At 34.4% G+C, this 85,295-nt stretch carries 68 protein-coding genes and 3 tRNA genes (1 of these 71 only partly in view); 34 read left to right on the forward strand and 37 right to left on the reverse strand.

From position 1 onward, the window contains the following. The 4 genes from B0A65_RS14465 to B0A65_RS14480 all read left to right on the forward strand — a co-directional run. Nucleotides 1-562: the end of a S41 family peptidase gene (locus B0A65_RS14465; protein WP_074662641.1), read on the forward strand. 1,097 nt of this gene lie to the left of the window's left edge; the window shows 562 of its 1,659 coding nt (coding positions 1,098-1,659); the start codon falls outside the window, past its left edge; its stop codon occupies nucleotides 560-562. Nucleotides 563-782: 220 nt separating this feature from the next. Next, a complete protein-coding gene (locus B0A65_RS14470; RefSeq protein ID WP_074662644.1) occupies nucleotides 783-1,562 on the forward strand; it encodes a TatD family hydrolase in 780 nt (259 codons plus the stop codon). Between the two features lie 63 nt (nucleotides 1,563-1,625). Further along, entirely contained in the window at nucleotides 1,626-2,762 is a 1,137-nt protein-coding gene (locus tag B0A65_RS14475) for a 1-acyl-sn-glycerol-3-phosphate acyltransferase (protein ID WP_074662647.1), read from the forward strand. Beyond that, entirely contained in the window at nucleotides 2,752-3,783 is a 1,032-nt protein-coding gene (locus tag B0A65_RS14480) for an asparaginase (protein ID WP_074662650.1), read from the forward strand. Before B0A65_RS14475 ends, B0A65_RS14480 begins: the two co-directional genes overlap by 11 nt. Nucleotides 3,784-4,027: 244 nt before the next feature. Here the strand turns inward: B0A65_RS14480 and B0A65_RS14485 are convergent, their stop codons facing one another. Then, entirely contained in the window at nucleotides 4,028-5,269 is a 1,242-nt protein-coding gene (locus B0A65_RS14485; protein WP_074662653.1) for an MFS transporter, read from the reverse strand. A gap of 91 nt (nucleotides 5,270-5,360) precedes the next feature. Here B0A65_RS14485 and B0A65_RS14490 point away from each other — a divergent pair, with 91 nt between their 5' ends. Beyond that, nucleotides 5,361-6,236 carry a LysR substrate-binding domain-containing protein gene (locus tag B0A65_RS14490; protein ID WP_074662656.1) on the forward strand — a complete coding sequence of 292 codons (876 nt, stop codon included), beginning with the start codon at nucleotides 5,361-5,363 and terminating at the stop codon, nucleotides 6,234-6,236. A 60-nt stretch (nucleotides 6,237-6,296) separates the two neighbouring features. Next, a tRNA-Ser gene (locus B0A65_RS14495) sits at nucleotides 6,297-6,383 on the forward strand. 51 nt (nucleotides 6,384-6,434) lie between these two features. On the opposite strand, the gene B0A65_RS14500 is transcribed toward B0A65_RS14495, so the two are convergent. From B0A65_RS14500 to B0A65_RS14515, 4 genes are all read right to left on the reverse strand, one after another. Further along, nucleotides 6,435-6,944: a GNAT family N-acetyltransferase gene (locus tag B0A65_RS14500; RefSeq protein WP_074662659.1), complete on the reverse strand. Its 510-nt coding sequence runs from the start codon at nucleotides 6,942-6,944 to the stop codon at nucleotides 6,435-6,437. Between the two features lie 382 nt (nucleotides 6,945-7,326). Next, nucleotides 7,327-8,091, reverse strand: a complete 765-nt coding sequence (locus tag B0A65_RS14505) for an SGNH/GDSL hydrolase family protein (RefSeq protein WP_074662662.1) — start codon at nucleotides 8,089-8,091, stop codon at nucleotides 7,327-7,329. Between the two features lie 67 nt (nucleotides 8,092-8,158). Further along, nucleotides 8,159-8,941 (reverse strand): DUF3050 domain-containing protein, encoded by a 783-nt coding sequence (locus B0A65_RS14510; RefSeq protein WP_074662667.1) that lies wholly within the window; start codon nucleotides 8,939-8,941, stop codon nucleotides 8,159-8,161. A gap of 87 nt (nucleotides 8,942-9,028) precedes the next feature. Next, nucleotides 9,029-10,207: an acyl-CoA dehydrogenase family protein gene (locus B0A65_RS14515; RefSeq protein WP_074662835.1), complete on the reverse strand. Its 1,179-nt coding sequence runs from the start codon at nucleotides 10,205-10,207 to the stop codon at nucleotides 9,029-9,031. A 164-nt stretch (nucleotides 10,208-10,371) separates the two neighbouring features. On the opposite strand from B0A65_RS14515, the gene B0A65_RS14520 reads away from it, so the two are divergent. The 3 genes from B0A65_RS14520 to B0A65_RS14530 all read left to right on the forward strand — a co-directional run bounded on the left by B0A65_RS14520 (nucleotide 10,372) and on the right by B0A65_RS14530 (nucleotide 14,824). Beyond that, entirely contained in the window at nucleotides 10,372-12,123 is a 1,752-nt protein-coding gene (locus tag B0A65_RS14520; protein WP_074662670.1) for an AraC family transcriptional regulator, read from the forward strand. A 67-nt stretch (nucleotides 12,124-12,190) separates the two neighbouring features. Beyond that, nucleotides 12,191-13,525: a tetratricopeptide repeat protein gene (locus B0A65_RS14525; RefSeq protein ID WP_207556440.1), complete on the forward strand. Its 1,335-nt coding sequence runs from the start codon at nucleotides 12,191-12,193 to the stop codon at nucleotides 13,523-13,525. Nucleotides 13,526-13,555: 30 nt separating this feature from the next. Continuing rightward, nucleotides 13,556-14,824: a tetratricopeptide repeat protein gene (locus B0A65_RS14530; RefSeq protein ID WP_074662677.1), complete on the forward strand. Its 1,269-nt coding sequence runs from the start codon at nucleotides 13,556-13,558 to the stop codon at nucleotides 14,822-14,824. A 140-nt stretch (nucleotides 14,825-14,964) separates the two neighbouring features. On the opposite strand, the gene B0A65_RS14535 is transcribed toward B0A65_RS14530, so the two are convergent. Beyond that, nucleotides 14,965-15,108, reverse strand: coding sequence for an rSAM-modified peptide (locus tag B0A65_RS14535; protein WP_089069641.1), 144 nt, complete (start codon nucleotides 15,106-15,108; stop codon nucleotides 14,965-14,967). Between the two features lie 260 nt (nucleotides 15,109-15,368). On the opposite strand from B0A65_RS14535, the gene B0A65_RS14540 reads away from it, so the two are divergent. The 6 genes from B0A65_RS14540 to B0A65_RS14555 all read left to right on the forward strand — a co-directional run bounded on the left by B0A65_RS14540 (nucleotide 15,369) and on the right by B0A65_RS14555 (nucleotide 21,572). Further along, nucleotides 15,369-16,925 (forward strand): vitamin K epoxide reductase family protein, encoded by a 1,557-nt coding sequence (locus tag B0A65_RS14540; protein ID WP_074662679.1) that lies wholly within the window; start codon nucleotides 15,369-15,371, stop codon nucleotides 16,923-16,925. An 88-nt stretch (nucleotides 16,926-17,013) separates the two neighbouring features. Further along, on the forward strand, nucleotides 17,014-17,190 hold the full coding sequence (locus tag B0A65_RS23300) for a hypothetical protein (protein ID WP_207556441.1): 177 nt from the start codon (nucleotides 17,014-17,016) through the stop codon (nucleotides 17,188-17,190). 19 nt (nucleotides 17,191-17,209) lie between these two features. Next, nucleotides 17,210-17,401: a hypothetical protein gene (locus tag B0A65_RS14545; RefSeq protein ID WP_074662682.1), complete on the forward strand. Its 192-nt coding sequence runs from the start codon at nucleotides 17,210-17,212 to the stop codon at nucleotides 17,399-17,401. Between the two features lie 361 nt (nucleotides 17,402-17,762). Further along, the gene (locus B0A65_RS23305; protein ID WP_207556442.1) at nucleotides 17,763-17,930 is read left to right on the forward strand and encodes a hypothetical protein; all 168 of its coding nucleotides are present in this window, start codon (nucleotides 17,763-17,765) and stop codon (nucleotides 17,928-17,930) included. 151 nt (nucleotides 17,931-18,081) lie between these two features. Next, nucleotides 18,082-20,274 (forward strand): peptidase domain-containing ABC transporter, encoded by a 2,193-nt coding sequence (locus tag B0A65_RS14550; RefSeq protein ID WP_074662685.1) that lies wholly within the window; start codon nucleotides 18,082-18,084, stop codon nucleotides 20,272-20,274. 2 nt (nucleotides 20,275-20,276) lie between these two features. Continuing rightward, nucleotides 20,277-21,572, forward strand: a complete 1,296-nt coding sequence (locus tag B0A65_RS14555; protein ID WP_074662687.1) for an HlyD family secretion protein — start codon at nucleotides 20,277-20,279, stop codon at nucleotides 21,570-21,572. Nucleotides 21,573-21,574: 2 nt separating this feature from the next. Here B0A65_RS14555 and B0A65_RS14560 read toward each other — a convergent pair whose 3' ends face one another. The 3 genes from B0A65_RS14560 to B0A65_RS14570 all read right to left on the reverse strand — a co-directional run bounded on the left by B0A65_RS14560 (nucleotide 21,575) and on the right by B0A65_RS14570 (nucleotide 23,468). Further along, a complete protein-coding gene (locus B0A65_RS14560) occupies nucleotides 21,575-22,288 on the reverse strand; it encodes a tRNA1(Val) (adenine(37)-N6)-methyltransferase (RefSeq protein ID WP_074662690.1) in 714 nt (237 codons plus the stop codon). Nucleotides 22,289-22,355: 67 nt separating this feature from the next. Further along, on the reverse strand, nucleotides 22,356-22,880 hold the full coding sequence (rimM, locus tag B0A65_RS14565) for a ribosome maturation factor RimM (protein WP_074662693.1): 525 nt from the start codon (nucleotides 22,878-22,880) through the stop codon (nucleotides 22,356-22,358). 15 nt (nucleotides 22,881-22,895) lie between these two features. Then, the gene (locus tag B0A65_RS14570) at nucleotides 22,896-23,468 is read right to left on the reverse strand and encodes a 30S ribosomal protein S16 (RefSeq protein WP_074662696.1); all 573 of its coding nucleotides are present in this window, start codon (nucleotides 23,466-23,468) and stop codon (nucleotides 22,896-22,898) included. 195 nt (nucleotides 23,469-23,663) lie between these two features. Here B0A65_RS14570 and B0A65_RS14575 point away from each other — a divergent pair, with 195 nt between their 5' ends. Together B0A65_RS14575 and B0A65_RS14580 are read left to right on the forward strand one after the other, a co-directional pair. Continuing rightward, on the forward strand, nucleotides 23,664-24,146 hold the full coding sequence (locus tag B0A65_RS14575; RefSeq protein WP_074662699.1) for a DUF6252 family protein: 483 nt from the start codon (nucleotides 23,664-23,666) through the stop codon (nucleotides 24,144-24,146). Nucleotides 24,147-24,279: 133 nt separating this feature from the next. Then, entirely contained in the window at nucleotides 24,280-24,639 is a 360-nt protein-coding gene (locus B0A65_RS14580; protein WP_026982652.1) for an RNA recognition motif domain-containing protein, read from the forward strand. Nucleotides 24,640-24,915: 276 nt separating this feature from the next. Here B0A65_RS14580 and leuB read toward each other — a convergent pair whose 3' ends face one another. The 5 genes from leuB to leuC all read right to left on the reverse strand — a co-directional run bounded on the left by leuB (nucleotide 24,916) and on the right by leuC (nucleotide 30,868). After that, nucleotides 24,916-25,977: a 3-isopropylmalate dehydrogenase gene (gene leuB / locus B0A65_RS14585; protein WP_074662702.1), complete on the reverse strand. Its 1,062-nt coding sequence runs from the start codon at nucleotides 25,975-25,977 to the stop codon at nucleotides 24,916-24,918. A 247-nt stretch (nucleotides 25,978-26,224) separates the two neighbouring features. Continuing rightward, a complete protein-coding gene (locus tag B0A65_RS14590) occupies nucleotides 26,225-27,745 on the reverse strand; it encodes an alpha-isopropylmalate synthase regulatory domain-containing protein (protein ID WP_074662705.1) in 1,521 nt (506 codons plus the stop codon). 44 nt (nucleotides 27,746-27,789) lie between these two features. Beyond that, nucleotides 27,790-28,578, reverse strand: coding sequence for a methyltransferase domain-containing protein (locus B0A65_RS14595; protein WP_074662709.1), 789 nt, complete (start codon nucleotides 28,576-28,578; stop codon nucleotides 27,790-27,792). A gap of 136 nt (nucleotides 28,579-28,714) precedes the next feature. Continuing rightward, nucleotides 28,715-29,311 (reverse strand): 3-isopropylmalate dehydratase small subunit, encoded by a 597-nt coding sequence (gene leuD / locus B0A65_RS14600; protein ID WP_026982656.1) that lies wholly within the window; start codon nucleotides 29,309-29,311, stop codon nucleotides 28,715-28,717. Between the two features lie 162 nt (nucleotides 29,312-29,473). After that, nucleotides 29,474-30,868 carry a 3-isopropylmalate dehydratase large subunit gene (leuC, locus tag B0A65_RS14605; protein ID WP_074662712.1) on the reverse strand — a complete coding sequence of 465 codons (1,395 nt, stop codon included), beginning with the start codon at nucleotides 30,866-30,868 and terminating at the stop codon, nucleotides 29,474-29,476. Nucleotides 30,869-31,478: 610 nt separating this feature from the next. On the opposite strand from leuC, the gene dnaE reads away from it, so the two are divergent. The 3 genes from dnaE (at nucleotide 31,479) to B0A65_RS14620 (ending at nucleotide 37,912) form a co-directional block, all read left to right on the forward strand. Next, nucleotides 31,479-36,017 carry a DNA polymerase III subunit alpha gene (gene dnaE, locus B0A65_RS14610; protein ID WP_074662715.1) on the forward strand — a complete coding sequence of 1,513 codons (4,539 nt, stop codon included), beginning with the start codon at nucleotides 31,479-31,481 and terminating at the stop codon, nucleotides 36,015-36,017. 177 nt (nucleotides 36,018-36,194) lie between these two features. Beyond that, nucleotides 36,195-37,166: an outer membrane beta-barrel protein gene (locus B0A65_RS14615; RefSeq protein WP_074662718.1), complete on the forward strand. Its 972-nt coding sequence runs from the start codon at nucleotides 36,195-36,197 to the stop codon at nucleotides 37,164-37,166. A 128-nt stretch (nucleotides 37,167-37,294) separates the two neighbouring features. After that, nucleotides 37,295-37,912, forward strand: coding sequence for a hypothetical protein (locus tag B0A65_RS14620; protein ID WP_074662837.1), 618 nt, complete (start codon nucleotides 37,295-37,297; stop codon nucleotides 37,910-37,912). A gap of 77 nt (nucleotides 37,913-37,989) precedes the next feature. Here B0A65_RS14620 and B0A65_RS14625 read toward each other — a convergent pair whose 3' ends face one another. From B0A65_RS14625 to B0A65_RS14640, 4 genes are all read right to left on the reverse strand, one after another. Continuing rightward, a complete protein-coding gene (locus B0A65_RS14625) occupies nucleotides 37,990-38,979 on the reverse strand; it encodes a Gfo/Idh/MocA family protein (RefSeq protein ID WP_074662721.1) in 990 nt (329 codons plus the stop codon). A gap of 301 nt (nucleotides 38,980-39,280) precedes the next feature. Next, complete coding sequence (locus B0A65_RS14630; protein WP_074662724.1) at nucleotides 39,281-41,389, reverse strand: prolyl oligopeptidase family serine peptidase; 2,109 nt, start codon at nucleotides 41,387-41,389, stop codon at nucleotides 39,281-39,283. Between the two features lie 156 nt (nucleotides 41,390-41,545). Beyond that, nucleotides 41,546-43,753: a TonB-dependent receptor gene (locus B0A65_RS14635; protein WP_074662727.1), complete on the reverse strand. Its 2,208-nt coding sequence runs from the start codon at nucleotides 43,751-43,753 to the stop codon at nucleotides 41,546-41,548. Nucleotides 43,754-43,908: 155 nt separating this feature from the next. Beyond that, complete coding sequence (locus B0A65_RS14640; RefSeq protein ID WP_074662730.1) at nucleotides 43,909-44,262, reverse strand: hypothetical protein; 354 nt, start codon at nucleotides 44,260-44,262, stop codon at nucleotides 43,909-43,911. Nucleotides 44,263-44,451: 189 nt separating this feature from the next. Here B0A65_RS14640 and B0A65_RS14645 point away from each other — a divergent pair, with 189 nt between their 5' ends. Beyond that, nucleotides 44,452-45,189 carry a porin family protein gene (locus B0A65_RS14645; RefSeq protein ID WP_317044613.1) on the forward strand — a complete coding sequence of 246 codons (738 nt, stop codon included), beginning with the start codon at nucleotides 44,452-44,454 and terminating at the stop codon, nucleotides 45,187-45,189. Here B0A65_RS14645 and B0A65_RS14650 read toward each other — a convergent pair. Further along, nucleotides 45,184-45,789: a hypothetical protein gene (locus B0A65_RS14650; protein ID WP_074662842.1), complete on the reverse strand. Its 606-nt coding sequence runs from the start codon at nucleotides 45,787-45,789 to the stop codon at nucleotides 45,184-45,186. The genes B0A65_RS14645 and B0A65_RS14650 overlap by 6 nt on opposite strands. An 894-nt stretch (nucleotides 45,790-46,683) precedes the next feature. Here B0A65_RS14650 and B0A65_RS14655 point away from each other — a divergent pair. The 3 genes from B0A65_RS14655 to B0A65_RS14665 all read left to right on the forward strand — a co-directional run bounded on the left by B0A65_RS14655 (nucleotide 46,684) and on the right by B0A65_RS14665 (nucleotide 50,766). Next, nucleotides 46,684-49,155, forward strand: coding sequence for a bifunctional UDP-N-acetylmuramoyl-tripeptide:D-alanyl-D-alanine ligase/alanine racemase (locus B0A65_RS14655; protein WP_074662733.1), 2,472 nt, complete (start codon nucleotides 46,684-46,686; stop codon nucleotides 49,153-49,155). A gap of 67 nt (nucleotides 49,156-49,222) precedes the next feature. Further along, nucleotides 49,223-49,603 carry a large conductance mechanosensitive channel protein MscL gene (mscL, locus tag B0A65_RS14660; protein ID WP_074662737.1) on the forward strand — a complete coding sequence of 127 codons (381 nt, stop codon included), beginning with the start codon at nucleotides 49,223-49,225 and terminating at the stop codon, nucleotides 49,601-49,603. A 173-nt stretch (nucleotides 49,604-49,776) separates the two neighbouring features. Next, nucleotides 49,777-50,766 (forward strand): aspartate-semialdehyde dehydrogenase, encoded by a 990-nt coding sequence (locus B0A65_RS14665; protein WP_074662740.1) that lies wholly within the window; start codon nucleotides 49,777-49,779, stop codon nucleotides 50,764-50,766. A 296-nt stretch (nucleotides 50,767-51,062) separates the two neighbouring features. Here the strand turns inward: B0A65_RS14665 and B0A65_RS14670 are convergent, their stop codons facing one another. The 7 genes from B0A65_RS14670 to B0A65_RS14700 form a co-directional block, all read right to left on the reverse strand. Further along, nucleotides 51,063-51,380 (reverse strand): 2Fe-2S iron-sulfur cluster-binding family protein, encoded by a 318-nt coding sequence (locus B0A65_RS14670; protein ID WP_007805184.1) that lies wholly within the window; start codon nucleotides 51,378-51,380, stop codon nucleotides 51,063-51,065. A gap of 61 nt (nucleotides 51,381-51,441) precedes the next feature. Next, nucleotides 51,442-51,927 carry a hypothetical protein gene (locus B0A65_RS14675; protein WP_074662743.1) on the reverse strand — a complete coding sequence of 162 codons (486 nt, stop codon included), beginning with the start codon at nucleotides 51,925-51,927 and terminating at the stop codon, nucleotides 51,442-51,444. Between the two features lie 214 nt (nucleotides 51,928-52,141). Beyond that, nucleotides 52,142-52,381, reverse strand: coding sequence for a NifU family protein (locus B0A65_RS14680; protein WP_026982674.1), 240 nt, complete (start codon nucleotides 52,379-52,381; stop codon nucleotides 52,142-52,144). Between the two features lie 108 nt (nucleotides 52,382-52,489). After that, entirely contained in the window at nucleotides 52,490-53,623 is a 1,134-nt protein-coding gene (locus tag B0A65_RS14685) for an Mrp/NBP35 family ATP-binding protein (RefSeq protein ID WP_074662746.1), read from the reverse strand. A 271-nt stretch (nucleotides 53,624-53,894) separates the two neighbouring features. Continuing rightward, on the reverse strand, nucleotides 53,895-56,324 hold the full coding sequence (locus tag B0A65_RS14690; RefSeq protein ID WP_074662748.1) for an ABC transporter permease: 2,430 nt from the start codon (nucleotides 56,322-56,324) through the stop codon (nucleotides 53,895-53,897). Nucleotides 56,325-56,467: 143 nt separating this feature from the next. Continuing rightward, the gene (locus B0A65_RS14695; protein WP_074662751.1) at nucleotides 56,468-57,175 is read right to left on the reverse strand and encodes an ABC transporter ATP-binding protein; all 708 of its coding nucleotides are present in this window, start codon (nucleotides 57,173-57,175) and stop codon (nucleotides 56,468-56,470) included. Between the two features lie 185 nt (nucleotides 57,176-57,360). After that, nucleotides 57,361-58,605, reverse strand: a complete 1,245-nt coding sequence (locus B0A65_RS14700) for an efflux RND transporter periplasmic adaptor subunit (protein WP_074662754.1) — start codon at nucleotides 58,603-58,605, stop codon at nucleotides 57,361-57,363. 157 nt (nucleotides 58,606-58,762) lie between these two features. Between B0A65_RS14700 and B0A65_RS14705 the strand changes: the two genes are divergently transcribed. Both B0A65_RS14705 and B0A65_RS14710 read left to right on the forward strand, forming a co-directional pair. Beyond that, nucleotides 58,763-60,121 (forward strand): sigma-54-dependent transcriptional regulator, encoded by a 1,359-nt coding sequence (locus B0A65_RS14705; RefSeq protein ID WP_074662757.1) that lies wholly within the window; start codon nucleotides 58,763-58,765, stop codon nucleotides 60,119-60,121. Between the two features lie 235 nt (nucleotides 60,122-60,356). Next, complete coding sequence (locus tag B0A65_RS14710) at nucleotides 60,357-61,682, forward strand: sensor histidine kinase (protein ID WP_074662760.1); 1,326 nt, start codon at nucleotides 60,357-60,359, stop codon at nucleotides 61,680-61,682. Between the two features lie 275 nt (nucleotides 61,683-61,957). On the opposite strand, the gene B0A65_RS14715 is transcribed toward B0A65_RS14710, so the two are convergent. The 5 genes from B0A65_RS14715 to B0A65_RS14735 form a co-directional block, all read right to left on the reverse strand. Then, nucleotides 61,958-62,287, reverse strand: coding sequence for an MGMT family protein (locus B0A65_RS14715; RefSeq protein WP_074662763.1), 330 nt, complete (start codon nucleotides 62,285-62,287; stop codon nucleotides 61,958-61,960). Between the two features lie 210 nt (nucleotides 62,288-62,497). Further along, on the reverse strand, nucleotides 62,498-63,136 hold the full coding sequence (locus B0A65_RS14720; protein ID WP_074662766.1) for a LysE family transporter: 639 nt from the start codon (nucleotides 63,134-63,136) through the stop codon (nucleotides 62,498-62,500). Between the two features lie 43 nt (nucleotides 63,137-63,179). Then, nucleotides 63,180-63,857, reverse strand: coding sequence for a tRNA (guanosine(46)-N7)-methyltransferase TrmB (trmB, locus tag B0A65_RS14725; protein ID WP_074662845.1), 678 nt, complete (start codon nucleotides 63,855-63,857; stop codon nucleotides 63,180-63,182). Nucleotides 63,858-64,365: 508 nt separating this feature from the next. Continuing rightward, nucleotides 64,366-65,748, reverse strand: a complete 1,383-nt coding sequence (locus B0A65_RS14730) for an ammonium transporter (protein WP_074662769.1) — start codon at nucleotides 65,746-65,748, stop codon at nucleotides 64,366-64,368. A gap of 263 nt (nucleotides 65,749-66,011) precedes the next feature. Continuing rightward, nucleotides 66,012-66,503, reverse strand: coding sequence for a nuclear transport factor 2 family protein (locus B0A65_RS14735; protein WP_074662772.1), 492 nt, complete (start codon nucleotides 66,501-66,503; stop codon nucleotides 66,012-66,014). An 811-nt stretch (nucleotides 66,504-67,314) separates the two neighbouring features. Between B0A65_RS14735 and B0A65_RS14740 the strand changes: the two genes are divergently transcribed. After that, on the forward strand, nucleotides 67,315-67,977 hold the full coding sequence (locus B0A65_RS14740; RefSeq protein ID WP_074662775.1) for a hypothetical protein: 663 nt from the start codon (nucleotides 67,315-67,317) through the stop codon (nucleotides 67,975-67,977). A gap of 468 nt (nucleotides 67,978-68,445) precedes the next feature. Here B0A65_RS14740 and B0A65_RS14745 read toward each other — a convergent pair whose 3' ends face one another. The 4 genes from B0A65_RS14745 to B0A65_RS14765 all read right to left on the reverse strand — a co-directional run bounded on the left by B0A65_RS14745 (nucleotide 68,446) and on the right by B0A65_RS14765 (nucleotide 75,707). After that, nucleotides 68,446-68,760 carry an HPF/RaiA family ribosome-associated protein gene (locus B0A65_RS14745; protein ID WP_072970278.1) on the reverse strand — a complete coding sequence of 105 codons (315 nt, stop codon included), beginning with the start codon at nucleotides 68,758-68,760 and terminating at the stop codon, nucleotides 68,446-68,448. Between the two features lie 387 nt (nucleotides 68,761-69,147). Then, the gene (locus tag B0A65_RS14755; RefSeq protein ID WP_074662779.1) at nucleotides 69,148-72,288 is read right to left on the reverse strand and encodes a DEAD/DEAH box helicase; all 3,141 of its coding nucleotides are present in this window, start codon (nucleotides 72,286-72,288) and stop codon (nucleotides 69,148-69,150) included. Beyond that, nucleotides 72,285-72,680, reverse strand: a complete 396-nt coding sequence (locus B0A65_RS14760) for a (deoxy)nucleoside triphosphate pyrophosphohydrolase (RefSeq protein ID WP_317044614.1) — start codon at nucleotides 72,678-72,680, stop codon at nucleotides 72,285-72,287. Before B0A65_RS14760 ends, B0A65_RS14755 begins: the two co-directional genes overlap by 4 nt. 555 nt (nucleotides 72,681-73,235) lie before the next feature. Further along, nucleotides 73,236-75,707: an AsmA family protein gene (locus B0A65_RS14765; RefSeq protein ID WP_074662782.1), complete on the reverse strand. Its 2,472-nt coding sequence runs from the start codon at nucleotides 75,705-75,707 to the stop codon at nucleotides 73,236-73,238. A gap of 241 nt (nucleotides 75,708-75,948) precedes the next feature. Here B0A65_RS14765 and trxA point away from each other — a divergent pair, with 241 nt between their 5' ends. Next, nucleotides 75,949-76,266, forward strand: a complete 318-nt coding sequence (gene trxA / locus B0A65_RS14770) for a thioredoxin (RefSeq protein WP_012023423.1) — start codon at nucleotides 75,949-75,951, stop codon at nucleotides 76,264-76,266. Between the two features lie 210 nt (nucleotides 76,267-76,476). On the opposite strand, the gene B0A65_RS14775 is transcribed toward trxA, so the two are convergent. Beyond that, a complete protein-coding gene (locus B0A65_RS14775) occupies nucleotides 76,477-78,576 on the reverse strand; it encodes a tetratricopeptide repeat-containing sensor histidine kinase (RefSeq protein ID WP_074662786.1) in 2,100 nt (699 codons plus the stop codon). Further along, on the reverse strand, nucleotides 78,573-79,280 hold the full coding sequence (locus B0A65_RS14780) for a LytR/AlgR family response regulator transcription factor (RefSeq protein ID WP_074662790.1): 708 nt from the start codon (nucleotides 79,278-79,280) through the stop codon (nucleotides 78,573-78,575). Before B0A65_RS14780 ends, B0A65_RS14775 begins: the two co-directional genes overlap by 4 nt. 191 nt (nucleotides 79,281-79,471) lie before the next feature. On the opposite strand from B0A65_RS14780, the gene B0A65_RS14785 reads away from it, so the two are divergent. The 6 genes from B0A65_RS14785 (at nucleotide 79,472) to B0A65_RS14815 (ending at nucleotide 85,201) form a co-directional block, all read left to right on the forward strand. After that, nucleotides 79,472-80,017, forward strand: a complete 546-nt coding sequence (locus B0A65_RS14785; RefSeq protein WP_074662793.1) for a hypothetical protein — start codon at nucleotides 79,472-79,474, stop codon at nucleotides 80,015-80,017. A 48-nt stretch (nucleotides 80,018-80,065) separates the two neighbouring features. Beyond that, nucleotides 80,066-80,659 (forward strand): DUF4082 domain-containing protein, encoded by a 594-nt coding sequence (locus B0A65_RS14790; protein ID WP_074662796.1) that lies wholly within the window; start codon nucleotides 80,066-80,068, stop codon nucleotides 80,657-80,659. Nucleotides 80,660-80,892: 233 nt separating this feature from the next. Continuing rightward, on the forward strand, nucleotides 80,893-83,469 hold the full coding sequence (locus tag B0A65_RS14795) for a M1 family aminopeptidase (RefSeq protein WP_074662798.1): 2,577 nt from the start codon (nucleotides 80,893-80,895) through the stop codon (nucleotides 83,467-83,469). Then, nucleotides 83,466-84,392 carry a DUF58 domain-containing protein gene (locus tag B0A65_RS14800; protein ID WP_074662801.1) on the forward strand — a complete coding sequence of 309 codons (927 nt, stop codon included), beginning with the start codon at nucleotides 83,466-83,468 and terminating at the stop codon, nucleotides 84,390-84,392. The genes B0A65_RS14795 and B0A65_RS14800 overlap by 4 nt, the downstream gene beginning before the upstream one ends. An 86-nt stretch (nucleotides 84,393-84,478) precedes the next feature. Continuing rightward, nucleotides 84,479-84,552, forward strand: a tRNA-Asp gene (locus B0A65_RS14805). Between the two features lie 575 nt (nucleotides 84,553-85,127). After that, nucleotides 85,128-85,201 (forward strand) — tRNA-Asp (locus tag B0A65_RS14815). Nucleotides 85,202-85,295 lie beyond the last annotated feature (94 nt).

Below are 85,295 nucleotides of genomic sequence, written 5' to 3' on the forward strand. Positions count from 1 at the left end.
AAAAATGAATAAAGTGCCAAAAGAAGAAGTGCCGGAAATGATGGAAAAATTAAAAAATACGCAGGCCATTATTTTTGATATAAGAAACAGACCAACCAATACCGATTTTTTGGCTAACGAATATTTAAATCCGGAACCTAAACCAATATTGAGATTGCTTTATCCGGATTTGACTTATCCTGGCCGTTATTATTTCAATAATGAAATGCAAGAATGTGGTAAAATCAATCCTGATTATTACAAAGGTAAAGTAGTTGTTTTGGTGGGGCCTGGAACTCACAGTTTTGGTGAACAAACAGCCATGAGTCTTCAAACAGCACCAAATGCTACTGTCATTGGGAGTCAGACATCAGGTGCCGATGGACCAAATTATTCTTTCAACATTATTAAAGGTTTTGAATCGTCTTTTACATCGGCGGGAGTTTTTTATCCAAATAAAAAAGAAACACAGCGCATTGGTATTGTTCCTAATATTGAAGTGAAACCAACCATTGTAGGTGCTCAGCAAGGTAAAGATGAAGTCTTGGACAGAGCCTTGCTATTTGTTAAAAACGGAAAATAGCATACAGTTTTGTCATTTTGAGGAACCAGGGATCTTCCAGGAAGCGATACAAGAATTTGGGGATTCATTGCATGGAGTTACTTGCGGAGATTTCTGGTTCCTCAGAATTGACAAAAAATAAAATTCACATAAGCGAATCTGCCTAATCCTCGTGCGATTTCGCTAAGATTGGGAAAGTTTTTAATATTGTCGTAATTTTGGCTTTTTAAAAATTAGACCATTGAATTCAACACCTATAATTACCGATACACATACCCATTTATATTCTGAAGAGTTTGATCAGGATCGTGACGAAATGATGCAGAGAGCTATAAATGCAGGAGTAACGCGTTTTTTTATTCCCGCAATTGATGCGGCTGCAACACAGTCGATGTACGATTTAGAACAAAACTATCCCGATTATGTTTTTTTGATGATGGGTTTGCATCCCACTTACGTGAAAGATAATTATGAAGAAGAATTAAGACACGTAGAAACCGAATTGGCCAGAAGAAAATTCTATGCTGTTGGCGAAATTGGGATCGATTTGTATTGGGATAAAACGCATTTAAAAGAACAACAAATCGCTTTTAGAAGACAAATTCAATTGGCAAAACAATACAAATTACCAATCGTAATTCATTGCCGTGAAGCTTTTGATGAAATTTTTGAAATTTTAGAAGAAGAAAAATCGGATGATCTGTTTGGAATTTTTCATTGTTTTACCGGAACTCACGAACAAGCTCTACAAGCAATATCCTACAATATGAAGTTAGGAATTGGCGGAGTTGTAACTTTTAAAAACGGAAAAATCGATCAGTTTCTAAATCAAATCGATTTGAAAAATATTGTTTTGGAGACCGATTCTCCTTATTTGGCGCCCATTCCGTACCGTGGAAAACGAAATGAAAGCAGTTATTTAGTCAATGTTTTAGCAAAATTATCTTATATTTATAGTATTTCTGAAGAAGAAATAGCAAAAATTACCACACAAAACTCTAAAGACGTTTTTGGTATTTAATAATCAACTAACAATACTTTAATTTTTTTTTTGTTCTTTTGCCCACCTAAATAAATATTTATAATGCAGAGATTTGATGCCATTCGACCGTTTTATGATTCAGAAATAAATGAAGCACTTCATGGTGTTGCTAATCATCCGATGATGAAAGCCATGATGAATTTTACTTTTCCCGAATTAGAAGATGAAGTTTGGAAAGATCAATTGAAGAAAACACATTCGATTCGTGATTTTCAATGCAACTTTATTTATAATACGATTCAAAAAGTATTGGAGAAAAGTTCTGAAGGACTGACTACTTCTGGTTTTGAAAAGTTAGAAAAAAACACCTCTTATTTATTTGTATCCAATCATAGAGATATTTTATTGGACACGACTTTACTAAACGTTTGTTTATTCGAACATGGTTTAGTGATGACCGCATCTGCAATTGGAGATAATTTAGTTAAGAAAGCTTTTCTGAGTACGTTGGCAAAACTAAATAGAAACTTTTTGGTTTTAAGAGGTTTGACACCAAGAGAAATGCTGCAGAGTTCTAAATTATTGTCAGAGTATATTGGGCAATTATTGCTGCGTGAAAATCGCTCCGTTTGGATTGCACAACGAGAAGGTCGTACAAAAGACGGTAATGACGAAACCAATCCGGGCGTTTTAAAAATGATCGGTATGGGTTCTGACGAGGCCAATTTGATGGATTATTTTAAGAAATTAAAAATCGTTCCGGTTTCTATTTCTTATGAATACGACCCGACAGATGTTTTGAAAATGCCCCAATTAATGGCAGAAGCAAATAACGAAGTTTATATTAAAGAAAAAAATGAGGATTTCATGACCATTTTAAGTGGTATCATGGGAACCAAAAAAAGAATACACATTTCAGTTGGCGATGTTTTAGACACTGAAATTGATCAGATTGTTGCAGAGAATGACAATGCAAACAAACAAATTCAGGCGTTGGCACAAGTAATTGATGATTCGGTTTTGAAAAATTACCGATTATGGCCAACCAACTATATTGCTTACGATATTTTAAACCAGACTGATAAATTTTCTCATTTGTACAGAGAAAGTGAAAAATCACTTTTTGAGCGTCGTTTAGAAATGCGTATCGGAAGTGATAATCCTGTTACCAGACAGGGATTTCTTTGTATGTATGCAAATCCTGTAGTCAATAAATTAAAATATCAGGATGTCATCTAAAGCTAAAATACTTTTAATTTATACCGGAGGGACCATCGGTATGAGCAAAGATTTTGAAACTGGTGCACTCAAGGCATTCAACTTCGGAAAACTATTGCAAAAGATTCCTGAAATCAAACAACTGGATTGTGAAATTGAAACCGTTTCTTTTGAACATCCAATCGATTCGTCGAACATGAATCCGGAAATGTGGAGCAAAATTGCCACCATTATTGAGCAAAATTATGATGCTTTTGATGGATTTGTAGTTCTTCATGGATCCGATACGATGTCCTATTCAGCTTCAGCATTGAGTTTTATGCTGGAAAATTTAACCAAACCAGTTGTCTTTACCGGATCGCAATTACCAATTGGAGATTTGAGAACAGATGCAAAAGAAAACCTGATTACGGCAATTCAGATCGCTTCCTTACAGGAAAATGGAAAGCCGGTTATTACTGAAGTTTGTTTGTATTTTGAATATAAATTATACCGTGGTAACCGAACTTCAAAAGTAAATGCTGAACATTTCAGAGCTTTTACAGCACCTAATTACCCAGAATTAGTAGAATCTGGCGTGCATCTTAAATTAAACAGACATTTATTTCTTCCGGTTAAGGAAGATGCCCAATTGATTGTGCATAAGAATTTAGACAATCATGTAGCCATTATAAAAATGTTTCCCGGAATGAGCGAAGTTGTTTTGTCTTCGATTCTTGCCATTAAAGATTTAAAAGGAATTGTCCTTGAAACCTATGGCTCAGGAAATGCACCAACTGAAGATTGGTTTTTGAATTTAATTCAGAAAGCGATTCAGTCTGGTTTGCACATTGTAAACGTGACACAATGTTCCGGAGGAAGTGTCAATATGGGACAATATGAAACCAGTACTGCCTTAAAATCACTAGGCGTTATTTCAGGAAAAGATATTACTACAGAAGCCGCCATTACAAAATTGATGTATTTGTTGGGGCACAATATTCAGCAGCAAAATTTCAAAACGATTTTTGAAACGGCTTTGCGCGGAGAGATTTCGTTGTGATTTTTTCCCACCATATAAGTGATATAAGGTTATTTAATTAAGCAAAAACGATCTAGTTTGTCATTCCGAAAAATGAGGAATCACCACAAGCTGCGTTCCTATTAGTCAATCTTTGTAGAGTTTCTTGCGGGGATTTGCTACGCCAGTCGCTATCGCTCGAGTCTCCTGCGTCGAAATGACATATTTTATGTTTACGTCATAAATATTTATTGGAATTTCCCTTCCAAAAATTGGAATTTGGAATTTAATTTTTGGAATTTCTATAGGTAACCTGACAAGTTTCCAGCTCTTCCTCAGTGCTATGTTTTTTATAATAAACATAAACAATTACCGAAATAATACAAATTATCCCCTGAATTGCAACCGTATTTCTGGTTCCTATTATGTGCGAAACATAACCAATGATCAAACTACCCACAGGAATCATTCCCTGATACGCCATTAGATAATAACTGATACTTCTGGATCTCATTTTTACAGTACTTTGCGTTTGTACATAAATGTTTATCGATGAGGTTTGCGCCATCATCCCAACGCCGCTCAATGCCATGCAAATAAGCGCTACAGTTAAGCTATTTGAATAAGCAAGTATAATTACACTGAAACCTAATAATAAGCTCGCAGCGATCATTATCTTGTTCATATTGTCTGATTTTTTAAGATTCGCAAGATAGATGGCAGATACAATAGACCCAATTCCGGCGGCACTTTCAAACCAGCTGAAAGTTTGGGCGTTTCCACTAAAAATATCTTTGGCAAAAACAGGCATCAAAGTATTAAAAGAGATTACGAATAAACTACTAACCATTAACATCAATAGCATTTTTGCCATATCTGTTTCTTTTTTGACATATTCTAAACCTTCAATAAAATCATCCCACATTTTTAATTTGTCAGCTGCTTTAATATGAGGCGTAATTTTCATCATTAACAAAGAAATCAAAACCGGAATATAGCTTAAGAAGTTTCCAATGAAACAAATGTCTTCGCCGTATTGGTGCAAAATAATTCCGGCTAACGCTGGGCCTGCAATTCTGGCAAAGTTGTTTAAAGTGGAGTTTAAAGCAACGGCATTGGGTAAATCTTCTTTATCGTTGACAATGTCAATCATCATGGTTTGTCTGCAAGTCATATCAAATGAATTGATGATTCCCTGAAAAAGACTCAAAGCCAGAATAAAGTTGATGTTGTATATTTTTAGATAAATCAATAAAGCCAAAGCTCCGGCCTGAAACATTGCCAAAGATTGCAAAAGAATCATACTCTTATGTCTGTCGTAACGCCCAATGATACTTCCGGCAATTGGCGCCAGAAATAAAGACGGAATCATACTTAGAAAAGTAGCCAATCCTAATAAAAAAACAGAACCGGTTACGCTGTAAACCATCCAACTAACAGCTGTTTTTTGAAGCCAGGTTCCGATAACAGAAACCGATTGTCCGTAGAAGAACAATTTGAAGTTTTTTGATTTTAACGCTTTAAACATAACTTGTATTATTTTTTTACAAAGTTCGGGATTATGATTTCATTAGAAAAATTAATAATTTTACTTATAATAAGTAGTAAAACTTATCGATATGGAAATCTATCAATTACAATATTTTATTAAAACGGCTGAAGTACTGCATTTTACTAAAGCGGCAGAATTGTGTTTTGTAACGCAATCCGGGCTTTCGCAACAAATTAAAAAGTTAGAAGAAGAACTCGGAATGCCTTTGTTTGTGCGAATTGGAAAGAAAGTACAGCTTACCGAGGCCGGATCTGTTTTTTTAATTCATGCCAAACAAATTATAGAAAATGTCCAAAGCGGCAAACAGGCTATTGATGATTTAAATGAAATGATTGGTGGAGAACTGCGGATTGGCGTTACTTATATTTTTGGACTTTTGGTCTTGCCGATCGTCGATTTGTTTGCCAGGACTTATCCACATTTAAAAATTGTTGTCGAATATGGCACAACAGAACCTTTGGAACAAAAACTATTGAATAACGAATTAGACTTGGTTTTAGTTATCTCTTCTAATGAAATTGAACTCCCTTTTCAGAAAGTACCGTTGTTTACTTCAAAGTTGGTTTTGGCGGTTTCAAAAATGCATCCGTTAGCGGTTTTAGATAAAATTTCATTTAAGAAAATAGAAGATCTTCCGCTTATTTTACCTGTAAAAGGGTTTAATTCAAGAGAATTTCTTGATGAATTGTTTCTAAAAAATAATATGAAGCCTACTGTTTCGATTGAATTAAATGCAGTTCATGCTTTATTGCGATTAGTGGGAGACAGTGATTATTGGGCGACGATTGTAACGGAAAAAGCCCTAAAAGGCTGGGATAATATAAAAGCGATCAACATTACGGGAGTTGCAACACAAAGAGATTCGTTTATGTTAACGATAGAAGGAGCGTACCAAAAAAAGGCAGTTAAATTATTTATGGAAGAATTCAGAAAAAGTATGTAAACTAATTTTTGATTTTGTTTTTCTAACTCAGTTTTTTTTGTGTTCTTTGCAGACCAATAAAGAGAGGTGTCCGAGTGGTTGAAGGAGCTAGCCTGGAAAGCTAGTATATGGGTAACTGTATCGTGGGTTCGAATCCCATCCTCTCTGCAAAAAAAATCCCTTATGATTTCGTCATAAGGGATTTTTGTTTTTTAGAGATTAGTATAGCTTAATCTCAAACAAGCTAAAAGAACCTTCTTTGTAATGTTCCGGTAATTCGTTCGTCCATTCGATAGTGCTGATTCCTTTGTAATCGAAACCACAACTTGTATAGTATTTGTTTATTCTTTCGTTTCCGCTATGCGTGTCAAGTCTGATGTATTGTTTGCCATTTTCTTTGGCATAAATTTTTGTCCATTCTATGATTTTTTTGACATAGGATTGTCCTCTGAATTTGGGATTTGTTGCAATACGATGCAAGTATACGGCAGGATCTGCACTTGCATCTTTCCAGATCACTACATCGTTAAAAGTAAGCACGAAGGTACAGGCAACTTCATTGCCTTCTTTTATTATAAAATGACGATTTTCTGCTATTTCTTTTTCGATTAGAGTTCTTTCAAAACCCCTCCAACTTTTATTATTAACCGTTTTTTGATAAGATGTAGCTTCGTTATAAATATTGAAAACGGCATCAATATCTTCATTTGTAGTTTTGAAAAAATCCATTTTTAAGAGCATTCTGTAGATTAATGAATTTACAAAAGTAAATTTTTTAAGGTTTCTGAATTCTTGAAAAAACGATAATTTCTAATTTTGCCCCGATAGAAACCTACTGTTCGGACACAAGTATAAAAACAAACACGAATTCCACTAATTGCCACTAATTGCCACTAATTTTCGTTCGTGAAATTAATTTCACAAACTAAGCTAACTATTAAAATTAGTGCAAATTGGTGAAATTTGTGTTTAAAATTAATTTATAATATGTATGTGTCCAGACGGTAGGATAGAAACGGCATTCTTTTGTGTCGCGGCGGCTGGCATAAAAGATATAGTGGATAGCGGGACGATTCGTCTTTTGAAAATTGAACTATTGCTCTTAAAAAAACTAATCCTGCAAAGCCATTTTGACCTGAGGGAGCATACGTTCAACAAACAACTTATAAGCAGCTTCTGAAGGATGCAAGCCATCTGATGCTACTAAGCTTGGATTTTCGAGGCCTTTTTGGGTAATATCAGTGATTGAAGTAAAATTAACTCCGTTTATCGTACAATAATTTTCAGCAAAAGTATTGTATTGGTTTATTTCATTCGAAATTTTTGTGCCTTGACCCTGCATTTGAGTCGTGCCGAAAGGTGTGTAAGCATAGTCTGGAATTGAAAGAACAATTACATTTTTTTTATCGCCCTTTGCCAGCATAATGGCTTTGTTTACCAATTCTGGAAATTCTTTTTCATAAATAGAAAAGTCCCTTCCCTGGTATTGATTGTTGACGCCAATTAAAAGTGTAACTAAATCATAACCAGGATTTAGATTTTGATTATTTAGGGCAGAAATTAAATTTGTTGTAGTCCAGCCAGTGGTTGCGATTATTTTTAAAGAAAAGCCGGCTTGCGGATAAATTGCTTTTAAACTTGCTTTGAGTTGTTCCGGAAAACGACAAGTTTCGCAAACGCTTTGACCAATGGTATAACTATCGCCTAAAGCCAAATAATTTACTGAACCTGAAATTGGTATAGTAGGAACCTGAGTGGAAGGAGGAATAACAGCCGGAGGTGTAGTTGCCATTTCTGAAGGTGTTTCTTCAGAGCTGCAACTCAGTAAGAATATGGAAAGAATAACAATAACTATTTGTTTGAAATGTGGTTTCATAATTTGTATTAATTAGATTCTGAATCATTCTAAACAAATAGTTACGTTTAATATATTGATTTGGTTTTTATACCATTTCTGCTTTCATCACGATTTCTTCTTCAATGGCATTCCAAAGTCCAATTCTTTTTTCCAGGGCAAGTATTGAAATTTCTTCGACTTCTTTCCATTTTTGAGCATCATCTTCACATAAATCTGTGATCATCTGCATTGCCATTGGCCCGTGTTCATCTGCATCCAGTTCTATATGTCTTTCGAAGTAATAAAGCAATTTGCTTAGATCAGTCTCCGGCAGATTTTTTTGAAAGTTTTTTAAAATTGCGGTAAACATACTCGGAATTAAATCTTCTCTTCCAAAAGTAAAAGCGGCAGCAATTTCATGTGGTTTTCCTTCTTCGATAACTCTAAAAGTAAAATCCAAAAAGGCTTTAACATTTGGATGTAATGTGCTTTGTTTGATGGCAACAAAAATATTGTGAAGTGAATGTACTTCAGCTAAAAAAGTATTGATTCCGCTGGTTTCAGCGCCACAATCTTCCATGGCTTCAAGGTACATTTCGTAATGGCTTTGTCTTCGTCCGTCAATTGTTAAATCAGTTTCTTCGGCAAGAACAATTTCATTGATCAAATATCTTGTTTCAGGATTTTTTGTAGCAAACCAAGGAGTAGTTGTGCAGGTAAGTTTGGCTTGTAAAGCTTTTAATAGTGACATAAAATCCCAAACGGCATAAACATGATTTTCTAAGAAAATATGCAAATCATCAATGTTTTGGATTTTGTTGTATAAAGAATGTTGTAAAAGTTGTTCTTTTTGAGGTTGAATGCTATTGTTTATAGTTTCAATATTCATTTTTGGAATTTTTGTGCAAAGATAAAAAGCTTCCCGGTTAGAAGAAGCTTTTACTATTGTTTTTGTATATATTTTAATAATTGTTTATTATTTAAATGCTGGAATTCCAGTTACATCCATTCCGGTAATCAATAAATGTATGTCGTGAGTACCTTCATAAGTAATAACACTTTCAAGGTTCATCATGTGTCGCATAATAGAATATTCACCTGTAATTCCCATTCCGCCCAACATTTGTCTGGCTTCACGGGCAATATGAATGGCCATATCGACATTATTGCGTTTTGCCATCGAAATTTGAGCCGTTGTTGCCTTTCCTTCGTTTCTCAAAACACCTAAACGCCAGGTTAATAATTGTGCTTTTGTGATTTCGGTAATCATTTCAGCCAGTTTTTTCTGTTGCAATTGCGTTCCTCCAATTGGTTTTCCAAACTGAATTCGTTCTTTAGCATATCGTAAAGCGGTATCATAACAGTCCATTGCTGCTCCAATTGCTCCCCAGGCAATTCCGTAACGAGCTGAATCTAAACAACCAAGCGGTGCACCTAATCCAGATTTATTTGGTAGAAGATTTTCTTTAGGAACTTTTACATTATCAAAAATTAATTCACCGGTTGATGATGCACGAAGCGACCATTTATTATGTGTTTCAGGAGTTGTAAAACCTTCCATTCCGCGTTCAACAATTAAACCGTGAATTCTGCCTTCTTGATCTTTGGCCCAAACTACAGCAATATCTGCAAAAGGAGCGTTTGAAATCCACATTTTTGCACCATTTAAAAGATAATGATCTCCCATATCCTTAAAATTGGTTATCATACTTCCGGGATCTGAACCGTGATCTGGTTCAGTTAAACCAAAACAACCCATAAATTCTCCGGTTGCTAGTTTTGGCAAATATTTCATTCGCTGTTCTTCGTTTCCGTATTTCCAAATGGGGTACATTACCAAAGAAGATTGTACAGATGAAGTAGATCGCACGCCAGAATCACCTCTTTCGATTTCCTGCATAATTAGACCATAAGAAATTTGGTCTAATCCTGCACCACCATATTCAACTGGAATATAAGGTCCGAAGCCACCAATTTCTCCAAGTCCTTTAATAATTTGTTTAGGAAATTCTGCCTTTTGAGCGTATTCTTCTATAATAGGCGAAACTTCTCTTTTAACCCATGCACGTGCAGACTCACGAACTAATTTGTGTTCGTCTGTTAAAAGATCGTCAAGGTTGTAATAATCTGGGGCTTGAAATAAATCTGGTTTCATTTTTGATAGTTTTACAAAAACAAATTTACGCATTATAAATATAACAAAACACGTCTAAATTGTTATATTTTTTTAATTTCGTAACAAAATTAACAACAGTATAGCAAATAAATTTTAGTTTATTGAAAATTTAAGCGTTATTTTTGAAATCCAAAAACAAATAAATGAGGCTAATCATCTCTTTTTTACTACTTTTTGTTCTTAATTTTGGTTTTGCACAAAAAAAGCAAATTAGTGAACAGGACTACTTACGACTGCAAGATAAAATTCGTCTTCATTTCAATGCAAATGTCGATAGCGCCCTTGTATACGCTTACCAAATGGAAAAATCCAATAATAATAAACATTTGGCTTTTGCAAATGGCGTGATGACCGTTTTTTTTCAGGTAAAAGGTAATTCAAAAGAATCTCAAAAAAGATATAAAGCAGCCTTTTTTTATTTGGAAAAAATGCCTGATTCTCCGGATAAAACTCAAATGAAATCCTACATCTATAATTACGGAGGTATTGCAGAGTCTGCAAAAGGAAATCTTAGCAAAGCCCTTGAATATTATCAGACAGGTCTCAAGTTTTGTACCGAAATTAATGATATAAAACAGATTGTTAAGATTAAAGGTAACATCGCAATACTAAATGAAACAGTTGGAAACTACCAGCTAACCATTAAAAATCTAAAATATCTTAATAATTTTATTGATGAAAATGAAGGTGTTTTTACTAAAGTGGAATTATTGAACCACAAAAGTAATTATAATCTTGGTTTAGGGAGTGCTTATGAAAGCTACTTCATGAAAAATCTAAATAAAAGACAACTGCTTGATTCGACCGAATATTACTACAAGAAAGCAATAAATTATTCGCAAAATTTCGCCTCAAATAAAATCTCTGCACAACTAAGCTTAGGAAACGTCTACAATTGGAAACACGATTTTAAAAACGCCGAAAAAACCTATTACGATGTTATATTTTTAGCACAGCAAAACAATATGATCGATGTTTTGTGTACAGCTAATTACAATTTGGGCGATATTTATTATACAACCAAAAAATATGACAAAGCACTGGTTTTCTTTAAAAAATGCGATTCACTTGCTGCAACAACAAATTCGAATACCATAGATTATTTAAAATCTAATTTTTATCAGGCAAAAATTTATAATATTCTTAAACAGCCTGATCTGGCTTATAAGCATTCCAGAATTTATTTGGATAATTATGAGCACTACGAAGCAAAATTAAGTGAAGAAGCTTTAGAAGTAAATTATAAGCAGGGAGTCGATGATTTGACAGCTGAAATGGTTACGATTGAAAAGAAATATCAAAGTGAGGTATTTTTAAATAGGGGGCTTAAAGTTTTCTATGTATTATTATTTATAGGTATTGTCTTTTTATTGATTAAAAACATAAGAGATAAAAATAAAGCACATAAAAAAATGAATGCTTTAATTGAGGAATTTAAGGCAAATATTGAAAAGAAAAACAATCCTGAAATTGAAATTCCGGAAAAAGAAGAAGTGCTAGGAAACGAGGAAATTCAGCTTAAAAAAGAAAATGTAAATCTAAGTATTGATGAGGCTAAAGAAAATAAAATAGTGGAGAAATTATTGGCACTAGAGAATAAATTAGAATATTTAAATGCTGATTTTACCTTGCCTTATGTTGCAAAAAAAATAAAAACAAATACGACTTATTTATCTTATGTAGTAAATAAACGATTTGGTAAATCTTTTGGTGAATACTCTAATGAATTGAAAATTAATTACGTAATCAACGAAATGATAACCAATCATATGTATAGAAAATACTCTACACAGGCTATTGCAGAAAGTGTAGGTTTCAAGAATGCAGTTTCTTTTGCAAAATCTTTCCGTAAAAGAACAGGCGTATCTCCCGCCCAGTTTGCCAGTAATATTTAGTTTTGTGATGTTTCCTGTAGTTCCGACATTTTTAAAAACAAATTTTACGAGGCTGACTATCTGTCTGTTGTCTTTTTTTATTTTAGGTACTGCATTTGCTCAGCAGAAAAATACAGTGATCGAAGATGATTACGAAACATTAAAAGGCAAAATCCGACTGTACTTTAATGCATCGACAGATCGCGCACTTATGTATGCCGAACAAATGGCAAAATCAAGCAATTATGAACATCTGGCCTTTGCCAATGGTGCAATGTCCTGCTTGCTTGAAAGTAAAGGAGAAACAGAAAAATCTAACGAAAAATATAATAAGGCACTTGCTTATTTAGATAAAATGCCAGAATCTAAAGTTAAAAAGAGTGTGATGTCTTCTGTTTATAACTATAAAGGATTAACAGAGTGGTATAGGGGGAATCATAGTGCCGCATTAGAAAAATTTCAGGAAGGCATTAAACTTTCTTCTGAAATAGGAGATATCAAGCAGATTATTAAGTTCAAGTCAAATATTGCATTAATCAATAAATCTATAGGGAATCTTCAATTATCGATTAAAATTTCAAAAGAGATCATTGATTTTTTGGATAAAAATGAAGCACTGTACACGAAGAATGATCTTTTAAATGTACAAAGTGGCGTGTACCTTAGTTTGGGTGGTGCTTATGAAAATTATTTTGTAGAGAATAAAAACGTAAAAACACTTGATTCAGCTGCTTATTTTTACAAAAAGACGATTCTGTATTCTAAATTATTTCCGGATAATTTAACTATTGCGAAACTAAGTTTAGGGAATATTTTAAACTGGAAAGGGGGTTACAAAAATGCAGAAAAAACGTATTATGAAGTTATAGCATTGGTAAAACAGACTGGTAGCAGCGATTTAAGTGATTTTATTATTGCTTATTATAATTTAGGCGATATTTATTTAACAACTAAAAAATACAATAAGGCTTTGGTTTTTTTTAGAAAAAGCGATTCGGTTTCACTTTTAACAAACAATGAACCCTACACTTATCTGAAATCAAATTGCTATCAGGCCAGAATTTATAATATGCTCAGAATGCCAGAACTAGCTCATAAACATTCAAGGATTTATCTGGACAGATTAGATGAGTTTGAATCTAAATTAAGAGAAGAAAGATTAAATGTAAATTATAAACAGGGAGAAGAAAATCTGACAGCCGAAATGCTTTCTATTGAAAAAAAATATAAACAAGATCTTTTTTTGACCAGAGGGCTCAATTTTTTTTATATACTTCTATTTCTGGCACTTCTGTTTCTTTTGATCAAAAGCATAAGTTCCAAAAATAAGGTTCAAAAAGAGATGATTATCCTGACTGAAAATTCTAAAGCAAAAATAGTGAGTAACGCGAGGCCAATTGCTGTTAAGCCAAAATCTTTTTAAATAGAAAATTAAGTCTGAAAAACAAATTTAATGAAACCAATTTACTGTTTTCTATTCTTTTTCATCTTAGCTGTTTCGTTTTCCCAGCAGAAAAACACAGTTATTGAGGATGATTATGAAACATTGAAAGATAAAATCCGACTGTATTTTAATGCTTCTACAGATCGTTCTCTTGCTTATGCAGAACAAATGGCAAAATCCAGTAATTATGAACACCTGGCTTTTGCCAATGGAGCAATATCTTGTTTGTTGCAAAAGAAGAGCGAAGTAAAAAAATCTGATGAAAAGTATAAAAAGGCCATTGCCTATTTAGATAAGATGCCTGATTCTAAAGATAAAAAACGTGTAACAGCAGATGTTTATAATTATAAAGGATTAACGGAGTGGTACAGAGGTAATTATAGTGCTGCTTTGAAGAAATTTCAGGAAGGAATTGAAGTTTCTGCGCAAATCAAAGATGTTAAACAAATTATTAAGTTCAAATCAAATATTGCATTAATCAACGAGTCGGTTGGAAACTATCAACTCTCCATTAAAAACTCAAAAGAACTTCTTTACTTTATTGGTAAAAATGAAGGATTATATACAAAGGATGAACTTTTAAATCGAAAAAGTTCTTTATATCTTGGTTTAGGTAGTGCCTATGAAAGTTTTTTTGTAGATAAGGGCAAAATGGAAATACTTGATACTGCTGCCTATTACTATAAAAAGACAATTCAATACTCTGAATTATTTCCCTATAATCTGGGCAGTGCAAAATTAAGTTTAGGAAATGTTTTCAATTGGAAAGGGGATTATAAAAATGCTGAGAAAACATATTATGACGTTGCCACACTACTGGCAAAAATTGATAGTGGCGATTTGGGAGTGGCGTATTATAATCTGGGAGATATTAATCTTACGACCAAAAAATATAAAAAAGCCTTGTATTTTTATAAAAAAAGCGATTCGGTTGCGCTTTTAAAAAACATGAACCAATATATTTATTTTAAATCGAATTGTTATCAGGCTAAGATTTACAATATACTCAAGATGCCTGAGCTTGCCCATAAACATTCTAAAATTTATCTGGATAGATTAGATGAATATGAAAGCAAATTAAGAGAGGAAAGACTAAAAGTAAACTACAAACAGGGAGCAGATGATTTAACTGCTGAAATGCTTTCTATTGATAAAAAATATAAAAAAGATCTTGTTTTGAATAGAGTACTGAATATCTTCTACATTATTATTTTAAGTGGAATTGGCTTTTTTCTAATAAGAGATAAAAGAAATAAAATAGAACTAAAAGAAAGATAATTACTTTAATTGTAGATCTAAAGTCCTTTTAAAAGTATTCGCAAGAGAATCGGAGTAATACCTCCAACTCAATTGCGAATAATTTTTTTTTATAAAAAGCTTACATTGGTTATTTGAAATACAATTTATTTTAGTTAATCTCATCCTCCAGTTCCGATAGTTCCCCCTCCTTTTTTTCCAGGATCAATATCACTGTCTGCATCTCCTCCTCGAACCGTTTTTTGTTGGTTTTTAGATAATTTTTCTACTTCGAAATCTTCAAATTTTAACTTCTGATTTGCCATGTTAATATGTGTTAGGATTATGATATGTCAAAACTAGGCAAAAAGGAAAACGCTTGATCGAGAATTGGGTTTTGAGCATTTTTACAAAATATTTTACATTATAATATATTGTTAATCAGTTATTTGTGAGTTTTATTCAGACTGATATAATTTATAAATTGTATGTAGTATAATTGATAAAATGTCTGCATTTAAGATAATTTGTTGGATAAAAACAGCAATATTTGCACTGTAATTATGATTTTAAACGATCCGAAAAGATGTTAAAACTTGTCCAGAAATTTCTACAAATAAATAGATACTCAGAGATAAAAAATGAGTTTAAGGATTTGTTTCTTTCTCATCCAAATTATCCAAGTTTATTTGCGATAACAGATTCGTTAGATCTTTTATCAATAGAAAACGCAGCAATAAGAGTTCCGAAAGAGCAGATAGTAGATTTGCCAGCAAATTTTCTGGCATACTTTCAGAACGAACTTATATTGGTAGAAAAAGGCAAAAATGATGTTCGTGTTACAACATCAAAAAAGGGGACTTTTAAAATGGCTTACGAAAAATTCCTTTTAGATTGGAATGGAGTAATTGTGGCTATTGAACCAAATAATGTAATTGCAAGAGAGAATTTGAAAATAGAATATAATTGGTTAAAATATTCTTTACCTCTTTTTCTTTTAGTTGGCTTATCATTTTTTTATAATACCTATAATTTGTTTAGTCTTGTTTTTTTAACAACTTCAATATTAGGTTTTATTGTTAGCATATTTATTGTACAGGAAAAGTTAGGGTTTAAAAATGCAATGATTTCAAAATTTTGTAATCTGAGCTCAAATTCCTCTTGTAGTTCTGTAATTAATGCTAATGAAGGAACAGAAAGTAAACTATTTAATTTTTCAGATTTGCCTTTGATTTTTTTCGGTTCAAGTTTGATCGCAGTTTTAGTAAAACCTTTTGATTCGGCAATTTTCATTGGCTTTTTAAGCATGCTTGCTATTCCTGTTATAGTGTCATCTATTTGGATTCAAAAATTTGAGATTCAAAAATGGTGTGTAATGTGTTTAGTTGTTTCGTTCTTAATTTTTACGCAAAGTGCTATTTGGTTTGCTTCAGATTTTTTTACACTAACTTTTACTTTTGAAAGCCTGTTTCCATTTTTATTTTCTTTGGTTCTTCTTGTTCCAATATGGCTTGTAACGAAACCAATAATAAAGGGAATTTTAAAAGTAGATAACTCGCTTAAAGATCTGAAAAAATTCAAAAGAAATTATTCGTTGTTAAACTTCTTGTCTAAAAAAGTTCCAAATACAAGTGGATTTGATGACTTGAGAGGTTTGAATTTCGGAAACAGAAATGCCGCAGTAAAACTTGCTGTAATTATCAGTCCAAGTTGCGGACATTGTAATACCACATTTCAGGAAGCATTTGATTTGGTTTTAAAATTCCCGGACAGAATATTTTTGAAAGTTTTATTTAATATCAATCCTGAAAATACCGACAATCCTTATAAAGCAGTTGTAGAAAGGCTTTTGACAATAAACAGATCAACACCAGGAAAAACAGTTGAAGCTATTTCAGATTGGCATATTAAAAAAATGAACCTGAAAAAATGGCTTAAAAAATGGCATGTAGAATCTGTCAGCATGATGATTAATCAGGAAATTAATAAACAATATGAGTGGTGTTCTAAAAACAATTTTAATTATACACCAGTTAAGATTGTAAATGACAAGTTATTTCCAAATGAATACGAATTAAATGAATTAAAATATTTCCTAAACGATTATGTTGAAGAAATAGAAATTCTTGAAAAGATAGCTTAATGCCGCCAAAATGTGTTGCATACTGGTAGAAAAGAAGCGGTAAATGTCTTTTGAAGAATGAAATTGTAAGCCCTAAAATTGAACCTATATGTTAAAGAGTATTTTGAACCTTGAAGGATCTCAGGAATTAACGGTGAATGAGCAAAAAATGATCATAGCTAGTAATGTAAAAGAAACATCGTCACGATGCGAAGCCTGGAAGAATGAAGAAGATTGTACACCGTACTTTCCGCTTGAAATTAGCTACGGCAATTATACAGATTAAAAATTAAAACATAATTGATATGTTAAAGAAAATCTTAAACCTCGAAAATGCTCAGCGAATTAGCAAAAATGAGCAAAAAACAATAACCGGAGGAATTCCTGATTGTTGGGTTTATGCAATCGAAGCGGGATGTGTTTTAGTAGCGGTTGGCGAGCCGTGCCCGATAGAAAAAACGCCAGGTATTTGCGATTCAAGTCGCCTTTGTTGTTGAGTTTTTTTATTTTTTATAAGTAATTACAATATAAAGCCTTATCAGAAATTTAGTCATGTTTTTTTTTGAATTTGTAGGCGCTCGATCGTGGAACATTGAGCAAATATCCCAACATTGATGATTGGTGTCGGGATTCTCAGGAAATTGGCCGCTGAGTTAATTTTATTTGGTTAGGGTTAACCAGTGCCATGTCCTAGAGAAAATTGTATTGCTAAATTTTTATTTTTTAGATAGTTAACAGAGAGAATTATGTTTTCTCTGTTTTTTTTAAACAAAATTAGTATTGTGTGAATTTTAGTAATAAAATATATACTAGAAGAATAAAACAGATTTAATTTTAATAACAAACAAAAAACACATTATGAAAAATTTAAAAAATTTGAACGGAGTTACGATCTTAAGTAAAAACGAACAAAAATCAATTAATGGAGGATGGGTTCCGCCACCGGGAGAATCTTGTCCAGTTGGAACTTGCCAATATTTTGAAAATGGACCTTGCAGAAGAGAGAATCCGAATCTTTGCATCTAATATTTGATGTAAGCTTTTTTAAAGAGAGGCTTTAATAAAAATTTAAAATACAGAAATAAATAGCTAAAAAAGGCAGAGAGAAATTGTTTTCCCTCTGCCTTTTTTTAAGAATTTTTATAGTATATTGTTGAAAAATTAACAAAATAAGTAGTTGAAAAAATTCACAAATTACAAACAAGCCGATTATAAGGATTGTGGACCAACATGTTTAAAAATAATAGCAAAACATTATGGTAAAACAATCAATATTCAGGAGTTGCGAAACATTAGCGAAACAACTCGTGAAGGAAGTAATTTGCTTTTTTTAAGTGATGCTGCAGAAAATATTGGTTTTAGGACTTTAGGTGTTAAACTAAACCCGGAAAGAATAAATGAGGCGCCATTGCCCTGCATTTTGCATTGGAATAAAAATCATTATGTAGTACTTTATAAAATAAAAAAAAATACTTATTATATCTCTGATCCGGCTTTTGGACTTATTGAATATAATAAAAAGGATTTTATTAAATTGTGGATAGGAAATAATGCAAACGAATCTACTCAGGAAGGAATAGCATTATTGATGGAGCCTACGCCAAAATTTTTTCAGTCTGAATTTGACAAGGAAGAGAATAACGGTTTAGGTTTTAAATTACTCTCACAATATGTTTTGCGTTATAAATCGTTCCTGATTCAATTAAGCATTGGTTTGTTTGCAAGTAGTTTGCTACAGTTAATTTTTCCGTTTTTAACCCAGAGTATTGTTGATGTTGGAATCCAGAATCAAAACATTCATTTTATTTATCTAATTCTCTTTGCACAATTATTTCTTTTTGCAGGAAGAACAGGTTTAGAGCTGATCCGAAGCTGGATATTGCTTCATCTTTCGACCCGAATAAATATATCGCTTATTTCAGATTTCTTTATCAAATTAATGAATTTACCTATTTCGTTTTTCGATGTCCGCATGACTGGAGATATTATGCAACGTATCAACGATCATCGTCGAATCGAAAAAATCCTGACCACATCCTCTTTAAATGTATTGTTTTCTGTGATTAATATGTTTGTAATGGGAGGTGTTCTGGCCTATTTTAATCTGAAGATATTTTTGGTTTTTTTTGCAGGTAGTTTACTTTATTTCGGATGGATTACCTTATTCTTAAAACGAAGAGAAGTCTTAGATTACAAGCGTTTTGCTGAGGTTTCGCAGGAACAGAGCAAGGTCATGGAACTTATAAACGGCATGCAGGAAATTAAACTGCACAATGCCGAAAAACAAAAACGCTGGGGCTGGGAATACGTGCAGGCAAGGCTTTTTAGAGTTTCGATAAAAGGATTGATTTTAGAACAAACCCAAACCATCGGGTCATCTGTAATTAATGAGCTTAAAAATATTTTCATCATATTTTTGTCTGCCAAATTGGTTATTGATGGTTCAATAACGCTCGGAATGATGTTGGCGATTAGCTCAATCGTAGGAAGTTTGAACGGGCCAATAACACAACTTATAGAATTTGTAAGAGAATTGCAGGATGCCAAAATATCTTTGGCACGACTGTCTGAAATTCATGAAAAAGAAGATGAGACACAACAGGAAGCGCATCAAAGTACTGAGGTACCGTATGATGAAGATATTGAAATAAAAAACCTTACTTATAGATATCTCGGCTCAGATATCCCGGTTTTGAATAATTTGAGTCTAACAATTCCGGCTAATAAAGTAACAGCAATAGTTGGTGTTAGCGGAAGCGGCAAAACAACACTAATGAAATTGCTGCTTAAATTCTATGAGCCGGAAAAAGGAGAAATTAATATCGGAAATGCGCAACTGAAAAACATTGCCCAGAAAGCCTGGCGATCCAATATTGGTGCTGTAATGCAGGAAGGATTTATTTTTAGCGATACAATTGCCAATAATATTGCTATTGGAGTAGATAAAATTGACAAGGAACGATTGGTTTATGCATCAGACGTGGCCAATATAAAAGAATATATCAGTGGTTTGCCATTGGGATATAATACCAAAATTGGAGCAGAAGGAACCGGCATGAGTACCGGACAAAAACAACGATTACTCATTGCAAGAGCTGTTTATAAAAACCCTGAAATATTATTTTTTGATGAAGCAACATCCGCTTTAGATGCCAATAATGAAAAAGCGATTATGCAAAAACTAGATGTGTTCTTTAAAAACAAAACCGTTATTGTAATTGCACATCGACTCAGTACAGTAATGAATGCCGATCAGATTGTGGTTTTAGATAAAGGGAAAATTATAGAAATTGGAAATCATTCTGCTTTAGTAGAACAAAAAGGAAATTATTTTGAATTGGTTAGAAATCAATTGCAGTTAGGAAATTAATTATGGCTGAAGACAATACTACATTTGAATTAAGAAGTGAAGAAGTCCAGGAGATTCTTACCAAAGTGCCACATTGGATGATTCGATGGGGAACTGTTTTGATATTTACTATTATTTTTATGCTCTTTTTTGTTTCGTGGTTTATAAAATACCCTGATGTTGTAAATACTGAAATTGTTATTACAACCAATATTCCGCCAGAGAAAATTGTATCAAAATCATCGGGCAGAATTGAAGCTATTCTGGTAAAAAATAAAGCCCTGGTTTCAAAGAATACTACATTGGCAATCATTGAAAATACAGCCAATTATAAAGATGTTTTTTTGCTCAAAAGTATCGTTGATTCTTATAATATTAATGATGCTAAAAAGGTATTTCCTTTCACGTTATTAAAGAACAAACAATTGGGAGAAATTGAAAGTGCCTTTGCAGTTTTTCAAAAGGATTACGAAGCAGAGCAACTCAATGAAAACTTGCAACCTTTTGAAGTCGAAAACAGAGCCCAAATTTCTGAAAAAATTCAAATTAAGGAAAGGTTGGATATTTTGCAACAGCAAAAAGTACTTAACGAGAGTGAGTTGCAATTACAAAAAAATGAAATTGCCCGTTTTGAAACATTATACAACAAAGGAATTATTTCTGCCCAGGAAATGGAAGCCAAAAAACTAGGGTATCTTCAGGCACAAAAGAGTTATAAGGGCTTATTAACGTCTATTTCTCAATTAAAATCCTCTTTGATTGATAATACAAAATTGAGTCAGAATTCGCAGATAAGCGGCACTAAAGAAGAAGTTAACCTCGGGAGAAATATGGCACAATCTTTCTATCAGCTTAAAAAAGTGATAAAAGATTGGGAACTGGCTTATACACTAAAATCATCAATTAGTGGTGTAGTTACTTTTTTGCAGGTGTGGAATGAAAATCAGACGATAAATATTGGAGATAATGTCTTTTCGATTATTCCTGATGCAAAGAATGGTTTTATCGGAAAAGTTAAAGCTCCGGCACTAAATTCAGGAAAAATAAAAGTAGGGCAAAAAGTCAATATTCGTTTGGCCAATTTTCCAGATAGAGAATTTGGAGTGTTAAAAGGCCAAATTCAAAATATCTCTCTTGTTCCGGATAAAGATGGAAATCTGCTCCTGGATGTTGCGCTTCCAAACGGATTATTGACATCCTACAACAAACAAATTGTATTTCAGCAGGAAATGAAAGGTAGCGCTGAAATCGTAACGGAAGATTTACGATTGATTGAAAGAATTTTGTATCAGTTCAAGAGTATTTTTGAACAAGTTTAAAATTACATCTTCAAATAAAAATCCTTCGTCAATTCTATATATTCAGCAGTATAAACGTGTCTGTCAATTTCGATAATTAATTCGTCGATCTCAATGTCTGGAGTTTCATTTCGGCTGAAAGCCAACAAACTGCGTTTGATTTCAGATTTTGGAGTTCCTTTTACACGTGTAATTTTTGTTGGATACAATTCCGATTCTTTGGCCAAAGCGATGAATTTTTCTTCTTCTTTAAAAGGAATAATCAAGGCAAATATGCCGTTTTCAGAAAGCAATAAATCTGCCGCTTCAACAAGTTCTTCAAAAGGCATTGCATCCTGAAAGCGAGCTAAATCACGCTGTTCGTTTTCAGTTTTATAATCTTCAGCATAAAAAGGTGGATTCGAAATAATCAGGTCGTATTCGTCTTCGGGTTCTTCAATAAATTCATCTAAACCGGCATGAAAACAAAATAAGCGATCTCCCCAAGGTGAATTTTCAAAATTTTCGACTGCCTGTTCATACGCATCCTCGTCAATTTCCAGCGCATCAATTTGTTCTGCATGAGTTCGCTGAGCCAGCATTAAAGCTATAATTCCAGTTCCCGCACCAACATCTAAAACGCTAAACGGATTATGATTTACAGGAGCCCAGGCACCTAATAAAACACCATCGGTTCCTACTTTCATAGCGCAGCGATCTTGATTGATAGAAAATTGCTTAAAAGTAAATTTAGACATAGCTAAAGATTTAAATAAAATTTAAGTAGAGGAAGACTGAAAACTGTGACCGAAAACTGAAAACTTATTACAAGTACATCTCAACCAACCCTTCCGGCAAGTTCATAATAACCTTTTTATTTTCACGATCAATTTTTACAAGGAAATGGTCGATCATCGGAATTAACATTTCGATTTCGCCATTAAGAACTTCAAAAAGAGGTTGTGCAGTCGTATCGTTGACAGCAACTATTTTTCCAAAAACGCCTAAGCGCTGGTCTTCGATTTCAAAACCGATAACTTCATGGAAATAAAATTTGTTACCGGAAAGTTTTGGTAACATACTTAATGGAAGATAAATGGCATTTCCCATAATGGCATCTGCATCTTCTTCGGTATTCATATCTTCAAAACGAATTCTAAGAAAGTCGTTTTTGTGCAAAGAACTTTTTTCAATAAAAAAAGGAACCAGGTGTTTGTTGCATTCAACAAACACTGATTCCAGATTTTCGTATAACTCAGGTTCGTCCGTGTCTAAATAGGCCAGGACTTCACCTTTGAAACTAAATTTTTTAGCGATTTTACCTAAATAAAAACATTCTTCTTTACGCATTCTCGCTAGCTAAAATTATGCTTCAGTTGTTTCGTTATTTTCTTCAGCAGCAGGAGCTTCTTCAGTAGCAGCTTCCGCTTCAACTTCAGCAACTTCTTCTTCAACCGCAGGAGTTGCAGCAGCGATAGCATCAGCTTCAGCCTGAGCCGCAGCAGCTAAACGTTTAGCGTTAACTTCTTGTTCTGCTTTAAAAGCTTTAGCTTTAGCATCAGCTTGCGCTTTTGTTAAACCGTCTTTTTTAGCATCAACTTTTCCAGCTTTAGCATCTAACCAGGCAGCTAATTTAGCATCAGCTTGCTCTTGAGTTAAAGCACCTTTACGAATACCTCCATCAAGGTGGTGTTTCAATAAAGCACCTTTGTAAGAAAGAATTGCTCTTGCAGTATCAGTTGGTTGTGCACCATTGTGTAACCATTTTACAGCGCTATCAATGTTTAATTCGATAGTTGCAGGGTTTGTGTTTGGATTGTAAGTACCGATTTTCTCTAAGTATTTACCATCTCTTTTTGAGCGTGCATCTGCAGCTACAACCCAGTAAAAAGGTTTTTGTTTTTTACCGTGTCTTTGTAATCTAATTTTTACTGACATAATCTTATGATTAAATTTTGAGGTACTCGACCTCTGTTAATTAAGGGCGCAAAGATATAATTTTTTTATGAATTATGCGTTTCAAACAGTATTAAAAATATTTAAGATGAATTTTTGTCATTTTTCTAAGGTTTTAGATCCAAATTTTTAAATATTTATTTCAAATAAGGTACTTTTGCACCAAATTCATTCGATATGAAAAAAATCTTTTATTTTTTATCACTTCTTTTTGTCGTTACATCTTGTACCGAAGACATAAAATTCAATAATCCGGCTTTTCAAACCTTAAAAGATAATGTTTTTTGGAAGGGTATTGGCTATAAAGCCTACTCTGTAACCAATGGGAATATGGTTGTTGAAGGTACTTTAGGGTACGAAAAAGTGATTTTGCAAATACCGTCTCCTATAGTATCAACATACACTTTAGGAATCGATAATATTACAAAGGCATCTTATTCAAATACTTTTCCAGGACAATTAGCAGAATTTAGTACTGGAGAAGACAAAGGAAATGGTCAGATTGTGGTTACGGAATTCAATACGGAAACAAATACAATTTCGGGCACATTTAGATTTAGTGCCATTAATAAAGATGAAACTAATACTGAAAATCCTAAAGTTACTTTTACAGAAGGTGTTTTCTATAAAGTTCCTGTTGCTCGTACTATTGAATATTAAGTATTTATCTGCAATTGCTTGTTTTTAGTGAATTTTGCTTTTTTAAATCAAAATAAAAACATAAATAAACTAATATATAGTAGATTACGAAAAAATAAGACTACATTTGCTACATTATTATAAATAAGTACATATGAACATTTTTGTTGGAAGCCTTCCATTCAGTATTGAGGAAGCAGATTTAAGAGAGTCTTTCGAGGCTTACGGAGCAGTAGATTCAGTTAAAATCATTACTGATAAATTTACAGGAAGAAGCAAAGGTTTTGGTTTTGTTGAGATGCCAAACGACGCTGAAGCTCAAAAAGCAATTGATGAATTGAACGGAGCTACTGTTCAAGGTCGTGCAATTGTGGTTAATAAATCTGAACCGAAACCTGAAGGTGAAAGAAGAAGCTTCAATAATAACAGCCGTGGTGGAGATTCACGCGGAGGTTATGGTGGAGGAAACAGCCGTGGTGGAAATGACCGTGGTGGTAACAGAGGAGGATATTAATATTTTTTTCTAAATATATAAAAGGGATCAACGAAAGTTGATCCCTTTTTTTATGTGGTAAATAATTTTGTTTCAGGTTTATTTTGTTTCAGGTTTCAAGTTGGATAAACCTAAAACCTTTGTTTGTCCTTTTTAAGAATATTTTTCCGTAAAGATTCAGAAGTGAATCTAACGCAAAGGAAAGACGCATTTCTGTGCGCCTCTACATGAAATAAGATTAACTATAAGTTCAGGTTTCAGGTTCCAACAATAACTTGAAACCTGAAACAAATAAAACTATAGATTCGCTACCAACCAATCTCCAACTTCGCTGGTTTTGTATGCTTTTGATCCTTTTGGAGCTAAATCTTCAGTAACAATTCCTTGTTCTAATGATTTGTTTACAACTGCTCTAATCGCTTCAGCTTCATCTTTTAATCCAAAAGCATCTTCGAACATCATCGCTGCAGATAAAATAGTCGCTAACGGATTAGCAATATTTAATCCGGTTGCTTGTGGGTAAGATCCGTGGATTGGTTCGTATAAGGAAGTATGTTCTCCAACAGAAGCAGAAGGCATTAATCCCATAGAACCTGAAATTACAGAAGCTTCGTCAGTTAAAATATCTCCAAATAAGTTTTCTGTAATCAATACGTCATAAGAGTTTGGCCATTGCACCAAACGCATTGCAACAGCGTCAACAAATTCATATGAAACCGTAACTTCAGGATAATCTTTTTCCATTGCCTGAACTGTTTCTCTCCATAAACGGGATGTTTCCAATACGTTTGCTTTATCAACACAACAAAGTTTTTTACTTCTTGTCATCGCTAATTCAAAACCTTTTTTAGCTAAACGCTGAACTTCAGCTCTTGTGTAAACACAATTGTCAAAAGCAGTTTCTCCACCGTCTCTTCTTCCTTTTTCTCCAAAGTAGATTCCGCCAGTTAGTTCTCTTAAGAAAACCAAATCAGTTCCTTCGATTCTTTCTCTTTTTAAAGGAGAATTATCAATTAAAGAAGGGAAAGTAAATGTTGGACGTACGTTAGCGAACAACCCTAATTTTTTACGCATTAATAATAATCCCTGCTCCGGACGAACTGGTGCGCTTGGATCATTATCGTATTTTGGGTGACCAATTGCTCCAAACAAAACAGCATCGGCAGCCATACAAACTTCGTGTGTTTCATCAGGATAAGGAACTCCAACGGCATCAATTGCACAAGCTCCGGTTAAGGCTGGTGTCCAGGTTATTTCGTGATTGAATTTTTTTGCAATCGCATCAGATACTTTTACAGCTTCATTAATTACTTCTGGTCCGATTCCGTCACCGGCTAAAAGGGCTATGTTAAATTTCATTTTTTTTTAAGGTTCTAAGGTTCTGAGATACTAAGGTTCTAAGTTTTTTTTCTTAGTATGTGAGAATCTTTATTTATAATTTTTTTAAAGGTTCTAAGTTTCTGAGTTGCTAAGTTTCTGAGATTTTTTCTTTAGAGTCTTAGTAACTTGATGATAAATTACTTTTTTAAGGTTCTGATTCGTTAAGATTCTAAGCTCAAAGAAAAAATCTTAGAACCTTAGAACCTTAGCATCTTAGTACCTTAGACTAGGCAATTACATTCAACATCTTTTGCGTTGCAATAATCGCTGCAACCGTTTGATCTGAATCTAATCCTCTTGTTTTAAATTCTTTTTCGTTGTTTACCCAGGTAATGATTGTTTCGCATAAAGCGTCAGAACTACTTCCTGGTGGAATTCGTACTGCATAATCAATCAATTTAGGCAGTGTTAGTTTTTTGCTTTTGTAAATTTTGCCTAAAGCATTCATAAAAGCATCAAACTGACCGTCGCCCTGAGCACTTTCTTCAATGATTTCGTCATCAATTTTGAGAAGTAAAGTTGTTGAGGGACGCATCCCTTTTGAATGCATTAATACATATGATTCAATAGTAATTTTATCCTGATAAGTATGACTGTCCAGAACATCAGAAATAATGTATGGCAAATCTTCTTTGGTAACGGTTTCTTTTTTATCGCCTAATTCGATGATTCTTTGGGTCACCAATTTCAAATCTTCCTGATTTAATTTCAAACCTAATTCCTGAAGATTTTTCTCGATATTGGCTTTTCCAGACGTTTTTCCTAAGGCATATTTTCGTTTTCTTCCAAAGCGCTCCGGAAGAAGATCATTAAAATATAAATTGTTTTTATTATCTCCGTCAGCATGAATTCCGGCAGTTTGTGTAAAAACATTATCACCAACAATAGGTTTGTTAGCAGGGATTCTGTATCCTGTAAAAGTTTCTACCAGTTTGCTTACAGAATACAAAGAAGTTTCTTTGATATTGATACTAACTTCAGGTAAATAGTCATTTATAACGGCAACAGTACTTTCAAGAGGTGCATTTCCTGCTCGTTCTCCCATTCCGTTTACCGTTACGTGAAGTCCGTTTATGCCTGCTTTTACAGCTTCCATAACATTGGCGACACTTAAATCGTAATCGTTATGAGCATGAAAATCAAAATGAATTTGAGGATATCTTGCTCTGATTTTTGAAAGGAATTCGAAAGTCAGGGACGGAATTAAAACACCTAAAGTGTCGGGTAATAAAATTCTTTTAACGGGTTGCGTTGCTAAGAAGTCCAGAAATTGAAAAACATAATCAGGCGAATTTCTCATTCCGTTGCTCCAATCTTCTAGGTAAACATTGGTTTCAATATTATTTTCTTTTGCTAAAGCAATGATTTTCTCGATTTCAGAAAAGTGTTGTTCAGGAGTTTTTTTTAATTGGTGCGTTAAGTGATTCATTGAACCTTTGGTTAATAAATTTTGGACTTTGGCGCCTGCTTTTTTCATCCATTCTATGGAAACTCCTCCGTCTACAAACGAAAGAACTTCAATTCGGTTGATGTAACCTCGTTCTTCAGCCCAGGTTGTAATGCCTTTTACAGCTTGAAATTCGCCTTCGCTTACGCGGGCAGAAGCAATTTCGATTCGATCAATATTTAATTCCTCCAACAATAATTGTGCAATGGTCAATTTTTCTGCAGCAGAAAATGATACTCCAGACGTTTGTTCACCGTCACGAAGCGTCGTATCCATTATTTCAATTTTTCTTTTTTCCATATTGATTGTCTATATTTCTTTAAAAGTGAAATTATAGGTGTTTTTTATAGTTTTCCTCTCACTTCATTTAACTTCATCGTCATTGAAAGTGCTGAAGTTTCTATCCAATTATTATATTCTTCGATTGCCTTCAGTCTTAATTCTTCTTCCAGGTAGCCTTCTTCGACCATTTGTTTAGAACCTGCAACTTTAGACCAAATTCCTATTTTCGATTTAAAATCAGCATCTCCCTCATTGTAAACTTCATCTGAATTTATTTTTTCAATAGAATGAAAACCTGCTTCTTGTAATAATTGAGGCAGATCTTCGGCAATTTTATTATTCATTCCGGCATCAGCTCTCCATTTTAAAAAAGTGCTATAAAACTCCTGCATGCTTTCCGGAGGTAGCGGATTCCAGATTAAATTGCTGTGATCATAATCCAGAATTGATATTTGACCGTTAGGCTTCAATAATGATTTCATTTTTATCAAAGCTTCTTTCGGATTGCTTAACCATTGTAATGTCCTGGCGGAAACAATTAAGTCGAATTTTATATCTGGGTTGTAATCAAATAAATCAACCGCAATTAATTCTAAATTAGAAACTGATTGATAAGATTCCTGACCACTTTTGATGAAACTTTCTGTATTGTCGATCCCGATAACTTTTCCGTTTGGTCCAATATTATTTGCAATGTCTCTTGAAATTGAACCTGTTCCGCAGCCAATATCTAAAACGGTTATTCCGGGTTGTAAAATCTGAGTTAGATTTCTATAATTTTGGGCTAAATTTCTATCGTTGAATATTTTCGTTGCATTTTCGTCTCTTTCAATATGTTTATTGCCTTTCATTTACAAATAGGATTATTTTTAAAACTTATTTTTTTGTCGGATTCTTTTCTTAAATATTCTTTCGGCCGATTTCATTTAGAAAGACCCGACAAGCTTTGAAACCTGTCGGGCCTAATAGACTGAATGAGATTTCTTTTTAATAAGGAAGTTTATCGGCGAAAGCCACAATATCTTCTTTAATATTTTGTAGATAATCAATGTCATCAAAGCCATTAATCATGTTGTTCTTTTTATAACCGTTAATCGCAAAAGATTCAGATTGACCGGTTGCCAATAAAGTAATCGTTTGGTTTGGTAAGTTGATTTCTAATTCTGTTTTAGGATCAGCTTCGATGGCTTTGAAGATAGTATCAGCAAATTCAGGGCTAACCTGAACTGGCAAAACACCAATATTCAAACAGTTTCCTTTGAAGATGTCAGCAAAGAAACTTGAAACTACAGCTCTGAATCCGTAATCATAAACTGCCCACGCAGCATGCTCTCTCGAAGATCCTGAACCGAAGTTTTTTCCTCCAACAAGAATTTTTCCGCTATAAGTTGAATCATTTAAAACGAAATCAGCTTTTGGAGTATCATCTCCGTTATATCTCCAGTCTCTGAAAAGATTGTCTCCAAAACCTTCACGTTTTGTAGCTTTTAAGAAACGAGCCGGGATAATTTGATCTGTATCTACGTTCTCAATTGGTAGTGGCACAGCACTACTAGTAAGTATATTAAATTTATCGTATGCCATTTTAATTTTAGATTTTTGGATTTTAGATTTTAGATTTTTCTCGTTGTGATGAATTCCTAACCGCTAAAATTTTTGTATTAAATAATGTAAATGAATTTTTATTTGAAGAAATTTAGATGAAGATCACTCGCAACAAGAAATCTAAAATCTAAAATCTCCAATCTAAAATAACTCGCGCGGGTCTGTCAATTTTCCTGTAACAGCAGCAGCGGCAGCCATAATTGGACTCGCTAATAATGTTCTTGAACCAGGACCCTGACGACCTTCAAAGTTTCTGTTTGATGTACTTACTGCATATTTTCCAGCAGGAACTTTATCATCGTTCATTGCTAAACACGCTGAACATCCAGGCTGACGTAATACAAAACCAGCTTCAGTTAAAATATCTAAAATACCTTCTTCTTTAATTTGAGCTTCAACAACGTGAGAACCCGGAACTAACCAAGCGGTAACATTATCTGCTTTTTTTCTTCCTTTTACAATTTCAGCGAAAGCTCTAAAATCTTCAATACGTCCGTTTGTACAACTTCCTAAGAAAACATAATCAATTGGTTTTCCAATCATCACATCGTCTTCGTGGAAGCCCATGTAAGCTAAAGATTTCTTGTAAGTTTCGGCACCACCTTCAACTTGATTAGCGTTTGGAATATGTTTAGAGATACCAATTCCCATTCCAGGGTTAGTACCGTACGTAATCATTGGTTCAATGTCTGAAGCGTTGATATTTAATTCAGCATCAAAAACAGCATCAGCATCTGTTTTAAGTGTTTTCCAGTATTCAACAGCTTTAGTCCAGGCTTCTCCTTTTGGAGCATATAATCTTCCTTCAAGGAAATCAAAAGTTTTTTGGTCAGGAGCAATCATACCTCCACGAGCACCCATTTCGATACTTAGGTTACAAACGGTCATACGGCCTTCCATACTCATGTTTTCGAAAACATCTCCTGCGTATTCAACAAAATATCCAGTTCCTCCTGAAGTAGTTAACTGTGCAATAATATAAAGTGCAACGTCTTTTGGACCAACACCTTTGCTCAATTGACCGTTTACGTTGATACGCATTTTCTTTGGTTTTGGCTGCATGATACATTGTGTAGAAAGTACCATTTCAACCTCAGAAGTTCCGATACCAAAAGCAATAGCACCAAAAGCACCGTGAGTAGAGGTGTGTGAATCTCCACAAACAATAGTAGCACCTGGCAAAGTAATTCCGTTTTCAGGACCAACTACGTGTACAATTCCGTTTTTAATGTGACCTAATCCCCAGTGCGAAATTCCGTATTCGGCAGCATTATCTTCAAGTGCTTTAAGCTGATTTGCAGATAGCGCATCTTCAACTGGTAAATGTTGGTTTATGGTTGGTGTATTGTGATCTGCAGTTGCAAAAGTACGCTCTGGGTAAAGAACCTTAACGCCTCTGGCTTTTAATCCTAAAAAAGCAACAGGACTCGTAACTTCATGAATGAAATGACGGTCAATAAAAAACACATCTGGTCCATCTTCAATTTTACGCACTACATGTGAATCCCATACTTTGTCAAATAATGTCTTACTCATTTTTTATTTTTTTTAATTGTAATTTCTATAATCATAGCAATTTTCTGATAATAGCAAAACAAAAGTAAAAAAAGATACAAAGTGGTCAATTTCAATATTTCATTATATACGATACCCAAACTAAAATACAAATTGCGATTCGTATTTATACGTTTGTTTTTGGCCGGAAAAGGAATGATAAATCGCGTTTGTTTTTCTTTTTCAGATTAATTTTGACTGGATTGCTTTTAATTTTAATAGTTTGCAAATTTATCTTAAAATCAATATGAAATATAGTTTTTTGTTCTAAAAAATGTAACAAAATGAATAAAAATAGTAATAATTGTTAGTTTTTGATTCTTTTGCAGAATTTCAGAAGATGTTAATTAATATGATTTTGAAGGTTGAAAAATCAATTTAGAATGGATATTGGTAAGTTCGATTTTAATTCAAATACTACGACATCCAAGAAGTGTATTTTTATGAAAATTTATGAATTTTAAGAGAAAAATTGATTTGTTCATAAGAATGATTTTTTGGGAGGCGAGCGTTTTCTTTCTTCCAAAAAAAGACTAAATTTGAAGTTCAAATTTTTCATTTTCTAAAATTTGCAAATCCTTCAAAAACAATTATGTATTTAATATTCGATACCGAAACAACCGGATTACCAAAACGCTGGGATGCTCCAATAACCGATTCTGACAACTGGCCTCGTTGTATACAGATTGCGTGGCAGTTGCATGATGAAATGGGACAGCTTATTGAACACCAGGATTATTTGGTAAAACCAGACGGATTTAATATTCCGTATGATGCCGAACGTATTCACGGAATTTCGACTGAATTGGCTGAAGCCGATGGAATTACTTTGGAAGAAGTTTTGGAGAAATTCAATATCGCTTTAGGCAAAACCAAATTTATTGTAGGTCAGAATTTAGGTTTCGACGTTAATATTATGGGAGCTGAATTCCACAGAATGGGTGTGGATTCACCAATGAGTACGATGCCCGTTTTAGATACTTGTACCGAAGTTACGGCTTCGTTATTACAGCTTCCCGGAGGTCGTGGAGGAAGATTCAAATTGCCGACCTTAACTGAATTACACAGCTATCTTTTTAATAAACCTTTCGCGGAAGCGCACAATGCAACTGCCGACGTTGAGGCAACTACGCGTTGTTTTTTAGAATTAATTAGAAGAGAGGTTTTTACCAAAGAAGAATTAGATGTTCCGAAGGAATATTTCAAGGAATTTCAGGAAAGAAATCCGCAGGAATTTCCGTTAATCGGATTAAAACACATCAATTTAAAAGCGGCTTCTGACAAAATCAGGGAGCAAATAAAAGCTTTGCAATCTGATGATAAACAAACTACGGTTTCAGCATCAGACAGAGAAGACTTTAAAGCAGCCAAATATTCACACTTACACAATCATACGCAGTTTTCGGTGCTTCAATCGACTATAGGTATTGCAAATATTGTTGCAGCTACAGCCAAAAACGGAATGCCGGCCGTTGCCATGACCGATACCGGAAACATGATGGGCGCTTTTCACTTTGTGAGCGCTGTTATGAATCACAATAAAGCGGCTTCCGGAAAAAATAAGGCTTTGGTTGAAGCCGGTTCAGAACCTACTGAAACCGAAATAAAACCAATCGTAGGCTGTGAGTTTAATGTCTGCGACAATCACTTAGATAAAAGTAAAAAAGACAACGGAAATCAGGTTGTGTTATTAGCCAAAAATAAAGCCGGTTATCACAATTTGGCAAAAATGTCGTCGATCGCTTTTACAGAAGGATTTTATTATGTTCCGAGAATTGATCGAAATATCATCGAAAAATACAAAGGAGATATTATGGTTTTGTCCGGGAATTTGTATGGAGAAATCCAGAGTAAAATTCTGAACATCGGTGAAAACCAGGCCGAAGAAGCGTTGATTTGGTGGAAAGAACAATTTGGAGATGATTTTTATCTGGAAGTCATGCGCCACAATCAGGAAGATGAAAATCGAGTAAACAAAACCCTGATTGAGTTTTCTAAGAAACACAATGTCAAATTAATTGCGACCAATAATACTTATTATTTAAATAAAGAAGATGCCAATGCACACGATATTTTATTGTGTGTAAAAGATGGTGAAAAACAGGCAACGCCAATTGGCCGTGGTCGTGGTTACCGTTACGGACTGCCTAATCAGGAATACTACTATAAGTCGGAAGAAGAGATGAAAAAACTCTTTTCTGATTTACCGGAAGCTATTATCAACATTCAGGAGATTGTAGATAAAGTGGAAGGTTATTCGCTTTATCGTGATGTATTACTTCCAAAATTTGATATTCCGGAAGAATTTGTAGTTGTTGAAGATGAAGCTGATGGTGGAGTTCGAGGGGAAAATAAATATTTGCGCCACCTTACTATGGAAGGTGCCAAAAGAAGATATGGCGAAATAACCGAATCAATTCAGGAACGTTTGGATTTTGAGTTATTAACGATTTCAAACTCCGGATATCCGGGTTACTTTTTGATCGTTCAGGATTTCATCGCCGAAGCCAGAAACATGGACGTTTCGGTGGGACCGGGTCGTGGATCTGCTGCCGGTTCAGCGGTAGCCTATTGTTTAGGAATTACAAACATTGACCCGATTAAGTACGATTTGCTTTTTGAGCGTTTCCTTAATCCGGATCGTGTGTCCATGCCCGATATTGATATTGACTTTGATGATGAAGGTCGTGGTCGTGTAATGGATTATGTAATCAATAAGTATGGTAAAAATCAGGTTGCCCAAATTATTACTTATGGTAAAATGGCAACCAAATCAGCGATTCGTGATACGGCGCGTGTATTGGATTTACCCTTATTTGAAGCCGACAGAATCGCGAAACTGATTCCGGCAATGATGCCTTCTAAATGGAATTTGGCACGTTTTATTTCGGAGAACGAAGATGAGGTTAAAAAAGCGCTTCGTTCAGATGAATTTGATAATGTAAAAGAATTGATCGCCATTGCCCATGAAGGAGATTTGGCCGGAGAAACAATTCAACAGGCAAAAATTCTTGAGGGATCGATGCGAAATACCGGAATTCACGCCTGTGGGGTAATCATTACGCCTTCGGATATTACGAATTTCGTACCCGTTACAACAGCAAAAGATTCTGATTTATATGTAACACAGTTTGATAACTCGGTTGCTGAAAGTGCCGGATTGCTGAAAATGGACTTCTTGGGTCTGAAGACCCTTACCTTAATAAAAGATACCGTTAAACTGGTAAAATACAGAACAAATATTGATCTGGATCCCGATACATTTCCTATTGATGATCCTGAAACGTATGCACTTTTCCAAAGAGGAGAAACGGTTGGAATCTTCCAATACGAGTCACCCGGAATGCAGAAATACATGAAAGATCTGAAGCCTACGGTTTTTGGAGATTTAATTGCGATGAACGCCTTGTACCGTCCGGGGCCTTTAGAATATATTCCGTCTTTCGTTCGAAGAAAAAATGGTGATGAAGAAATAAAATACGATTTAGATGCCTGTGAAGAATATTTAGGAGAAACTTACGGGATTACGGTTTACCAGGAGCAGGTAATGCTTTTGTCGCAATCGCTGGCTGACTTTACAAAAGGTGAGGCTGACGTTTTGCGTAAAGCGATGGGTAAGAAACAAAAGGAAGTTCTGGATAAAATGAAGCCTAAGTTTGTTGAGCAGGCTTCGGCAAAGGGCCATGATGCAAAGGTTCTGGAGAAAATCTGGAAAGACTGGGAAGCTTTTGCAAGTTACGCCTTCAACAAATCGCACTCGACCTGTTATGCCTGGATTGCATACCAAACGGCTTATTTAAAAGCGCATTATCCAGCTGAATATATGGCAGCGGTACTTTCGAATAATATGAACGATATCAAACAGGTTTCGTTTTTTATGGAAGAATGTAAGCGAATGGGCTTAGAGGTTTTGGGTCCGGATGTAAATGAATCGTATTATAAATTTACGGTAAACGATAGCTATGCTGTTCGTTTTGGTATGGGAGCAATTAAAGGAGTGGGTTCCGGAGCTGTAGCCACAATTGTTGAAAACAGAAAAGACGGAAGATATAAATCGATTTTTGATTTGGCGAAACGTATCGATTTACGTGCTGCCAATAAAAAAGCGATTGAAAACTTAGCTTTAGCAGGAGGTTTTGACTCTTTTGAAGGAACAACCAGGGCGCAATATTTTCATGATGATGGTGATGGAATTACCTTTTATGAAAAAGCGATACGTTACGGATCAAAATTTCAGGAAAATGAGAATTCATCACAGGTAAGCTTATTTGGTGAAACCAGTGAGGTGCAAATCGCTGAGCCTGTTGTGCCTCCATGTGAAGACTGGAGTACAATGGAAAAATTGGCCAAGGAAAAGGAAGTGGTGGGAATTTATATTTCAGGACATCCTTTGGACGATTTTAGATTTGAGATGAAATACTTCTGCAACGCCCGATTGGAAGCGCTGAAAAGTATGAATGAATATGTGGGGAAAAATCTAAATTTTGCCGGAATCATTAACAATGTACAACATCGTGTGGCCAAAAACGGAAAAGGCTGGGCGGTATTTAATTTAGAAGGATATGATGAAAGTTATGAGTTTAAGATTTTTGGTGAAGAATACCTGAAATTCCGTCATTTCCTGATTCAGAATAACTTTGCTTATTTGAAAATTTTAATAAAAGACGGCTGGGTAAATCACGATACAGGTAAAAAGTCTGATCCGAGACTGACGTTTGTTGAGGTTCGACAATTACAGGATGTATTAGAGGCTTTTGCTAAAAAATTGATTTTGCTATTGAATATTAAAGATCTGCAAACTGATTTCATTCATACACTGAGTCATTTGTTTAATGCCTATAAAGGAGATAATTCTGTGACTTTTGAGATCATGGAATTAGAAAAAATAAAACGTTTGGTTGCCGTTGAAACTAATGCTGATTTTGAAGAAAGCGAAGATGCAGTTTTTGTAGATGAAAGTGAAGATGCAGATTCTCCGATGGAAGAAACCAAAATACAAGAGGTAAAAGAAGTTGAAGAAATAAAAGTAGTAACCAAACTGACTATGCCGAGCAGAAGATTGAAAGTGAGAATTTCGACTGAGTTATTGCAGGAATTAGAAAAACTTCAGATAAATTTTAAGCTGAATTAAATTTTAACAGTTAAAATTTAGAATTATGTAAAATTTTTATGTTAAAAATATGCATGCATAATAGTTTTTTAGTAATATTGCCCGAAATTACAACGATTTCGTACCAAGTCTAACTTTGCGAACTAAAAGAATATGTTAAAATATTTTATGTTTGCATAAATTAATTAAATCAGAATTATGAAAAAGAACCTATTTTTACTAGGATTATTAGTTTGCTCTATGGCCACAATGGCGCAAACAGAAAAAGCAGATAAACCAGAAAGCTGGTATTTTAAATTGGGTGGATCTTATTTCAACCAAACTGCTTCGACAGAATTTCCTGTTGTTGGAGGTCAATTGCCAAACAGAGATGTTTATGAAGGTACCTTAGCAAATAATAAATTAGTTTCTAGAGAAGGTATTACAGGCTCTTTTGGACAAGGTTTCAGATCTGGAATCACAGCTGGTTACCGTTTTTCTACACGTTTAGGAGTTGAGATGGCTGCAAATTACTATGTTAGTAATACTAAAACGATGGCACAAACTACAAACAGACTTATTTCATATAATCCAGCAACTAGCCCGGCGGCTACTTATTTAAGTTTTACTGCTGAAGGAGAAATTAAAGCTTTTGATTTAGCTCCTGCACTTGTAATGTTTTTAGGTGAAGCTCATGGTTTTGAACCTTATACTAAAGTTGGTATTATTGTTCCAATTCACGGTACATTAGACATTAAAACAGATAGACAATACTCTACTTTCGTAGGTGCGAATCAAGTTGCTTCAACAAACGCTTATTCAGAGGATGTTGTTAAACCTAATCCTTCACTTGGTTTTATGGCTTCTATTGGTACTTCTTATAAATTAGGAAAACATATTTCAGCTTTCGCAGAAATAGAATACCGTAATTTTACAGTACATGGTAAAACTAAAGAAACTGAAGTATATACTGAAAATGGTGTAGATAAATTAAATACTGCAACTACTTTCCGTCCTGATGCATCATATTCTGCAAGTCATACTAAATATGTTGAAACAATCAATTCGACTTCAAATAGTAAAGTAACTAATGCAGCTGGTTTTGATAATACTAAAGCTACTGATGATGTTAGTACATATGTTGGAATCTCTGGTTTAGGATTAACTTTAGGTCTTAAATACAGCCTATAATTCTAAAGAAATTTATAGTTTATAAAAAGAGGATATTCGAAAGAGTATCCTCTTTTTTTACGTCTTTCCGTAATGAAATGTCTTTTATAAATTATAGTTTAGGCGCCAATTACTTAATACATATTTTAATGAAGAAAATTACTTTTGTCATCCTTTTTTTAAGTGTAATACATTTTATCCAGGGTCAGGAAAAAGGAAAGTTTAGATTTGGTTTAGATGCCGGTTTAGTCGCAGGTGCAGCTGGTGGAGGTGGTGGAACATTTGTAATAGAACCTAAATTTAATTTAAAAGATAATTTAAATGTTGGACTCCGCTTTGAGGGAGCTGGAATGTTTAAAGATTTATATTATATTGATGCGGAAAGAGATAATTATAATACTACAGAAATGGTAAGTTTTTCTTTTTTAGCAACGTCTGATTATTATTACGCTATAAAAAAGGAAGGACGTGGATCATTTGCACCCTTTGTTGGAGGAGGTTTAGGAATTTACAAAGTTTCAAATGTATATTATACGGCTGAGCAGCTTGATGCTAATAATTCTCATAATACCAAAGCAAGCTCAGTTTTTGGAGGAATGCTTCGTACGGGTTTTGAATGGAGAAAGTTTAGATTGACAGCAGAGTATAATTTTGTTCCGAAAACAGATTTGCAAGATTATTATGGAAATGTAATAGGTGAGGAGAAAAATAGCTATTTTGGATTGACTATTGGCTTTTACTTAGGTGGAGGAAAATGGCGTAGGTAAAATTCATCGATAAAAAATAAAAAACCTTTGAGGCATCATTCGCTTCAAAGGTTTTTTTGTTAGTATTTTGAACGAAACTATAAATTCCTAAACTCGTTCAAAACTTCATCAATAACCCAAGTTGTTCTGGCTGCAGAAGTTCCTTTTGACGGATTTACACCTTCATTGCCTAAAAGTTCTGCAACAACAGTTTCAATTAAGGGTTGTTGAATATGAAGCGGATTTTCAATCGTAATACTTTCTTTTTCTCCATTTACATATTGTACATGAATAGGATCATTTCCGAAAGTTGAAAAGGATATTTTGCCTTTGTCGCCTACAATTTCAGTATTGTCATAACGTTCAAAACTGGCAAAGTTCCATAAGCCTGTTCCGTGAATTCCGTTTTCAAATAGAAAGGACATCGAAACCGAATCTTCGGCCGGATACGCTTTAAGCTGAGAGCTTGCATGCCCGCGAACCGATTTAATCGGGCCTAAAACAAAATCAAGGAAATCCAAGGTATGACAGGCTAAATCGACAAATATTCCACCACCTGAAATATGCGGTAAAACGGTCCAGGGCAAATTGATTTCGTCATCATAACGTTCTTCAAACGGATGATATAAAACGCAATTTACATGTCTTACAGTTCCAATTTTATTCTGATCGATTAGTTCTTTTATTTTTAAGAATCGTGGTAAACTTCTTCTATAATAGGCTACAAATAATGGAACATTGTGTTCTTTGCAAACGCTGATCATCTCATTACATTCTTCAAATGTCAGTGCCATTGGTTTTTCTACATACACCGGCTTTCCTGCTTTGGCGCATAAAATAGTGTATTCTTTATGAGATGATGGAGGAGTCGCGATATAAACTGCATCAACTTCGGGATCGTTGATCAGATCAATTGCATTCGAATACCATTTTGGTACATTATGACGTTTGGCATAATCTTCGGCAAGTTTGGCATCTCTTCGCATTACAGCAACTAGTGCTGAATTTGGCGTTTTTTGAAAGGCAGGACCACTTTTAACTTCAGTTACATTTCCACAGCCTATAATTCCCCATTTTATGATTTTCATTTTTTCATTTTTTATTTAATTCAAATTTAAGAGAAAAAAAGTTAGCCACGACCCGAGCGATAGCGAACAGGCGAAGCAATTCACGAATTTTTTTTCACGCTCCCGATAGCTATCGGGATAAAAAAGATTTAAGCAGATACACACAGATTTTTTTTTCTTTTAAAATCAAATTAATCTGCCTAAATCTGCAGAATCTGCGTGAAACAAATTCTAGGCAGCCGTAAAAAAAATAGCCACGAATTCACGAATTAAAATCAATATTAATTCGTGAATTCGTGGCTAAAAAAACTTAAACTTTACTTTACTTTTTCGGCAAAGAAGTAAAGCCCATATTATAAAGCGTGAACGCCTGTACATCTACATTTTCCTGAATGCTTGCTGCAACAGATTTCCCAGCTCCGTGACCTGCTTTTACATCAATACGAATTAAAACAGGATTATCACCCGTTTGTTTTTCCTGTAATTCAGCAGCAAATTTAAAACTGTGTGCAGGAACAACGCGGTCATCATGATCACCAGTTGTTACCATTGTTGCCGGATATTTAACTCCGGCTTTTACATTTTGAACTGGTGAATAACCTTTTAAGTATTCAAACATTTCTTTGTTATCCTGAGCAGTTCCGTAATCGTAAGCCCATCCTGCACCGGCAGTAAAAGTATGGTAACGCAACATGTCCATTACACCCACAGCAGGCAGTGCTACTTTCATTAAATCCGGACGTTGCGTCATTGTAGCTCCAACCAATAAACCTCCATTAGAACCTCCACGAATGGCTAAGAAATCGGATGAGGTATATTTTTGAGCGATTAGGTATTCGCCGGCAGCGATAAAATCGTCAAATACGTTTTGTTTCTGCAATTTTGTTCCGGCATCATGCCATTTCTTTCCGAATTCACCACCACCTCTTAAATTGGCCACGGCATAAACACCTCCGTTTTCCATCCAAACGGCATTTGCAATACTAAAAGCAGGCGTTAAACTGATATTGAATCCACCATAACCGTAAAGAATTGTTGGGTTTTTACCATTTAATTTTAAGCCTTTTTTATAGGTAATAATCATCGGAATTTTAGTTCCGTCTTTTGAAGTATAGAATACTTGTTTTGATTCGTAATCTTCACTTTTGAAATCAACTACCGGTTTTTGATAAATTTCAGATTTGCCAGATTTTGGTTCCAATGAATAAATCGTTCCCGGAGTAGTGTAGTTGGTAAAACTGTAATACAGCGTTTTTTCGTGTTTTTTTCCTCCAAATCCACTAGCAGTTCCTACTGCCGGAAGTTTGATCTCACGAACTAATTTCCCATTATAATCATATTGTTGTACAAACGAAACGGCATCTTTAGTGTAGTTGGCAAAAAAGTATCCGCCACCTGTTGAAGGAGATAAAATGTTCTGCGTTTCTTTAATGAAATCTTTCCAGTTTTCTGGTTTTGGGTTGCTCACATCTACAGTAACCACACGTTTGTTTGGAGCGTTTAAATCGGTTTCGATAAACAGTTTGTTTCCTTCATTTTCAATAATGGAGTTATCGCTGTTAAAATTGTCTACAATAGTCACAATCGGACTGTTTGCAACCGTTAAATCTTTAATATAAAGTTCGTTTCCGTAAGTAGAATTCGATGCTGAAATCACTAAAAAATGATCGTCTTCCGTAACATATCCGCCAACATATCTTCTTTTTTGCTCTGCTCCAAAAATAAGTTTATCGTCTTTTTGAGAAGTTCCCAGTTTATGGAAATACAATTTATGCTGATCTGTCTTCGCAGATAATTCACTTCCTTTTGGTTTGTCGTAACTTGAATAATAAAATCCTTCGTTACCATGCCATGAAATTCCGCTGAATTTTACATCAACCAAAGTGTCTTCTAAAACTTTTTTAGAAAGGGCATCAATGATAATAACTTTTCTCCAGTCGCTTCCGCCTTCAGAAATGGCGTAAGCTGCCTTTGATCCGTCTTTAGAAAAATCCAATCCGCCAAGAGAAGTTGTTCCGTCTTTAGAGAAAGTGTTTGGATCTAAGAAAACCTCTTCTTTTCCATCAGTACCTTTTCTGTAAATAACTGACTGATTTTGAAGGCCGTTATTTTTAGAATAATAGGTATATTTCCCTTCGGTAGAAGGAGCACTTATTTTTTCAAAATTCCAAAGTGTTTCCATTCGTTTTTTTAGCTCATCACGAAACGGAATTTTATCCAAATAGCTATAAGTAACTTTGTTTTCAGCTTGTACCCAGGCTCCGGTTTCGGCAGATTTATCATCTTCAAGCCAACGATACGGATCGCTTACTTTTGTGTCGAAATACACATCGACAGTTTCACCTTTTTTAGTTTCCGGATATTGAATTTTATTTTGTCCAAATGAAATTCCTGCAGTTGTAATAGCCATTATAAGAAATGTTTTTTTCATAGGTTAAGTTGTAGGTTGTATCAAAAATAGTGGTTTTTGTGAAGATATAAAATTTAACCGCAAAGAGCGCCAGGAAATTACGCAAGGTTCGCAAAGCTTTATTTAAACTTTGCGAACCTTGCGTAAAACACTTTGCGAACTTTGCGGTTAAGTATATTACAGATTAAAGTTAATTCCCAAAACGATGTTTCTTCCAATATTCGGAATACCATCTGTTTTTAATCTTGAAAGATGCGCAATATATTCTTTATCGAATAAGTTGTTTCCATTAAGGTTTACATCAAAAGCAGTTTTGCCCAATTTCACCGTTCCTCCAAAACCTAAATTCACTAAAGTATAGCCTTTTGAAGCTGTTTCAAAACCACTCACATTATCTTGTTTAAAAGTGGAAGAAACATTTAAAGTAGCAAAACCTTCCTGAAGCCAATCTTTAATTTTAAATTCGGTTCTAATGGTATTATTCCAGTTATTAGCGGGAATTAAAGGCAAATAATCTTTGTTGTCTTTTTTACCCGTCACCGTTTCAAAACTAGTTTCAAAATGCAACCAGTCTAACGGATGTGGGTGAAAGTGCAATCCGGCTTCACCTCCATATAATTGTGCATTATCCTGCACGTAGGCAAAAACGTTATTGTCATCAATAACATCTCCGGTTGGTGAAGTATAAATATAATTGTTTATGTGATTGTAAAATCCGTTTACGAAGAATTCAAAATGCGAATTTTTATATTCTAAGTTTAAATCGGTCTGAACGTTTTGCTCCGTTTTTAAATCAGCATTACCAATTTCGTAACGATTGGTTCCTTCGTGAACTCCGTTTGAAGTTAATTCGGCTAAATTTGGCGCTCTAAATCCTGTCGCAACATTCAATCGAAGCGTTAAAGGCTCTGCTAATTTGGTTTTATATCCCAAAGAAGCATTAAAACTGTCGAAAGATCGGTCTAAAGCCTGAAAATATCCTTCTTCGCCAGCAATTCCGTGTTCTTCAGCTGTTATATTTCGATTGTCAAAACGCAATCCGGCTTGCAAAACACTATTGTTCCATTCGTAGTTGGCTGTTCCAAAAACACCAATATCGTTTGTTGTGGCATTCGGAATCAAATATTCTTCACCAAAATTAGTATTTGTCTGATGCATTCCCTGAACGCCCAGAATCGTTTCAATTTTGCCCATTTTCGCAAAATGATATTTCGCGTTGTAATTGAAAGTATTCAATTTCATTCTTAAAGAAGCGTCATTGCTGTCTTCAAATTCGCTTCGGTCATTGGCAATATAGCCTAAATCAACATCTAATTTTGAATTTTCAAAAAAGATTACGTTGTTTAAACTCAACAAATGATTGAAGATTCCCTGTCTTGGAAACATGGTGTTTTTGCTTGAAGACTGCTCGCCAATTCCATCTTCAGGAATTCCAAGATCCAGTTTATTGTAGTTGTATCGCAATACACTCGAGAAACTTGAATTGCTGTATCCAATTCCCGTTTTAAAATCGGTTTCGTTATAACGAGAATTGGTTACGCGGTCACCATCGGCAATTTTATAATCTGAGTGTGTATTGAAACTTCCACGAGCCAGAAATTTCCAATTATCGGTAGAAGTTTTTAATCCAATAGAAGAATTGCTTCCTTGTGTATTGGTAAAATATTTTTGACTGAAGTTAGCTTTGAAAGTATTCGCGTCAGCAAATTTTTCAGGATTAAAATACAATACACCCCCAAGAGCATCAGAACCATATAATAGAGAAGCCGGTCCTTTGATAACTTCAACACTTTCGATTCCGGCATCGTTTAAACCTAATCCATGTTCGTCTCCAAACTGTTGATTTTCGATACGTACACCTTGAGAATAAACCAAAACACGATTACCGCTCAAACCACGAATAACCGGTTTTCCGATAGAGGTTCCTGTTGAAATTTGAGAAACTCCCGGAATTGTTGCCAAACCTTCAATTAAAGTAGAAGTTCCTTTTTGCTGTAAAGTTTTGATGCTTTCATGCTCGACTTTCATTACGTTTTGCGATTGCAATTTGTTGAAAGGAGTAGAAACTACAACTTCATCCATTTCAAAAACAGATTCTGAAAGTATGATGTCTAAAGTGTTTTCTTTTAATAATTTAGCGATAGTTTTGTTTTGAGTGGTAAAACCAACAAAAGTAAAAGCCACCCTAAAACTTCCGTTAGGAAGATTGGTAAATTCATATTTTCCGTTTGCATCTGTGGTTGTTCCCTTATGTAATTCAGGTGCATAAACAGATACGCCAGGCAGCGGTTGATTCTGAAGGTCAGTTACGGTTCCTGTAACAGTATTTTGAGCAGAAAGTAGGCTCGAAAACCCTAAAATAAGGGCAAGTATAATTTTTTTCATTTGAAAATGATGCTATAGTTTAATTGATTTTTCTTGAGAATAAAAAACAGCAATCAAAGTAAACTTGCCAATCCTGATAAGTCTCAAGATGGAAAATTTATTTTTCTTCGGATTTTATAAATAAGAATTTGGTTTTATTTCGAGTAGTACGAAATCTAAGAAACTATAGCAGCTGGGGGACCTCGTAGTAAATAAGCACTTCCTGAAAACGAAAAAACATTTTCAGAGATAGTAAAGAAATAAGGGATTTCTTTGTGAAAAGTGCGAAACTGAAAAGCAAAATCTTCAGGAAGAATATAACTTCCAAAAGCAAAATGACAAACGTAACACAAATCATAATTATGATGTTGATGCGTTATTTCGCCACTTGGATCACTATAATCGTGGTGACATTGTTTTTCTGAAAGTTGCTTTACAATATGCTCATAACTGTGTATCGACTGAAACAATATTGAGAACAATACTGTCAGCGCTAAAGAAACACTTAATAGGAGCTGCTTTTTTTTCATGCACTACAAAGGTATAAAAGAGCAATGGAAAATCGGCTCATTTTTTGGATTCTGTTCCTGTTTTGTTGAAAAAAGTGCAACAAATAGCTTTATTCGTCGGGAAAAAGAGAATAATTGCTTTCAAATGATATCCTGAACTGGCATTATATTATATTTGTGTAAAATAAATCAATACTAAAAAACGTTTATTTGAGAACCACTTTAAAACCAAAATACGATATGCGATTCCTTTTAAGTTGTTTGTTTTTAGTTTCGTTTTTCAATGCTTTTTCGCAGGAAGAAGTGAAACCTGAAATAAAACCAGTGGTTAAAATTGACTCCTTATATCGTGAAGATCAGATTTATTTTACGATAACCTATAATCTTTTGGTTCAGGGGCCTCCGGGTTTAAAACAAGATAAATTTTCTGCCGGATTTTCAGGAGGTTTTTTACGTGATTTTCCGATCAATAAAAAAAGAACTTTCGCCATAGCACCTGGTTTAGGAGTAAGCTATCAAAACTATTATCAAAATTTGACCGTTTCACAGTCCGGCGACGGATCAATAATTTATGGCGTAAATGATTACGGAGAATTTGTATCGAACAGGTTTAGACAATTTTCAGTTGATTTACCAATAGAATTCAGATGGCGAAATTCGACTTTTGAAAGCACTAAATTCTGGAGAATTTATACGGGAATAAAATTTAGCTATGTTTTTGCTGCTAAATCTGTTTTGAAAGATGGAGAAACCACTTATAAAATTAAGGATAATCCGGATTTGAATGATTTCCAATACGGAGCTTACATTTCCGCAGGATACAATACCTGGAATATCTATGCTTATTATGGTTTAAATCCGTTATACAAATCTAATGTTAAGACAATAAGTGGTGAAAGTGTAAGTATGAGGACATTAAATCTCGGACTGATTTTCTATATCCTATAACCACAAATATAAAAACAATAACTGCGGTAAGACACCCAGTAATAAACCGATCATTACTTCTTTTGGCGTGTGAGCATCCATTTCTAATCTTGACGAAGCAACAACTCCGGTCATTAAAATTAGAAAAGCACCCCAATACGGATTTTGCATTTGTAAATGAATGTTTAAGCCGATTGCAAAAATGGTTAAACCGCTGATCGCCATCGTATGCAAACTTGCCTTTATTTTAAAAAGCGAACCTATCAAAGCTAAAATTGTACTGAATAACGCACCCAGAAAAAAGAAATGAAGTTCAGGATAACGTGCAATCACAATACTTCTTTTGACCAGAAGAATATATAAAAAACACTGCAAAATAAGTGGAATTTTACGTTGTGACGTTTCAGGAACCATGACAGAATTTACGTGTCCTGTTGAACGAAGTAACAAGAAAAACAAGACCGGAACCACTATAGTAATGATTAGAATCTGGAACAACACATAATATTTCTCCTGATTGGTAAAAATATCTCCCTTGCAAAAAAGATAAAATAAAGTAGCATACATCGAAATAAAAATCGGATGTAGTATATAAGAGAATAAGGGAAGTATCTTTTTCAAAACGCTATATTTTGTGGTATTCAACAAATATAATAATGTTTTTTACCACGAATTACACAAATTTTCACAAATTATTTTTAAAAAATTTTAATCTGCATGAAAAATAATTCGTTGATGCATGGCTGTGTTTTTACCACAAATTGCACAAATTACACAAATTACACAAATTTAATTATTGGAAAATCGTTTAATTCGTGGTAATCTTTTAATCTGTGCTTAACTTTTAATCGAATAATTAGCGAAAATTCGTGCAATTTATGGTGCCTATTTGTCTCACTCAAAATCTGCCTGAATCTGCTTATATCTTTTTCATCTGCTTGCAAAATAATTCGTGAATTGCTTCGCCTGTTCGCTATCGCTCGGGTCGTGGCTATTTTTAGTCATAAGAATTAGCGAAAATTTGTGCAATTTGTGGTACCTATTTGTCTCACTCAAAATCTGCCTGAATCTGCTTATATCTTTTTAATCTGCTTGCAAAATAATTCGTGAATTGCTTCGCCTGTTCGCTATCGCTCGGGTCGTGGCTATTTTTAGTCGTAAAGAATTAGCGAAAATTTGTGCAATTTGTGGTAAATATTTGTCTTACTCAAAATCTGCTTGAATCTGCTTATATCTTTTTAATCTGCGTGCAAAATAATTCGTGAATTGCTTCGCCTGTTCGCTATCGCTCGGGTCGTGGCTATTTTTAGTCGTAAAGAATTAGCGAAAATTTGTGCAATTTGTGGTACCTATTTGTCTCACTCAAAATCTGTGTGAATCTGCTAAAATCTTTTTTTAATCTGCGTGAAAAATAATTCGTGAATTCGTGGCTATTTTTAGTCGTAAAGAATTAGTGAAAATTTGTGAACTTCATGGCAAACCTTTTTCTAAATTTGACAAAAGAAACTTTTCTAAATGAGCATAAATTTAAAAAACCTTATTTCAGTTCTGGATGCCAAATGGACCGGTCCTGATACTGATATTTTTATTGATCATATTTCTATCGACAGCAGGTCGTTGCAAAACGGATCAAAAACATTATTTTTCGCCTTATCAGGCGCTAATAATGATGCTCATTTATATATTCCGGAGTTGATAGAAAAAGGTGTTCAGAATTTTGTCGTGCACCATATTCCAAAAAATAGTGAAGGAAAAGCCAATTTTCTGGTAGTAAAAAATACGCTCACAGCTTTACAGCAATTTGCGGGCTATTACCGTGATCTTTTTGATTTTCCGGTACTCGGATTAACAGGAAGCAACGGAAAAACGATTGTAAAAGAATGGCTTAATTTTTTATTAAGTCCCGATTATAATATTATCAGAAGCCCTAAAAGTTATAATTCTCAGGTTGGCGTTCCGCTTTCTGTGATCGCCATTAACGAAAAGCACAATTTGGGTATTTTCGAAGCCGGAATTTCGACGGTAAATGAGATGAGTAAACTCGAAAATATAATCAAGCCTACAATTGGTGTTTTAACCAATATTGGTTCTGCACACGATGAAGGTTTTGAAAATTTAGAACAAAAAATCAAAGAGAAATTACTGCTTTTCAAAAAATCAAAAGTCATTATTTATCAAAAAAATGAACTTGTTGATCAATGTTTAAGGACGTTTTGCGAAGAGTATCCAATAAAGGACAGGGTTCTTTTTTCATGGAGTTTTGGCGACAGTTCTGCAGATGTTTTTATTCTCGAAAAAGAAATTAAAAACGAAAAGACCATTGTTCAGTATCAATATCAGAGCGATTTTTTTGATTTAGAAATTCCCTTTAGTGATTCGGCTTCAGTAGAAAATACGATTTCATGTTTATTGGTTTTACTTTATTTTAATTATGATTTCGAAACCATTCAAAATCGTATGCAAATGTTATATCCGGTAGAAATGCGTTTGGAAGTGAAGAACGGAATCAACAATTGCAGTATAATTGATGATAGTTATAGTTCTGATTTTCAATCGCTCAAAATTGCTTTGGATTTTCTGGAAAGTCAGCAAAAAAGGAATGCAACTAAAACGGTTATTTTATCTGATATTTTTCAAAGCGGATTTTCAAATGAGGAGTTATATTCTAAAGTAGCACAACTTATTGCTGATAATAAAGTTAATCGCGTGATTGGTATTGGAAAGACCATTGCATCTTTTGCAGCCAAATTTCCAAATATTATTACATTCGAAAATACTGCCGAATTTATTTCGAAGTTCGAGAGTTTAAATTTCAACAATGAAACAATTTTGATTAAAGGGGCAAGATCGTTTCAGTTTGAAGAAATTGTTTCCTTGCTTGAAGAAAAAACGCATGAAACGGTTCTGGAAATTAACTTAAATTCAATTAGTCATAACCTGAATTTCTTTAAAGCAAAACTAAATCCAGCTGTAAAAATTATGGTTATGGTGAAAGCTTTTGGTTATGGAAACGGAGGCTTGGAAATTGCAAAATTGCTGGAACATCACAAAGTAGATTATTTAGGTGTGGCTTTCGCCGATGAAGGAATCTCGTTGAAAAATGGCGGAATTAAATTGCCAATTATGGTTTTGAATCCGGAATCGACCAGTTTTCCTTCGATTATTCAATATCAATTAGAGCCTGAAATTTATAGCATAAAAGGATTAAAAGCTTTCTTGAAGATTGCCCGCGAAAAGAATCTGAAAGATTTTCCCATTCACATAAAATTAGATACAGGAATGCATCGCCTGGGTTTTGAAGAAAATACGATTGATGAATTAATTGAAACTTTAAAAGGAAATACAACCGTACAAGTTAAGAGTGTTTTGTCACATTTGGCAACAAGCGACGAGATGAAACATTATGATTTTGTAATTTCCCAGATTAATTTATTCGAAAAATTATCTTCGAAATTAATAGCAGAACTAAATATTAATCCAATTCGTCATATTCTGAATACCTCCGGAATTAGCAATTTCCCGGCGGCGCAATATAATATGGTGCGGTTGGGAATTGGTTTGTACGGTGTTTCCAACGATCCATCGGAACAAAAATATTTAGAAAACGTAAGTACTTTAAAATCGATTATTTCTCAGGTTCGAAAAATTCCCACTGGTGACAGTGTTGGTTACGGACGCCGTTTTATGGCTGAGAAAGAAACAAAAATTGCTACAATTCCGATTGGGTATGCTGACGGAATCGCCAGATTGTGGGGAAACCAGGTTGGGTATGTAATGATAAGGAATCAGAAAGCATTTATCGTAGGAAGTATTTGTATGGATATGCTAATGGTAGATGTAAGTGAGATTGATTGTAAAGAAGGGGATTCGGTTATTATTTTTGGCGAAAGCCCAACCGTAATAGAGATGGCAGAGGCTTTAAAAACAATTCCGTATGAAATTTTAACGAGTATTTCGCAACGTGTAAAAAGGGTATTTTTCAGATAGTTTACTGGAATTTTAAAGAAAATTACGTATTTTCGATATCTATTAATCACTACTAAAATATACAATTATGGGATTTTTTTCAGAATTTAAGGAATTTGCAATGAAAGGCAACGTGGTTGATCTGGCTGTCGGTGTAATCATTGGAGCTGCTTTTGGTAAAATTGTAAGCTCATTTATCGAAAATGTAATTACACCTTTGTTATTGAAACCGGCTTTAGATGCTGCGCATTTATCTACCATTGAAGAGTTAACCGCTTTTGGAGGAGTAAAATATGGACTGTTCCTTTCGGCTGTCATTAACTTTATAATTGTTGCTTTTGTATTGTTCTTAATTATTAAAGGAATAAATAAAGTGAAAAAGAAAGACGAAGTTGTTGCACCACCAGCTGGGCCAACACAAGAAGAATTGCTTACACAAATTAGAGATCTGTTAAAAAATAAACAATAAAATAGAATACCGCTACACTAAGTCTAACTTAACCGCTCCTTAATTGGGGCGGTTTTTTTTACATTTGTTTAATTTATAACATTTTGTTATTTTTTGTGAACCCTCTTGTTTTCACTTTTATTATGTATACTTTTGCATTATAATTTAGATTAATTCATACTAAAAATATAAAAATGAGAATAGCGGTTGTAGGTGCCACTGGTATGGTTGGCGAAGTAATGCTTAAAGTTTTAGCGGAAAGAAATTTTCCTGTTACAGAATTAATTCCTGTTGCATCTGAAAGATCAGTAGGAAAAGAAATTGAATATAAAGGAACAAAATATAAAGTAGTAGGAATGCAAACAGCGGTTGATATGAAAGCTGATATTGCTGTTTTCTCTGCCGGAGGTGATACGTCATTAGAATGGGCTCCAAAATTTGCTGCAGCCGGTACAACTGTTATTGATAATTCTTCTGCATGGAGAATGGATCCTACAAAAAAATTAGTAGTGCCAGAAATCAATGCTTCAACATTGACTAAAGAAGATAAAATTATTGCAAACCCAAACTGCTCAACTATTCAAATGGTTTTGGCATTGGCGCCTTTGCATAAAAAATACAACATTAGAAGAATTATAGTTTCTACTTACCAATCGATCACCGGAACTGGTGTAAAAGCGGTAAGACAATTAGAAAATGAATATGCAGGAATTCAGGGTGAAATGGCTTACAAATACCCAATTCACAGAAATGCGATTCCACATTGCGATAGTTTTGAAGACAACGGATACACTAAAGAAGAAATGAAATTAGTTCGTGAAACTCAAAAAATTCTGGGTGATAATACGATCAGAGTTACGGCTACTGCGGTACGTGTTCCGGTTGTTGGAGGACATAGCGAGGCAGTTAATGTGGAGTTCACAAATGACTTTGATGTAAACGAAGTTCGTGAAATTTTGCACAACACTGATGGAGTAGTGGTGCAGGATAATTTAGATACTTTTACTTATCCAATGCCGCTTTATGCTGAAGGTAAAAATGATGTTTTTGTTGGAAGAATTCGTCGTGATGAAAGCCAGGAAAACACCTTAAACATGTGGATCGTTGCTGATAACCTTAGAAAAGGAGCAGCTACAAACACCATCCAAATTGCTGAGTATTTAATTGCAGCTGGTTTGGTATAAATTAGAGATTAAAGAAAATTGTTATAAAGGAAAGACCGTAATTGCAGTGATGTAATTACGGTTTTTTTGTGGAATATAGTTGTGATTTGCGTTTCTTGTTTAAGAAAAAATTCCAAATCTCAAATCACAAATTGCAATAGTGTATGACAGCTTAGATAGTTTTAAAAGCAAAATTCCAAACCCATAGAATTGGAATTTGGAATTTTTAATATTGTAGACTTAGATAGTTTTAAAAGCAAAAATTCCAAACTCCATAGAATTGGAATTTGGAATTTTAAATATTGTAATTTATATTTTTAATATTCAGGAGCCAGTTCTAATTCCAGTCCTTCTAATTCTGTGGTAATTGGAATCTGACAGCCTAAACGACTATTAGATTTAACATAAAATGCCTCCGAAAGCATGGCTTCTTCATCATCTCCCATTTCGGGTAATGCAACATCATTTAGAACATAACACTGACAAGAAGCACACATGGCCATTCCGCCACAGGTTCCTTCAACAGGAAGTTCGTATGCTTTGCATAACTCCATTATGTTCATTGCCATATCAGTTGGAGCCTGTAACTCGTGTATAACTCCTTCTCTATCCTTAATCTTTATTAATACATCCATTTTAATTAATTGGAATTTTATGGGTCAGGATTTTATAACGTGAAAAAATCCCTATTTATTTTTAACTAGTTGGTTTTAGGCTAAATGCATACTCCTTTTTGTTTTCTTCTTTAAGGTGCATTTTTAAACCAAGTGTATTGGCGTCTTTCGCTAATATTGTAACTATTGCAATTACAGAATAATAATCTCCCCGATCTGATTGAAAAATTAGAGTTCCCTCATACGTTGAGTTTACAACGCCTTGTTTATCTGTTGTAACAGATACTTTTCTTGGATGAGAAAATTCTGCTGCACTATATGTTGCTTTGTTAGAAAATTTTGCTTTTCCTTCGCAGATATCATATAGAAAATCATAATTCCCAATTCTTAAACTTCCTTCTTCAGCCGAAGGATTAATTGAAAAAACGATTTGCCCTGCATACTTAAAATCTGACCATTCTTCAGAATCATTTACCCAGGCTTTGTCAACAATTAAAGTTTGACTTTGTTGTCCATAATTTACAGACACAAAAAATAACAATAAAAATAGAGCGTAAAGGTTTTTCATAAATTAAGATTTAGGGTTATGATACAAATTTAAGTTAAATCTATAACAATTCCTTAACTAAAACTCTTAAATCTTTACGTACTTTTTTGTTAATTTCGCAATCCTTGCCGTTATTTCGAATGTTTTATTCAAAATTAATGAAGTAAACATTTAAAAGAGCTATTATTCTTGTTAATAATTCAAGGCCGCAAAAGCGAACTAAAAGCCCATTCAGTTACATTATATTCACTACAGTTTCAATCTGTGGGGCATATTTTTTTATTGTTGTTTCAACTCCTGCTTTTAGGGTCATTTGATTTACACTACAGCTTATACATGCGCCTTCAAGACGAACTTTAACATGTTTGTCATCGTCTATAGAAATAAGCGTAATGTCTCCTCCATCAGAATTTAAAAAAGGTCTGATCTCATCCAGAGCTAATAATACGTTGCTTGTTAATTCTTCTGTTGTCATAATTATTAATGTGTCAATTAGAGAATTAGATAATTAGAAAATGTGTCAATTAGAAAATTTAAAATCTCTACTAATATCATTATCTAATTATCTAATTATCCAAATTATCTAATTTTTCTTTACTGCTGAACATCCGGCCATAGTTGTAATTTTAATGGCTTCTGTTGCTGGTAAACTATCGTTTCTGTTTACTGTTTCCTGTACTACATTTCTAGTAATCTCTTCAAAAATAGTTTCAATTACAGAGGCCGTTTGTAAAGCTGCCGGACGACCGTAATCTCCCGCTTCACGAATAGACTGTACAATTGGCACTTCTCCTAAGAACGGAACATCTAAATCTTCTGCAAGGTTTTTAGCTCCTTCCTGACCAAAGATGTAATATTTATTATCAGGTAATTCTTCTGGTGTAAAGTACGCCATATTTTCAATGATTCCCAAAACAGGAACATTAATGTTGTCCTGCATAAACATGGCAACTCCTTTTTTGGCATCGGCAAGAGCAACCGCCTGAGGTGTGCTAACTACAACCGCTCCGGTAATTGGCAATGATTGCATGATCGAAAGGTGAATGTCTCCTGTTCCCGGAGGTAAATCGATTAACATGAAATCTAATTCTCCCCAATCTGCATCAAAGATCATTTGGTTTAATGCTTTTGCAGCCATAGGCCCTCTCCAGATAACAGCCTGACTTGGTGCTGTAAAGAATCCGATAGAAAGTATCTTGATTTCATAACTTTCAACAGGTTTCATTTTTGATTTTCCATCAACGGTAATCGAAACTGGTTTTTCGTGTTCAACGTCAAACATAATTGGCATCGATGGTCCGTAAATATCAGCATCTAAAACCCCAACAGCAAAGCCCATTTTGGCAAGTGTTACGGCAAGATTAGCAGTAACTGTAGATTTTCCGACACCACCTTTACCAGAGGCAACGGCAATGATATTTTTGATTCCCGGAATGGCTTTTCCTTTTATTTCATTAGGATTTTCCTTCGCTTCAACCTTAATGTTTACTTTAACTTTAGCTTCAGGAGATACCAATTCGTGAATTGTCTTTTTGATATCATCTTCAGCTCTTTTCTTAATGTGCATTGCCGGTGTATGAAGTAATAAATCTACCACAACTTCATCACCAAAAGTAATAACGTTGGCAACAGCACCACTTTCAACCATATTTTTTCCTTCTCCAGCTATGGTAATTGTTTCCAGCGCTTTAAGAATTTCTTTTCTGTCTAATTTCATTTTTAATGTAGGTGTTTTCTATTGATGCAACTTATTTAAACACTATCTTTATTTAAACTCGTTTCAGACTGCAAAGATAAACGATTATGTTCGGATTTTTACCCTTTTTGAATCGTATTTATTGATATTGAAATTATTCAAAATGATACTATTGCGCTTTTTTGGCCAGCAAATAAAAATTATGAACCTTAATAACTTAGTTTATAAGAAAAGAAACCCGCCAGATTTAATTAAATCTGACGGGTTTCTTAAAAAAAATGGTCTACAAGTGTTATTCGTATTTTAAATATTTTAAAATGTCTATTTTGGTTACCTGATAGGCTTTTGCCAAAACAATCATTAAAGTCAAAATCAATAAAGAAACTAGTGCAACAGTAAACGGCACAACCGAAACATCGATTCTGAAAGCAAAATTCTCTAGCCATTTTTGCAATAAAATGTAAGCCGGCATGATTCCGATTGCAAATCCTATTAAACAAAAAACAATATATTGCTTTGATAATTCTTTAAGCAGAATGTCAGTTTCTGCACCTAATGTTTTTCTGATCGCAATTTCTTTCAGTCTTCTCTCCATCGAAAATGATGCCAAAGCGAATAATCCAAAAATAGCAATAATGATAACGACAAGGTTCAAAATGAAAAATAAATCTTTTTGTTTTACTTGTTCTTCATACGTTTTAGCAAATCCTTTGTTTACAAATTCATAATCAAAAGGGTAATCCGGATTTATATTTTTTTCCCAATATGTTTTTAGCTTAGCTAAAGTTTCAGTCAGATTATTAGGAGAAACTTTTATATAAACGTTTTCAAAATTATTCCATTTTAAAGTTTTCATAGTTACAAAGATCATTGGTGGAACTTCGCTCTGAAGTCCTGTTATATGAAAGTCTTTTACAACTCCAACAACTTTAAATTTCATATTCCCTTTTTCATTTCCCCAACCAGAGCTTATTATAGTGTTTATAGGATTTTTAAGGCCTATTTTTTTAGCAAGGGCTTCGTTTATTAACCAATTGCTAACGGTATCTGAAGCATATTTTGGAGATAAATCACGTCCTTTAACGATCTTAATTTTCATCATATCCAGAAAACCATAGTCCATTTCGATATTTCGAGGTTGTACAAAAACACCATTGTATGTGAAGCCAGAGCTCGAAGTGCTTCCGTTTCCAAAAGAGCCTGCAAATGTAGATACATCTTGTACACCTGTAAACTTAAGAATCTCCTGTTTTGCAGTTCGGTATTTTTCACCTTTTTTAGCTTGGTCGGTAAATCGAAACGGAACGCGAATTACCTGATCCCCGCTAAAGCCAAGATCTTTATTCATCATATAAGAAACCTGTGAGTTGACGATTAAAGCACCAATAATAAAAAAAGCAGCAATACCAAATTGAAAAATTAACATCGAGTTTCTAATCCAAATACCGCTTTTGCTTCTTGCGAAATTGCCTTTTAAAACTTTCAATGTTTCAAAATTGGAGATATAAATGGCCGGAAAAATACCTGCAAGAACGATTACTAATCCAAATATAAAAATGAGTTGCAGGTAAAATTCACCACCATTCATCGTCAGGGATTTCTTCAAAAAGTTATTGTAGTAAGGCAATGATAGTTCTACGATTGCCAGGGCAAAAATAATAGCCAAAACAACAATAATAGCAGTTTCAAATATAAACTGAGCAATAATTTGCTTTTTACTGGCGCCAACAATTTTTCGAACGCCCACTTCTTTGGCACGTTTTATTGCTGAGGCAGTTGCGAGATTGATGTAGTTTACCAATGATAAAGTAAGAATCAAAATAGACAAACCTACCACGATATAAAGTAATTGTAAATTACCTCTTCCTTCAGGAAAATTAGCACCATTAGGAGATTTTGTACCATGCAAACGAGCTGTCGCTAATTGGTCAATAATAATTAAAATTTCACCATTTTCTTTGACAAATTGTTCAGGTGTTACGCCTTTATCTTTAGCCTCTTTAACAGTTCTATTGACAAAATTTACGTGTTGCATCTTCTTTAAAACCAACTCCTTACTAGCTCCTTTTTTGGTTTTTACCATTAAGGTATAATTGAAGTTGCCCCATTGTTTAAGGTCGTCCTCGTTTATCAATCCCCCAAAAACATAGTCAGGTTCTACAGAAGAAGGACTCATGATTTTATAAACCGTTTTTACGATATAAGGTTTATTGTCCTTTGTAATGATTTTACCAATAGGATCTTCATTTTTAAAAATTAATTTTGCCGTTTTATCAGAAATGGCAACACTGTTTTTTTCTTTAAGAATATCTTTTTTTGCTCCTTTAAGAATTGGGAACGGAAAAGAGTCAAAGAAGTCATAATCTGCGACAATGATTTTTTTGCCTATCCACTTTTGATTTTCATGTTTTATTACATCTTCACTATACCATCCTGTGAAAAAAGTAATAGATTCAATTTCAGGAATAGTTGCTTTGCATGTTAAGCCAAAAGGCACAGGACTTGAGTTCCATATATCTGCATTTGTGCCAAATTTATTTAGTACCTCATAAACATTTTCTTTTTCCGGATTCCATTGGTCATATGCGTTTTCATTATTCCAATATAAAATAGCGAAAATCACGCCGGCAACCCCAATGCTTAATCCTAAAACATTTAAAAACGAAAACAATTTGCTTTGCTTTAAATGATAAATAAATATTTTAAACCAGTTAAAAATCATGGTGTATTTTTTATAGTTGTTAGTTTTTAATAAGATCTAATAGGTTCTGAAACCCATTAGATTTTTAGATCATTGCTAATATTTGACAGACAAACCCAATTAGAATTGTGATTGCCGTTATAATAAATTTTATCATTTTGAAATTATTTAGCGTCCATAAAAACATCTACATTTCTCTGATTGAATCGCTCAGAGAATATTACACCATCTTTCATATGAATTGTTTTTTGCGAAAACGAAGCATCATAATCAGAGTGGGTTACCATCAAAATTGTTGCGCCTTTAGCGTGTAAATCTGTTAAAAGTTCCATTACTTCATTACCATTTTTACTGTCCAGATTTCCCGTTGGCTCATCGGCCAAAATGATTTTCGGATCATTTACCAAAGCTCTTGCAACGGCAACTCTTTGTTGTTGTCCTCCTGAAAGCTGTTGCGGATAATGTTTTAAACGATGTAAAATATTTAGTTTCTCTGCAATTGCTAAAATTTTTTGTTTTCTGTCTGCTACTTTTACGTTGTTGTAAAGCAGCGGTAATTCGATATTATCGTAAACAGAAAGTTCGTCGATCAGGTTAAAATTCTGAAAAATGAATCCGATGTTTTCTTTACGTACAGCAGCTCTTCCTTTTTCTTTTAAACCCACCATTTCCTGATCTAATAATTTATAACTTCCATCGGTAGCGCTGTCTAAAAGCCCTATGATATTTAATAAAGTCGATTTTCCACAACCTGAAGGTCCCATGATAGTTAAAAAATCACCTCTTTTAATTTCTAAAGAAATACCGCTCAATGCTGATGTTTCTACTTCTTCTGTTCTAAAAACTTTGGTTAAATTTTGAATTGTTATCATAATGCTAAAGGTGTTAAATGTGTTAATGATGATTTTTTGATTGATGATTGAAACCCTTATTAATTGTAAATTGTAAATTGTGAATTGTAAAATGTAAAATATAAAATGTAAACTGTGACCGTGATCGTGACTGTAAACTGTGACTGCGACTGTAAACTGCGACTGTATACTGCGACTGTAAACTGTTACTGCGAACTAATCGATAACTCCTCAACATCTTTATAATCCGTATAAGAAGAAGTAATCACAGATTCACCTTCTTTTAAGCCTTCAAGAATTTCATAATACGAAGGGTTTTCTCTGCCTAATTTGATGTTTCTTCTTTCGGCTTTGTTTCCTTTAATTACAAAAATCCATTTTCCTGCGGTTTCCTGATTGAAGCTTCCTTTCGGAACTACTAATGTTTTGTTTTTCTCGGATAAAATCAGTTTTACGCCAAAACTAAGTCCGTCCTGCAAAACGATTTCTTCTTTAGAGGTAAAAGCCAGTTCTACTGTAAAGTGCCCGCTTTTTACTTCCGGAATTACTTTGGTTACTAAAACTTCCAATGTTTTTCCTTTAAATTCTACCTGGCCTTTTAAGCCTTCGCGAACTTTTTCCAAATAAAACTCATCAACATCGGCAGCCAGTTTGTAACCTTTTTTCGAATCGATTTTCCCGATGCTTTCTCCCGCCTGAAATGATTTTCCTAAAACAGGTTCAAATGAAGTTAATCGTCCCGTTTCCGGAGCTGTAATCAGAAAGTTCTTTTTATTGTTTCTCAAAATATCCAAACTTTTTTCCATCGTTTGAATCGAACGATTGATTTGCGAAATCTGAACCTGATTCGTCTGTTTTTCCTTTTGAATACTTTGCTGAATCGTTCTTTTTCGTTCTTCCTGAAAACGTAGGCTTTCTTTGAAGGTATTCCAGTCGTTTTTAGAGATTACTTCTTTTTCATATAATCTCGCATTCATATCGTATAATCTTTTGGCGTCGTTATAATCGTGCTCGATTAAAACCAAATCTTTATTTAAATTTAATTCCTGATTTCTGATGTTCAGTTTTCCGGTATTCAAATTGTTGATTTGCTCAATAATTGCCGTTTCCTGAGTCAGATAATTCAGTTCTGTGTTTGGGTTGTACAAACGAGCCAAGGATTGTCCTTGTGTTACCATCGCACCGTTTTCAACAAAAATCTCTTTTACAGATCCTCCTTCTGTAACATTGACAAGCATTACGTTTAAAGGTTCAACTTTGGCCTGAAAAACCACAAAATCTTCAAAAAAGGCTTTTTCGATTTTTTGAACCGATAGTTCTTCTGCTTTTACATTTAAACTTCTTTTAGTGCTAAAAGAAAAAAAGATGATGACAGCCAAAACTAAAAAAACTCCAATTGCTATTGTGAGATATCTAAATTTTCTATTTTTACGAGGAATTACCTTGTCCATTTTTTTAATAATTTACTGATTACCAATAGGTAAATACTGTGCCACAAAATTTATAATTTGTAAAGGCTTGATTTTAAAGAAGCTTTAAAAACCGTTCAAAAAAAGGAGTGTTCGATAATGAACAGTTGACCGTTCAAAATCGGACAAAAAAAGACAGATGCGAAAAAAATTAGCCCAAATATTAATTGTTGACGATCAGGAAGAAATTCTTTTTTCGGCAAAAATGATTCTCAAAAAACATTTTGAAACCATTTTTACGACAAATAATCCCAAAAAAATCATTTCTCTTTTAAGTGAAAATGAAATAAATGTGGTTTTGTTAGACATGAATTACCGAATTGGTTTTGAAGATGGACGAGAAGGAATTCATTGGCTGAAAGAAATTAAAACACTTTCGCCTCAAACGATTGTGATTTTAATGACAGCGTTTGGTAAAATTGAAACCGCTGTTGAAGGCATAAAAATTGGTGCCTTTGATTATGTTTTAAAACCCTGGCACAACGAAAAACTGCTCGAAACCATTGATAAGGCTGTAGCCGAAAGTAGAAAGAATGTCAAAAAAGTGGTTGTTGAAAAAGCCGACAAAAGATATTTCGTTGGCACTTCCCAAAAAATAAAACAAGCCTATTCTATAGCAGAAAGAGTTGCAAAAACCGATGCCAACGTTTTGATTTTAGGCGAAAATGGAACCGGAAAGTATGTTTTTGCCGAGTTTATCCATCAACATTCTGAACGAAAAAATCAGCCTTTTGTTCATGTTGATTTGGGTTCTTTAAGTGATAATTTATTTGAAAGCGAACTTTTTGGCTATGCAAAAGGCGCTTTTACAGATGCCAAAATAGATACTCCGGGAAGATTCGAAATGGCTTCTGGCGGAACTATTTTTTTAGATGAAATCGGAAATATTCCTTTGCATTTGCAGGCCAAATTGTTACACGTTTTACAAACTAAAACAGTTACGCGCTTGGGCGAAAGCAAGCCAAGACCTCTAAATGTCCGAATTATATCAGCGACAAACAGCGATATAAAAGCTGAGGTGAAAAACAAAACCTTCCGTGAAGATTTGCTATACCGCATCAATACAATGGAAATTCATTTGCCGTCCCTGCGCGAAAGAAAAGATGATATTGTTCCGATGGCTAATTTTATTCTCGATCAGATTGCCGAAAAATACAATCATGGTCCCGAAGCTTCGGGATGGCAATTTGAAGAAAATGCCGGCGCTTATTTAGAAAAATATCCATGGAAAGGAAATGTCCGCGAAATGGAAAATAAGATCGAACGCGCTTTGATTTTAGCTGATAATAATACAATCACGGTTCACGACTTAGATATTCTGGATTTTGAAGAAATTCAGGAAAACGATGAAAACCCGCTTTCTGAAATGGAAAAAACTGCCATAGAAAAAGCCTTATTCAAACATCATGGAAATATCAGCAAAACCGCTGAAGAATTAGGTTTGTCAAGAGCCGCTTTATATAGAAGAATAGAGAAATACGATTTGAAGAATACATAGTAGTTTTTTGCCACAGATTACAGGATTAAAATGATTTTTAAATTTTTTTCACGCAGATTTTGCAGATTTGAGCAGATTTTATGTAAAATCATCTTAATGCCGTAATCTGTGGCGATAAAAAAAATACTAAGGGATAGATTGATTTTAATCTAATTTTATCTGCTTAAATCTGCAAAATCTGCGTGAAACAAAAATCATTATAATCCTGCAATCTATGGCAACAAAAATATAAAATATGAAAAATTGGAAGTTTTATAACGCCTTATTTGTGAGAGTCTTGTTTGTCATGACGCTCTTTTTCTTTTGCGTTTTTCTGATCTATAAAATGTTTTATTACAATGCTATATTGTTTGGACTCTTTGCTGTTGTAATGTTGTTCGAAATGTATTTTTTCGTCAAAAACCAATTGTTGTTTTATGACAGAACATTGCTTTCCATGCTTCAAAAAGACTTTTCAACTAATTTTCCCGAAGAAAATAAAAAAGAGAATTTCAAAAATTTATATCTTTTATATGATGCTTTAAAAATCCAGCAGCAGGAACAAACTTCAAAAGAACTGGTCTATCAATCGATCTTAAATAGTATTGACACGGGAACTTTAATTTTAGAAAAGGAGAATGACGAGTGGAATATCTTTTTGATGAACGATTGCTTTTCTAATTTATTCAAAGTACCAAAAGTCAGTCATTGGAGTTACTTAAAAAACTATTTGCCTTCGCTTTGTAATGAAATTGAAAAGTCTGATTTTGCTGAGCTAAAGTCGGCTATTTCAATAAAAATTGAAGAGCAGGATCTGCAGACTTTTATGCTCCAAACATCACTGACTAAAACCTATGATAAAGAATATTTCATCATTTTATTAGACAGTATTCAGTGTGTGATTGAGAAAAAAGAAAAAGAAGCCTGGATTAATTTGATGAAGATTATCTCGCACGAGTTAATGAATTCCCTAACGCCCATTCGTGCGCTTTCGCAGAATTTACTCCAAATTGTCGATCAGGAAAAACTCGAAGAAGATGATTTTGAAGACATCAAAAGCAGTATTTCAACAATCATAAACAGGAGTGATCACTTACAGGTTTTTGTGGAGAATTACAGAAAGCTTGCAATGCTTCCGACGCCAACAAAAGTGATGACGCCAATCAACGCGCTTTTCGATGATTGCCTCCGAATCATGAATCCGATTTTAAAAGCGGAGAATATTGAATTGATCAATGATATTAATAGTTCACGTTCCATTTTAATTGACAAAAATCAGATGGAGCAAGTCGTTATCAATTTGATTACGAATAGTATTTATGCTTTAAAAGAGAAGAGCGAAAAGAAAATGTTTCTGTCAGGTTATACCGAAAACAATCGTTTTTTCATCACGATTTCGGATAACGGAAAAGGAATCGATTCTGAAATCAGAGACAAAGTTTTTCTACCGTTTTTTACTACAAGAAAAGACGGCGCCGGAATTGGGTTAACACTTTCTAAAAATATCATCGAAGCCCATGGCGGTTATTTGAGTTATCAAACAGATGAGGATAAAACGAGTTTTGTTATTTGCTTGATTTGATTTTTTCCCACCATATAAGTGATATAAGTTCATTATGGATTGCGGATAAATCTCTCGCAAAGACGCAGAGTCGCAAAGTTTTTGTTTCACGCAGATTCTGCAGATTTAAGCAGATTTACTATATAAACAATCTGCGTACATCTGCTTAAATCTTTTAAAAATCTGCGTGAAATAATCTTTTCATCTGTAGGAGTAAATAAAAACTTTGCGCCTTCGCGCCTTTGCGAGATTAAATGAAAAAGTGAAGTAAAACCTTAAAAATGAACTTATATCACTTATATGGTGGAAACATCAGGCGTCCAAAAGTGTTTTTCAAAATCGATAATTTGATTGTCCACGACTTCAATGCCTTCGTTTTCGAGAAGTTGCTGCATTAAATTTGTTCCGTCAAAATGATGTTTTCCGGTTAAAAGGCCTTTTCTATTGACAACACGATGTGCGGGAACATCATCCATATTATGGCAGGCATTCATTGCCCAGCCGACCATTCGGGCGGAGCGAGCGGTTCCTAAAGCTTTTGCAATAGCGCCATAAGAAGTTACTTTCCCGTACGGAATTTGTCTGGCAATCGCATAAACTCTTTCAAAAAAATTATCTTCAGCCATGGGTTTTAGAATTGGTTTCACGCAGATTTGAGCAGATTTAAGCAGATCAAATATAAATCTTTTTAATCCTTAATAAGTTGAATATTTTATCAAATAGAAACATTAGTTTAGTCAAAAATATCCCTTTAAATCTGCTTAAATCTGCAAAATCTGCGTGAAATATTTTTTTACCACAAAGAGCGAATCCCTTAATCTGTGGCAAGCTAATCTTTACCCGAAATAGTAATTCAAAATATTAAAAAGAGTAACTACGGCAACTAAACCCGTAATGCTTCCAATAATGGTATTCATGTTGCGCATCACATAATCGGTTTTCTTTTCTATTTTTCCGAAGAAGCCAATATAACTGTATAAAGCAGCAAATGAACCCAATACAGAACCCATTACAAAAGTAAAAATGATATTGCTTTCAAACACAAAAAGATGGTAAGATGCCAAAGTAACGCTCACCAAAACGTAATACGGAATCGGGAAAAAGTTCAATCCCGAAAGTAACATTCCTAAAAAGAAACGACTTTTTTTACTGCTCTTTTTGATCTTTGATTTCTTTTTGGTTTTCGGTCCTTTGGCGATAAACAGAAAATAAATCGTTAGAATCGAAAAAATAACAAATCCAACCTCGCGCAATAAGGTCACAACATCCGGACGATTATCGATTACATGTGCAAATAAAAGCGCTACATAAACCTGAAAAAAAATCACGACAAGCGCTCCCAAAACAAACCATAAAGCATTTTTTCTGCCTTCTTTTAAGTTTACTTTTGCGGCCGTCATGTTGATTAAACCAGGCGGAATAATCCCAATGAAAGCGGCAATAAAACCTGAAAGTAATGGAGTAATTAAGACCATTCAGTTGTGTGATGGGTTAGTAAAATCTGTTTTTAAAATTAAATTAGTCTTTAATTTTAAAACGAATATACGTAATTGCCTTGTTAATTTCTAAATATTGTTTTTCATAAAAGGTCTGAAAAGCAGTAACTTCTTCCGGACTTCCTTCGTTAGTATACACATTATGATTCGCATATAAAACTTCATGTCCTTCGCCGTGAAGCAATCCAAGCGTATAACCGTGCATAAATTCGCTGTCTGTTTTAAGGTTTACGACACCGTCTTTTTTAAGGATTTTTTTGTACAATTTCAAAAACTCAGAATTCGTCATTCTGTGTTTTGTTCTTTTGTATTTGATTTGCGGATCCGGAAAAGTAATCCAGATTTCATCCACTTCATTTTCATTAAAGATATGATCAATTAATTCGATTTGAGTTCGAATAAAAGCAACATTATACAATCCGGTTTCAACAGCGGTTTTAGCACCTCTCCAGAAACGAGCCCCTTTAATATCAATTCCGATAAAATTTTTGTCCGGATATCTTTCTGCTAATCCAACAGAATATTCTCCTTTTCCACATCCTAATTCTAAAACTAATGGATTGTCATTTTTAAAGAAATCAGAGTTCCATTTTCCTTTTAAAGGCATTAAATCGCCTACAACTTCTTCTCTGGTTGGTTGAAAAACGTTTTGAAATGTTTCGTTTTCCCTGAATCTTTTTAGTTTATTTTTACTTCCCACTTTTACAAAAATTTTCAGCAAAATTAAGGAATATAAACGAATGAATCAGGCAGATTGGTTTAAAAACTAGATTATATATATTGGATTTGTTTTTTTACCACTCCCGATAGCTATCGGGATCACAGATTAAAAAGATTTTTAAAACTCAGATTTTGTAAGCTGGTGTAGTCCCTACGGGACATTAATTGTGGTCGTATTTATTTTTCTACCAACATTTAACTCCTAAAGGAGTATATCTCGTAGAGATTACATGTTGGTAGAAAAATAGTCGCCACGCCAAACATTGTTCCGTAGGGACTATATATTAATTGATGTGATTTTCTGTTTGTATGATAAAAAATATTCTCTCGCAGATTTAGCAGATTCAGCGGATTAATTAAATGTAAATTATTTTTTATCTGCCAGATCTGCTAAATCTGCGAGAGAACAATGTAAAAAGATTAGCACAGATTTAAGTCAATCCACTAATTATTGGGAATTTGTGTAATTTGTGGTGAACTTTTTAATATCACCCGTAATGTGGTTCGGTAATTGGTTTTGATTTTGGATCAAGTGTTTCATCATGTTGTGATAAATCCAATCCGATGTGCTCGGATTCTTCTGAAACTCTTAGCGGAATAATAAAGTTGGTTACTTTGAATAAGAAATAAGCTCCGAAGAAAGTAAAAATAGAAACCAATACCAACGCCATCATATGATGTCCGAAAACATTCCAGCCTCCGTGTAACAAACTCGCATCTTCACCGTGAGCAAAAATAGCAGTCAGAATCATTCCCATAATTCCACCAACACCGTGACAGGCAAAAACGTCAAGCGTATCATCAAATCTTTTTGAGAAACGACAATTTACAACTGAATTGGAAACCAAAGCCGTTACAAATCCGAAAAACATACTTTCCGGAACTGATACAAATCCTGCTGCCGGCGTAATCGCTACCAAACCAACAACGGCTCCAATACAAGCGCCTAAAGCCGAAACTTTTCTGCCGTTCATTCTATCGAAGAAAACCCAGGTTAACATGGCTGCTGCCGATGAAGTTGTTGTCGTTGCAAAAGCCATTGCAGCAGTTCCGTTCGCTGCAAGCGCTGAACCTGCGTTGAATCCGAACCAGCCAAACCAAAGCATTCCGGTTCCTAATAATACAAACGGAATATTAGTTGGAATATGATCGCTGTTTTTTCTTTTGCCTAAAACCAGAACTCCGGCCAAAGCGGCAAATCCTGAACTCATGTGTACAACTGTTCCTCCGGCGAAATCTTTAACGCCAAAATAACTTCCTAAAACTCCTGTTGGATACCAAACGGCATGACACAAAGGAGCATATATGAAAATCGTAAATAAACTGATGAAAATTAAATAAGAAATAAAACGAACGCGCTCTGCAAACGAACCGGTAATAATGGCCGGAGCGATGATCGCAAATTTCATTTGGAACAAAGCAAAAAGCATAAACGGAATCGTGCTCGCTAATTTTTTATGGGGTAAAATAGTAACGTAATCCATGAAGGCAAAAGTGGTCGGATTTCCGAAGAAGCTGTAAAAGTGTTTTCCGGATCCAAAACCAACAGGATCTCCAAAAGCCAAACTAAAACCAACGACAACCCATAAAAGCGTTACAACGCCCAAACAGATAAAACTTTGTAACATGGTCGAAATCACATTTTTCTTACCTACCATTCCGCCATAGAAAAAAGACAATCCCGGTGTCATGATTAAAACCAGACAGCAAGAAGTTAACATCCAGGCAACATCGGCAGGAACAATTTGATCTGTGGTGCCAAATTCGGATAGTACGTAATTATTTTGGGTAACTGTTGGCCAAAATGCGCCCGTAATACAAACTAAACTTATAATAATAAAGGAAATGATCCAGCGTCTTTCTATTTTCATTTTTCAAATACTTTATTGAACCCTATTTTTTTTGGGGTCAAAGTTAAAAAAAAATAAAGATTTTGATTTTTAGGGCTATAAAAATAGAGGTTTGGTTTTTATTTTAGTCAATTTTGTAAAATTTGAACCGTTTTTTTAAGACAATGTTATTTTAAGGTTATAAATTCAGTCTAATATTGTCAATTGTATTATAATTAATTTGCCAATATTTTTTGTAAAGTCCTAGAAAAGTTAGGATTATAAGAAGAAACTTAGAAAAAGTTTTATTTTTTCTTGAGCTTCTCGATCAAAGCGTCTTCGATTGGTGCTTTTATTTTAATCGCAGCACTAACTTCGTCATTCGGAACGGTCATTGATAAAACGTACTGCTGAATTTTCCATTCTTTACCTACTTTCACCAAAACGCCGGAACCGCGACAAATTTTCATTTGCGTATTTAGCAATTCGTCAAACCAGGCAACCTTTCCGGTTTTATCAAAAAAGATATGACGTTCCAGAGACGTAAAATTCCATGTTTTTCCACTTTTAAAAAAAGGCTGGGCCCAAGTTTGGAAGTCTGGTTTAACCCAATTTTCTGTAGCATCTGTCCCAATAAAAATCGCATCTTCCGTCATTGCATTAAAATAGTCTTCAAATTTCGCATCGGCGGCGGCTTTGTGCCAGGCATCGAGAGTTTTGTTGATTTTTTCTTTTTCCGAATTTTGCGCATTGGCAAAAACGGTCACAAACAATAAAAGGATAATTGATTTTTTCATGGGTTTGGTTATTTGAGTTAAAGATAAGAATCAATTACTAAATGATAAAAGTTTCACGCAGATTTTGCAGATTTAGGCAGATTTTTAATGATTTTATTTAAGCTTAATCTATAAATAATCTGCGCAGATCTGCTTAAATCTTTTTAAAATCTGCGTGAAACAAAACTTTGCTCCCGGTAGCTATCGAGAGCAGAGTTGTAAAAGTTTTATTTAGCCACAGATTAAAAAGGTTATTTCACGCAGATTTTGCAGATTTAGGCAGATTTTTAATGATTTTATCTAAGCCTAATCTATAAATAATCTGCGCCGATCTGCTTAAATCTTTTTAAAATCTGCGTGAAACAAAACTTTGCTCTCGGTAGCTATCGAGAGCAGAGTTGTAAAAGTTTTATTTAGCCACAGATTAAAAAGGTTATTTCACGCAGATTTTGCAGATTTAGGCAGATTTTTAATGATTTTATCTAAGCCTAATCTATAAATAATCTGCGCCGATCTGCTTAAATCTTTTTAAAATCTGCGTGAAACAAAAACACTGGTCCCGATAACTATCGAAAGCGGAGCGGCAAAGTTTTATTTTTAGCCACAGATTAAAAGATTCACACAGATTTAATTTATAAATGATCTGCGCAGATCTGCTTAAATCTTTTTAAAATCTGCGTGAAACAAAACTTTGCTCCCGAAGCCTCGGGACTGCGCCTTTGCGCGATTAAATGACAAAGTAAATCACGGTAAAACTTAATATGAACTTATATAACTTATATGGTGTAATTTTAAAAAAAGAGTATATTTGGATGCTTTAAAATACCACATCATGAATCCGAAAATATTTATCAGTTCGATTGTTATTAGTTCCTTGTTTTTTGTGTCTTGCAAAAAGGAATTAGAACCTCAGGAAAGTACGCCCACTTCTGAATTAGTTAAATTGGGATTGATGAAAGATACGGCCAAAGTCAAGTCGGTAGTGGAGGCACCACAGCCACAGACCAATCCGAATACCGTATTGGGTGAAACAAAAGGATTAAATCCGGCACACGGACAGCCAGGACACCGTTGTGATATTGCAGTTGGAGCGCCGTTGAATTCGGCTCCCGCGCAAGGACAGCCTGTACAGCAAACACAAACCGTACAAGTAAATCCGAATCAGAAAAATATTGTTACTACCACTGTTGCAGCTCCGGTAAAAGTAGCGAAAGGAATGAATCCGTCGCACGGCCAGCCAGGACACAGATGTGATATTCCGGTTGGAGCGCCTTTAAATTCGCCTGTTGCAAATGCAGTTGCGGCAACACCAGCACAAGGCGGAAGTAGTACCTCAAAAACCTTTACCGTTACACCACCAGCGGGAACTCAAAATGCAGTTCCGGCTTTATTAAGTACCGAAGCACCCACAGTTGCCGAAGGAATGAATCCGGCTCACGGACAACCCGGACACCGTTGCGATATTGCAGTAGGTCAGCCTTTACCGAAATCCTAAATTTTTCCACCATATAAGTGATTATAAGTTCATTTTAATTGGAGTGTTTACTTTGCGCTATTTTTCCACCATATAAGTGATTATAAGTTCATTTTAATTGGAGTGTTTACTTTGCGCTATTTTTCCACCATATAAGTGATTATAAGTTCATTTAATTTGGGGGTGTTTACTTCGCGCTTATTTTTTAATAGAAGCTCATATAAGTGTTGAATTTAATAAGTGTTGAACTTAAATTTCACACAAAGTCGCGAAGTCGTAAAGAAAAATAAACTTTGCGACTTCGCGACTTTGCGAGAGATATTTATGCGCATACCTAAGTGAACTTATAATCACTTATATGGTAGAAAAGCGTGAGAATTACCACCTATAAGCAACCTAATATGTGCTTTTATTATATCTAATAAAAAATAAGCGTACAGTTATTAAATGAACTTATAATCACTTATATGGTGGAAAAAACGTTTGTTATTAAAAACTTTTTTGTTTTTCGAAAGTAGTCGTCAATGTTTTTTTGGCTTTTGCCAAAGCGCCACTAAAAGCTTTTTCAAGTGTATCTGAGTGTTCTGTAACGGTTATGGGTTGTAATTTTGCTGTGCGGACTTCGATTACACACTTCTTATCATTTAAACTGAATTTCTCGCCGTTTTCATCACCAAAATGAACTTCAACGCGGGTAATTTTTTCTTCAAAACGGGTAAGCCCTTTTTCTAATTCTCCAGAAAAATAAGCTTCTAATCTTTCGTGTCCTTCTATGTTTTTGTCGGTATTGATTTGAATTTTCATATGGTTTATATTTAATGATTGTTTCTCAAAGCTATCTTTTTTAAGATGAAAAGCCAAGTGAGTTAAGGAAACATTATGAAAATATATTGGGAAATTTCAACGCCTAGTTTGTCATTCCGAGGCACGAGGAATCCCCGCAAGTAACTCGACAATCAAGAGCACACAAAAAAGGAAAAGTTGATTATTCCGATTCAGATTTTCTTAATTCTAAATTTAATTATGTGATCACAGCAATCACACTTAATAGAGCTATTATCATCTACATCCATATCTATTTCAATTTCATAATCACAAACAGGACAATTGTAAATAATATCTAGAAGTTTTATAGGTGGATTTAGTACAGTTGGGATTTCTAAGATTGAATATTTTATCATATTTTTTATATTAACCTATCGACATTTTTGCAGACTCAGTCCAAAGATAATTAGGTATTGGCTCGTTTAACTCCCACTTAATATTCATTGGTTTTGAGCCTTCAGTCTCTTTAAAAATGCCTTCTCCAATAAAAATATATCCAAGTGTGTTTCCATTTTCATCTTTACCTTTTTCTCTGACAAAAAGTAATATTTTTTTATTTCTTTCAAGGTGTTTTATGTATGAAACTCCTTTGTCAGTTTCCGGTCCATAGGCATTATGTGACTGCCAATGAAATAATGTCTCATTTATTGCATAGTCCTCATACATAGTTGTAGGAGAAAAATCCTCTTCAGATTTAATTAAATTGATAAAAAGTATTTCAGTATTTAAATTTTTGTTTTCGGCGGCACCTTCTCTATTAGATGATTTTTTATCAAATGTACTTAGACCGAACGCAACTAATATTTGATCTCTTGTATAACGAGCATGTAATTTTAATGGTTGGTCATAAGGCAACTGAATGTCAATTTCTTTAAAACCAATTTTATCAATCAATATCTCTAAAACTTCTATAATCTCATTGACAAGAGTTTTGTTCTTTCCTATTTGAATTATACTTTTTTCCAAAGAATCGAACCCACCAGCGCTTTGCCAGACATCATAATGTAGCATTAGCAACATGTTTTTTTGATTTTCGTCAAAATCGGCAATTCGAATGTTGAAACTCTTTTTGGCAATCATTAAAATGAAATTGAAATAACTAGTAGAATTGGTAGATAACCATTTTTTACTGATAGCAGAAAGTATTTGTTTTTCATTGGTGTTTTCAAAATCTTTAATTACTCCTGCTCGTTGTAGTAATCTAGACCAGCTATCTTTTTTATAAATCGTTTCAATAGGAATGTGATATAAATCAATAAAATTGTTTAACGTTAATGGCAAATCAGTTTGATGTTGAAAATTTGTGATTTTAGTTATTAATTGATTTACATTTAAAGATGTTGCCTTTTTTATGTTTTCAAGAATTGTTTCTTTTACTTTTTTCTCCAAAACAACAGAACAACCTAAAGGTAAATGTGGAAAGTCATCTTCAATTTCTTTTTGAACTGATGTTGTTGTTTTACCTATTAAGGCTCTAAATTTATTTTCAAAATCATATTCGGGTCTTGAGTTTCCAACAAAATCTAAAACTGTCAAACAATCTTTTCCTTCTGCCAAACGTAAACCTCGGCCTAACTGTTGAAGAAAAACTGTCAAACTTTCCGTCGGCCTTAAAAACAAAACGGTATCAATTTCAGGAATATCTACACCTTCATTAAAAATATCAACTACAAACAAGTAATTAAATTCTTTTTTCTTGAATTGCTCTCTAATTCTATCACGATTATTGGAGTTTTGGGCAGTTAAATATTCTGCTTTTAAACCTGCTAAATTGAATTTTTCGGCCATAAAAATGGCATGCTCAATTGTTACGCAAAAACCAATAGCACGTACATCATTTATATCATTTGTATATTTATTCAGGTTAGAGATTATTTCCCCGACTCGAACATTGTTTTTGGTATACAAACTTGTTAATTCGCTTGCTGCATATTTGCCTTTTTCCCACTTTACATTAGTTAAATCAATACTGTCAGTAATTCCAAAATACTGAAAAGGGCATAATAATTTTTTATTTAACGCCTCAGGCAATCTAATTTCAGCTGCGATACGATTACAGAAATCCGCCAATATATCTGCATTATCCGTTCTTTCAGGAGTTGCAGTCAGTCCTAAAAGTACTTTTGGTTTGAAATAATTTATTATTGGTCGATATGTTGCGGCAGAAATATGATGTACTTCATCAACAATAATAAAATCATAATATTCAGGCGAAAGTTTAATTTCTTTAAGTCTATTATTTAAAGTTTGAACAGAAGCAAAAACATATTCATTAGAATTTGGTTCGATCCCATCGACCCATAAATCCCCAAAATTATTATCTTTTAAAATACCTTGAAAAGTTGCTTTTGCTTGTTGTAAAATTTCTTTTCTATGAGCAACAAAAAGCAATTTGGATGATTTGTTATTGTTTTTAAAATTTTTGTAATCAAATGCAGAAATAACAGTTTTCCCTGTTCCTGTAGCAGCAACTAAAAGGTTTCTATTTCTATTATGAACTACTCTTTCAACTTCTAATTTTTCAAGAATTTCACTTTGATAATGAAAAGGTTTGATGTCAAAATAAGTTGTAGAAAAGGTATATTCTTTTGAAAATCTCCCTTGTTTAAGAGCTTCAACTAATTTCACAGAATGAATATTTTGATCATATAATTCAAATTCTGAATTTTGCCAATAGGCTTCAAATGTTTTTTTGAATTTATCAATAATATGTCCAACTTCTTTGGTGGTCACTTTTAAATTCCATTCTAGTCCATCAGTTAAAGCTGAACGAGAAAAATTCGAAGAACCAATATAGCCAGTATGAAATCCTGTATTTCTTTGAAATAAATAGGCTTTTGCATGTAAACGCTCATTTCCGGTATTGTATGAAACCTTTACTTCTGTATTATTTAATGACGCTAAGAATTCAATTGCTTTTGAGTCCGTTACACCGATATAAGTAGTCGTAATTACTCTTAACTTCCCACCTCTTTCTGTAAATTCTCTCAATTCGCGTTCAAGAATTCTGATTCCTTTCCATTTAATAAACGAAACCAATAAATCAATTTTATCAGATGATAAGATTTCTTTTCGCAATTCACTTTCAAGCGTAGTTCCAGAATTACCTCCTGTAAAGAGTTCACTATGAATAAGTCTAGTGTAAGGAGTGATTTCTTTTAAATGCAAATCTAAATCCGTGAAATGTGAGTCTATTTTTGTAAAAACAGCTTTTAGAATTTTTCCTTCTGTTTCAATCAAATCACCTTCGAATTCTTCTTTTTTAAGTTCTTCTTTTAGAAATAGAATAATCTTATTTGCAATTTCAATTTGTGTCTCAATCGCATCTTCACCTTTAATTAATGTGAAAGCATGTTTTATAGTATTGCCAATATGTTGGGATAAAATCTGAGCTGCTTCTGCTTTATCTATTGGAGTTTTTTTTACTTGAAATGTTTCTTTATCTAGTTCGTTTATTTTGTAGTTTATTAGTTTAGTAACTAATTCTTCATATAATCCTTGGTTCATATTTCAAGTTTTAAAAATTCTTCAACGATTGGTAAATCTGCCTCAGCCCAATCAAGATTTAATAATTCGGATTTTTCTAGCAGTCTGTAATTTTTATGTTCTGCTAATTTAATTTCACCGGAAAGATAGTGCGCTAAAAAAGGGATTAGATTGATTTTAAAAGCACCATAATCGTGAATATTATTTGAGAGCCTTTTTAAAACTTCAATGTTTATGTTTATTTCTTCTTTTATTTCTCTTTTAATACAATCTATTTCATCTTCATTAATTTCTAATTTGCCACCCGGAAATTCCCATTTTAAAGGTAATTTCATTTTTTCATTTCTTTGAGCAACTAATACTTTCTCATCTTTTAAGATAATTGCACATGTGACATTTATAATTTGCGACATTTTAATATTGTGATGTTTGTACGAGGTAATAATATTTTTTAATAATTATGAAAGGTAATCATAATTAAATATGTTTTGTTTCTTATGATAAGAATTAACCTTCTTATGAAACCAAGACCCCTAGCCCTGATAGAAGCGGTATCCTTTTTAGGCAATATGAAACTTCTCGTTTGCCGTAAATGATCTGCCTAAAAAGATACAAGTGGATAGCAGGAAATAGCTCCTAATAAAAAAGAAATTCCAAAATTTAAGTTCCAATTCTTTATTTCTTGTGTTCTGTGTCAATCTTTGTCGAGTTTCTTGCGGGGATTTGCTTCGCCAGTCGCTATCGCTCGAGTCTCGTTCCTCGGAATGACAAGATTGCGTTGTACTGCTTTATTTTTAGGCTTTAGTGCCAATCTTTGTCGAGTTTCTAGTGTGATCCTACCTTCGTCAGGATGACAAGATTGTGGCAACTTTGTCGAGTTTCTTGTGTGACTCTTCTCCCGTCCCGAACCTTCGGGATCGGGACGCTCAGAGTGACAAACTGTGCCTTCTATGCAATAATGAACGAGGTTATTTCTCCTTTTTATTCTTCCCCTTATCCTTCTTTCCCCACTTAATTTTCATTTTCCCACCATCATCAACAGCAAGTAAATGCAGGACAATTCCGCGATCGCGAACGGCATCGCGTTCGGCTTTGGTGGCGAGTTTGGCGTCGTCTTTAGAGTTTCGGAGTGGGATGGTGAGCGCCATATTGGTGCCGCGGCCAAAGGAATATACACCTTCGGCATCGAGGTTGAGAACGCTGGAACTTATGGTGAGTTTATTGACGTCGACCAGTTCGCCGCGCAGTTTGCAATTGCCGGATAAATCGCTGAAAGTAATGTTTTTTACATCGCGAAACGGAAATGCAAATTTGCCGATTTTAACGATTGGCTCAAAGTTTATTAAAGCGCCGTGAGTGACCTTGAAATTCAGGCTTCCGTGTGTCGAATTCGGAACCAATTCGCCGTTATGGATCATTCCGGTCATATCGGTGTTGCTGGTGAGCTGTCCGCGAATATTATTGGGCGTAAATGATTTGATTCCAAAGTTGTTAAACGATTTTAAAAACTGCGTTATATCAACCTGATTGACCTGTGCGTTGGAAGCGAAATTGTAATTTTTACCATTTGGAGAAAGCGTCGTACTAAAATTAATACTTCCGCCACACGTTTGCAGCGAACCGTTTTTGATCACCAATCGCGAATCGATCATCTGAATCACCGCTTTCGTATTGGTTGCGGTCAATTTATTGTAAGTGATTTTATCGGCTTTAAGGTTAATGTCAACAATGCATTTTTCGATCGCGTTGCGCAACTGATTCGACATAGAAGGTTTTTTGGCAGTCACTTTCCTTTTTTGTGAAGTGGCCAAAACACCCAGAAATTGTTTAACATCGATACTTGGGCAATAGATATTCCAGTTTACGACCATTTTCTCGGGAGCATCGTAATACAGATTCAGGAAATTATTGATTTTTCCGTCTATAAAAATGGTGTTGTTTTTATGTTTGTACGCAATTTTATTAATGATCAAAGCCTCTTGCGTAAATTGTAGCTGTACGTTTATTTTTTCGGCATTAATGTTTTTCGGAATAAAATGGAAGGAGACATTTTTAACGTCTACGTTTCCAATAAAACGCGGTTTGGTAATGTATAAATTGACAATGTCAAACTGAAATTTAAGGTTGAGCGTGGCGTGACCTTCGGTAAAATGAATCCATTTTTCGGTATCTTCTTCGTTCATAACCGGAAGGTCAAAATCAGAATTCACGATTCCGGTTGCCAATGGTTTTTCGAGATTGTTGATGGATAATTGCGCAATTTTAAGCGGAACATTTCTGTATTTTGCAGAAAAACGGGTTAGAATTACAGCCGAATTGGCATCGCTAAAACCTTCTTTTGGTTTGAAATTATTGGTAAAAATGCCTTTGAAATTACAATCAGTCAATAAGCCATCGGGAATACTCAATTCGTTGTTATGCACTTCGGCCTGAACCACAATTCGCGGATCACCTTCGGCATTAAAATCGCCTTTGATATCGCAATTCACATTAATTTCTTTTTTCAGATTAAAATGGTTCAGCTTAGAACTGATGTTTGCCGATAATAAATTGGAAGCATTTTGCCATAAAATCGTAGTGCTAATGTTGATGCCGAACAGCGCGCTGCCTTTGGCTAAATTGAAAAAAGCAACGATATCAAAAGAATCGGATCCAATTTTTAGACCCTCTGTTTTTACATCTATTTTTTCTCTTTCAGCCGAATAGGTAACGGCAAAAGTGCCTTTGAGACGTTTCTGTTTGGCGAAACTTCCGTGAACGGTATTGAAGGCCAAACTGCCAATTTGAGTATCCAGAAAAACATCCGTTTTCCAGTCGTCTCCGTCGTAATGTACTTTCGATTTTAAACTGGCGACATCAAAATCGAATAATTTGTGACCAATGCGGTTGTCCAGAATAAAATGAACATTGTTGAGGTCGACTTGATTAATAGTCGTTTCGCTGTCCGATTGGGTTTCGGGTGTTTTTTTCTTTTTTGGCTTAAAAATATCCGAGTTAGAATAGCCATTTTCGGCTTTATAAAGATAAATCTGGGCGTCGTTGATCAGGATTTTATGGATGTTGATTTCCTTTTGCAGTAAACTCCAAACGTTTAAACGGACTTCTATTTCTTTGGTTTTTAGTAACGTATGTTTGTGGGTTTTCCATTGTTTGTCTTTCAGTTCGACATCTTTTAGGGCCACAGTAAAATTTGGCAAACCGGTTAAAAATTTATATTGAAAATCGCCAATATGAAAATCGCCGTTTATATTATCGTTGATTTTAGTATTGATTTTGGCCATGATCTCGGTTTTGTTTCGATTGAAATAAATCGATAGTCCGGCACCGGCAATTAGCACTAATGCGACAAGTCCCAAAACAAAAAAGCCAAAACGTTTGGCGTATTTTTTAAAACGAGCCGATTGCAAAAAAAGTTTTATTTTATGTAAAGTTGCTGTCATCTGGACGAATTTTCTTAATCATTAAAGATAAGATAAAAAATAATGTGATTTTAATATTTTGGTTTTCAATTTATTAAGATGCAAAGGCTTGTGAATAACGGACATGAAAATTATATAACTATTGACAATGCATTTATAATCAAAACTAATTTGGGAATGGTGTTTCATTCGTATTTAATTTTTAAATTTGTACTCTAGTTTGAAGATTAATAATTCAGACGTAATTTAAACCTAAGATATTATGGCATTAGCAATAACAGATGCTACTTTTGACGAAGTAGTTTTAAAGTCAGATAAACCAGTAATGGTAGATTTTTGGGCAGCATGGTGCGGTCCTTGTAGAATGGTTGGACCAATCATTGACCAATTAAGCGACGAATACGCAGGTAAAGTTGTTGTTGGTAAAGTGGATGTGGATGCTAACCAGGAATTCGCTGCAAAATATGGTGTGCGTAACATACCAACCGTTTTGGTTTTTCATAACGGTGAAGTTGTAGGTAAACAAGTAGGAGTTGCTCCGAAACAAACTTACGCAGATAGTTTAGACGCTTTGTTGTAATCGTAAGATTATAATTGATATAAAAAAGGTTTGGCGAAAGTCAAGCCTTTTTTATTGGGCTTTTTGCCACTCCCGATAGCTATCGGGATAAAAAGATTTTGTTTCACGCAGATTCTGCAGATTTTAGCAGATTCTGCAGATTTATTTAAAAGCATGTATTTAAATCTTTTTTAAACTTTCCTAGTAAATAAATAATCTGCGCAAATCTGCTTAAATCCTTTTTAAATCTGCGTGAAAAAATATAATAGTAAAAGTTGTTCCGGAATCAGGTTTTGAAACGACTTCGATTTTAGCGCTAATTGCTGTTGCGAGATCACGGATTAAATGCAAACCTAATCCTGATTTGATTCCGATTACTTCTGAGTCGTCGTACAGGGCTTTGAATTTTTCCTGAGTTCCGCCTGGGCCGTTGTCGGTTATGGAGAGAAAGGTTTGATTGTTTTCTTGCCAGGCTTTCCAGATTATTTTTCCGTTTGACGTTTTGTCGAGTGCTTTTATGGCGTTTCCGGTTAGGTTTCGGAGGATGGTTTTGAGGTAATTTTCATCCGTATTTAAGATGAGGTTTTCCGGATCTTCGAAGGAAATTTCTATGTTTTCAACACTAGAAAAATGTTTTTTAGTTTCTTCAAATAAACCGGAAACTGGAAATGGATGAAACTGAGGTTTAAAGTTTTCCATTTGGCCTTTGCTCCACAATAAAATATCTTCCATTGATGATAATAAATTTTCGGCTCCGGTAATTACTTTTGTTTGCATTCGCAAAGCGGTTGCTTCGTCAATGAGCTCCGGACTTTCTTTTTGAAGATGCAAAAAGTGAATTAAGTTCGAAACCGGACTTCTTAAATCGTGGTTTAAAATACCAAAAAACCTTGCCTTCGTCTTGTTGGCTTCGTCTAATTGGGCATTCAAAAGCTGTAATTTTTGATTGGTTCTTTTTCTGTTTTGGCTTTGCTTAAATAATAAAAGTAGAATAATGCCAACCAAAGCCAATCCTGAAATTAGAAAAACACGCTGCTTTTTAGCTTCTGAAATTTGGATATTTTTGATCGTATTTTGGGCCGAAAGATTTTTAATTTCCTGACCTTTTGCTTTGTTTTGAAAACGGGCTTCGGCGTTGGCAATATTTTGCTTTGCCGACTCGAGCATCATTTCGTCACTGGCCTGACTGTAAATCTCGTTGTATTTGTAGGCTTCTTTCCAAAGCCCTAACGCTGCATAACTCTGAGCTAATTTTTTATTGATGCTGACATACGATTCTTTGTCATACGTATAAGCATTTTTGGAGGCCAAAGTCAGGATTTCGATTGCTTTTTTATAGTCTCCTTTTTCATATAAAACCCTTCCCATAATTGTGTTGGCTTCCATAATAATATCTTCGTCGTTGGCTTTTTGTCCGAGCAAAACTGCTTTTTTAGCATAATAATAAGCAGCATTATTCTGGCGTTCGTTTACGTAATATTCAGAAAGGCTTCGGTTGGCAAAACTCAGATTCAGAAACAGGGAATCTTTGACAGTTGGATACGTATAAATGAGTTTATAATACTTTTGAATGCTGTCGAACTTTTTCATCGGAACAAAACACTGCAGATAATAATTACAGGAAAAAGCGCAGATATAAGGCGAAGTTTTAATGTACGGCTGTGCGTAATTTAAATATTCAATCGCTTTGTTAAATTGCTTCATTTTGGAATATGCCGCGGCAATCTGACTGTACGATACACCAATTGTCTCACTATTTGCTACGCTTTTTTTGAGTAGTTTTTTGTAATTAATCGCTTTGAGCTGATAGCCGATAAAAGTTTCATACTCAGCATTGTCCAGATAATATTCGCCAAGGCTTCCGTTAAGAACAGATTTAGTATTGATGTTTTTTGTAGTGTCTAAAACCTGCTTCATGTACGCTACTAATTGTTTCCTTTTTTCAGTTTCGTTAAGCGCATAATACATATAACTCAAACGCATCAACGTAGACGTTTCGTTTTTAAGATGCCGGGCTTTTTTAGCATATTGCAGTGCTATTTCATAATTAAGCATGGCCTTTTTAGTCTGGTTGTTGTTGAATTCGTAGGCATTTCCTTTCAAGAAATAGAATCGTGATTTGTAAGCGAGATTATTTTTAGAAAGCTCAATTCCTTTTTGTGCTGCGATAATTAATTGTGGATAATTTTCAGCATCTAAAAATTTATTAGTGTAGGTAAGCCATGCTTTTAGCTTTTCGTTTTCTGTTTTATATCGTGCCAAATTGGGTTCCTGCTGAGCAAAAGCAGTAGCTGTTATAAAAAGCAATAGCAAGAATCCCCGTTTTTTCATGAAATAAAGTTTAGGTTCTCTTTATAACTTCTTCCAACCGGAATAGCAATGTCGTTGTTTAAAATAATTTCGGAAGAATTTACTTTTTGGATAAACTGTTTCTGAACCGCAAAACTTCTATGAATTCTGATGAAGGACTGAAAATGATCTTCTTTCAACAAATTTCCTATACTCGACAAAACACAATGCCTCTTTTTATTGGTAATAATCAAAGTGTAATCTTTTAAAGCCTCCAGATATAAAATTTCGTGAAGTTTGACTTTTGTTTGTTCGTGACCTTCCTTAATATAAATGGTATCGCCGCCAATGCTTGCTTCAAAAAGAGAAGCTTTGAGTTTCACTTCCATAAACTCTTCAATTCGGCTTACGGTTTGGTTAAAACGATCTAGTTTTAAAGGTTTTACGATAAAGTCTAGTGTTTCGATTTCAAAACTTTCAACAGCATGTTCCGGGTGTGCGGTTATAAAAATACAAACCGGAATTTCCAACGCTTTTTTTCTGAACTCAATTCCGCTTAAACCGGGCATATCAATATCGAGAAACAAGATATCAATATCTGTGGTCTCAATAAAAGGAAGTGCTTCTTCAGCCGATTCAAAAACACTCAAAATATCCAGAACAGGAAATTTTTTGGCAAACGATACTACCGTCAGCCTGTCAATTTCGTCGTCATCAATAATAATACAAGTGTATTTTTTGATCATTTATTTGGTTTTTGTGTCGTCTGTCTATTTAAAATGTCGTCTGTCTATTAGTGGTTTTTGGCCTGATTTTAATCCTGCAAATTTGTCTTGTAATACTTCATCAGCAGAAAAAAAGAAGCTTTTGACTTTTACAAAAATAATGCTATTGAATTAAATAAGAACCATTTAATAAATTTTTAAACTAAATTATTATGAAAATTTTAAAAACCATTTTGACCCTTTTTTCTATTGTAGTTTTCACCGCTTCATGCAGTAGTGATGATGGAGTTGACGGAACCAACGGAGTTGACGGACAACAAGGAGCGCCGGGAGCAACAGGAACAGCAAATGTAATTTATAGCGCATGGCTAACAGCTCCTACAGCAGTTGCAGAAACAGTAGACGGTACTTCAGGAATGTCTACTACGATTAATGCACCAGAATTATCAGAAGATATTCTTGCCAAAGGAACTATCCTGGTCTATGTATCTTTTGGGTCAGGTACATTCACACTGCCTTACACATCAACAGCTGGTGGATTTGTAAATACCATTACGGCAATTTCTACTGCGAAAAAAATCAAATTATTCCGATTCAGACATGACGGCGGAGGAACTGTAAATCTTCCGACTTCATTATCATGGCGTTATGTTTTGATTCCGGGAGGCGTGGCAGCTGCTACAGCAAAAACAGCAAAATTGGATTATGCTAAAATGAGCTACGAAGAAGTTTGCGCGCATTTTAATATTCAACCCTAAGTTTCGAAAGAAAAATTAAACCAGATAATAACATTCAAATATATTATTATGAAAACTTTAAAAACCATTTTTACTATTTTATCCGTCGGACTTTTAACCCTTTCGTGTAGCAGTGATGATGACAAACCAGATCCGGTTACGTATACTGCTGAAAACCCGCTAGATTTATATATGGCTACATCAGGATTTAGCCAAAAAGCTGTAGATCAAAAAAACGCAGGAATTTACGAATATGGTTTCAGTTTTAAGCCAACCGTAACAGGCAAAATCACTTCCTTTTTTGCCAAAATTCCAGATGTAAACACTGCTTTACGAATTACGTTGTGGGATGTAGCAACCAAAACAGTTATAAAATCGGAAACAATGAATGTTTCTGTAGCGAATATGGCTTTTGAAAAAACGCTTTTGCCAATTGTGCTTACAAAAGACAAAGAATATTTTTTATCGGTAAATAGCGACGACTGGATCAACAGAACCAAAACGGACGGATCTGCTACAACTTACCCAATCGTAGCCGGAACTATTACCATCACAGGTTATGCGTACGTATCGAGTACTGCTTCAGAAACTATTTTTCCAACCAATGCACGTTATACTTATTATGCAGGAGACATAAGTTTTAAATTTCAACAAACTGAGTAATTTGTTTTTGGATAGCTTGAATTAGTAAGTTTGTGAAAAGGTCTGGCAATCGTCAGACCTTTTTTTTAGTATTTAGGGTGTTCAATTTTTTTTCGCCACGAATTCACGAATTATTTTAAAATTAATTAATATAAAATTCGTGAATTCGTGGCTATTTTTTTTAAACAACAAATGGAATAATCGTCCAAAACCAATCCTTTTTTTTATTTTTAACGAATCTTATATTTCTTAAAATGAAAATCCACTACAGCTTTCTTTGTTTTTTTACTTTCATTACCATTGGTTTTTCGCAATCCAAACAAAAAGAAAATCTTGTTTTAGAAAATGGCGTTTCAGAGCAAATGGCTATTTTTCGTAAACAGCAAATCTCTAATGTTTCTTACGGATTGTCTTTTGAGATTCCGAATCAGAAAGACCAGGATATTAGTTCCCATTTAAATTTAGAATTGACTGTGTCCGATTTAAGTCAGCCTTTGTATTTGGATTTTAAGGAGAAATCTCAAAACATAAAATCAATTTCAGCAAACGGAAAAAATATCGCGATTGTACACGAAAAAGGGCATATTGTTATTCCGACTTCAAGTTTGCTTTCAGGAAAAAATACGATCACCATTTCTTTCATCGCAGGTAATTTATCTTTAAACCGAAATGACGATTTTCTATATACCTTATTAGTTCCGGATCGTGCGAGTACGTTGTTTCCGTGTTTCGATCAGCCAAACATAAAAGCAACTTATAAACTAAGTTTGACGGTTCCAAAAGAATGGTCGGTTTTGGCAGGAGCCGATGTAAAAGAAAAGGTAGAAAAAGGCGATTTTACAGGCTATACTTTTGGAGAATCAGACAAAATGAGCACGTATTTATTCTCCTTTGTGGCTGGAAAATTCAAAAGTGCAACAGAGAAACCAGGCAATTTAGAAATGACGATGTTGTATCGCGAAAACAATCCGGAGAAGCTAAAATTCAGTACCGATACCATTTTTAAATTACACCAACAATCCTTAGAATTCTTAGAAAAATATACCAACTATAAATTCCCTTTTCAGAAGCTGGATTTTGCTTCGATTCCGGTTTTTCAGTATGGCGGAATGGAACATGTGGGTGCTATTCAGTACAGGGAATCGACTTTGTTTTTAGATCTTAGTGCTACAGACAGCGAGAAACTAGACCGTGCAAAACTTATCGCGCATGAAACTTCGCATATGTGGTTTGGTGATTTGGTGACGATGAAATGGTTTGATGATGTCTGGATGAAAGAGGTATTTGCCAATTTCATGGCAGACAAAATCATGAATCCAATTTTCCCGAAAGTGAATCATAATTTGCAGTTTTTTAGTGCACATTATAGTAACGCTTACGCGGAAGATCGTTCGTTGGGTACACATCCAATTAAACAACATTTGGCCAATCTGAAAGATGCTGGTTCGCTTTACGGTGCTATTATTTACAACAAAGCGCCGATTATGATGCGTCAGTTGGAAGCTTCGATGGGAAAAGAAGCTTTTCAAAAAGGTATCGAAAAATACATTAAAAAATACGCCAACGACAATGCTGACTGGAATAATCTGGTTGAAATTCTGGATGCTGAAACGCCGCTGGACATGCAAAAGTGGAGCAAGGTTTGGGTGAATAAATCGGGCAGGGCTATTTTTACAGATAAAATAGAATACGATAATCAAGGCCGAATCAAGAAGTTTGAAATTGAGCAAAAAGCAGAAGACAAATCAGGAAATGTCTGGCCTCAGGTTTTTCAGATTGGATTGGTTTATGCCAATGATGTGAAGGTTTTAACGGCAAATATTACAGATAAAAGCCTAGTATTAAAAGAGGCTATCGGACTTGAGAAACCGATACTGGTTGTTTACAATTATAATGGTTTTGGATACGGTGTTTTTCCGCTTGACGGGAATCATTTAGATGCTATTTCCACTTTGAAAGATGAGGTAGCACGTGCTTCATCTTACAGTAATCTTTATGAAAATACTTTAATTGGAAACATTGCGCCGATCAAAGCTTTTGATTGTTTTTTGAAAGGAATTCAAACCGAAGAAAATGAATTGGTTTTAAGAATTGCTTCCAATAATCTGAATTCGATTTTTTGGAAATTCCTTACAGAGCAACAGCAGCATAAAGTTCAGCCACAACTTGAAGTTATTTTATACGAAAGATTGCAAACGAATTTGACAAGTAACATCAAAAAGACGTTATTCAATTTATTTAGTTCCATTGCGTATTCAGATTCGGCGAAAGCCAAATTATATAAGATTTGGAACAAAGAAAAAGTGATTCCGAATTTGAAATTAAACGAAGACGATTACACCAATATCGCGATGAATCTGGCGATTTTCAAACACGAAAAAGCAGATGAAATTCTGAATAAAACAAGAACAACCATCACCAATCCCGACAAACAAAAGCGATTTGAGTTTTTGCTTCCTTCGTTGTCGAAAGACGAATCGGTTCGTGGTGCTTTTATGGAATCCTTAAAAGACGATAAAAACAGAGAAAAAGAATCCTGGGTTTCGATTGGTTTGGCGAACATTCATCATCCGCTGCGTCAGGAAAGTGCACAAAAGTATATTCGTTTTTCATTAGATTTGACAGAAGAAATTCAGCGCACCGGAGATATTTTCTTTCCGAAAGACTGGCTGAATAATACGATTGGGAAATATTCGTCGAAATATGCTTTTGATGAAGTGCAGCGTTTCTTAAAAGAAAACCCTAATTTTAGTCCGATATTAAAACGAAAATTATTGCAGGCGACAGACGGTTTGTACCGTGCCCAAAATATTAAAAAAGAAACCGAATGAAAATTGAATCGGAAATAGAGAAAGTCTCCAGTTTTCAGCATCTTGAAATGCTGGCGAATCAGGTGGTAGAAGGTTTTATATCCGGAATGCACAAGAGTCCGTTTCATGGATTTTCGGCTGAATTTGCTGAGCATAAAGTGTATAACGCAGGAGAAAGTACCAAACATATCGATTGGAAATTATTTGCCAAAACCGATCGTTTGTACACAAAACGCTACGAGGAAGAAACTAATTTACGCTGTCATCTTATTGTCGATAATTCGTCGTCGATGCATTATCCGGAATTAAAATCGAATCAGCCTTTTTATGAAAAGAAGATTGGTTTTGCGGTTTTGGCATCGGCCGTATTGATGAATATTTTAAAGAAACAACGCGACGCTGTTGGCTTAAGTGTTTTCTCAGACAGCTACGAATATTACGCTCCCGAAAAAGGAAGTGATCGTCACCATAGAATGTTGCTTAATAAATTAGAGCAATTATTAGAACAGCCCAAAATCAAAAAAAGCACGGACACGATTACATATTTACACCAAATTGCAGAAAAAATGCACCGCCGTTCGATGATTATTCTGTTTACGGATATGTTTCAGTCAGAAGACGATGAAAAGCTTTTTAATGCCTTGCAACATTTAAAACACAACAAACATAAAGTAGTTTTGTTTCACGTCGTTGATCATGAAACGGAGCTGAAATTCGATTTTGATAACACACCAAGGAAGTTTATTGACTTAGAATCAGGTGAGGAAGTATCGATTTTTGCTGATAATGTGAAAATGGAATATGAAAAAAGGGCAGAAGCCTACTTTAAAAACCTGGCTTTAACTTGTGCGAAGAATCAAATTAAGTACGTTCCGGTCAATGTTGGTGATAATTTTGAAAAAATCCTGACTACATATTTGGTTGAAAAACAAAACTTTGGCTAAGAATTTAAAAATATATTTAATTTTTTTTAGCAAAACACTTGCAGAAATGAAATTCTGTACTATCTTTGCAACCGCAATAACGCAGAGGTTTGGTAGTTCAGTTGGTTAGAATACATGCCTGTCACGCATGGGGTCGCGGGTTCGAGTCCCGTCCAGACCGCAATATTGGGGAAAGCCTTTCTTTTAAGAAAGGCTTTTTTGCCCAAAAACGGTATCTAAGATTAGTTGTGTTGTTTGCTACGACTTTGTAACTCGTAGCTGGTTTAGTAGTTAGACCAATGAAAAGCTTTCCACTTTTGTGGATGGCTTTTTTGATTTATAACACTTTTGATTTAACAGCAAAGAGCGCTAAGATTTACGCAAAGTCCGCAAAGTTTTTTTAAAGCTTTGCGGACTTTGCACTTCTAATGATTTATTGAATTGGATTTTTTAAACATAGCCCGTGGTTTCAACCACGGGGATACGGATTGTGATCATGATTGTGCCCTAATGATTGTGACCCCGTGGTTGAAACCACGGGCTATGTTTGACAAGAAAATGTATATTTATGTACGAAAAACCTTTGTCAAAGTTTCGGACTTTGACAAAGGTCTGCGTATTCTATTGGAATTTGGTTTCGAAGCCTCGGGGTAAAAGATTGGAATTTAGTGAATTAAAAAAATCTCAATTTTTATTCGCAAAAACCCTTGCAGAATCAAAGTTCTATTGTATTTTTGCACTCACAATAACGCAGTTGGTTTGGTAGTTCAGTTGGTTAGAATACATGCCTGTCACGCATGGGGTCGCGGGTTCGAGTCCCGTCCAGACCGCAATATTGGAAGAAGCCTTTCTTAACGGAAAGGCTTTTTTGTTTTTTGGCTTAACCGCAAAGTTAGCAAAGTTTTAATGGATCAAGACGTAAAT

The organism is Flavobacterium frigidimaris (genome assembly GCF_002217275.1).
In the GTDB taxonomy this organism is placed as follows: domain Bacteria; phylum Bacteroidota; class Bacteroidia; order Flavobacteriales; family Flavobacteriaceae; genus Flavobacterium; species Flavobacterium aquidurense.

Bases quoted from the DNA above. Each gene is read 5' to 3' on its own strand.
- B0A65_RS14475 (WP_074662647.1), top strand. From the start codon at position 1,626: ATGCAGAGATTTGATGCCATTCGACCGTTTTATGATTCAGAAATAAAT.
- B0A65_RS14480 (WP_074662650.1), top strand. From the start codon at position 2,752: ATGTCATCTAAAGCTAAAATACTTTTAATTTATACCGGAGGGACCATC.
- B0A65_RS14485 (WP_074662653.1), bottom strand. From the start codon at position 5,269: ATGTTTAAAGCGTTAAAATCAAAAAACTTCAAATTGTTCTTCTACGGA.
- B0A65_RS14490 (WP_074662656.1), top strand. From the start codon at position 5,361: ATGGAAATCTATCAATTACAATATTTTATTAAAACGGCTGAAGTACTG.
- B0A65_RS14500 (WP_074662659.1), bottom strand. From the start codon at position 6,944: ATGGATTTTTTCAAAACTACAAATGAAGATATTGATGCCGTTTTCAAT.
- B0A65_RS14505 (WP_074662662.1), bottom strand. From the start codon at position 8,091: ATGAAACCACATTTCAAACAAATAGTTATTGTTATTCTTTCCATATTC.
- B0A65_RS14510 (WP_074662667.1), bottom strand. From the start codon at position 8,941: ATGAATATTGAAACTATAAACAATAGCATTCAACCTCAAAAAGAACAA.
- B0A65_RS14515 (WP_074662835.1), bottom strand. From the start codon at position 10,207: ATGAAACCAGATTTATTTCAAGCCCCAGATTATTACAACCTTGACGAT.
- B0A65_RS14520 (WP_074662670.1), top strand. From the start codon at position 10,372: ATGAGGCTAATCATCTCTTTTTTACTACTTTTTGTTCTTAATTTTGGT.
- B0A65_RS14530 (WP_074662677.1), top strand. From the start codon at position 13,556: ATGAAACCAATTTACTGTTTTCTATTCTTTTTCATCTTAGCTGTTTCG.
- B0A65_RS14535 (WP_089069641.1), bottom strand. From the start codon at position 15,108: ATGGCAAATCAGAAGTTAAAATTTGAAGATTTCGAAGTAGAAAAATTA.
- B0A65_RS14540 (WP_074662679.1), top strand. From the start codon at position 15,369: ATGTTAAAACTTGTCCAGAAATTTCTACAAATAAATAGATACTCAGAG.
- B0A65_RS23300 (WP_207556441.1), top strand. From the start codon at position 17,014: ATGTTAAAGAGTATTTTGAACCTTGAAGGATCTCAGGAATTAACGGTG.
- B0A65_RS14545 (WP_074662682.1), top strand. From the start codon at position 17,210: ATGTTAAAGAAAATCTTAAACCTCGAAAATGCTCAGCGAATTAGCAAA.
- B0A65_RS23305 (WP_207556442.1), top strand. From the start codon at position 17,763: ATGAAAAATTTAAAAAATTTGAACGGAGTTACGATCTTAAGTAAAAAC.
- B0A65_RS14555 (WP_074662687.1), top strand. From the start codon at position 20,277: ATGGCTGAAGACAATACTACATTTGAATTAAGAAGTGAAGAAGTCCAG.
- B0A65_RS14560 (WP_074662690.1), bottom strand. From the start codon at position 22,288: ATGTCTAAATTTACTTTTAAGCAATTTTCTATCAATCAAGATCGCTGC.
- rimM (WP_074662693.1), bottom strand. From the start codon at position 22,880: ATGCGTAAAGAAGAATGTTTTTATTTAGGTAAAATCGCTAAAAAATTT.
- B0A65_RS14570 (WP_074662696.1), bottom strand. From the start codon at position 23,468: ATGTCAGTAAAAATTAGATTACAAAGACACGGTAAAAAACAAAAACCT.
- B0A65_RS14575 (WP_074662699.1), top strand. From the start codon at position 23,664: ATGAAAAAAATCTTTTATTTTTTATCACTTCTTTTTGTCGTTACATCT.
- B0A65_RS14580 (WP_026982652.1), top strand. From the start codon at position 24,280: ATGAACATTTTTGTTGGAAGCCTTCCATTCAGTATTGAGGAAGCAGAT.
- leuB (WP_074662702.1), bottom strand. From the start codon at position 25,977: ATGAAATTTAACATAGCCCTTTTAGCCGGTGACGGAATCGGACCAGAA.
- B0A65_RS14590 (WP_074662705.1), bottom strand. From the start codon at position 27,745: ATGGAAAAAAGAAAAATTGAAATAATGGATACGACGCTTCGTGACGGT.
- B0A65_RS14595 (WP_074662709.1), bottom strand. From the start codon at position 28,578: ATGAAAGGCAATAAACATATTGAAAGAGACGAAAATGCAACGAAAATA.
- leuD (WP_026982656.1), bottom strand. From the start codon at position 29,311: ATGGCATACGATAAATTTAATATACTTACTAGTAGTGCTGTGCCACTA.
- leuC (WP_074662712.1), bottom strand. From the start codon at position 30,868: ATGAGTAAGACATTATTTGACAAAGTATGGGATTCACATGTAGTGCGT.
- dnaE (WP_074662715.1), top strand. From the start codon at position 31,479: ATGTATTTAATATTCGATACCGAAACAACCGGATTACCAAAACGCTGG.
- B0A65_RS14615 (WP_074662718.1), top strand. From the start codon at position 36,195: ATGAAAAAGAACCTATTTTTACTAGGATTATTAGTTTGCTCTATGGCC.
- B0A65_RS14620 (WP_074662837.1), top strand. From the start codon at position 37,295: ATGAAGAAAATTACTTTTGTCATCCTTTTTTTAAGTGTAATACATTTT.
- B0A65_RS14625 (WP_074662721.1), bottom strand. From the start codon at position 38,979: ATGAAAATCATAAAATGGGGAATTATAGGCTGTGGAAATGTAACTGAA.
- B0A65_RS14630 (WP_074662724.1), bottom strand. From the start codon at position 41,389: ATGAAAAAAACATTTCTTATAATGGCTATTACAACTGCAGGAATTTCA.
- B0A65_RS14635 (WP_074662727.1), bottom strand. From the start codon at position 43,753: ATGAAAAAAATTATACTTGCCCTTATTTTAGGGTTTTCGAGCCTACTT.
- B0A65_RS14640 (WP_074662730.1), bottom strand. From the start codon at position 44,262: ATGAAAAAAAAGCAGCTCCTATTAAGTGTTTCTTTAGCGCTGACAGTA.
- B0A65_RS14655 (WP_074662733.1), top strand. From the start codon at position 46,684: ATGAGCATAAATTTAAAAAACCTTATTTCAGTTCTGGATGCCAAATGG.
- mscL (WP_074662737.1), top strand. From the start codon at position 49,223: ATGGGATTTTTTTCAGAATTTAAGGAATTTGCAATGAAAGGCAACGTG.
- B0A65_RS14665 (WP_074662740.1), top strand. From the start codon at position 49,777: ATGAGAATAGCGGTTGTAGGTGCCACTGGTATGGTTGGCGAAGTAATG.
- B0A65_RS14670 (WP_007805184.1), bottom strand. From the start codon at position 51,380: ATGGATGTATTAATAAAGATTAAGGATAGAGAAGGAGTTATACACGAG.
- B0A65_RS14675 (WP_074662743.1), bottom strand. From the start codon at position 51,927: ATGAAAAACCTTTACGCTCTATTTTTATTGTTATTTTTTGTGTCTGTA.
- B0A65_RS14680 (WP_026982674.1), bottom strand. From the start codon at position 52,381: ATGACAACAGAAGAATTAACAAGCAACGTATTATTAGCTCTGGATGAG.
- B0A65_RS14685 (WP_074662746.1), bottom strand. From the start codon at position 53,623: ATGAAATTAGACAGAAAAGAAATTCTTAAAGCGCTGGAAACAATTACC.
- B0A65_RS14690 (WP_074662748.1), bottom strand. From the start codon at position 56,324: ATGATTTTTAACTGGTTTAAAATATTTATTTATCATTTAAAGCAAAGC.
- B0A65_RS14695 (WP_074662751.1), bottom strand. From the start codon at position 57,175: ATGATAACAATTCAAAATTTAACCAAAGTTTTTAGAACAGAAGAAGTA.
- B0A65_RS14700 (WP_074662754.1), bottom strand. From the start codon at position 58,605: ATGGACAAGGTAATTCCTCGTAAAAATAGAAAATTTAGATATCTCACA.
- B0A65_RS14705 (WP_074662757.1), top strand. From the start codon at position 58,763: ATGCGAAAAAAATTAGCCCAAATATTAATTGTTGACGATCAGGAAGAA.
- B0A65_RS14710 (WP_074662760.1), top strand. From the start codon at position 60,357: ATGAAAAATTGGAAGTTTTATAACGCCTTATTTGTGAGAGTCTTGTTT.
- B0A65_RS14715 (WP_074662763.1), bottom strand. From the start codon at position 62,287: ATGGCTGAAGATAATTTTTTTGAAAGAGTTTATGCGATTGCCAGACAA.
- B0A65_RS14720 (WP_074662766.1), bottom strand. From the start codon at position 63,136: ATGGTCTTAATTACTCCATTACTTTCAGGTTTTATTGCCGCTTTCATT.
- B0A65_RS14730 (WP_074662769.1), bottom strand. From the start codon at position 65,748: ATGAAAATAGAAAGACGCTGGATCATTTCCTTTATTATTATAAGTTTA.
- B0A65_RS14735 (WP_074662772.1), bottom strand. From the start codon at position 66,503: ATGAAAAAATCAATTATCCTTTTATTGTTTGTGACCGTTTTTGCCAAT.
- B0A65_RS14740 (WP_074662775.1), top strand. From the start codon at position 67,315: ATGAATCCGAAAATATTTATCAGTTCGATTGTTATTAGTTCCTTGTTT.
- B0A65_RS14745 (WP_072970278.1), bottom strand. From the start codon at position 68,760: ATGAAAATTCAAATCAATACCGACAAAAACATAGAAGGACACGAAAGA.
- B0A65_RS14755 (WP_074662779.1), bottom strand. From the start codon at position 72,288: ATGAACCAAGGATTATATGAAGAATTAGTTACTAAACTAATAAACTAC.
- B0A65_RS14760 (WP_317044614.1), bottom strand. From the start codon at position 72,680: ATGTCGCAAATTATAAATGTCACATGTGCAATTATCTTAAAAGATGAG.
- B0A65_RS14765 (WP_074662782.1), bottom strand. From the start codon at position 75,707: ATGACAGCAACTTTACATAAAATAAAACTTTTTTTGCAATCGGCTCGT.
- trxA (WP_012023423.1), top strand. From the start codon at position 75,949: ATGGCATTAGCAATAACAGATGCTACTTTTGACGAAGTAGTTTTAAAG.
- B0A65_RS14775 (WP_074662786.1), bottom strand. From the start codon at position 78,576: ATGAAAAAACGGGGATTCTTGCTATTGCTTTTTATAACAGCTACTGCT.
- B0A65_RS14780 (WP_074662790.1), bottom strand. From the start codon at position 79,280: ATGATCAAAAAATACACTTGTATTATTATTGATGACGACGAAATTGAC.
- B0A65_RS14785 (WP_074662793.1), top strand. From the start codon at position 79,472: ATGAAAATTTTAAAAACCATTTTGACCCTTTTTTCTATTGTAGTTTTC.
- B0A65_RS14790 (WP_074662796.1), top strand. From the start codon at position 80,066: ATGAAAACTTTAAAAACCATTTTTACTATTTTATCCGTCGGACTTTTA.
- B0A65_RS14795 (WP_074662798.1), top strand. From the start codon at position 80,893: ATGAAAATCCACTACAGCTTTCTTTGTTTTTTTACTTTCATTACCATT.
- B0A65_RS14800 (WP_074662801.1), top strand. From the start codon at position 83,466: ATGAAAATTGAATCGGAAATAGAGAAAGTCTCCAGTTTTCAGCATCTT.